This is a genomic window from Frankia sp. CcI49 (genome assembly GCF_001983215.1).
GTDB classification, from domain to species: domain Bacteria; phylum Actinomycetota; class Actinomycetes; order Frankiales; family Frankiaceae; genus Parafrankia; species Parafrankia irregularis.
In genome coordinates, this window is the sequence record NZ_MOWP01000009.1 from 230,687 (window position 1) to 333,039 (window position 102,353).

Genomic DNA, 102,353 nt, shown 5'->3' on the forward strand with positions numbered 1-102,353 from the left:
CGACCACGTAGTGCCACCAGGCCGGAGCCTCGAGGTTCTCCAGCTCCTCAACAGCCAGGTCGAGGGAAGGAATGAACTCCATGAATTTCACCTCCGCGTAGATTGAGCCTCGTCGTCAGGCTCACTGTTTTTTACAGAGAGGTTTTCAGTCGCGCTGTGCGCTTCTGTTTCCCTGTGTCTCCAATAGTAGGAGGTCTGCTTTTCTCTGTCAGTGAACCGGCGGTGAACTCGCGCGTTCCGGTGCCGCCGTTATCTGCGGGTTATCGCCGGGCCGCGCTTTCCGCGGAAAACCGCACTTCGCCCCAGCCGGAACCGGTCGCGACGGGCGAGATGGCGACGGGCGAGCCGCTGGCCGCGGCGGCCAGCATGGCGAGGGTCATGTGCCGGTACCACCCGGTCCAGCTTCGGACCCGGTAGCTGTCCAGCCCGACCGTCGCCCTGGCTCGCCGGACGCCATCGCGCACCGCGCCGGTGCGGCGCGCGGCGTCGACCAGCTCGTTGAGGGACGTGCCCCGCGGCACGTGGCAGGCGTAGAAGAGCGGCTCCGACTGCGGCCGGCGCCGCAGCAACAGGCGATGATCCCAGCGGCCGCCGCGGGACGGGCGGACCCGTATCTGAGCCCACGCCTCGCCACCTCGCTGACTGTCGGCGGCGGCGAGCGCCGCCGCGGTGACGCGCCGGCCGATGGTCGTCCCGATGGTCGTGCCAGGACCGATCCGGGCCACGAACGCCACGTCGTTGCGGGCGAGCCAGGCCCGCAGCCGGTCGTCCGCGCCGAGCGCGGGCCCCAACAGGATCCAGCGCACCGGCAGCCGTCGGGTGGCCCGCGCCACCAGCTCCGCGGCCAGCTCCCGCGAGCCGCCCTGCTCCTGGTCGTCCGGGACTCCGGCGGAGCGGCGCAGCCTGCGGTCGGTGTCCCAGGGGCTTGGCAGGCACAGCTCCCGGTCCACCAGGATCGAGCGCTCGCCGGTGGCGTACGCGGCGAACACCGCGACCTGGCAGCTCTCGACCCGTCCGGACTCGGCGAGGTAGCGGGGGGCCGCGCCGGCGAAGCGCGGCCCCCGGCCGGGCAGCACCACCTCGTCGACGACCAGCGCGGCCGCGGCATGGACGTGCCGTTGGCGCACGTAGCCGAGCAGGTCGTCGCGAACGAGGTCGGCGTCCCAGCCGGCGGCCGTCAGCAGGCGCTGCATACCGTCGGGGCTGCTCTCACCGGCCGCGGCGGCGAGGGCCTGGCCGTGTCGCGCGCCGTCGACCGAGACCAGCCCGCGCAGGTAGGCGAGGGCTCGCCGGCGCGGCTCCGGCCGGCCGAACCGATGCGCGACCCGGGCATGCAGAAGATCCAGCTCGTCCGCTGTCTCCTGTGACTGCGCCAGGTCCTCGACGCTCGACCAGGGATCAAGGATGGCTTCCGTGGTCAACCAGCACACCTCCAACAGACTCAGGCCGTGGCGGTGGTCGGCCGGGCGGCAGGCCGCGGCCAGTCCGCCCGGCTTCGAGGGATGTCAGATCAGGGGATGCGGAAACGGGTGGATGGTGCGGTCGGGGACCCCGCCGGGGACAGCCAGGCGGTCCGGCGCGTCGTCGATCCGGGCGCGCAGCCAGGTGAACTCGTGCCGCTCATCCATGCGCAGGGCGTGCAGGCCGACCGGTATGACCTTCAGCGCGTGCCAGCCCATCGCACGGATCGGCGCCGGCAGCCGGTCGGTCAGGTCCACGACCGTCGGCCGCCCCCCGTCCTGGGCGAGATCGTCCACCAGGTCGGCGATGGACGCCGCCGCGGCGTCCGACGACTCCTGAGGCCTCCGCTCGCGCCGGCCATCGAGGAAGCTCGCCGTCCACTGCTCCACCGCGTCGACCGCCTCGGTAGTCGTCCACAGGCGGGCCCGGTCGAGATCGGAACGGACCGGCGGGAGTGACGCGGCCAGGTCCTCGCGGTCCTCGCGGTACCAGCCGCAGACTCCGCGCAGCACCTCGCGGACCTGGAAGGTCTCCCGGAACGCACCCAGCGCCGCTTCGGCGCGGCAGGCCGAGGCCCGGGAACCGACGGCGGCCAGCGGCCGGTGGGAGCGGCGGTCGACGAGTACCGAGATGACGCACTCGACGCCGCGCAGCGCGGTCGGGACCGCGCCGAAGGACACCGAGAGGCCCAGTTCGTCGGCGACGTGCGCGAGCCGGCCGAGCTCCCGGACCGCCGCCGGCCGGGTCGTCGTCGCGTTCACCAGGTCGGCCAGCTCGACCCGCTCCAGCCGCAGCTGGGCCGCCCACGCGATCATGACGGCATCCCGCTCGACGATCTCGTGCAGGGCGTTGCGCAGGGCCATCTCGGCGCCCGCGCCGGAGGCGGCGCCCGACGGGGTGGGGTCGAACCAGCGCAGGGAGGCCGGGTCTGCGGCCGGGTAGTCCACCAGAGCCGTCGGGACGGCCACCGGTTCGCCACTGACCAGGTCCTGGCCGGTCATCCAGCGCAGGGCCGCGGGGTCCGCGTCCGGCGAGCCGAGGGCGACCCGCGGGTCGGCGAACGGCAGCGGCCGTCCCTCGGCCTGGCCTGTCTCGGTGGACTGGTCCGGCCCCGGTACCGGGCGCAGCGCGAACCGTTCCACGGCCTCGCCGGCACCGCGTAGCAGCGCGTCCCCGGGACCTGTCCCGGCCGCGCCGACCAGGTGCAGGGGGTAGTCCCCGGATTCGAGGCCACGGTGCCCGGCCCCGTCCAGACCGCCGATGTCGACGGCCACGGTCCACAGCGGCTGGCCCGTCGCCGGGGGAATCATCGTGGTGCTGCGGGCGATGCCCGCGGCGCGTTCGAGGGTCGCCCGTGCGTCGATCACGCCATCGCTCCTTGCTGACTCCGGTCCGGGTGGTGCCGTAGCGACTGCCGCAGTAGTTCACGGATCTCGGCGCCGCTGATGCCGGCGAGCGGCGGGAGCCCACCCCCGAAGGCGTTCGTCACCTGGCGGGCGATCACCTCCACGACCGGGTCGCCGGGGGTCGGGCACGGTGGAACGCCCCAGCCGGCGGCCAGCCGCCGCAGGCCGTCCCCGGCGTCGTCGCCGAGCGGGGCCGAGCTCGCGGCGCGCACGGCGCCCCACACCACGGCCAGGCGGTCGGGGTGGCCGAATCGGCGGTCGCCCTCGGCGACGCGCGCCCACACCCCGGCGGCGGCCGGCACCGTCGCCACCATCTTGCTGACCCCGAGCACGCTCGAGACCTCGTTGGCGAGGTACCAGGCGCGCCCGCCGAACGGGTCACGCCCGGACAGCGCCCAGCTGGCGTGGGTGTAGGCCGAGAGCTCGGCGGCCAGCAGCCGCTGCGCCGCCGTGGGCTCGGCGGTCACGGCGAGCTGATCGCCGAGACGGACCAGCTCGGCGATGAGGGCCAGCCCGGCGGCGTCACCGACCGCACGCGGCAGCTGGCTGCCCACCAGCGGGCCCGTCAGGCGCATCAGCGCCTCCAGGACCCCTTCGATGAGCATGAGGCGGGGCAGGCCGCCGGTCGCCTCGGGATCGAGGACCGCGATCTCGGCCCGCAGGCCCGTGCAGACGGCCAGCCGATGCCGGCCCTGGACGTCCACACAAGCCACCGCACTGATCTCGGAGCCGGTGCCGACAGTGGTCGGCACCAGGACACGCAGCGGGAGCGAAGCCGAAGGCGCGGACGAAGCGGGCGGCATGGACGAAGCGGGCGGCATGGACGAAGCGGGCGGCATGGACGAAGCGGGCGGCATGGACGAAGCGGGCGGCGGGGACGAAGCGGGTGGCGGGGACGGAGATCGAGGCGAAGGCGGGGCCGGGGGCCGGGGCGGGAACGGGAGGGCGACGGCGCCGGCGCGGCCGGTGCGCAGCCGGGTGAGGGCGGTACCGTCGGCCAGCGCGAGCCAGCCGAGCTTGACCAGGTCGAGCAGGCTGCCGCCACCGACGGCCACGACCGTGTCGAGCCGTCCGGCCGCTGCCTCGTCGCGCAGCCAGGCGGCCATGGCCGCCACCTCGGCCAGGCCGGAGCGGCGCGGCTCGACCGCGATCATGCTGATGCCGGGATGCTCCCGGAGCAGCCCGGTCACGGCCGGGCACGCGGCGACACCGACGTCGACCACGAGCCCGACGGCCCGTCCGGCCTGGCGCTGCTCGTCGACGACCCGCATCAGCGCGCCCGGCCCGGCCACCACCCGGGTCGGGCAGCTCCACTGCCACCCCGGGGCGGCCGGCGCGGCGTCGCCCGGTGCCACAGTGATCATCTCGCCACCATGACGCCCGGTGTGGCGTGCCCGGAGCGACGGGCCGCGCGGAGCTGGTCGACCCGGCCGGTCCAGACGGCGGTCAGTCCCCGCTCCACGCAGTCCAGCAGCTCGGCGAGATCGTCGTCCGTGTAGATCAGCGGCGGCACGAGCTGGATGCCGGCCGGCCCCGGGTGGACGGCCGCACCCGCCAGCCGGATCGCCTCCAGCGCGGCGACGACGTCGTCCGGCGTGTAGGGCTCGCCGTCCGGGCGGACCAGGCTGAGATGACGGAAACAGCCCCGGCCGCGGTGCGCGACGGCGGCCGGGTGCCGGTCCACCAGCTCGGCCAGCCCGGCACCGAGCCGCTCGCCGAGGGCCGCGCCGCGGGCGACCACGTCGTGCTGGCGCATCTGAGCGACGGTCGCGGTGATCGCCGCGCAGGTCGGCGGGGTGCCGGCGTTCGTCTCGCCGTGCGCCAGCACCGCGTCCGCCTCGTCGAAGGCCGCCCGGATCTCGTGCGACACCACGACCGCCGAGCCCGCGCAGGTCCCGTTGGTCAGTCCCTTGGACAGGACCATCACATCGGGGGTCGCCGGCCAGGCCTGCGAGGCGAACCACCTGCCGGTGCGGCCGAACCCGGTCGCCACCTCGTCCGCGACCAGCAGGAAACCGTACTGTTCCCGCAGCGCGATCAGCTCGGCGAGGAAGTCGTCCGGGAGCTCGTGGGCTCCGGTGCCCAGCACCGGCTCGACGACGACCGCGCCGATCTGCGCGCCCGCGCCGGTCACCAGCCGGCGCAGCGCGGCGGGGTCGGTATGCCCGACATGCCGGACGAACCTGCGGTCGACCAGGTAGAGGTCCTGAGCGAGATCCTCACCGGTCAGCGCGGAGCTTCCGTAGGTCAGCCCGTGGTAGCTGTCACGCAGCCCGACGACCAGGCGGCGGCCCGGCTGGCCCCGCAACGCCCAGTAATGCCGGACGATCTTCATCATCGCGTCGTTGGCAGCGCTGCCGGACGTCGAGAACAGCACCCGGCCGAAGGTGTCCGCCCCGCAGAGCTCCACCAGCGTCCGCGCCGCCTCCAGTGCCCACGGGTGGGTGCGGCGGAACAGCGTCAGGTAGGACGCGTCGAGCATCGCGCGGTGCACGGCGTCGGCCACGGCCTGGTTCCCGTAGCCGATGTTGACGTTCCACAGCCCACTGCTGGCGCACAGGGCGTCCACCCCGTCCGCGAAGCGCAGCCGCACCCCGCTGGCGCCCAGCACCCGGGCGCTGGACGAATCGAAYCGGCTGGGTGGGGACAGCAGCTGCCACAGTGGTTCGACGTCGCCGTCGACGGGCTGGTCGACGACCGGGCCGAGGTCGAGTGTTCCCGAGGTCATGACCGTGCTCCGTCCTGGTCCGGGTCCGGGGAGGGGACGCACTGCAGCAGCAGGGTCGAGCGGTCAGGCTCGCGACCGCCGGCGATCTGCTCACGGCCGGCGACGGTCAGGCCGGCGGCGGCGAGCTCGCGTTCGAGATCGGCGACGTCCAGGAGGCGTACCTCGCTGGTGAAAAGGCGATGGTCGACGGTGCCGGCCGGATCGACCTCGGAACGGAACGCGCTGATCAGGCGCTGTTGCCCCGGGCCGTCGATCCACTCGACGAGGACCACCATCGACCCGCCGGGCCCGTCGGCCGCGGGCACGGTCAGCACATGGGTGTTCTCGCGGACCGGCTGGGCCAGCATCGGGCCGCGGCGCATCTGGAGGGTGCTGAACAGGAACATGCCGGTCGGCGTGAGGTGCCGCCGGACCGCGCCGAACATGGCGGCCCGCCCGGCCGCGTCCAGCAGCGACACCGAGGTGGCGCCGAGCACGACGGCGTCGAAGCGACGTCCCAGGTCGAACCGGCTCATGTCGCCCTCGACCAGGGTGAGCGGACCGGCACCCTGCTCCGCCGCCGCGGCCTTCGCGCCGAGCAGGCGCAGCATCATCGGGGACTTCTCCAGCGCGACCACGTCGTGGCCGTGGCGCAGCATCGGCAGGGTCAGCCGGCCGGAACCGGCGGCCAGCTCGAGCACCGAGCGCCGGGTGCCGCCCAGCGCCGACAGCAGTTCGGTGATCTCCTGCTGGTCCTCGCCCCCGAGGAGGTCGTAGAGGACCGAACCCCGCTCCGAGTAGATGTCCTCGACCGCGAGCGCGTCGCCGAACATCCGGATGAGGGCGCCGGCTGTACCGGGCCGGTCGGATCCCGCTCGGTCGGATCCCGCTCGGTAGGGCCCCGGTCCGGTGGCCTGGGTGGCGAGTTCGGTGGCCGTCACCGCGGTTGCCTCGACGGCGGCTTCGGCGCTCACCGGGATGAGCCAGGCGTGGCGGTGGCGACGACGGCGACGGCGTCCCTGGCCGCGGACCGTGCGGCGATGCCGGCGATGCCGGCGAGGTCGACGCCCGAGCGCGCGAACGTGGCGATGAGTGTGGCGAAACCACTGCGTACCGTGTCGGCGGACGCCCTGGTGTGGCCGCATGCAAGCTCGACCGCACGCTCGCCGGAGCCGACGACCAGCAGGATCTCGACCATCGCGGCCGCGGCCGGGCTGATCCGGAAGACCCGCAGGTCGCCCGCCGTCACGAGCAGCGCCGCGGAGCGGTCGGCCACGATCAGCGGCGCGTTCGGCGCGTCGACGTCCGCCAGCTCGCCGGCGAGCGCCTCGACCAGCCGGCCACCGAAACCGGAGACGGTCGGCCTTTTGATCCCTTCGCGCTGGGCCCGCCGCAGCGCGTCGATGCTCCACAGGAACCGTGACAGCCAGGGCCGAACCTGGCGGGCCTGGCTCGACACCTCGGCCGGGACGACCTCGGCCAGACACGGATCGTCCGCGGGGACCCCGTCGAGGATCTCAGCGTGGCCGGAGAAGGCGTGCTCCAGCGGCTGGAAGCCCGCGGTGGTCAGGTGACCGAAGATCGCGCCGCCGGGAGCCGGGCGAACCGTCCCGTCGGCGGCGACGAACAGACGGCGGCCCAGTCGGCCCGCGCACGGGTGCAGCGTTCCGAGCGCGCAGCTGTCCGCGAGCTGGACCAGCGGGTGCAGCAGGTGTTCCGGGAAGTCGCCGCGGCTGCGGGCCGCGTCCGCGTCCTCGAGGAACACCGAGTAGTCGATCTCGGAGGTGATGCGCAGCAGGGTGGGCCCGACGAGCGACAGGTAGGCGCCGGACGCGTAGTCGAAGGTCTGCAGGAAGAAGTCGTCGCCGATGAGGAGGTCGTCACCGGGTTCGGTGGCGGAGCCGGCGTAGCGGACGAGCGAGCCCACGACCGCGGCCGGTACCGGCGTGCCCGGATCGGCCGGAGTGAACACCAGGGTCTGGAAGTCGGCCAGGCCGGTGTCGGGATCGGTGACGGCGGTGAGATGCTCGGCTGAGGCGAGCACGATCTCCTCCGGCCCGCTGCCCGGCCCGCTGCCCGCCCCGGCCGCCGGGTCGGCCGTAGGGGCGGGACGCTCGTCACCGTCGACCGGTGCCCGGCCGCCGGTGGCCCATCGCCCGAGCCGCCCGCTGATCGCCTGGATGTGCTCGGCGCTGCCGGGCTCGTCCAGCAGCAGGCCCGGCGCCAGGGTCAGGAGCTCGCCTGACATCAGGCCGTCCTCGGTCGTCCCCGCGCGCAGCGTGACCCGCTGGCCGCCCGCCTTCGCGGCGACACGCTGGACGTCTCCCGGGCCGAGCGCACGCAGATCCAGCTCCAGAGCGATGTGGCGGCCGAGGGCCAGCAGCCCGATCGCCTGAGCCGCCCCGCTGATTCCGGTGACCCGGATCTGGACGATGCCGGCGGCCTCGGTGAGCTCGGCGACGGCGCGGACGCCGGCCTCGTCGATCAGTGTGGCCGCCAGCGTCGCCGACCAGCAGGGTGTCGCCGTTCCGTCGGCGATGGCGGCGAGGCCGGCCAGCGAGGCGAAGGAGACCAGCCGGCGCCGGACGTCCTCGACCGATCCGGACAGGCCGTGCAGGGGAACCGGCGAGGACGGCATCTCCTCCTGCGACCGCAGCCACGACAGCTCGGCCGCCAGCAGAGTGGCCGGTCGGTCCGCGAACGTGCCGTCCGCGTTCTCGGCCACCAGCGAGATGCCGACCTGGGTGACCTCGTGCGCCGGTGAGACGCCGTCGAGGTACGGACTGCGGTCGAGGTCATCGGCCTGCCACGGCACCGAGAGCCGCGCCAGCAGGCCGGCCAGCGCCCCCGGACCAGCACCGTCCGGCTCATCCGCTGGTCGGCCGCCGTCGGCCACGCCCGCGGCCACCCCGTCAGCGGCCGTCGCCACCGTGGCTCGCCACCCTCGACCGCAGTAGGCGTCGTCGCATCGGCAACGGTCGATCCAAATGATCTCGCCATTTGTCGGTCGGGCCGGAACCGTGGATTCCGTCGGTGTTTCCGTGCCGACCGACGGTGGGTTGTCCAGGCCGTCGGAGTCCTGCGCGACCAACGCACGCAGGTGCGGCAGTGAACAGGCCGACTCAGCTGTGTCGACCACATAGCCACGGCTCGCCAGAGCGGCGTGCACGAGACGAAGCGGCCAGCTGGGCCGGGTTCCGAGGATCTCGGTCACCTGGCCACTGCTGTGTTTCCGCAAGTCGAGGAGGGTGAAGCGGCGCAACTGAACACCTCCGGTGTGTGGCTGTCGTCGCGGCAGGGAACGCACGCGAGCGTAACTATGGCCATCTATTACCGTCGGTGTCTGTCCTCCCCGGTGTCCCCAAAAAAGGCGACACGGGGCGGGCTGGGTGTTCATCGTCCGTTTACGGTCTGTAGCTCGTCAGTAAATATCGTCTCGTTACTCTCGGCAGCCGGCCTACCGAAAAGGAGATATCGTGGTAGATCATGTCTGCCCGTCATCCCTGAGGATCGGAGTCGTTGGTGACCGCCCACTCTTCGGGTGGGCGGTCCAGCAACTTCTGATTCGTGAGCCGGACATGACCGAAGCTCTTCTTGCCAAAAGCGGCGATGATCTACAAAAAATGTTACGGGCCGCAGGTGGCGTCGACCTCGACATCGTCATCCTCGACTTCGGCGCCGGTTCGGCCTCGCCGGTCGAGGCGGTTCGCGATGTCAGGTCAATCGGCCGCGTACTCGCCGTTTCGGAGTCGCTGGACGGCGAAAAGGCGTTTTCTCTGCTGAAAGCCGGTGCCTGCGGCTATATATCGAGCAGTGCGCCCTGCTCGACCTTTGCGGTCGCGGTGCGGGCGGTCGCGATGGATGGATTCTATCTGCCGTCCCCGCTTGCGGAGGCGTTTTTCGCGGATCGGGCGCTCGATGCGCCGGCTGCGGACACTGTCCGTCCACGGCTGTCCGAGCGGGAGGAGCAGGTGCTTGGATTGATTGCGGAAGGGCTGACGCATGGCCAGATCGCCACGAGACTGGGTGTTGCGGTAACCACGGTCAACACCTATGTGCGGCGTACCCGGGCCAAACTGGCGCTGGGGAACAAGGCGGAACTGGTCCGGGTCGCCCTGGAGCGGCAGCTGAGCCCGGTGGCGATGCAGGGCCCGGTCGCGGTCAGTCCGCTGGCCAGGCCGGACGCCACTGAGCTGGCGAGATCATGGTCTGGTGCCGCCTGGTAGGGCCCATGTAGGGTCGACGGAGGTGCGCCGGGAAGTCTGGTCGGCAGTTCAGTGCGTTGTGCCCGAAGTCGTGCGGGCCCGGGGTCGTCTCCGCGGCCGCGCGGGGCCGTTGGCGATCGGAGTTTCCTGATCGTTCTCTGCGGTCCGGGCATGAGTGCGCTCCGTACCGACCGAGAAGAGCTGCCGATGCCCGATCCGTCCCGCCGTGAGTCGCGTGGAAGTGCCGGATCCCAGCCGTCCGAGCCTCAGCCGTCCGACTCTCAGCCGTCCCGGTCACGGTTGCTGGGCCTGCCGAGCTGGCCGCAGGCTCAGCACGTCGCGGGCATCCTGCGCGACGAGACGGTCGGCGGCATCCTGCTGCTGGCCGGTGCCCTGATCGCGCTGACCTGGGCGAACTCGCCCTGGCGGGAGTCGTACCACTCGCTGGTCGAGACCAGCGTCGGGCCCGGTTCGCTGCACCTGCATCTGAGCCTCGAGCAGTGGGCGGCGGACGGACTGCTGGCGATCTTCTTCTTCGTGGTGGGGCTGGAGCTCAAGCGGGAGTTCCTGCTGGGGGACCTGAGGTCGGTGAGCCGGGCGGTGCTGCCCGTCGTCGCCGCGGTCGGTGGGATGGTGACCCCCGTCCTGATCTACCTGCTGGTCAACACGGTGAGCGCGGACGGATCATCCACCGGCTGGGCGGTGCCCACCGCGACGGACATCGCGTTTGCCGTGGCCGTGCTGGCGATCATCGGCGCGCACCTGCCGGCGGCGCTGCGGTCCTTCCTGCTCACGCTGGCGGTGGTCGACGACCTGCTGGCGATCGCGATCATCGCGCTGTTCTTCACCGATCATCTGAGCCCCGGCCCGGCGCTGGCCTCACTGGCTCTCATCGTCGTGTTCGGGCTGCTGGTGAACCGTTCGGTCCCGCGGTGGTGGCTGCTGGTGCCGCTCGCGGTCGCCGCGTGGGCCTTCATGCACGCCTCGGGGATCCACGCGACCATCGCCGGGGTGCTCCTGGGCTTCACTGTTCCGGCTCGCCCCGGCCCCGGGGAGCACGCGGGGATGTCGGAGCGCTTCGAACACTTCTGGCGCCCCGTCTCGGCGGGCGTGGCCGTGCCGCTCTTCGCGCTGATGGCTGCCGGTGTCTCCCTGCTCCAAGGCGGCATCGGCGGGGCGTTCACCGATCCGATCGCCATCGGGGTGGCGCTTGGCCTGCTGCTCGGTAAGCCGATCGGGGTGCTGGGGTCGACCTGGCTGCTGGCCCGGTTCACCCGGGCCGAGCTGGATTCGGAGCTTTCCTGGTGGGACGTGTTCGGCGTCGCGCTGCTCGCCGGAGTCGGCTTCACCGTCTGCCTGCTGCTCGGTGAGCTCGCGTTCGACGACGACGCGGGGCAGGCGAATCACGTCAAGATTGCGATCTTCATCGGCTCGGTGGCCGCGGCGATGTTCGCCACGATCGTGCTGCGCGCACGCAACCGGGTCTACCGCCGGCTGGCCGCCGAGGAGACGGTCGACCTCGACGCCGACGGCATTCCCGACATCTACCAGACCTCCGAGGCTGACCAGCGGGGCCGGTGACCGGCCTGTCTGCGGCCGTCGCCGCTTCGGGCCGCCGCCTGTCTGCGGCCGTCGCCGCTTCGGGCCGCCGCCTGTCTGCGGCCGCCGCCTGTTTCGGGCCGGCGCCTGTTTCGGGCCGCCTGCCCGGGCACCTGCTCCGCCGCCTGCTCCGATGTTTGTCGCTAAGACAGGTGCCTGCCAGCGGTGAGGTAGGCGAGACTCGCATGGTGACCGAAAACAAGATGAGTGGACCTAGTCAGATGTTAGATCTTTCCGGTCGGGTGGCTGTCGTCACCGGTGGCAGCAGGGGAATCGGCCGGGCGGTCGCCGAGGGCTTCGCCGCGGCCGGCGCGGACGTCGTCGTCGCGAGCCGAAAGCTCGACGCCTGCAAGGCCGCGGCGGCCGAGATCGAGGCGGCAACCGGGCGACGTGCCCTCCCCGTCGCCTGCCACGTCGGCCGGTGGGAAGACTGCGACAGCCTCGTCGACACGGTCTACGCCGAGTTCGGTCGCTGCGACGTGCTCGTCAACAACGCCGGAATGTCGCCCGTGTACGACGACCTGGCCTCGGTCAGCCAGGCGCTGTACGACAAGGTGCACGCCGTCAACGCGGGTGGGCCGTTCCGGCTGAGCGCCCTGATCGRCACCCGCATGGCGGCCGGCGACGGCGGCTCGATCATCAACGTGACGACGGCCGGCTCGCTACGGCCGAACCCGAGCGACCTGCCCTACGCGATGGCGAAGGCAGCCCTCAACGCGCTGACCCTCGGCCTGGCCGGGGCCTGGGCGCCCAAGGTGCGGGCGAATCTGGTCCTGCCCGGGGCGTTCGACACCGACATCACCAACGCCTGGGGCCCGGACGCCAAGCGCCTCGCCGCCGAGATGAATCCGATGAAGCGGATCGGTGTGCCCGGCGACATGGTCGGGGTCTGCCTCTTCCTCGCGAGCGACGCCGCCGGCTACGTCAACGGGGCTCAGATCCTCGTCGACGGCGGCCTGTTCCGGACGCTCTGAACCAGCCGGCGGAACGCGGACGCGCCGTCAGGTGAAAAGGTCCGGGGCTCCGGCTGTGTCTGTCGCCCCGGCCGGATCTCCGGCCGGGGCGCTCCAGGGCTGCCGTGACAGTGCCACCTGGGACACCTTGGCGGCTCCCGCGTTCCGCAGCGCTCGAGCGACCTCGTTGAGCGTGTTGCCGCTGGTGAAGACGTCGTCGTAGACAAGGATGCGCCGACCCGCGACCAGAGCCGGGTCGGGTACCCGCAGCGCCGCGCGCAGCGCCGCGGCAGCCACCTGCCGGCCCGCCGCGTTGCGCTGCCGGCGCATCTTCGGGGTGGCGTACATCCGGATCACCAGGGGTGGGTCGAGGTGAAAGGGCAGTTTCCCCGAATGATCATGGCCGATGGCCTGTTGGATCACAAAGCGAGTCATGTCCTGCTGCGGTGCGGCGCCCGGCTCCGCGAAGGTCGGGCTGGGGATGATGCAGTCGTGCGGGTCCGCAGCGAAGTTCTCGAGCATGTAACCCACAAGTACACGCGCGAAGATAATCCCCCAGGCCCACCTGTCGTGGTCCTTCCAGCGGAGTATCGCCTCCTCCAGTGCCCCTGTCTTCATGGCGATCGCGTGGGAGCGGTCGAACATCCGGTCTGTCGAGTTGCACAGGGTGTTGAGGCAGCGCTGCCCGACCAGCCGTTGAGAACAGATCACGCAGCAACTCGTGCCCGGTACGACGAAGCTCTGAGCTGCGCATTCATAGCAGAACTGCACGGTCCCGGTCTCACGTAGCGGACAGTGCCCGCACTTTCCGAATCCCGGAGGAGTCGGCAGCCCGATACCGCTGGGCGTCGCCATCGCAGGCGGTGACGGTCAGGAGGAGAACTCTATGGCCAACTGCTCACGCCGCTCGTCCGCAGCCTGTATGCGGTCGATCGGCAGGAGCCCCTCAAGCACGTCATCCACAGTGTCCACGACCCGTGCGCCTCGATTCTCCACGTAGCCACGTGCCCACTCGTGGGAATCTACCAGACTACGCAACAGGAACACACGCTTTCCATGCTCCAGAGCAAAGCGCGCCTGCATCTTTGCTCCGGAGGTACTCGACGCCTCGATCACAACAGTGCCCTGCGTGATGCCTGACATCGTGACGTTCCGACGCGGGAATCCGAACTTTGTCGGTGGGGAGTCCGGCCAGAACTGCGAGACGACCGCCCCGTGCTCGGCGATCGTCTCGCAAAGCTGGGAGTTCTGTCTGGGGTAGGATCGAAGAATCCCGGTCCCGACGACGGCAATAGTTCGTCCGCTGGCTTCCAGGGTTGCAGTATGTGCGGCGGTATCAATGCCGAGTGCCATCCCGGAAACCACGGTGACATCGTTCTCGACCAGCAGTCGGGCCATTCTTGAGGCCCGGAACATTCCATCGCGTGACGCTTCTCTCGTCCCGACGACCGCAACGCTTCGGATGTCCTCGGCGAGCAGTGAGCCGCGGACGAACAGAAAAGGCGGCAGATTGAAGACGAGACGGAGGTTCATCGGGTACGAGTCATCGACGACTGTGTGGAGTGTCGCGCCGACCGCGGCCGCCTGGTCCGCGGCCTCGCGGGTCTGAGCCATGAGCGAGTCGACCTTGTCCAGGCCAGCGCGGAGGTTCGGCAGCGATCTGGCCGCGTCGCGGGTGGCCTCGGTGAACTCGCCTGCGTACAGGCGGTCCAGGCCGCCGGGGCGTTGCGCCTCGCGGGCGATCAGGTGCCAACCGACGCCGTCAATGCGGCACAGCGTGAGCAGACGTATCTGCTCATCGCTGATCATGGCGATCGTCCCCAGTTTGTGGTCCGTGTCGAAGCTTCTCAAGCAAGCTAGCGCACCGTATCGAAGTACGCATGGCCTATCAGGGCCAACGTGAGGCGAGTTGCGCCTCGGTGGTGAGCTGCTGGCTTGCGGATTCACCGAGGTTGCTGTGGTGTGGATGCCTTACCGCCACCTGGTTGTCCCCCGGTGGGGCGTGTCGTTATCCGCATGCCGTTACTAGTACAAAAGTACTAGTAACCCTCCCTGAATTCTCCCTGGTCATGATTCCGTCACGGGTGGCCGGCTGCTGGCGGCTCCGGCGTCGACCTGGCCGGGGCCGCCAGCGCCCCGGTCAGCCCTTGGCGGCGTTCTTGGCGGAGAGCCTCGCAACGATGGCGGCGAAGTCGTCGGTCTGGAAGGACTGCTCCTCGGCGGTGTTCGCGTAGTCGAGGCTGGCGAGCACGGCACGTTCCTGGTGGATGTTGAGCAGACGCTTGGTGGCCTCCACCGCCTGCCGCGGCAGCTCGGCGATGCGCTTCGCGCAGGCCAGCGCCTCGGCCAGCGGGTCGGCGGCGATGTGGTTGGCCAGCCCCATCTGGATGGCACGCTCGGCCGAGATGCGCGCGCCGGTGAAGGCGTACTCCTTGGCCAGGTGCAGGCTGGTGTTCAGCGGCCAGGTGAGCGGGCCGCCGTCGGCGGCCACCAGCCCGACCTGGATGTGCGGGTCGGCGAGGAAGGCCTTCTCGCCGATGTAGACGATGTCGCTGAGGGCGACCAGGCTGCATCCGAGGCCGACCGCGGGGCCGTTCACCGCGGCGACGACGGGGACCCGGCACCGCACCATGTTGAGGACGATGTCACGGCCGTGCGCGATCGACTTGGCGCGCAGCTCCCGGTCCTGGAACAGCTCGTTGAGGTAGGTGAAGTCGCCGCCCGCGGAGAAGGCCCGGCCGCTGCCGGTGAGCACGGCGGCCCGGACCTCGCGGTCCTCGTTCAGCTGTGGCCAGAGCTTCGCGAGCCCGGTGTGCAGGGCGTCGTTGACGGCGTTGAGCTCGTCGGGTCGGTTCAGAGTGATGATCCGCAGCGACCCGTCGGCGCGGACTTCGATCTCCTCCGGCATGTCGTACACGTCATACGTCCAATCCGCTGGTCCGGGTAGCGATGGTGTCGGTGGCCGGCCCCGGTGCGTGGCCCTCGACGATGCCCGCCGGACGCCGCGGAGCCACCGTGACGACCGGAACCACATCTTCTCGTCCCCAACGCTTGCAAACTACATTCTCTCTGACTGCGAATCAACTTCTACGAACCGAGAATGATGTTGGTGGCTCCGGTCGTCGCCTGGCTGGGTCGGGGTGCCCGTTCGACAGTCGAATGTCGTCTGACCTGGCCAGATAGATATTTCTGGCCAGATGGCCCGGATAGTCGGCCGAGACGCCCTCGACCGTGTTGTGCTGTCAAGGGTTCTCGTCTCCCGGATGACTGTTAAGATCCCGTTCGACCTGAATATTGTATTTATCCTAGCAACGGGATGCATGCACTACGGGGAGACTATGATCAATACGCCATCAGGTGCGCCCGCAGGTGAGCCGAGCACGCCGGGGTTCGCGCTGGGTGCCGTTTTCGCTCCGCTGGCCCCGCAGGATCCCCGGGTGGTCGGCGGATACCTGATCCGGGCACGGATCGGCGAGGGTGGGATGGGGGCGGTATTTCTTTCCTACACCCCTGGCGGGCGGCCGGTGGCGCTCAAGGTGGCCCGGCCGGAGTTCGCTGCCGATCCGGAGTTCCGGCGCCGATTCAGGACAGAAGTCGCTATTGCGCAGCGGGTGCAGGGCCTCTACACCGCCCCCGTCATCGACGCGGACCCTGAAGCCCCACAGCCCTGGCTGGCCACGGCCTACGTTGCGGCGCCTTCGCTGGCTGTGACGGTCGGGCGCCAGGGCGCGTTGCCGGTGGAGACCGTCCTTGTTCTGATCGCCGGTGTGGCCGAGGCATTGCAATCGATTCATGCGGCCGAAATCATTCACCGTGACCTCAAGCCGGGGAATGTCATCCTGGCCGCGGACGGCCCCCGCGTCATCGACTTCGGCATTTCCCGGGCGACCGAGTCCTCCTCGGGTGCGATCACACAGACCGGGGTACGGGTCGGTACACCTGCCTTCATGTCTCCGGAACAGGTCCAGGGAGCAGCCCTCGGCCCGGCCGTGGACATTTTCGCCCTGGGTTCCACCGCCTACTACGCGGTCACCGGCGAGCTGCCGTTCGGGGCCGATGCCGCGGTCTTCAACCGCATCGAGAAACACCCGCCGGCCTGGGATCGCTGCCCGGACCAGATCCGCGGGCTCCTGGAAGCCTGTGTGGACAAGGATCCGGCGCGCCGGCCCACCCCGGCAGTGCTGATCGACCTGTGTCGGGAGGCCTCCACCGACGAGCGGCTGCGTATCGGTGAGGGCTGGCTACCGGCCACCGTGGTCGCGGATCTCACCCAGTACAGCCTCACCCCACCGCCTCCACCACCGCTGCCATCGGGCGGCACCGTCGGCCACGTTCCAACCGGCCCCATTCCGCCGGCTTCGTCGCCGTGGGGCCCGCCGTCGGCGCCCCCAACTGCTGGATCTCCATCCGCCGGGTCTCCGCGTGGGAAACAGCTGGCCTGGGCGGTCGGTGGTCTGTGCGCGGCAGCGCTCCTCCTGGCAGTCGTGTTCACGGCGCTGAACAACGACTCGCCAGACAAGGGGGCCACCGGTGACGGCCTGACGCCCCAGACCGTGAGCGCCAACGAGTCCACGTTCTCCAGCGAACCCACGTCTTCCAGCGAGCCCACGGCGACTCGTGGCAGCAGCCCGTCGCCGGAGAAGAGTGCAGATCCCGCTTCCCAGGGCGTCGATCGTTACCTTTCCGAGTTCACGGCGCTGGAGAGCGCCGGAGCGGTGGAGACCGGCGCCGTGGCGGTGAACGGCCAGCAGCGGACGCGTAGCATTCTCATCCGGGCCGTGGGTGACAAGTATGCCGCAAACTACCGCGTCGGGAAGGTCGACTACGATCTCGGGCGTCATTTCCAGAAATTCCAGGCGGTCGTCGGGCTTGCGGATGACGCTCGTAGCACCGCGGTGTACCAGGTCAGTATCTACGGAGACAACCAACGGCTGGCCGATCATACGATCCGGCTCGGTGAATCCATCCCGATCGACATCGATGTAAGGGGAATCCTGCGACTCCGTCTCGAGATCACTCATACCGACGGAGACTCCGGTGAGGGGTACTCCAGGTATGACTCGCGGGTGGTTTTTGGGGAGGCGAAGGTGGTCGGCTCCGCGGACGAGGTTCCCAGCYGAACCGTCACGTCACCTGAACCGTCACGTCACCTGAACCGTCAGGTCATCGGAGCCGGGAGTCATGGGCCGTTGGCTGCGGACGGGGGCTCGGCTTGGCACGCGGCACGCGCGGGACCGAGCTTCCGGGTGGCGGTGCGCCTCCGCCTCGCTCGACCGAGGCGAGAGGGCAGGAGGTCCGGCGGGCATCGGGTCTGCACTTCGTCGTGCCCGTGCTGCGGTGCCCGTGCCGCCGGGGCGCGGCGCGGTGCCGACCGCTGGCGCGTGGCGGCCTCGCCGTGTAGTCAGGATATGGGTGTTTATCGCGAACGGTCGGCCTGCGCCGACCGTCTTCGGCCTGCCCCGGCCAATCTCCGCGACCGACTACCCACGTCTACGGACCGACTACCCATGGGAGGGCGCCGCGTGGCCCGCTCAGATATTCCGGTGTTCGACGCCGATAATCACCTCTACGAGACGCGTGAGGCGTTGACGAAATTCCTGCCCGACCGGTACAAGGGTGCGGTCGACTATGTCGAGGTCCGTGGCCGCACGAAGATCATGGTTCGTGGCCAGGTCAGTGAGTACATCCCGAACCCGACCTTCGACGTCGTGGCCCGGCCCGGTGCGCAGGAGGACTACTACCGGAAGGGAAACCCCGGCGGGCTGTCCCGGCGGGAGATTTTCGGCAAGCCGGTCAAGTGCATCGACGCCTGGCGAGAGCCGGCCTCTCGGCTCCAGCTGCTCGACGAGCAGGGGATCGAGCGCACCCTGATGTTCCCGACGCTGGCGAGCCTCATCGAGGAGCGCATGCGCGACGACCCGGATCTGGTGCACGCCGTCATCCACTCCCTGAACGAGTGGCTGTACGAGACCTGGCAGTTCAACTACGAGGGCCTGGACCGCATCTTCACCACTCCGGTGATCACCCTGCCGATCGTGGACAGGGCGATCGAGGAGCTGGAGTGGGTGCTGGAGCGCGGCGCGCGCGCCGTTCTCATCCGGCCGGCGCCGGTCCCCGGCCTGCGCGGCCCGCGCTCGTTCGGCCTGCCGGAGTTCGACCCGTTCTGGGAGCGGGTCCAGGAGTCCGGAATCCTGGTCGCGATGCACTCGTCCGACAGCGGCTACTCGCGGTACCAGAGCGAGTGGATGGGTTCGAGCACCGAGATGCTGCCCTTCCAGCCGAACACGTTCCGCATGCTGCAGTCCTGGCGGCCGATCGAGGACGCGGTCTCGGCGCTGGTCTGCCACGGTGCGCTCTCCCGCTTCCCGGGCCTCAAGGTCGCGGTCATCGAGAACGGGATGAGCTGGGTCGCCCCGCTGCTCACCGCGATGAAGGCGCTCTACAAGAAGATGCCGCAGGACTTCCTGGAGAACCCGGTCGAGGTCGTGAAGCGGAACATCTACGTGAGCCCGTTCTGGGAGGATGACCTCGGCGAGCTCGCGCAGCTGCTGGGCGAGGACAACGTCCTGTTCGGCTCGGACTATCCGCACCCGGAGGGCCTCGCCAACCCGGTGAGCTACATCGACGAGCTGTCCCACCTGCCCGAGGAGCTCGTCCGCAAGATCATGGGTGGCAACCTCGCCCAGCTCATGGGCGTCGGCGTGCCGGCCTGACGAGCCCGGCCGGGCCCGGCGCCGCATCGGTGAGTGCGGCGCCGGGCCGCGGTGCTGACCGCAGTGCCGACCGCGGCGGTGCTTGACCGCGGCGCCGGGCCGCGGTGCTGACCGCGGTGCCGGCTCTGGTGCTGACGGCGGTTCGCTCAGGTGTTGCGGCCGCCGTTGACGCCGATGACCTGCCCGGTGATGTAGCCGGCCTCCTCGGAGATGAGGAAGGACGCGGCCGCGGCGATGTCCTCGGGCTTGCCGGGGCGCCGGACGGGGGTGAGGTCGGCGTGCTTGTCGACGCTTCCGCCGAGCAGGCCGCGCTCCTCGGACGCCCGCAGCATCGGGGTGTCGACGAAGCCCGGCGGGATCGTGTTGACGGTGATCCCCTTCGGCCCGAGCTCGAGGGCGAGCGACTTGGTCATACCGATCAGGCCGGCCTTGGTCGACACGTAGTGCACCATGTACTGCTGCCCGGACTGGGCGCTGGACGACGAGATGTTGACGATCCGCCCCCAGCCCGCCTCGATCATGTCCGGCACGGCGTTCTGGGTGCAGTAGAGCGGCCCGCTGAGGTTCACCGCGATGATCCGGTCCCAGACCGGGTCGGTGATCTTCAGGAACTCCTTGAAACCGGTGATCCCGGCGTTGTTGACGAGGACCAGGATGGGGCCGTAGGTGTTCCGCACCTTTTCGAGCGCGGCGTTGACCTTCGCGCGGTCGGAGACGTCGACAGCGAACGCGGTGGCCTCGCCGCCCTTCTGGCGGGCCTCCTCGGCCACGACCTGGGCGGCCTCCTCGTTGAGGTCGAGTACGGCGGTCGCGAAGCCGTCCTCGGCCAGCCGGAGGCTGATGGCGCGCCCGATGCCCGAGCCACCCCCGGTGACGACTGCCGTGCGTCGTTCGGTCACTGTGCCGAACCTCCCTGTGGTAGCTGGTTGCTACGTCGCTGTGATCCCTCGAGGGTGCGAGAGCGAGTGAACCACCAGGCGGTTGACGCGCTCTCGCACCATGCGAACAGCATTACGCGACGGGCTCCTCGCCGGCCAGTGATGCACGGTGCATCAGTCTGGAGGACGTCGGTCCGTAGGGCAGGGCTCGGTGCAGCATCCCGGTGTTGTCCCAGATCACCAGATCGCCCTGGGTCCAGCGGTGCCGGAGGACGAACTGCGGCTGGGTCGCCCAGTCCAGCAGGCGGTCGAGCAGCGCCCGGCTCTCGTCCGCGGGCAGGCCGACGACCTCGCCCGCCGTCGACCCGACCAGCAGCGACTTACGCCCGTTGCGGCGGGTCCACACCACCGGCTGCTCCCGGGTCGGGTTGCGGTCCCAGGCCGCCCGTTCCTCGGGCGAGGGGTCGGGGTTGGCCACGAGCTGGGAGGCGGTGAAGCTGTGCAGGGCACGCACACCCTCCAGCCGCGCCTTCTCCTCGTCGGGCAGGGCCTCGTACGCGGCGTAGGTGTTGGCGAACTCGGTGTCGCCCTCCGTGCTCCCCGAGATCTGGCGTGCCGTGAGCAGGGTGGCCTTGTCCGGCACCTCGCCGGTGGTTCCGTCGATGTGCCAGTAGAACGTGGCCTCGCGGTACGCCGCCAGTTTGCTCTGCGACGCGTCGCGGGTGATCCGCTGGATCTCCTTGAGCTGATGGCCGCCCATCGGCAGCGGCAGGACGTTTCCGAGCAGCCGGCCGAAGGCGACCAGGCTCTCGTCGTCGATGTCGGCCTCCCGGAAGACGACGACGCCGCTGTCCTCCAGGGCCGCGAGGGCGTCCGCGGCGACGCCCTTGTCGACGAGCTGGGTGCCCGTCAGCCCGCTGAACTCCGTCCCCGTGTTCGGGGTGATCTTCCTTGTGGTGACGCCCATCGCGGTTCGCCTTCTCAGAGGGCCGGTTCGACGGCGGTGTCGAAGTACGCGGCGCCCGAGTCCGGGATCCGCGGCTGCTTGAAGATGTTGACCGGGTAGGACGTCATGATCATCGAGTAGAGCAGGTGCAGCAGGCGGGTGTCCTGGTCGGACAGCGCGTGCACGTCGCGGGTGTCGAGGTACGCGATCGCGTCCTCGGCGAGCGGGGCGACCGCGTCGTAGAACGCCTGCAGCTCGTCGATGGTCTTGGAGAGCCGCTTCTGGTAGCGCTCCTCCCGGGTGGCCAGCGCCCAGTCGGCGACCCAGGGCTCCAGGGCGTTGAACCGCTCCGGCAGCGAGACGTCCCCGGCCGCGTTCCCGGTTGCGGTGCCGGATTCGTCCACGGTGGTGGTCATGGCGGCGGGCCCCTCTACTTCTCGCTGCCGGCCTGGTGCGCCGCGACGGCGTCCCGGACGACCTTGTGGAACTGGCGGATCATCAGCTCCATGTCGGACAGGTGGAAGGTCTGCAGCGCCCGGTTGTTGAGCTGCGACCAGGTCGCCTCCACCGTGTTCGTGTCCTGCATCGCGAACTCGACGGTGCTGTCGACGACGAGCTCCTGCGCGAGCCGCTCGGAGGCGGTCTTCGGCTCGGGGAAGTAGATGTCGACCTCGTAGGCGTGGGTGCCGACCGTCTCCGGGATGTACTGGTAGGTGATGTAGTAGCCGCGGCCCCAGAGCTGGATCGACAGGTTCGGGAACAGCCAGTACTGGTCGTTGCTCCAGGCGCGGATCCCGCCCGGGTTGCGGTTGCCGGCCAGGTGGCCGAGGTCCTCGCGGACGTCGTCCGGGCCGAACAGACCGGCGCGGAACAGCCGGTAGGCCCAGTTCATGTCGCGGGCGGCGGGGCCGACCGAGCCGTCCTTCTTCTTCAGGACGGGCGGGCCGGGCACCGAGGTCAGCATGTGCGGGGTGAACAGGTCGTAGTGGTAGGAGTCCATCGGCGGGACGAGCTTCTCCGCCTCGGCCACGTTGGTGTTCAGGAACCGGCCGTGGACGTAGGCGGGGTGGTACCACTCCAGCAGCGCGTCGATGCCGATCTTCCAGTTGCCCTTGACCTTGGTCCGGAAGGACCAGTGGTTGGTGAACTTCTCGAACGRCCAGCTCTCCAGCTCGGAGACGAGCTTCTCGCCGAGGAACTCGCGCAGCGGCGGGGCGTCGGCGCTGAAGTTCACGAAGATGAACCCGGCGAAGACCTCGCAGCGCAGCGGCGGCATGGCGAGCTGGTCGTCGGGCAGCGACTCGAAGAACTCGTTGCGCTTGGTGACGTAGGTGCACTTGCCGTCGAGGCCGTAGCGCCAGCCGTGGTACTTGCAGGCGAACTGCCGGGCGGTGCCCTGGGTCTCGTTACCCGGGTGCTCCTGCCAGACGACCTTGTTCCCGCGGTGCGCGCAGATGTTGTGCAGCGCGTACACCTGCCCGTCGGTGTGCCGGGTGATCACGATGGAGCCGAGGCCGACCAGCTCGCGGGTGAAGAACGTGCCGTTGCGGGGCAGCTGCTCCACCCGGCCGACCTTCAGCCAGGTCCGCTTGAAGATCGCCTCCCGCTCGGCCTGGAAGAACTCCTCGGAGATCGAGTCCTCGTAGTCGACCGGACCGGTGTCGAGATCCGGGTAACCCGGCGTGTACTTCCCACGACCGGTCGCCAGCCGTTCCTGGATGGCCATCGGCTTCATCCCCTTTCACGGAATCGATTTCGTGCACTTCGCTGGCTCAGATCACCCCGTCGGCGCGCAGCTGGGTGATCTCCTCCGGGCGCCGTTGCAGCAGTTCGGTGAGTACGGCGTCGGTGTGCGCCCCGAGCTCGGGCCCGAGCCAGCGGATCTCGCCCGGGGTGTCGGAGAGCGCGGGAATGACACCGGGCACGGCGAGTGGTCCGATTCGGGACTCCTCGACGGTGATGGTCTGCCGGTGCCGGTACTGCGGGTCGTCGAAGATGTCGGCGATGGAGTAGAGCTGCCCGGCCGGGACCTGGGCCTGGCGGCAGCGGGCCAGCACCTCGTCGCAGGGCAGCGAGCCGACCCATTCGCCCACCAGGGAGTTGACCAGGCCGCGGGCGGCGAGCCGGTTCGCCTTCGGGCCGAACTGGTCGGCGTCGGCCAGCTCCGGGCGCTCCATGGCCCGGGCCAGCCGGGCGAACATGTCGTCGTTGGAGCAGGCGATCGCGATCCAGCGATCGTCCTTGGTCCGGTAGTGGCTGTGCGGCAGGACGTTCACGGTGTCAGCGCCCATCCGTTGCCGGACGAAGCCGAGCTGCTGGTAGGCCGGCGCGATCTCGTCGAGCGCGCGGAAGACCGACTCGTACAGGGCCAGGTCCACCACCTGGCCCTTCCCGGTGCTCTCCCGTGCCCGCAGCGCCATCAGCACACCGATGACCCCGTACAGCCCGGTCATGTAGTCGGCGAGGGAGGTGGAGCCGGGGGTCACCGGGGGCCCGTCCGGCTCGCCGGCGAGGTAGGCGAGGCCGGAGAAGGCGTGCGCGATCCGGGCGAAGCCGGGAAGGTCCCGGTTCGGCCCCGACTGCCCGTAGGCCGAGACCCGCAGCAGCACCGCCCGTGGGTTCAGCTCGGCGATCTGCTCCGGGCCGAGCCCCCAGCGCTCCATGACACCGGGCCGGAAGTTCTCGATCACCACGTCCACCGTCGCGATGAGCTCGCGGAGGATCTCGAGGCCGCGCGGGTCGGCGAGGTTGAGGGTGACCGACTGCTTGTTGCGGCTCTCGCTGAGCCAGACCAGGGTGTCGCCGCAGTCCGTGTCGGTGCCGAACCGGCGCAGGTTGTCACCGGTGCCGGGGCGCTCGACCTTGATGACGTCGGCGCCGAACTCGCCCAGCACCGTCGCGCAGAACGGCCCGGCGAGGTAGGTGCCCAGATCGAGAACTCTGACGCCCTGCAGTGCGTGCATGCTGCTCAGCTCCCGGTGTGCCCGCGGTTGGACAGTGCGCCGATTCCCAGCTCAGCCGGGAGTTCTCGTCCCACGATCCACTGGGCGGCGGCACCTGCCCCTGACCCCTTGACCATGGGCCCGTCCTCTYGGAAGGTGGATGAGAACGACGATCTAGCTGACCGGAAACGACGCTACCACGAGATGTGAGGTCGTCCTATAGTCGGACGCGCATGTTATTCTCCGGCCGTGACGAACGAGCGACCCTTCCGCTTCGCGGTCCAGGCCACGAAGGCGAAGTCGGCGACCGAGTGGCGTGACCTGGCCCGCCGGGTCGAAGACCTCGGGTTCTCCACCCTGTTTCTCGCCGACCACTACCTGGGCCCGGGGCCGGCGCAGCGGGAGGCCAGGTGGCCACCGCAGTACCTCGCTCCCATCGCGGCCATGGCCACCGCGGCCGCGGTGACGACGACGCTGCGCGTGGGCTGTCGGGTCTTCTGCGTCGACTACCACGTGCCCGCCGTCCTCGCGAAGGAGGCGGCGACGATCGACCTGCTCTCCGACGGGCGTCTCGAGTTCGGTATCGGTGCTGGCTGGAGCGAGCCCGAGTACCAGGCCATGGGCGTGGCCTTCGACGCGCCGGGACGCCGGATCAGCAAGCTCGCCGAGGCGATCTCCTTGTTCAAGGCGCACTGGTCCGGAGAGGACATCGATGAGAAGGGCGAGTTCGTCAACGTCTCCGGCTACGTGGGGCTGCCGCGACCGGTGCAGCGCCCGCACCCACCGATCATGGTCGGCGGCGGCCGCCGGCGGGTGCTCTCCCTCGCCGGGCAGGTGGCCGACATCGTCAGCATCTCCAACGTGCCGTTCGTCCCGGTGAACTCAGACGGCCTGACGCCCGCCGAGGAGGCGGTGCGCCGGGTCGGCTACGTGCGGGACGCCGCCGGGGAGCGCTTCGGTGGCCTCGACATCGAGAGCTCGCCGTTCTTCACCCGGGTGACCAAGGACGCCGAGGAGGCAGTGGAGGCCGTCGGCCGGGTCGCGGCCACGATGAAGGTGGACGCGGGCGGCCTGATGCGGCATCCGAACGTGCTGGTGGGGTCCTCCGACGAGATCGTCGAGCGGCTGCAGGAACGCCGCGAGGCGTTCGGGGTGAACTACGTCAGCATCCAGCAGTCGGAGATCGAAAGCTTCGCCTCCGTCGTCGAGCGGCTGACCGGCAGGTGACGGTGACCGCCGCGGGGCGCGGCACCGGTGGTCCGGGTGGCCGCACGGAGCGAGCGGCCACCCGGGCGAGGTCAGCGGGCGACGTAACCGCCGTCGACCGGGATCGCCGTACCGGTGATGAACGACGCCTCGTCGCTGGCGAGGAACAGTGCGGCCGCGGCCAGTTCCTGTGGCCGGCCCCAGCGCCGCATCGGCTGGGGGAGCTTGCTGCCGTCGGGCGGCGCGGAGTCATCGGAGGCGTTGGCGAGGCCGGTCCAGGTCATGCCGGGGCAGATGGCGTTGACCCTGATGTTGCTCTCGGCGTAGTCCAGGGCGGCGGACTTGGTGAGCTGGATGACCCCGCCCTTCGCGGCGGAATATCCGGCCTTCCCCTTCCACCCGACGAGCCCGGCGGCTGACGCCGTGTTGATGACCGAGCCGCCGCCATGGCGCAGCATCGCGGCGATCCCGTATTTCATGCCCAGGAAGACACCCTTGAGGTTGACCGCGACCAGAATGTCGAAGGTCTCTTCCTCGATTTCGGCGAGCGGCTTGGGTGGACCACCGAAGCCGGCGTTGTTGAAGAGCACGTCAAGTCGGCCGAACTCGCGCTCGGCGGTATCGATCATGTGCTTTGCTTCGGCGGCCACGGAGACGTCGGCGCGCACCGCGACCGCACCGTCACCAATGGCCGCGGCGGTAGCGTCCTCACGGCCGCTGATATCCGCGCAGACGACCCTGGCGCCGGCCTGTGCGAAAAGCAGTGCAGTGGCCCGGCCGATACCGGAGCCGGCGCCGGTCACCACCGCGACCTTCCCGTCGAGACGGCGCACTGCCAAAGAATCGGGAATCTGCTCGACCATGCCGACAGTTTACACATAATGCGTGCGGAGTGAAGATGCGGAGATAGTAATCATGAGAGCTTCGTAGGTCGTTCAGGAAAAGTCCCCGTCAAGCCGGCAGGATGAATCGCTGCGGCTGGCGGGATTTCGTCGTGCGCATTTTCGGCGCGCCGGCCCCGCCACTGGCGGTGGGGCCGGCGCCAACCGTCACCACTGCCAGTGGTCAGGCCGGGTCAGGCGCCGGCGAGGGAGGCCTTGTACAGCGTGTTCGCGGCGAGGCGCATGTGCGCGGCGTCGACGAGGCGGCCGTCGCGCCCGATCGCTCCGACCCCTTCGGCCTCGGACGCCCGGTAGACGGCCACCGCCTCGTGCGCCTCGGCGACCTCCTGCGCGGTCGGGGCGAACACCTCGTTGGCAACGGAGATCTGGGCGGGGTGGATCGCCCACTTTCCGTCGAACCCCAGCAGGCTCGCATGCGTGGCGGAGCGCCGGTAGCCCTCGATGTCCTGGTACGCCGGGTAGGGCGCGTCGATCGCGTCGATGCCCGCTCCGCGCGCCGCGGCAAGCACCTGAACCCGCGCGAAATGCCAGAAATCTCCCGGATAATCCCCTACCGGATCGAAGTTTCCGTCCACCCGGGCCCGCAACGAGGCGGAGAGGTCACCCGCTCCGAAGATGATCGCTTCCAGGCGGGTGCTGGCCCGGGCGATCTCGGCGGCGTTCGCCAGGCCCTCAGCCTCCTCGATGAGGACCTCCAGCGCGATCCGCCGGGTGAGCCCGAGCTTGTGCTCCAGCTGCGTGAGCAGGACGTCGACCCACCAGACATCCCGCGCGGACCGGGCCTTGGGCACGATGATCACATCGAGCGCCTCGCGTGCGCCGGTGACGATCTCGATGATGTCGTCATGGCACCAGGGCGTGTCCAGGCCGTTCACCCTGACGGCGCGAACGGTCCGCCCCCACTCCAGACCCGTGAGCGCGGCTACGGCGATGCCCCGGGCCGCCTCCTTCGCCGCTGGCGCRCAGGCGTCCTCCAGGTCGAGAAAAACCAGGTCGGCGTTAGAGGCCGCGGCTTTCTCGCACATTTTTGCGCTGCTGGCCGGAGTGGCCAGCTCGGACCGGCGGGCGCGTGGCCGGCCGGCGTCGGTGGCCACCGTGGCCGGATCCGCCGAGGCCGGGGATTCGGGCACGTCTGGTGCGGGCAAAACTGCCTCCCTGTTCCTGCTCCGGCCGGGATTCCCGGCCAGATGACGACAAATTCCGCGGCTGCTTCGGTGATCTCCCGAACGAGCCGGGAAGGCCCGTCCGAATCAGCTCGCGGGAAGGGGCTCGAAAGAGCTGTGATCCCATCGCGGTGCTTCATTGATGTTGTAGATCTGATCCGATTTCGATCCCGGGGATCGTTCGGCATCGACTTCCGGTGTCGTGCTGTGCTGGTGGGTGGGTCGGCTGGGGCGGTGTCGGCGGACCGCCCACTGATCACCCTCGGTGGGAAGGCATGCGATCGGCGTGGGAGCGCCCACGGCCGCGCGGCTGGTTTTCTCTGGGTGGATCACTTTCCCATGGAGTGGGAGGGAGTTGGATTCGGTTGTTCGACTTTGTCTGCAACGTTAGTGTTGTCGCATGGCAACTGCAACCGTGCGCGGCTGCGCGGCTGCGCGGCTGCGCGGCTGCGCGGCGGGCGGGTGGGCCGCGGCGCGATGCGGCGCGGTGCCGTGCGACGCGATGCGGTGCGGTGCCGAGGGCGCGGTGGGATGCCGGGATCGTCGGCATGTCCGGAGATGTTGCTCATCAATGACTGACCACTACTGCGGGCCGTGTCCGGAGGGACTCATGCAGGAGCAAGAACATCTGTTCATCGGGGGCGAGTGGGTCGCGCCGGCGGGCACGGGCGCGGGCGTGATCGAGGTCGTCTCGCCGCACACCGAGCAGGTCATCGCCCGCATCGCGGCGGCCGGCAACGCGGACGTCGACCGGGCGGTGGCCGCGGCGCGCCTCGCCTTCGACGAAGGCCCCTGGCCGCGTCTCGACCCGGCGGAGCGCGCCGAGGTCGTCCGGCGGCTGGCCGGTCTGGTGAAGCCGCGCCGCAAGGAGCTCGCCGAGCTGATCAGCGCCGAGATGGGTGCGCCGATCTCGTTCGCGAAGCTGTCCCATGTGGCACTGCCCTGGATGATGATGGGCGCGTTCGCCGACATCGCGGTGAACCTGGCGTGGGAGGAGCCGCGCAAGGGCTTCTACGGGCAGGACATCATCGTCCGCAAGGAGCCGATCGGCGTCGTCGCCGCCATCGTCCCGTGGAACATGCCGTTGTTCCTGACCGTCGGGAAGCTGGTGCCGGCGCTGCTCGCCGGGTGCTCGGTGGTGCTGAAGCCGTCCCCGGAGACGCCGCTGGACGCCTACGTGCTGGCAGACCTGCTCACCGAGGCGGGGCTGCCGCCGGGGGTCGTCAGCGTGCTGCCCGGCGACCGGGACCTGGGCGAGTACCTCGTGTCACATCCGGGCGTGGACAAGGTGTCGTTCACCGGGTCGACGGCGGCCGGCCGCCTGGTCGCCGCGTCGTGCGGGTCGAACCTCAAGCGGGTCAGCCTGGAGCTCGGCGGCAAGTCCGCGGCCGTGGTGCTCGACGACGCAGACCCGGCCGCGGTGGCGGCAGGGGTGGAGATCGCCGGGCTGATGAACAGCGGGCAGGCGTGCGTCGCCCAGACCCGGATCCTCGTCCCCCGGTCGCGGTACAGCGAGTACCTCGACGCGCTGGTCTCGATGGTCGAGTCGCTGCCGGTCGGTGATCCGTCCGACCCGGCGACGAAGGTCGGCCCGATGGTCGCCCAGCGTCAGCAGGGGCGGGTGCGCGGCTACATCGAGGAGGGCCAGAAGGAAGGTGCCCGGCTGGTCACCGGCGGCAGCGATCTGCCGGCCGGTGTCGAGAGCGGCTGGTACGTGCGTCCGACCGTCTTCGCCGACGTCGACAGCGGCATGCGGGTCGCCAGGGAGGAGATCTTCGGCCCGGTCCTGACGGTGCTGCCGTACGGCGACGACGCCGAGGCGGTACGCATCGCGGACGCCACCGAGTACGGGCTGTCCGGCTCGGTGTGGACGTCCGACATCGAGCGCGGGCTCGCGGTGGCACGAAAGGTCCGCAGCGGCACCTTCGGCGTCAACCAGGCCTACAGCATGGACCCGAACGCGCCGTTTGGTGGGGTCAAGGCCAGCGGGATCGGGCGTGAGCTGGGCCGTGAGGGCATCGAGGGCTACCTCGACGTGAAGTCGATCTCGGTGGCCCCGGCATCCTGAACGTCGTCGGCTGGACCGGTCACCGGGAACCGACCGGGTTCCGCCTGCCTCGGGGCCGTTGACGCGGCCCCCGGGCAGGCGCTGGAACCCAGTCCGTGGGTGGGCGCGAGCGTGTCGCGTGACCGGTCGCGACGACACCGCGTCCTGTGCCCTGCGTCCGCTCGCGGGCGAGCGGCGCGGTTATGGGGGAGCTCGGCGTTACCGGGAAGGCCGGCGTTGCCGGGAGCTCAGCAGTAGGAGGTCACAGCTGGTTGTGACCTGGCTGGCTGGGGCCGGAGCGATCACAGCCCGGCGCGGCGGGCGCGGCGGGGCTGGACGACGGGTCGACGGCGACCCAGCGACGAGCGTGGGAGAGGGCGGCACCGCTGTCCTGCAGCCTGCGCAGTCCGGCGGTCACCTCGGCGGCCGGGAGGCCGAGGTCGAGGGCGAGGACGCGCGCGCGTACCGGTCGGTCGGCCCGGGCCAGGGCGTCGCGGACGGCGATGAGGGTTCGGTCGGCACGGCTCACCTTGTCCCGGTGCCGGCGCTGAGGCTGGCGCGGGACGTCACCGGCTAACCGGCTCTTCGCCTGCACCGCGGCCGTGGGAGAGGTCACAGAATGCATTGCATCACCTTTCTCGATTTCGCTTAACTTCAACAATGCCTACTTTTGCGGCTGTCGTCATGGTGAGGTTCGCCGCGTTACGCTAAGTGTTTGCCAGAATACAGCCCGCCGAATGGTGTGTTCGCTGTAACAGGACGGGCTGTTCGGTGCCCGCCGGTCGGGTGACCCGTGCTACGTTGCCCGGCCGGTCCGTTGGTGCCACCGTGCCGACCGGCAGGTGTAATCCGGCCGATCGGCAGGTACAAACGGGCGCACCGGCCACCGGCCTCGTGGGCCCCTGACCCGCGCAATCGCCCGGCGCCGCGGCGGCGGACCGGCCGGCGGCCAGCCGAACAGCCATGTTTTTCTTGGGTTTTCATGTTCATTCTATGAAGAATTTCTCAGTTGCTGTGACACGTGGTCGCCGTCCCGATTACGACACTTCCTCCGATCGTCCGGGGCTCACCGGAGCGAAACATTCCGTGCCGCCCGGCTGGTCCGGTGGTCGTCTGGGGTGTTGTCCTGATCGTGTCTCCCTCCTCCTTCGGTGTGGGCCGGATCATGGCTGTGAGCTGGGCCTAGGCGCCCGTGAACGAGCACTAGTGATGGAACGAAGCCTGGTCCGCGGCGGACCACGCCGGCCGGGAGGCCTGGCCGCTCAGCCGGCCGACCGCCCGCTGAAGGTCCTCGACCAGCAGGTGCGCCAACTCGCGGCTGAAGTCCGCGCGGATCACGATCCGCAGCACGGCCAGGTCCGTCAGATCGGCGGGGAACCGGTAGGCGGGCACCAGCCAGCCCCGGGTCCGCAACGCCTCGGACACGTCGAAGACGCTGAAATCCGTGCCAGCCCTCGTCGTGAAGGCGAACGCGGGGATCCCGGAGCCGTCCGAGACAAGCTCGAACGGCCCCAGCTTGGCGACCTCGTCCGCAAGCCATCGCGCATTGTCACGGCACGTGCGGGCGGTGAGCTGATAGCCGGCGTGGCCGAGCCGCAACATCGAGTAGTACTGCGCTACCACCTGTGACCCTGGTCGGGAGAAGTTCAGGGCGAACGTCGGCATCGTGCCGCCGAGATAGTCGACGTCGAACACCAGTTCGGCTGGAAGGTGCTCGGTGTCGCGCCACACAACCCAGCCGACGCTCGGATACACGAGCCCGTACTTGTGGCCTGAGGTGTTGATGGACACGACCCGCCGCAGCCGGAAGTCCCAGTGCAGGTCCGGGTCGCAGAACGGCGCGACGAACCCGCCGGAGGCGGCGTCGACGTGCACCGGGACGTCCGGGCCGCCGGTCTCGGCCAGGTGGTCCAGCGCCCGGGCGATCTGCTCCACGGGCTCGTAGGTCCCGTCGAAGGTCGAGCCCAGTACGGCCACCACCCCGATCGTGTTCTCGTCGCAGCGGGCGACCGCTTCGTCCGGTGTCAGATGGGTGCGCCCAGGCGCGAGCGGGACCAGCCGGGGCTCGACATCCCAGTAACGGGCGAACTTCTCCCAACAGACCTGCACGTTCGCACCCATGACGATGTTCGGGGCCGGTGCGTCGCGCGGGCTCCGGGCGCCACGCCACCGGCGCAGCATGGCGAGCCCGGCCAGCATGCAGGCTTCGGACGAGCCCGTGGTCGAACAGCCGATCGTGTCGGCGGCGTCCGGGGCGTGCCACAGCCTGGCCAGGATGTTCACGCAGCGTGCCTCCAGCTCGGCCGTCTGCGGGTACTCATCCTTGTCGATCATGTTCTTGGCCGCGCACTCCGCCATCAGCCGGTCCGCGTGCTCGTCCATCCAGGTGGTGACGAAGGTTGCGAGGTTGAGGCGGGCGTTCCCGTCGAGCATCAGCTCGTCCCGCACGACCTGGTAGGCGGTCGCCGCCGGCATCGACGAGCGGGGCAGCCGGAACCGGGGAACCGTGGTGTCGGCGTCCGGGACCGCCAGGTGTGGGCGTATCGCGACGGTCTGGTCGCCGTGCCCGCCTTTCGCCCGACCATGCAGGGCCATCGGACGTCCCTCCCTCCCGCCGTCACCGGTGTCGCCAAGAGTCTGCGACCCAGCAATCGATTACGCCAGGTGACGTACCGAGCGGGGAGGGTGGTAGTCGTGGGCCCTCAGCGGGCGTCGGCCAGCGGGATGTCCGCTTGGGCACCGGTCTGGCCGCTCTGGCCGCTCTGGCCGGTCGAGGCGGGCTGGCCGGTCGAAGCGGCCGAGCGGCTCCGGGGCTGCGGCGGGGCCGTTGCCAGCCGCTCGACCAGCAGCAGCGCCAGATCGTCGTGCAGGTTGCCACCGACATGGCTGGTGAGCGCGGCGGTGAGCTGATCGAGGGCGGCGCTCGGCGACACCTCCCGGAGCAGGTCGACGTGCCGGTCCAGCGGGAAGAAGGCGCGGTCGCCGTCACGCGCCTCGATCAGGCCGTCGGTGAACAGCAGCAGCCGGTCACCGATCTCCCAGTCCGTGACCGTCGTCGCGAACTGCTCACCGAGCCCGAGCGGCGGGCCGGACGGACAGGTCAGCGTGGTCGTGGTCGTGGTGCCGACGAGCAGCGGCGGATGATGACCCGCCGAGCACAGGCTGAGCTGGCCGTCCGGATGGATGTCGACCAGCAGCGCGGTCACGAAGTCCTCCGGATCCGCCTCGCGGCTCACCGACCGTGCGCAGGCGGCCGCGACCTGCCCCTGGTCGAGCCAGGTGACCGCGGCCTCGCGGAAGGCGCCGAGCACCACCGTCGCGAGCCGGACGGCGGGCAGCCCCTTGCCCCGCACGTCGCCGATGATGAGGCGGATCGTGTGCGGCGTCGCCACGACTTCGTAGAGGTCGCCACCGACCGACGCCTCCGCGGCCGCGGAGAGGTACCGGGCGGCGAAGCCGGCACCGTGCAGCGTCTTCGGCACGTCCGGCAGCAGGGCCCGTTGAGCGACCTCCGCGACCGCCCGGACCTGCTGCAGCTCGGAGCTCCGGCGGATCCGGTGGGCCGAGATGTACACCGCGACGGCCACCTGGGCGGCGACCAGCACACACGCCGCGATGTGCTGGCCGCTGCCGAAACGGTGATCCCACACCCCGGAGACCACCGCCACGACCTCGCAGCACAGGCCCAGACCCAGCGTCACCAGGGGTGGACAGGTCACGGCCGCGACCAGCGCGCCGATACCGAAATAACCGGTCGTGGACAGATCCGTGGCCGCACCGACGGCGATCCCGGCGGCGAGGACCAGCAGAGCGGCGGTGAGCGGGTCGGTGTAGGCCCTGACCCGGTGAACCACGCTGGTGAGCATGCGCCATTGTCCCGGGCCGACGGCGTCTGTCAGCCGGAGACCTCCATTTTCGCCGGTGACAGGGGCTGGCAGGCCATCCCGGGCTCGCCGCTGTCGGGCTCGGGGGCGTCAGGCGGGTGCCGAGGTCTCCAGCCGCCCCGGCCGGCGGGTGTACCACCGTTCGACGTCCTCCAGCTCCGCGGCGAGCGAGATCAGCGGGCCCTCGCCGCCGGCCGGTCCCATCAGCTGCGCACCGACCGGAAGGCCGGCCGCGGTCAGCCCCGCCGGGACGTTGATCGCCGGCCAGCCGAGGACGTTCCACGGCCAGGTGTAGGGAGCCGCGGCGATGATGGCCTGATCGGTCTCCCAGCTCGTCGGGCGGTTGAGCTCGCCGACCCGAGGTGGCGGCACCGCGGTCGTCGGAGCCAGCAGGACGTCCACCTGGCGGAAGACACGGCCGATGTACGCCCGGGCCGGAGCCTCGACCACCCTGGTCAGACCGAGCAGCGGCCGCAGCGCCCGCCCGTTGCGCGCGTTCGTCAGCGTCCTCGGGTCGAGCAGGCCGGGATCCGGAACCCGGCAGGACCAGTCCCGGATGCCATCCATCGACCGGGGGAGGAAGAGGAGACCGAGCAGCCCGTACGGCGGATCGAGCGGCACCACCTCATGCCCGAGCCGGGCGAGCACCTCGGCGAGACGTTCCACCGCGGAGCGGACAGCCGGATCAAGCGTGGCCGGCATCCCGCTGTACGGAATCCGCAACGACAGCCCGATCCGCAGCCGTGGCGGCGGGCGTTCGGCCGACCGCACGAACGACTCCATCGGTGGGGCGGTCCGGTCCCGGTCCACGGGGAGGCTGCCGGCCAGCAGATCCAGCAGCAGGGCGCCGTCGGCGACGGTCCGGGTCAGCGGACCGAAGGTGGTCAACCCGTTGAACTGCTCGGTCACCGGTGCGCTGGAGATCCGTCCGCGCTGGGGCTTGATGCCGACGAGGTGGGTCCAGGCGGCGGGGATGCGGACCGAGCCGGCCCCGTCGGAGCCGATCGCGGCGGGCACCAGCCCGGCGGCGACCGCCGCGGCCGCCCCACCCGAGGACCCACCGGGCGAGTAGTCGAGGTTCCAGGGGTTGCGGGTGCTGCCGAACGCGGCCCCCTCGGTGAACGGCCACTGTCCGAACTCGGGGGTGTTCGTCTTCCCCACGATGATCGCTCCACTGGCGCGCAGCCGGTGGACCATCTCGCAGTCCTCGGTCGCGGGCGGGAAGTCACCGGCGGCGCCGAACGCGGTCGGAAGCCCGGCGATGTCGGTGTCGTCCTTGATGGCGATCGGAACGCCCAGCAGCGGCAGCCGCTCGCCGGCGTCGAGCCGCCGGTCGGCCTGGGCGGCCTCTCGCAGCGCCTCGTCCGCGCGCAGGACCCGGAAGGAGTTGAGGGTGGAAGCCGTCGCCTGGATGCGTTCCAGGCTGGCCGCTACGAGCTCCTGCGAGCTCATCGTCCCGGCCGCGAGCTGCGCGGCGAGTTCCCGCAGGCCGTAGAGGCCGTCGGGTTGGCCATCGTCAGCCCACACAGCAGCGGTATCCGACATCAGGCACCTCCTTGGCGCGGCAAGCGCGGCGGGAGCCGTGAAGGGAACGCTAGACGACTCCGCCCCGCCGCCGCGCTCCGTTGCCGGACATGAGACATACGAGCCAGCGCGCGCGGTGCCACCTGCCATCCACCGGCCGCCACCCACCGGCTGCCGGCCGCCGCCGTCCGCGGCCGTGGCCGGGGCCGGGGCGGCATGGATGAGCTGAGGATCGTCGTCGCGCCAGCGACCACCAGCTCGGGTCCTGTCCGGCAGGAACGTCAGACTCGGTGGCGGCGTGCACGGACCGTGGCGTGGGGTTCCCGTCACTGTCCTGCGAAACGGTGGGTTATGCCGAAATTCCATGGGTAGTCGGGAAGGAAAGATGCGTGTGGCAGCCGGCGGATCCCCATCGGCTCACCGCGCGCGAGATGCGCGATCTATCGAGGAGGACCGCGAGATGAAAGAGGGCGCCAATACCGGAGCCAGCACGGCGCCGGATACCGGCGGTGCCGCTTCCGTGGAAGCGGCCGAACGCCCCCTGGACACTGCCGCGACGGACAGCGGTGTGAGCGCCACCGACATTCGCCGGAAGTTCAACGACATGACCACCGGCCTCGCCCCGCATGTGGTTTCGGCCACAGAGAAGACGCGGGACGTCGCGGAGCGGGCGGCGGGTGCGGTCCGGGAGAAGGTTGCCCAGAACCCGACCGTCGCGACCGCGACGGAACGGACCGTCGAGGCGAAGGACAAGGCTCTCAGTACTGTGCGGGACCAGCTCGACCAGCATCCGCAGGCGGCGGCAGCTGTCGAGCGGACCGCCGTGACCAGCGGGAAGGCCGCTCGAACCGTGGGCGAGCAGGCGCGGCGCCGTCCTCGCGCCACCGGCGGGGTGGCCTTCGGTGTGGCGGTGCTGCTGCTCCTCCGGCGGACCGTGCACCGCCGGGGGGCGGCACGGTCCGCCCGCTCCGGCGACTGACCTCGCCCGATCACCCGCCGCTTTGTCCGGCGTCCGCGGAAACCGGGTAAAGCTGCCGGATCGCGAGTTTTCAAGAGAAAAACGTTTGTGTCGGAACCGCTCGGGAACAAGGATCTCAGCCGAACTTCGAAGGCAAAAACATCCTGGTAAGGGAGAGCTCGCTGATGGTCACCTTCCTCGTCATCATGGTCCTGCTCGGTCTCGTCGCCGGCGCGGTTGCCCGTCTGGTTCTCCCGGGCCGGGACCCGATCGGAATTCTCGGTACGATTGGCGTCGGAATCGTCGGTTCCTTCGTCGGCGGCTTTCTCGGCTATGTTCTCTTCGGTAAGGATCTCGGTGAGGGCGCCCTGCAGCCGTCGGGCGTCATCGGCTCGATCATCGGAGCCATCATCGTGCTCGCCCTGTGGCGTTCCTTCAGCGGCCGTGGCATCTCCCGGGCCCCGCACAGCCGCCGGTACGCCCGCCGATAGGCCGATAGCAGGCGCCTTCAAGTCGGACTGCCTGGCGCCCTGCGGAGCGAACGGACGGCCACCGTTCCCGAGAAGTTTCGGGAACGGTGGCCTCTTTTCATGCCGCCTGTCGGGTGAGCAAAGCGCGCACTCCTCGGGCGGCTGACCAGCTACGACGTGCTTGAGCGCCGCCACACTCCGGAAGACGGTCGCCAGAAGGCCGCCGCTTCATCGCAAACAGTCAGGTGTTCGTCCGGCTCAAGTCACCAGTTCCCCGACCTGGGCGCGTCCGGTGAGGCATCCTGTCTCTATGGCGTGAGGCAGGCCTGCCCGACCTGCCATCCCGTTTTGGGCAGGCCTGGTCCGCCAAACAAGGGTGCGGTTTGGCGAACCCAACGCTCCTGTGYCGGACATGGGCCCGACGTTCATGTCCGGGAGATGCCGCAGCCTCAGCGAACGCGGTGCGGATCCGGCACGGAGCCTGGAGAAGGGGGACTATGAGATGATCAGGTTAAGGGGAGCTCTGGAYGAGGACCTACCGGAGCTCAGCATCCTCGATCGAGACGTCTTCGGCAGGATCGCTTACCCGTATTTCGTGCTTCGGCAGCATCTGGACGTCTTTCGCGAGGGATTTCTTCTCGCCGAGTTGGATGGAGATCTGGTGGGCTATTCGCTCGCGGCCATCGCATCAGCCAAGGGTGATCTCGCGCACTATCTAGCCCTCGGTGTAAAGGCGAGCTGCCGCAGCCGGGGAATCGGTCGCCTGCTCGCGGAGGAGACACTCGCTGCACTGAAGGGACGTGGCGTTCGAACCGTCTCCCTGGCGGTCGAGCCCGGCAACATGCATGCCCAGACCCTATATCAGTCGCTCGGATTCATGCAGGTACGCCATGAGGCAGATTATTACGGACCCRCGGAGTCGAGGAATATCCTGAATCTCAGTTTCATGCCAGATCAGTACTCAAGTCACAGTTAGCAAGAATGCTCTGGGAAGGGACAAGGGAAGACTTCCGGGACGCTGCTGTGGCCTCCCGCTACTTCCCGCCCCCCGTCCGCCCCCGTCCACGACTGCCCGCGGCATCCACGGTCACCGCCGCTGGGCACATCGTTCCTGCCTGGCCCCGAGGAGGTGCGATGACGGCTTCTCAGGAACGGAGTTCGCTGGTCTCGAACCGCTCCGCCTTCTCCCAGAGGTCCGCGAACTGCGCCGCCCGGCTCACGATGTGATCTGGCTTCGACCACAGCTCCGTTTTGAATCCTTTTCCTGCGGGAGACGTCTCGTAGCTGAATCCGTCGTCAAACAAAATGAAGTCGTCAATGACGGGTGGCACCATTCTCAGTATCCGAACCTCGATGCCGCGATCCCGGTGCATGGCGCAGGTGTCTAGGAGCTCCTGAGGAGCGACCGTGTTCTTGCCCTTGAGGATGAATATTCTGCGTACGACCACCTGCCGCCGCACGGCGGCATGTTGCGCGGCCAGATACGCCTGACCGATCTGGCCGGACCAGAACCCGCCCCTGAAGTTTCGGGATCCGCCGTCGACTGTCGCGGTGCTGATCGCGAGAATATGCTTTTGAGTGCTTCGAGTCAGTGCCAAAAGCCAGTTCTGGTCCTCGCCCTTGTACTCCGTGACCCCTCGACCGCTGATTTCGTTCATCAGTTTGAAAAGCGCGTCAATCTCCTCGACGGCAAGCCGCCCGGCGATCGGTGATGGGACCTTCAGACTCTCCGTACCGTTCAGGATGGAGATGATCGGGTGATCCGGCACGCCGAGATCCCTGGYCAGCTGGTCGACCCTCTCCATCATGTGAACTGCGCGGTCCACACGAGTCAGTCGCTCGTGCACGTACTCCTCCAGCTTCCGCATCCTGTCGTTCAGGTCGGCGGCAGTCTTCTGCTGCAGTTCGCCGAAATCGATGAGGTACTGAACGACGAGGACGACTCCGCCGAGGAAGAAGYCGATGAGAGCGCAGTTGATGACGKAGGTGTCGGACAGCGCGCCGACCACTATTGGCACTGCGCCGGTCGAGACTGAGAGCGAGATCTTACGCAGCAGCGGATGGACGGTCATGGTTCCCCTCTCACGGCGTGGGAACTGTTGTCGGGGGGCACTCGGTGAACCGGTGCCCAAAGGGGCGCCTGGTTCGCCGGCAGGAAATCGCCTCGCGTCTGGCGGGCCAGCGCGGCGGTCGGGTCTGCCCGCCAGATGACGGTGTTCGTCCTGACTCCGGGGAAGCTCTGGGCCAGGCCCGATCAGCGCTGGGGCACCAACCGTGGCTGTGGGCTGGCCGTTAGGGGAAGCCGCCGTCCGTCATGACTTCGCGAATCTCGGACACAGAAAACCTACCGTGTTGTGTGTCATGGAGGTACGTCGTTGTGGTAACGGGCAGGATGACGGCTGAGATCGACCGACCAGGGACGTTTCGTCGATGGGAGGACACAGTACCAACTAGGTAACAGATTGCGGCGCCGAGAAGGCCGACAGAACTCTTGGTCGAGGGAGTGCTGTTCGCCAGTCAAGATCTACACTGGTATCTTTGGGGTAGTTGGTCTGTTTCGTCACGAACGAGTGGTCGATGGTTGCTTCGACAGAGCGGTGCCTCGAACGGCGCCAGGTCTGGTCCGTCAAAAACACGACAGCTGTCCGACTGTTAAGGCGTTCTTTGGCGTTGGATACAGGGTGGGATTGCGAACTTGTCGTGCGGGTCTGCGAGTCCGCCCGTCGTCCGCGCGCGGCGGCGAGGCGGGAGTGAGGGAGCGCCATGGCGCCGGAATCTGGATGACATGGGGCGCAGTGGCCGCGACACGCGCATCTTGTCGGTGTCTGCGCCCTGCCAACGGCTCGACCGGTCGGTGTGTCGCCTCGAACTCGACGCTCGGATCGGCTCGCTACCCGCGCCAGCCGGCTAAGTTGACGTGTTTTTGGCCATCACAGTTCATACTTGGATCACCGACCTCGTTGGCCGTGGCCCAGCCCACCCGTAGCTCGGATCGAAGCAGTGAGGCGCGCATTCCGTGGGAGTCGATGTGCACATAGAGTCCAGAGAGCCCAGAGTGCCGCCGATGGGGAACTCTGCGGGGGAGTGGGACAGCTTCGACCCCAGTGAGTATCACCGGACGAACTACGCCGCATTGCGAGACGATGATCGGCAGATCATCGAGGCTGTGCGTGACTTCTTCGCGGTCTTTGCCGCGGAAGCGGCGGTGAACCGCCCACTGAGTGGCCTCGACGTCGGCAGCGGCAGCAATCTCTACCCCGCGCTGACGCTGCTCCCATGGTGCAACGAGATCACCATGATGGAGTACTCGGCGAGCAACGTCGCGTGGCTGCGCGAAGAGATCAAATCGTACGGAACAACCTGGGATTCTTTCTGGGAAGTACTCAGGCGGGATCCCGCTTATGCCGCGGTCGATGATCCTCGGCGCGTACTCGCCACGCGGGCCACCGTCCGGCAGGGCAGTGTGTTCGAGCTGGACCAGAATCGGTGGGATCTAGGCACCATGTTCTTCGTGGCCTGTTCGATATCCGGATTTCGAGAAGATTTCGCGCAGGCGCTGGAGTGCTTTTTGAATGCGCTTGTTCCGCGCGCTCCGTTCGCAATGGCCTTCATGGAGAAGTCTCATGGATATCGCGTTGGTGATATCTCCTTCCCAGCGGTCTCGATAGGAATGGAAGAAATTTCGAAAATCCTTGACGGGGTGGTCTCCGACCTTGATGTGGATCGCATTTTCGGAGCGGAGCTTCTTCGGGAGGGATATGAGGCGATGATACTGGTGCGCGGGAGAACGAGAGCTAGGCCGGTCAACTCGAGAATCTCAGTAGAAGTATAGAGAAATTCCCGGTCACCTGCTTTCGTGGCTCCCGGGTCGACTCGGAGTTGCGAGATCGGGATCCGGTTCGACTTACAATGTCAATAAATATGTGGTGCGACTTCAGAAAAAGGGGGAAAATTGGAAATCCGGCCTCGGCAGTTACTGCTGGAGATGTGGCAGGCGACCAGCGGGTATGCGTACGCGAACGGTGATTGGCAGTTCCGTGGCCGCGTGGAGTCGAATTCCATCAGCGATGCAGAACAGCTGCTCTGTCTCGTGTATCCGGCCTACCAGATGGCTGGCATGGGTTTCGTCAGGCCGGACGAAACGGCCAAGGACGTCACCGAGGCACTGGCGAAGATCGGCGACGCGCGTCAGATTCCTCAGGTCCTGACCCGGGCGCTCGCGGATTATCTGGCTACATATTCGGACGAGGATGGCGCCCCGATCTTCACGGGGGGCACCTATCTGCAGGCCCTGCGGGCCGGTGACACCGTGACCGCCGAGCAGCAGGAACTCGAGCTCGTTGACGCCTTCTCGATGTCCATCACGCTTTCCCTGGCCATCCTCGGATTCGTCAAGGAGTTCCGGCCGACGGTACGCCGGCCGGCGCTGCTCGATGAATTGCTGCAACTGGAGGAAGCCGCCTCGCATCGGCTGACGGCCGCAATGGTGGGAGTTCTCCGAAGCTTCACGGTGCGGGCGTTCTCCGCCGATTCCGAAGACGGGCGGGCGCTTCGTGACCTGGTCAATACCAGCGACCGATCGCAGGAGCGCGTTCTTGACGAGCTGCTGGACGCTCTCGTTCCAGCACGTACCGCGCTGCGGGAGCTGAAGCTCGGCGTCGACATCTCCTCCAGTGACGTGGTGGAGGACGACAGCCTGCTCTTCGAATGCGGYTGGTCCTGGGGCACCGTCCGCAACGCCCCGCCKATCGATCCGACCTGGGGGCCGAAGGCGGTGGCGCAGGCCAAGGGCCTCGCCGAGGCGAAGCCATCGCTCTACTTCACCCTCGTGGCGCTCGATGGCATCGCCGACCTGTATTCGGAGCGGACACGCCGGCTGGCTCTCATCACCCCTGAGCAGGAGGGCCTGGTCGGGGCGCTGGCGTTGCGGCAGAACCTGGCCCAGCTCTACTGGGGTACGGTGACCCGTTTTGGTGACAGCCGGTGGGCCGTCGAGGAGGTTCCGTGGCGGGGTCGACGACCTGAGACCGAAGGCCCGGAGACGGACTACGACACTCTGCTGGCCGCGTCGCTCAGCATCGAGGCGCTGGCCGCCGAACGCACACGAGATGTCGACGTTGCCAGAGTCACCTCCGTCCTCGAGGAGCTGGCGATTCGAGGCCGGGTCACACGACGCGCGCAACCACAGGATTCGGCGATCGCGCTGCACGTGCCGGGCATGCGGCTCGAACTCGTCGGTGCGGAGGAGGTAGGACCGGCCGCCGCCTGGGCGGTGACAGACTTCTCGACGGCCCTGCTCAAGCGCGTCGCGCGTACGGCGTCCATCACCCGCGACAGCTCGCTGAGGGACAGGCTGCTCAGACTGGCCGATGAGATCTGGTCGCGGCACGTTCAGCGTCGTCAGCTCGCCGAAGGACCGGGACRGGGCCTCTGGGACGACCTCGGCCTCATGTTCAAGGCGCCAGCGGACGAATACGAACGGGAACCGTCCTGGTATTTCACGGAACGGGTGATGGAATCCCTGGTCGCTGTCGCGGCACTGACTGTTAATCGGCCCTACAGCAGCAGGCTGGCAGACCTGGCACTGGACATGCTGGTTGAAGCTGAACATCTGCATTCCAGTGAGCTTCTGAGACAGTCCCCTACCTCTACCCAACCGGCTCGCACCCACCTGTACGGGATCGGCGCGAATCTCAAGCGCGCCCGCCTGTTGCGTGAGCAGCAGCCTGCGACGTCGCTTGCGATTCTTCAGAAGGCGCTGCGTGATCTTGATGCGCTCGCGCTGGCTCGGCGCGCGTGACCGGCCGACGACGGTGATAATCTTCGCGACGTCGGACARGGGCGGCACCGGCCGCTCCGTGACGAGCTGCAATGTTGCCTACCGCCGGGCCCTGCAGGGCACCAATGTGTGCTATCTCGATTTTGACTTCGGCTCGCCGACAGCGGGTGCGATCTTCGGAGTCGAGGCAGCGGGTCAGGGCACGTCGAGCGCCAGGGGGCTGCACAGTTTCCTTTCTGAGCGGGTGGACGAGCCGGAACAGGTCGATGTCTGGGCTCAGTCGACGCTCGGCGGGAGATGGTCCAAGCCGCTCGGTGCCGGCCGCCTGACACTGCTACCGGGTGATGTCGGCGGCGGGGAGTTCCCGATCGCCGACGAGATGATCCGTCGCTGCGGGGATCTGTTCCTCCGCCTTGATGAGGAATTCGAACTCATCATCGTTGATCTGAGCGCGGGCAGGTCGTATGCGACCGAACTGGTCCTGCGCACGACCGCTGATCCAGTGATCGCAGAGAAGATCGTCCGCTGGCTGGTCTTTCACCGCTGGACCCGGCAGCATATTGTCGCGGCCGCGGGACTCGTCTACGGTCCGCAGGGTATTCTTGAGACGGGTGAGGGCTGTGGGCACGGGCGGCGGCAACTGGAAGACGCCGTTCGCTTCGTGCGTACCGCTGTTCTCGAGCCCGACTCGCCCCAGCTCGGTGGCCTGCGCCCGGAGCAATCGGTTTGGCTGCAGTCATACAACCTGGATCTGCAGAGGCTTGCCGGTAAAATGCGCCTGGGTAGCTCGCTGATGCTCGGTTCGATTCCTCTGGACCCTGTCCTGCAATGGCGTGAGCAGATTATCGTTGAAGAGGACATCTCGACGACAAGGATTGCCAACGAGGAGACCGGGTATGCGTTCGAGCAGCTCGCCCTGAGGTTGACCGACCCCGTGCAGTGGGAAGGGATCTGACGGCCATGGAACGGACCTCCGGGGATTTCGGGGTGCCCTCGGCCCGTGCGGTGTTCCGCGAGGAGCACGCGGTCGAGCGCATCTCCGAAGTGCCTCTCTCTCATCTCTCGGTGGAGCTCGGCCACTTCTACCCGGAGGACTTCGGGAACGGCGGCGTGGAGCTGGAGCGTCAGTTTCGCCGGATTGCGATGTGGGCGCAGCCGACGCAACTGGCTGCCCTCAGCGGCAGGGCCAAGGGCAGCGCTCGGGTCAGCACGTGCCTGTTGGTGGATGACTACTCGCAGCGCCAGGAGATGCCGCCTCCGAGCGTGGTGATACCGATGGTACTGGCCGTGGCGGAGGCCAACGGTGTGGTGATCGACTACATCGGGCGGGAGTCTGCGTGTGCGGACGAGGGGCAGGCGCCGCTGGCACCGATGGTCGAAAAGGCGATTATTCCCGACCCGGCGTACGGTGTGAACGGGTCGCGGCCTCCGGTGCACGAGAGCGGCTGGCTGTGTAACGGAGCTCGATCACCAGCTGGTGCGGGAGTAGCCGCGATGCAAGGGCCGAAAACGTGGGAACCACCGGCCGAAAATGGACTTCGTGCTCACTCCGTCTTCGTTGACGTCGAACTCTGGGACCAGCGTGAGCGGGACAGGACGAGATGGTCGTGCGCCTTTCTGGCCGCGGTGTGGCAGCTGCTGCGACTGGGCCTGCTGCGGGCACGGGGCGAGACCGTGGTACGTCCCGTGGCCCTCGACCTCAATGAGCTTCCGGAGAGCTGGGCTGGATTCCCGGACATCGCCCGCGTGACGACCGGGGCTTCAGCCTTCAGTGCTTATCGAACATTTTCTATTTTGGACACCGCCTATCTTCCGGTCGAACACGCGGTTCGCGTGATACTGGGCCAGATCGGTGTCGACGGGATCGCGCTGAATTCTCCGGTTCGTCGCGCGGAGGGTGAGGGAATAACGTTGCCAGTCGAGCCGGCTGATCGGGTCTCCTACCTTTTCCTGAGTCGTTGATGCCGACATCGAAGGCGCCGGGGCGGTCACCGAGGAGGTCGGCCGATCCACCAAATCTCCTGGTCGGAGAGGTTCGCACCACCCTGCTGCAGAACTCGCACCAGGCCAGTGCCGACGTGGTCTCCCGGCTGCTGGACCTTGACCCGAGTAGCCGGGTCCGTGTCGCGACCAGGCCGTTCGCGCACGCGATCTCCCCGGACGAACGGATCGGCGTGCACTGCCCGCTTGCCACCGGTACGGGTACCTCGGCAGACGGGGCCGGTGTGGTGCTTACCCGAGCTTCCATCACCGGCGGAATAGTGTTGCAGGCATCTGCCCGGGCACGTGTGGTGCGTGCGGCCGGAGACCGCAGATTACCGTGGTCGCACTACATAGCTCACCCGGGATTCATCGAGGTTGACGGCCGCTGTACCGGTGACGACCTGGCCACGGGTTTCCTTCAGCCCACAGTCCAGAACTCGGTGCCCGGCCGGTCTCCAGCGCCCCTTGATATGGGCGCGATGGGTAATCGACTGATCGATCGCGTGCAACGTATGCCATACATAGACCGTGTGACCATGCTGCGGGCACGCCGGACCAAATTTCGGTTCGCGGTTACCTGGATGCCACCCGACACGCATGAGCCAGCCATCAACCCAGTCCGAGACGTCGAACTCGTCATCCATGACGAAACGTTGCGGACGTTGCGGATGCGATTGGTGGCGTCGGCCTGTGATCCGGCGGAGGTGACGGCCGCGTGCGAGGACCTCGCCCTCCATGACTGGCTGCTGTCGACGATCGCGGTCCTGGTCGAGAACAGCCGGATCGGCGTCGATCCGGCTGCGGAGGTCATCGCTCGTATTCGTCCCGCGATCGATAACCTGCTGCATCTGTGGATGCCAGGCGCAGGTGTCGCGGGGGACCTAGCGGCAGTGTGGTCGGCGCTGGAACGACGTCCTGGATTCTCCCGCCAGTGGATGAGTCTTCGTGGTCAGATCCAGAGCCAGCTGCTGCTGGCAATTCTCGAGAAATCGGGGTCGTCCCGTGGAGCCGAGGCTTTTCAGGACCCGGTCGATGAGTTCTACCGCGAGGCATAGAAGGCGCTGTCCGCCAGGTTGAGATCTTCGCTTCCGGAACTGCCCGGGTCTCGGTGCCGGCACATCGCACCGACCGGGGACCGGTAATCGGGAGGCCGTGAGCGGGCCCCAATGAGGTGTCGGCGGGGGCCTCGCGCGTTCCGGATCATGGTGCCTGCCGCGGCAGCGGCAGGAAACGGTGCATCACGTACAGGTCGACCTCGCCCTGCCAGGGATGGTCGAAGGCCGCTGGCAGGGTGCCGACCATGCGGAAGGACAACGAGCGCCACAGGGCGACCAGCTGGGTGTTGGCCGCGACGACCGCGTTTACCTGCATCGCTCGGTAGCCGAGGTCGACCGCATAGTCGATCATCCCTTCGCCGGCGGCGCGCCCGACCGCCCGTGCGGCAGCTGCCCGCGCGGCTGCTGGGCCGTAGCCGCCGGGGCCGAACGCCCCGCCGCCGAGGTTCACCAGGGTCGGATCGATCAGTAGCTGAGCCAGCACCACGTGGCTGCCGAGATCCGGCTGGGCGGGAACGAGCAGTGCGGTGGCGACCACCCGGGTCGAGGCTGGGCCGTCGTCGACCTCCATCACCAGAACCCGTGCGGGCTCGGGCAACATCCACAGCCTGCGTGCGCGGGCCTCGTCGGTGCCGGGATCCCAGGTGCACGTCTCACCTTCGGCGACAACGGCGTGCCAGACCGGCCAGATCGCCGGCCAGTCGTCCTCCGTTGCCCGACGTGTCCGCACATGCCGATCCTGCCTGCCAACGCCCGGATACGTGGGCTCAGTGTTGCGTCATGGGCGCCTGTTGGATGGGGAATCTCGTGTACCCGGCCACACCGGGAAGCCGGCCTCGGTGCTGGCGGGGGTGCAGGCTCTCTGCGCGCCGGTGAGATTCGCCATGTCGTGGCCGGTCGCGCGGCGCACACTGCTGGGCTGGCCGCGGCGCTGGTCGGGAGGCCGGGTGCGAGGCCCGTCGCGAAGCCGAATGCGCGGTCGTTCGGCCCGATGCGGGGTCAGCCCCAGCCGAGCTCGTGCAGGCGGGCGTCGTCGATGCCGAAATGGTGCGCGATCTCGTGGACGACCGTGATCCGGACCTCGCGTACGACCTCGTCCTCCGAGTCGCTCATGGCGCAGATCGGCATCCGATAGATGGTGATCCGGTCCGGGAGAACGCCGCTGTACCAGTCACCGCGCTCGGTCAACGGCACGCCCTCGTACCGGCCGAGCAGGCCTGGGCCCTCCGGGGACTCGTCCTCGACGAGGACGGCCACGTTGCGCATCTGCCGTCCCAGCTCGGGGGGCAGGCTGTCGAGCGCGGCGACGACCAGGGCCTCGAACCGTTCGGGGCTGATGGTGACCATGGGGCCATCCTGCTGCCCGCCTCCGATTCTGGTCGCCCCTGCCGGCTCGGTGTCGCCCGCTGGACAGGGCCGGGTGCGACTGCCGGGGTTGCCCTGACTGATCCCGCTGGTTATTCTCAAGTTAAGAAAATCTCGATACGAGAATAACTGGCCGAGCCTCCTGGCTGGCCGGTCAGGAGCAAGGGTGGTGAACCATGCCTGCGGGCGATCACATGCCGGCACGTTCAGCTCGGGGTGGCGACTACGACCCCCGGACCTACGATCCGCGGGCCTTTGACCCCGTGGCGGTCACGGTGGATGTAGTCGCCCTGACTCTGCGCGATGGTCGGCTTCATGTGCTGCTCGTGCGCCGCGGGGAAGCGCCCTTCGCCGGCCGGTGGGCCCTGCCGGGAGGGTTCGTCCGGCCGCGCCCGGGCGTGGAAGGGCCTGCGGGCGAGGAGGACCTGCCCGAAGCGGCCGCCCGTGAGCTGGCCGAGGAGACCGGGCTGGCCGCGGCCGACCCGCTGGCCGCTCCTGACTCGCTGGCCGCTCCTGACTCGCTGGCCGCTCCTGACCCGCTGGCCGCTCCTGACTCGCTGACCGCGGCCGACCCGCTGACCGCGGCCGACCCGCTGTCGCCGCTGTCGGCGCAGTCCCCGCGGCGGGTGCACCTCGAGCAGCTCGGCACGTATGGCACTCCTGGGCGTGATCCGCGTATGCGGGTCATCTCCGTCGCCTACCTGGCCTTCGCGCCGGACCTGCCGGACCCGACCGCCGGTGGTGACGCGGCCGCCGCGGCCTGGGCGCCGTTGTCGACAGTGTCGGGCGGCCTTTCGTTCGACACCTCGGGGCGTGCCGATCTGGGGTTCGACGCCGTCTGCCTGGATGACCTGGCGTTCGACCACGGGCGCATCCTGGCCGACGGGATCGAGCGAGCCCGCTCGAAGATCGAGTACACGCCGTTGGCGACAGCGTTCGTGGGGGAGCAGTTCACGATCTCCGAGCTGCGTGAGGTCTACACGATCGTGTGGGGGCGAGCTCCGCACGCGGCCAACTTCCATCGCAAGCTCCTGTCGGTTCCCGGGTTCCTGGAGGACACCGGGACCACGACGGAACGCGGGGGCAACCGAGGTGGCCGCCGGGCTCGGCTGTACCGGGCTGGTCCCGCGACGCTCCTGTATCCGGCGCTGCTGCGGCCGTCCGGCGCGGAGCCGGGAGAGCCCGTCCTCGACGCCGTTACAGGGGGCGGCGTCGAGGACGGTGCGCTGGATGGTGCCCTGGATGGCGCCCGGGATGGTGCGCGGTGACGCCCGAGCCGGGCCCGTCCGGGCTCGACGGGGCGTTGGGCCTGCTGTTCGACGTCCCGCCGGAACCCGGTTGGCCTGATCTCGTCAGGGTGTTCGGGCCTACCCCGGGCATCGCCGGATACCGCAGGCTCGCTCGCCTCGTGCACCCGGACCGGGCGCCGGCGGCGAGGTCCGGGGTCGCGACCGCCGCGTTCGTCCGGCTTGGTGACCTGTGGCTTCGCTACCAGAGTCTGCAGCCGCCGCAGGTGACCGACCGCGGGGCGGCTGGCGGTGCCGCCTACGCCGCCTCCGCCGGCCCGACCACCGATTCCGTAGACGCCGATTTCGCGGACGTCGAGCCGGTGGACGTCGAGCCGGGGGATATCGAGGAGACGGTCATCCGGACGAGACGTCACCTCCACACGATTCGGGTCGTCCCGCGGCGGACCGCGGTCGCCAAGGCCGCCGGGGCCGCCGGGGCCGCCGGTGGGCGGCCGGATGGTGGGGTCATCGAGGGTGATGTGGCTCTGTTGTACCCGGCCGAATGCCGGGAGACGGCGAGTGGGACGACCCGCACGGGGTTCCTCAAGGTTCCGCGGTCCGCTGCGGACAACGACCTCATGGAGCGTGAGGCCGCCGCTCTCACCCGGCTGGCCCGAGCCGGGGACCGGCGGTTCGCCGCCTACGCGCCGCGCCTGGTCGAGTCGTTCCTGCACACTCCGGCGACCGGCGGCGGGCAGTGTTCCGCGCCACGGCGCCGGGTCAACGTCCTGGAGCGGCTCGACGGTTTCCAACCGCTCACCCGGGTCCACGCGGCCTACCCCCAGGGGGTCGACCCGCGGGACGCGGCCTGGATGTGGCGTCGGCTGCTGGTGGCTCTCGGCTACGCCCACCGCGCCGGGGTGCTGCACGGCGCGGTCGTGCCCGATCATGTGCTCATCCATCCCGAGAAGCACGGGCTGGTGCTCGTCGACTGGTGCTACAGCGTCATCCGGGACCCCGAAACCGCTCCGACAGTCGGCCGGGCCGCAGGTTCGGCGGCTGGCTCGGCGGCCGGTCCGGGGGCTGGTTCGGCGGCCGACCCGGACAACGGCCCGGCTGCCGGCGCGGCGGATCTCGCGGCGCGGGTGCCGGCCGTCGTGCCGCGTTTCGCACCGATGTACCCGCCGGAGGTGGCCGCGCGCCGCCGTCCGGACGAGGCCACCGACATCTACCTCGCCACCCGCTGCATGACGTACCTGATCGGCCCGGGCCTGCCCGCGCAGCTGCGCGCCTTCGCCCGCGGCTGCACCCTGCCGGCCGCGGCGCGCCGTCCGCATGACGCCTGGCGGCTGCTCACCGAGCTGGACGACGTGCTGGAGCGGCTGTACGGCCCGCGGCGTTTCCGGCCGTTCCATCTGCCCGCCGCGGACGGATGACGTCCCGGACCGACCACCGACCACCGACCACCAGCCACGACCACGACCACCGACCGCTCAGGCCGGCCGCGCAGGCGGGCCACGACCACCAGACCTGCAGAAGTACCACTCGTTCGAGATCCGGAGGCGGAGAGAAATGGGCAGTGGATCCTGGTCAACCAACGTGTACGAGGCGGCGGCGGGCTACCGGGCCCGCAGCGGGGCGAGCGCGTTCCAGTACAGCGACTCGCTGCGGGCGAACAGGCCCCGCCGGTCCTGGAAGGCGCACCCCGACCTGGACCCCTGGCGGGTCGGGCTGCGGGAGAGCCGGGACAACGACGAGCACCCCGAGAGCCTGGCGATCTCCGTCCTGTTCGATGTGACCGGGTCGATGGGCCAGGTGCCGCGCACCCTGCAGACCCGGCTGCCCGAGCTGTTCGGGCTGCTGCTGCGCAAGGGCTACGTCCAGCACCCGCAGATCCTCTTCGGCGGCATCGGTGACGCGAGCTGTGACCGGGTCCCGCTGCAGGTCRGCCAGTTCGAGTCGGACAACCGGATGGACGACCAGCTCGGCGCCATGCTGCTGGAAGGCGGGGGCGGCGGGCAGCTGCACGAGTCGTACGAGCTGGCGCTGTACTTCATGGCCAGGCACACCGCGACGGACTGTTTCGACCGGCGCGGCCGGCGTGGGTACCTGTTCATCGTCGGTGACGAGCTGCCCTACAGCCGGGTGGTTCAGAGCCAGGTCGCCGCGGTCATCGGCGACCGGCTGACGGAGCGCCTGTCGGTCGAGCGCATCCTCGCCGAGGTGGAGCGCCGCTACCACGTCTACTTCATCATTCCCGCCGGGACGTCCCACGCGGGTGACAGCGAGGTGCTCGGAACCTGGCGGGCGCTGCTCGGTGAGCGGGTGCTGGAGCTCGACGACCTCGACGCGGTCTGCGAGACGATCGCCGTGACGATCGGCCTGGGTGAGGCGGCGATCGACCTGGACGAGGGGCTCGACGACCTGCGGGACGTCGGTTCGGCCGCGGCGGTGCCGAGTGTCGGCCGCGCGCTGGAGCGGTACTCGCGTGAGGTGGCCGTCCGCGGTTCGCGGTCCGCGGTCGTCCGTGGCTCGGGTGCGCTCGACCGACGGATCGCCGGTGCCGGCAGCCGCGGCATCGTGCGCCTGTAGAGGCCGGGGAACGAGCTGTGAACCGTCTCGTGAATCGCGATCGTGATCGCGATGATGATCGCGATCACGTCATCGTCATCGATCTGGGCTTCGGTGATGCCGGGAAGGGGACGGTGGTCGACTGGCTGTGTGCCGCCCGGGCCGGCGCGGGCGGTGCGGGCGGTGTGGGTCGTGCGGGTGGTGCGGGTGGGCGGGCACCGACGGTGGTGCGGTTCAACGGCGGGGCGCAGGCCGCCCACAACGTCGTCACCGACGACGGCCGGCATCACACGTTCGCCCAGTTCGGCGCTGGTTCGTTCACCCCGGGCTGCGCCACCCACCTGGCCCGCACGATGCTCGTCGACCCGTTCGCCCTGGTGGCGGAGGCCACCCACCTGGAGTCGGTCGGCGTGCCCGATCCCTTCGCCAGGCTGACGGTGGACGGCGAGGCCCTGCTCACCACCCCGTACCACGCGATCGCGAACCGGGTCCGTGAGCTGGCCCGGGGCGCCGGGCGGCACGGCTCGTGCGGGATGGGCATCGGGGAGACGGTGTCCTACGCGCTGGCCCGGCCGGCCGTGGCGCCGCGGGTCGCCGACTGCCGCAGCCCGTCGCGCCTGCGCGCCCGGCTGCGTGAGCTGCACGACTGGCTGCGCGCCGAACTCGCCGCACTCACCGCATCAACCGAGTTCGCCGCATCAACCGAGTTCGCCGCACCAACCGAGCTCGCCGCACCCGTCGGGCTGGGCGGGGCTGGCTCCGGCGGGCAGACAGGGGCTGCTCGGCTCACGGCGGTGCCGGCGGTGGAGGAGATACCGGAGGTGGAGGACTGTGTGGCGGTGCTCACCGCCTTCGGCCAGCTGACGCGGATCGTCGACAGCTCCTGGCTGCGGGTGCTGTGCGACCGTGGGCCGGTCGTGTTCGAGGGGGCGCAGGGCGTCCTGCTCGACGAGTGGCATGGCTTCCACCCGTTCACGACCTGGTCGACGACGACCGCGCGCAACGCCGAGGAGCTGCTGGCCGAGGTGGGCCGGGGCGGGACGGCCCGGCGCCTCGGAGTCGTGCGTGCCTACACGACCCGCCATGGGCCGGGGCCGCTGGTGACCGAGGACGCGGAGCTGACCGCCGCGTTGCCGGACGTCCACAACGGGACCGGCCGGTGGCAGGGGGCGTTCCGKGTGGGTCACTTCGACGCGGTCGCGCACCGGTACGCGGTCGAGGCCGCCGGCGGTGTGGACGCGCTCGCGCTCACGCACCTGGACGTGGTCGAGCGGCTGCCGCCGGGGCTGGGGCTGCGGGTCTGCGACGCCTACCGGATCGACGGGGCGACGGTCAGCCGGCTGGCGCCGGGGCCTCCCGGCGATCTGGAGCGGCAGGGGGCGCTGACCCGCAGGCTTGCGCGCGCCGAGCCGGTGCTCGGCGCGCGCCCCGACGTCGATGCCTGGCCCGATCTGGTGACCGAGCTGTTGGAGGCGCCGGTGACGCTGCTCTCACGCGGCCCGCGCGCCGCGGACAAGCAGATCACCGGACAAACAGGTCACCTGCTGCCGAGCAGGTCACCGGACAGACTCAGTGCAGGGGCCCCATGCAGTCCTTGCACCGCTCGCTGAGAATGGACAGGAGCTCGACCGCCTTGATCGAGGCGTCCCGCACCTTGGCGAGGTCCTGTGAGGAGTTCAGCCGCAGCAGCGCGGCCTCCGCGCCGTCGGTGGCGCCTTCGCTGAGCGCTTCGACGATCTCCGCCGCCGGGGTGCCGTACTGGTACAACAGCACCTGCTTGTCCTGATAGGACGGCAGCTCGGCGGGGAGATGGCCGAGGCCGACTCCGGCGAGTTTCCGGCTGAGTATCTGTCGTACATTGGTGCCGAGCCGGCCATAGCCGCCGATCTCACGCAGGACTGCCATGTCGATGCGATAGACACCGTTGTTGCCGACGACCGCGGTGCGCAGGTCTTCCCATGAGATGGGCGAGCCGGACCAGGCGTCGACGGCCTGAGCTTCCGTCACTTCCTACCGTCCTGGCTTTCGGTACCGCTGCGGATGGGCACGAGCTGTCGAGTCGTTCAACTTGTCGAGCCGTTCAACCTGTCGAGTCGTCCTGTCTGTCGAGTCGGCCGCGTCTGCCGAGATTGCCTGCCGAGCTGTTTGCGGGTGCGCACGCGCGCTTTTTTCCGCGTGTGCGCGAGGCAACGCTACCCGGCCCACCGGACCTGGTCCAGAACGGCCCGGTGGGTGCGGTTTCCGAGACGTAAATCCCGCCACGCCCCTCGGCCGGGCTGGTTCGGTGGAGGGTGCCGCGAAGGGGGTCGTGGCCCACGGTATCCGCATCGGGGACGATATTCATCCGCGAACACGGCGGAAATCTCGGATATAGTTCCGCAGGCACGGATGTGAACTGTTCGGGTTGGCGCAGATGCGGCGGTAGGCGAAAGTCTTCGGTCGGTAATCCTGTGTTTCACGTCATACCTGGGCAGGTATATCCGGTGCGGTCACCAGCGAGGATACTTCCGATTAACGAGGCGCTGATCGGGTCGAAACCGGGCCAGGCACCGAGCGGGGGGCCCCGCCGGGACCCGTGCCGCGGCTTCTGCTAAGGCGCGTGCCAGCGCACGTGCAGGTCGCGGGGTCGGTAACAGCCGGCAGGAAAAGTTTTTCCTCGGAATTTTCTTCCCGGATTTCCTCCCGGCTTTCCTGAAGGCCCAGTTCGCCGCTGTCCCGAGCGATTTCTTGTTAACGGGGCAGTTACCGACGTACATGCTTCCGAAATGAATGCCTCCTACGGTTCCTAGACATCGCGGCACGCCGGGTGGACGAGCTACCAGCGCCCATTCGGTTGCGGGGCCACGACCGCGACCGAATTCCGGCCCGCGGGACGCACTGTGCGAAACCGTGCATGCGTACCCAGGCTCCAGGAGGAGAAGCAATGCGCCAGATCGCGTTCTACGGCAAGGGTGGTATCGGCAAGTCCACCACCCAGCAGAACACCATGGCCGCCATGGCGGAGATGGGTCGCCGGGTCATGATCGTCGGCTGTGACCCCAAGGCCGACTCCACCCGCCTCATCCTGCACTCGAAGGCCCAGACCTCGGTCATCGAGCTCGCCGCCGAGAAGGGCTCGGTCGAGGACCTGGAGCTCGACGAGGTCCTCATCGAGGGCCAGTGGGGCATCAAGTGCGTCGAGTCCGGTGGCCCGGAGCCGGGTGTCGGCTGCGCCGGCCGTGGCGTCATCACCTCCATCACCTACCTGGAGGAGGCCGGCGCCTACGAGAACCTGGACTTCGTCACCTACGACGTCCTCGGTGACGTTGTGTGCGGTGGCTTCGCGATGCCGATCCGCCAGGGCAAGGCCCAGGAGATCTACATCGTGACCTCCGGCGAGATGATGGCGATGTACGCCGCGAACAACATCTCCCGAGGCATCCTCAAGTACGCCCACTCCGGTGGCGTCCGCCTCGGTGGCCTCATCTGCAACAGCCGTAAGACCGACCGCGAGGACGAGCTGATCATGGAGCTCGCCCGCCGTCTCAACACCCAGATGATCCACTTCATCCCGCGTAACAACGTCGTGCAGCACGCCGAGCTGCGCCGGATGACGGTCATCGAGTACGACCCCCAGAACAGCCAGGCCGACGAGTACCGCCAGCTGGCTCGGGCGATCGACGAGAACGACATGAAGAACATCCCCACCCCGATCAGCATGGACGAGCTCGAGGAGCTGCTGATCGAGTTCGGGATCATGGAGCAGGAAGACACCAGCATCGTCGGCCAGAGCAAGGCCGCCGCCTCCGCCTGACCTCCTCCGCCCACCACCGGCTTCAGTCACCGTCGAGGATGAGGTTCCGATCATGACGACGACGCCGACCCCGCCGCGGGCCGAGACCGAGGCGATGATCGCCGAAGTCCTGTCGCATTACCCCGCGAAGGCGGCCAAGTTCCGCGCCAAGCACATCAAGGCCAACGACCCCGAGGGGTCGAAGGAGTGCGAGGTCAAGTCCAACATCAAGTCCCGCCCCGGAGTCATGACGATCCGTGGCTGCGCCTACGCCGGTTCCAAGGGCGTGGTGTGGGGGCCGGTGAAGGACCTGGTCACCATCAGCCACGGCCCCGTCGGCTGTGGCCAGTACTCCTGGGCCACCCGTCGTAACTACGCCCGCGGCCCGTGGGGTGTCACCAACTTCGCCGCGATGCAGGTCACCACGGACTTCCAGGAGAAGGACATCGTCTTCGGCGGTGACCCCAAGCTGGCGCAGGTCTGTGACGAGATCAACGAGCTGTTCCCGCTGGCCAAGGGCATCTCGGTGCAGTCCGAGTGCCCGATCGGTCTGATCGGTGACGACATCGAGGCCACGTCCCGCGCGGCCTCCAAGAAGCTCGGCAAGCCGGTCATCCCGGTTCGTTGCGAGGGCTTCCGCGGTGTCTCCCAGTCGCTGGGCCACCACATCGCCAACGACGCCGTCCGTGACCACGTGCTGGGCACCGGTGGCGCGAACCACGTCTCCACCCCGTACGACGTCGCGCTCATCGGTGACTACAACATCGGTGGTGACGTCTGGGCCTCCCGCCGGATCCTCGAGGACATGGGCCTGCGCATCATCGCCCAGTGGTCCGGTGACGGCACGATCAACGAGATGGCCTCGACGCACCTGTCGAAGCTGAACCTGATCCACTGCTACCGGTCGATGAACTACATCTGCACCACCATGGAGGAGCGCTACGGCACTCCGTGGATGGAGTTCAACTTCTTCGGTCCGTCGAAGATCGTCAAGTCGATGCGCGCCATCGCGGAGAAGTTCGACGAGACGATCCAGGCCAAGACCGAGGCCGCGATCGCCCGGTACGAGAAGCAGTTCGAAGAGATCATCAAGGCCTTCCGGCCGCGGCTCGAGGGCAAGCGGGTCATGCTCGCCGTCGGTGGCCTGCGCCCCCGCCACACCATCGGCGCCTACGAGGACCTCGGCATGGAGGTCATCGGCACGGGCTACGAGTTCGCGCACAAGGACGACTACACCCGTACCTACGGGATGCTGAAGGAAGGCGTCGTCCTCTACGACGACCCGACCGCGTTCGAGATCGAAGAGTTCGCCAAGCACCTGAAGCCGGACCTCATGGGTGCGGGCGTCAAGGAGAAGTACGTCTTCCACAAGATGGGCATCCCCTTCCGCCAGATGCACTCCTGGGACTACTCCGGCCCGTACCACGGTGTCGACGGCTTCGCGGTCTTCGCCCGGGACATGGACATGGCCATCAACAGCCCGACCTGGGACCTGATGGAGACCCCGTGGTCGAAGTCCGGAGAAGTCTTCTGAGCGAGTAGCCCGGCTCCGCCGGCAACCACCGGCGACCACCGGTGATCACCGGTGGCTGCCGGCGGCCATCAGTGGGCCTTCTCCATCCCACGGGGCACGGCCAGGAACCGTGAGCCCGAGCTGGCGATGGAAAAGGCTCAAGTCACGGCAGAAAGGAGGAGGTCCGGTGACGACGACTCCCGAGACGAACAGTCACATCCCGCTGAAGGTCCTCGACCACACCGAGCTGTTCAAGGACGAGGTCTACACCAAGCAGTTCGAGACCAAGCGCGAGTTCGAGAACGGTGCGGACGACGCCGAGGTCAACCGGGTCCTGGAGTGGACCCGCACCTGGGAGTACCGCGAGAAGAACTTCGCCCGCGAGGCCCTGACCGTCAACCCGGCCAAGGCCTGCCAGCCGCTCGGTGCCGTGCTCGCGGCCATCGGCTTCGAGGRCACGCTGCCCATCGTGCACGGGTCGCAGGGCTGCGTCGCGTACTTCCGCAGCCACTTCGCGCGGCACTTCAAGGAGCCCGTCCCGGCGGCCTCCACCTCCATGACCGAGGACGCGGCGGTCTTCGGCGGGATCAACAACCTGGTCGAGTCGTTCGCGAACGCGACGGCGCTGTACAAGCCGAAGCACATCGCGGTCAGCACCACCTGCATGGCCGAGGTCATCGGCGAGGACCTCTTCGCCTACATCCGCACCGCGCGGGACCAGGAAGCCGTCACCAACGACTTCCCGGTGTCGTACGCCCACACCCCGAGCTTCGTGGGCTCGCACCTCAACGGCTACGACGTGATGGTCAAGGGCATCCTTGACATGGTCACCGAGCTGCCCGAGGCCAAGACGGCGCCGGAGACCGGCGGGAAGCCGCAGCTCAACGTCTTCCCCGGCTTCGAGACCTACCTCGGCAACCTGCGCGAGTACCGCCGGATGCTCGAGCTGCTGGGTGTCTCCCCGCTGATCCTGGGTGACCACTCCGACGCGCTCGACTCGCCGGCGAACGGGGAGTACGACCTCTACCCCGGTGGCACCAAGCTGGCGGACGCGGCGAAGGCCAAGCACAGCAAGGCCAGCGTCGTCCTGCAGGAATCCACCATGCGCCGGACGGCGGAGCTCGTCCGGGACAAGTGGAAGCAGGAGACGGTCCTTCTGGAGACCCCGATCGGCATCCGGGGCACCGACCAGTTCGTGAAGGAGATCGCGCGGCTCTCCGGTCAGCCGGTGCCGGCCGAGCTCACCCTCGAGCGCGGTCGTCTCGTCGACGCCCTCGCCGACTCGCACGCCTACCTGCACGGCAAGCGGGTCGCGATCGCCGGCGACCCGGACCTGGTCATCGCGCTGACCCGGTTCGTGCTGGAGTGCGGCATGGTGCCGGTGCACCTGGTCAGCACCAACGCGGACAGCAGCTTCAAGGCGCGCATGGAGAAGGTGCTTTCCGCGAGCAAGTTCGGCGACGCGGCCACCGTCTGGCCGGAGAAGGACCTGTGGCACCTGCGGTCGCTGGTCTTCACCGAGCCGGTCGACCTGCTCATCGGCAGCACCTACCTGAAGTACATCTCCCGCGAGGCGAACGTCCCCCTCGTCCGGGTCGGATTCCCGATCTTCGACCGTCACCACCTGCACCGCCAGGCGACGATCGGGTACACCGGCGGGCTGAACCTGCTCACCCAGCTGGTCAACACCATGCTGGACGAGCTCGACCGCTCCAGCCTGCCGCATAGCTTCGACGCCGTGCGCTAGGTCCCGTTCGGGGGATGCCTCCTGAGCATCGGCATCCCCCGAGCGGTACGCACGGCCTTCCCAGTGGTCGGCCGGCTGGCGGCCCCACCCCCCGCTCGGCCGGGGCCCCGCCCGTGGCGCCGGGACCGCGCCCCCCACGTCACGAGAGCCGGCGCCCCGCCCCTGCCGGGGCCGGCCCCCCGGCCGGCCGGCCACACCCCTCGACCCCCACTGCGCCACACCAACTCCACCGACAACCACTCCGCCGACAACCACTCCGGTTCAGAAGAACCGCTGGTCCATCGAACGGCCCCGCTCACCCAGCTCACCGAGGGCAACGCCCTCCCAAGCGGAGAGATCGCCATGGCCGCCACTGACCGCGCAACTCTCTTCACCGAACCGGCCTGTGACCACAACCGCGAGAAGTCCGCGAAGGAGCGCAAGGCCGGCTGCCCCAAGCCCGCTCCTGGGGGCACGAGCGGGGGATGCACCTTCGACGGTGCGATGATCACCCTGGTTCCGATCGTTGACAGCGCCCATGTCGTGCACGGCCCCATCGCCTGCGCCGGCAACTCCTGGGACGGGCGGGGAAGCCTGTCGTCAGGACCTGACCTCTACCGACGCGGCTTCACCAGCGACGTCGGCGAGCAGGATGTGATCTTCGGCGGCGAGCAGCGCCTGTTCGACACCATTCTCGAAGCCGTCGAGCGCCACCGCCCGCCAGCGGTGTTCGTCTACTCGACCTGCGTCACCGCCATGATCGGCGACGATCTCGACGCCGTGTGCGCTGCCGCCGCCACGCACACCGGTGTGCCGGTCATCCCGGTGCACGCGCCGGGATTCGTCGGCAACAAGAACCTCGGCAACAAGATCGCCGGTGACGCGCTGCTCGAGCACGTCATCGGCACGGTCGAGCCGGCCGACGTGAGCGAGTACGACGTCAACCTGGTCGGCGAGTACAACATCGCCGGCGAGCTGTGGGACGTCCTGCCCACGCTGTCCAAGCTGGGCCTGCGGGTGCGGGCCTGCATCAGCGGGGACGCGCGCTACGCCGACGTCGCCGCCGCGCACCGGGCCCGCGCGACGATGGTCGTCTGCTCCCGGGCCCTGCTGGGGCTGGCCCGCGGGCTGGACGAGCGTTACGACATCCCCTGGTTCGAGGGCAGCTTCTACGGCGTCCGGGCGATGAACGACACGCTGCGCCAGTTCGCCCGCCTGCTCGGCGGCGGCGCGCTCGCCGAACGCGCCGAGGAGCTGATCGAGCTCGAGCAGACCGCCGTCGACCTGGCCCTGGAGCCCTACCGGGAGCGGCTCGCCGGCAAGCGCGCCGTTCTCTACACCGGCGGGGTCAAGAGCTGGTCGATCGTCTCCGCGCTGCAGGACCTCGGCATCGAGGTCGTCGCGAACGGCATCACCAAGAGCTCCGACGGGGACGTCGAGAAGATCTCCGAGCTGCTCGGCCCGGATGCGAAGATCGTCTCCGAGGGCAGCCCGCGCGAGCTGCTGCGCATCGCGGACGAGACCCGCGCGGACATCCTGGTCGCCGGCGGCCGCAACATGTACACCGCGCTCAAGGGGCGGCTGCCCTTCCTGGACATCAACCAGGAGCGGCACATCCCCTACGCGGGCTACCGCGGCGCCGTCGAGCTCGCCCGCCGCCTCRACCTGGCCCTCACCAACCCGGTGTGGGAGCAGGTCCGTGCCCCCGCACCCTGGGACGTCGCCAGCACGCCGGCGGAGGTGGCGTGATGGCGCGGGTCGTCACGAGCAGCCGGCGGGCCGGCCTGGACCCGCTGAAGTTCAGCCAGCCCCTCGGCGGCGCCCTGGTCTTCCTCGGCCTCGCCAGCTCCATGCCGGTGATGCACGGCTCGAAGGGCTGCGCGTCGTTCGCCAAGGCGCTGCTCACCCGGCACTTCAACGAGCCCGTCCCGCTGCAGACCACCGGGATCACCGAGGTCACCGCGGTCATGGGCAGCGGTGAGGAGCTCGTGGTGCACCTGGACGCGATCCGCGCCAAGCAACGCCCAGAGATCATCGGGCTGCTGACCACCGGGGTCACCGAGGTCAGCGGCGAGGACGTCGGCGGCCAGATGCGCCAGTACATCGCGATGATGGAGCACACCACTCCCGAGGGCGCCCCGCTGATCGTGCGGGTGTCGACGCCTGACTTCGTCGGCGGCCTGTCGGACGGCTGGTCGGCCGCGCTGCGGGCGCTCGTCACGACGGTGCCGTTCGACGGGGCCRACCCCGACGGCCACGACCTTGACGGACCCGACCGTGACGGCCTCGAGTGTGGGAACACGGTCGCGGTGCTAGTCGGCCCGTCCCTGACCGCCGCGGACCTCGACGAGCTGAGCGCGCTGATCCGCTCGTTCGGGCTGAGCCCGGTCCTCGTCCCGGACCTGTCAGGCTCGCTGGACGGGCATCTCGCCCCGGCCTGGCAGCCGACGACGACCGGCGGGACGGACCTGACCCGGCTGCGCCGCCTCGACCGGGCGGGCCTGGTGATCACCGTCGGGGCGACCGCGGCCGCCGCCGGTGCCGACCTCGCCGGCCGCACCGACGCCGATCTCCTGCACTATGACCACCTCAGTGGCCTGCGGGCGGTGGACGGGCTGGTCAGCGACCTGATGGCCCGGTCCGGCCGCGGTCCGTCCTACGAGGTGCGCCGGGCCCGGGCCCGGCTCGCCGACGGTCTGCTCGACACCCACTTCTACCTGGGTGGCGCCCGGGTCGCGCTCGCGATGGAGCCCGAGGCGCTGGTCGCCGTCGGCTCGCTGCTGTGCGACGTCGGTGTCGAGATCGTGGCGGCAGTCTCCCCGACGGACGCCCCCGTGCTGGCCACCGCCCCGTGGGACGAGATCGTCATCGGCGACCTGGCCGACCTGGAGGAGCGGGCGGTCGAGGGCGGTGCGGAGCTGGTCATCGGGTCCAGCCACACCCGGGCGGTCGCCGACCGCATCGGCATCCCGCACCTGCCGGTCGGCTTCCCGATCTACGACCGGCTCGGCGCGGCCCTGCGCACCACCGCCGGGTACAGCGGCAGCCTGCGGCTCCTGGTGGACGCGGCGAACCGGCTGCTCGACCACCACCACCAGCACGCGGAGCACCCGCACGCGGAGCACCCGCAGGCAGAGCACCCGCTGACAGAGCCCCAGCACATCGAGCACCAGCACATCGAGCACCAGCACATCGAGCACCAGCACGCCGACCACCGCGCGGAACCGCACCGGGACCACCCGGGCCACCGCGCCGAGCGCAGCGACGTCGACGTCAGCCCACACCCGATCGACCCGTTCGACGAGCTCGACGTTCTGTGCGAGGAGCCCTCATGTTGAAGATCGCCTTCGCGACCGGCGACGGAAGCGCCGTCGACCAGCACTTCGGCTGGTGCCGCCGGTTCGACGTCTACGAGGTCGGACCGCAGGGCTACCGACTGTTCGAGACCCGTGAGCTCGGGCCGGCCGAGGAGGACGAGGAGGACAAGATCGCCTCTCGGCTGGCCGCCGTCACCGACTGCGCGATCCTCAACGTCTCCGACATCGGAGGGACCGCGGCCGCGAAGGTCATCAAGGCCCAGATCTACCCGATGAAGGTCGCCAAGGGCACCGCGATCGACGGCCTGCTCACCAAGTTCGTCGACGTGCTCGCCGGCAGCCCGCCGCCGTGGCTGCGCAAGATCCTGCGGGCGCACAGCCCCCAGGAAGCTCCCGCCTGGACACCGGCAACGACCGGTTCGTCCGCCTCGGATTCGGCCACGTCGACCCCGACAACCATGGGAGGAACGGCATGACCGCATCGACATCCGCGGCGAACGGGAAGGTCGAGGGGTTCCTGAAGGACCTCGCAGACCAGCTCCGCGCCGGCGACACCTACGGCAAGCTCGACAAGTTCTCCGACGAGGCGATGCTCGCCCCGTTCGTCCTCACGAAGGAGCAGCGGCGCCAGATCTCGGTGGCCTGCGACATCGACGCGGTCATCGAGGCCCGGGTGCGCTCCTTCTACCAGGCGGTCGCCGCCGCGGTGGAGAAGGCGACCAGGGCCGAGACGACCACGGTGCTCGACCTGAACCACGAGGGGTTCGGCCGGGTCGTCATCTTCGCGGGACGGCTCGTGGTGCTCTCCGACGTCCTGCGGGACGCCCAGCGCTTCGGCTTCAACTCCCTGGAGGACCTCGCCGCCCGCGGCGAGGCCTTCGTGACCGCCGCCGCCAAGTACGTCGACCAGTACCGGGAGGCTGCCCGCGATGACTCCTGACACCAGCGCCGGCACCGACGTCGCCGCCATCCAGACCCGGCTGCGCAAGATGAACAGCAAGGCGTCCCAGCTCAAGCTCGACCTGCACGACCTCTCCGAGGAGCTGCCGCTCGGCTGGGAGGGCATCCTCGACGTCGCCCGCCGCACCTACGACGCCTACGCCGAGGTCGCGGTGCTGGAGAACGAGCTGCGCGCGGCGAAGGAGGCGGCGAAGTGAGCGCCGCCGGCCAGGTCGACGAGCAGCTCGCCGAGTTCCGGCGCTGCTCCACCGCCGAGCAGTACTTCGAGCTGCTCGACGTCGATTTCGACCCGCGGGTGGTGGCCGTCAACCGGCTGCACATCCTGCGCTACTTCGCGGGGGAGATCGCCGGCCTGCATGACGCGGCGGACGCCGCGCAGTCGCCGGAGGAGCTGCTGCGCCACTACCGCGAGGCCCTGATCCGCTCGTACGAGGCCTTCACCACGGCGACGGCGCTGGACCACCGGCTGTTCAAGGTCCTCAAGGACCGCGCGCCGGAGCCGGAGGCCTTCGTCCCGGTTTCCGAGATCACCATCGAGCGTTCCGCGACCGCGGGCCCGCAGGGGAAGGAGCAGAGCTGATGAGGTCGGCCTTCGACGTCGGCGATGTCGTCGCCACCACCAAGGCGCTGCGCCAGGACGGGACCTTCCCGGACCCGGACATCCCCACCGGCCAGATCCTGGTCGAGGAGGGCACCCGCGGCGAGGTCATCAATGTGGGCCTCTACCTGCAGGAACACATCGTCTACGCGGTCGCCTTCGAGAACGGACGCGTCGTCGGCGCCCTCGAGCGGGAGCTGGAGGCCGCGGGCCGCGAGTTCCGGCCCACCACGCCCGACCACGCCGACCACACCCAGGACGGGGACACCGTCCACGCCACGAGTTCCGCGGCTGACAGCAGCGTCGCCGTGACCAGCGGGACCACCGATGAGGAGGAGGGGCTGTCGTGACCAACGAGCCCGTCGCGCTCCCGGTGCTGTCCACCGCGCCGGCGGCGCCAATGTCCACCGCGCCGGCGGCGCCGACGTCCACCGCGCCGGCCGCCGCGGGTGGCTGCGCGTCGAAGAAGAGCTGCGGCAGCAGCGCTCCGGCGACCGACCCGGAGATCGCGGAGAAGATCGCGAACCACCCGTGCTACAGCTCCGAGGCGCACCAGTACTACGCCCGGATGCACGTGGCGGTGGCGCCCGGCTGCAACATCCAGTGCAACTACTGCAACCGCAAGTACGACTGCGCGAACGAGAGCCGGCCGGGCGTCACCAGCGACCTGCTCACCCCCGAGGACGCCCTCGCCAAGGTCAAGCTGGTCGCCAGCGAGATCAAGCAGATGAGCGTGCTGGGCATCGCCGGCCCGGGTGACCCGCTGGCCAACCCGAAGCGCACCTTCCGCACCCTGGAGCTGGTCGCCCGGGACTGCCCGGACATCAAGCTGTGCCTGTCGACGAACGGGCTCACCCTGCCCGACCACGTCGACCGCATCGCTGCCCTGAACGTCGACCACGTGACGATCACCATCAACATGATCGATCCGGAGGTCGGCGAGCGGATCTACCCCTGGGTCGCCTACAAGGGCAAGAAGTACACCGGCAGGGAGGCGTCGAAGATCCTCTCCGAGCGCCAGCTCGAGGGGCTCGCGATGCTCGCCGAGCGCAAGATCCTCGCCAAGGTCAACTCGGTGATGATCCCCGGGGTCAACGACGAGCACCTCGTCGAGGTCTCCCAGAAGGTGCACGAGCTCGGCGCCTTCCTGCACAACGTGATGCCGCTGGTCTCCGCGCCCGAGCACGGCACCGTCTTCGGACTCTCCGGCCAGCGCGGCCCCACGGCGCAGGAGCTCAAGGCGCTGCAGGACCGCTGCGAGGGCGGCGCCGACATGAACATGATGCGGCACTGCCGGCAGTGCCGGGCCGACGCCGTCGGCCTGCTCGGCGAGGACCGCGGCGACGAGTTCAGCCCGGAGACGTACCAGGGCCGCGAGATCGCCTACGACCTCGAGGGTCGCCAGGCCGCGCACGCCCAGATCGAGCGGTGGCGTGAGGAGAACCGCGCCGAGCGCGAGACGCTGAGCATCACCGGCACCGGAAGCAAGCCGGAGGACACCGTCCTGGTCGCGGTGGCGACCAAGGGCAGCGGTGTGGTGAACCAGCATTTCGGGCACGCCACCGAGTTCTGGATCTACGAGGCCGGGCTCAACTGGGCCCGTCTCGTCCAGACCCGCGACGTGCAGCGCTACTGCGAAGGCGCGACCGAGTGCGGGGACGGGGCCTCGGTGCTCGACAAGACCATCGCGATGCTTTCGGACTGCGCCGCCGTGCTGTGCAGCAAGATCGGTCCCGGTCCGTATGACGCCCTCGAGGACGCCGGCATCGAACCGGTCGAGGTCTACGAACTGATCGAGAAGGCTGTCGCCACGACCGGCGCCCGGATCACGGCCCGGGCCGCCGCCGAGCAGGCGGCCGGCTCCGACGACGCCGGTACTTCCCCGACCGACGTCGTCGCCGAGCTGGACCTCGACGTGCTGGGGGGCGAGCTGGTCGACGTCGACCTGCTCGACCCGGACCTGATGGACGAGGACCCGTTCGAGTTCGCGGTCACCGTCCGCCCCGGTTCCTGCTCCGGCGGTGCCGGAAAGGGTGGAAAGGGCGGTGGCTGCTCGGGCGGACCACGTCACGCCGAGGCCGGCCCGGGCCAGGCCGTGTCCGGGCGGCTGACCGAGCCCGCTGGCGACGGAACCGGTCAGATCCGCCCGGACACGGGCTCTCCTACCGAGAGCGCCCGAGCCGAAAGCGCACGAACCGGCAGCTCCCGAACCGACAGCTCCCGCACAGCTGGCTCACGCAGTGTTGACGCCGGTGCCGACCGATCCCACTCGGTCGGTGCCCGCGCCGAAGGTCCCCATCTCGAAAGCGCCGCCTCCGACGGCGCCGACCTGGAGGTAGCCCGGTCATGACCCTCGCCCCGAGCACCATCGAACTGACCGAGCGCGCCAGGAAGCAGGTGCGCACCCTGATCGGCGGCAGCGCCGAGACCGCGGGCTTCGGGCTGCGGGTCGGGGTGAACCCGGGCGGTTGCTCCGGCTTCACCTACACCCTGGCCCTGGCGCCGGGCGCGGAGAGCGACGACATCGTCATTCACGAGGACGGCTTCGACGTGTTCGTCCACACGTCGATGATCGGCCACCTGCGGGGCCTGCTCGTCGACTACGTCGAGTCGCTGACCTCGTCCGGCTTCACCTTCACCAACCCGAACGCCACCAGCTCCTGCGGCTGCGGCAACAGCTTCGGCACCCCCGAGGAGCCCGAGCGGGCCGAGGCCGACGCGAAGCTGCGTGCGCAGGTCGAGGACGTCATGGCCGAGATCCGGCCGTTCCTGCAGGGCGACGGCGGCGACGTCCAGGTGGTCACCGTGCTCGCCGGTAACGGGCAGCCCGGCACGGCCGAGGTCCACATCCGCCTCGTCGGGGCGTGCAACGGCTGCTCCAGCGCCTCGGCGACGGTCACCGCGGTCATCGAGAAGCGGATCAAGGAGAGCCTGCCGGAGATCGGGCGCGTCGCGCTCGTTCCCTGACCCGCCTGACGGCAGATCACCAGACCGCAGACCCCACCAGACCGCAGACCCCACCAGACCGACCACACCACCGAGCAGAGGGAGCCTTCATGGACAACGACATGATCGTTACCTCGCGCGAACCTGAGCAGGCGTTCGCCCCAGTGGTTCCGACGGCCCCGGTGGCCCCGGTGGCCCCGGTGGCCCCGGTGGCGCCGGCTCGTCCGGCTCGTCCGGCCGATGTCGGCGGGGCCGCCGCGCGGGCGGAGAACGCGCCGCCGCAGCAGCGGACCGCCCGCCACGACCTGCCCGGCCTGTTCGACCGCCAGCTCGGCATCCCGGGCTTCGGGCCGCAGGCCCAGGAGCGACTGAGCCGGGCGACGGTGCTCGTGGCGGGAATCGGTGGTCTCGGTGGTGCGGCGGCGACGTACCTCGCCGCCGCCGGTGTCGGTCGGCTGGTCCTGGTCCATCCGGGCGTGCTGGAGGAACCCGACCTCAACCGGCAGACCCTCATGCGCCCCGAATGGATCGGTCGCTCCCGGGTGGCCTGCGCGGAGCAGACCCTGCGCGCGCACCACCCGGGAGTCGAGATCGTCGGCTTCGACCGTGAGCTGGCCGACCTGCCCGAGCTGGGCCAGCTCGTCGCCGCGGCGGATGTCGTCGTGGACGCCCGGCACAACTTTCCCGACCGGTACCGGCTCAACGACCTGTGCGTGGCGACCGGAACCCCGGCGGTCATCGCCGCGATGAACGCCACCGAGGGCAACGTGCTGGTCGTCGAGCCGGGGACACCCTGCCTGCGCTGCGTGTTCAGCGAGGGCGACCCCACCTGGGAACCGCTCGGGTTCACCGTGCTCGGTGCGGTGTCCGGCCTGGCGGGCTGCCTCGCGGCGATGGAGTCCATCAAGATCATCGCTCGGTTCGGTGAGCCCGCCAGCGGCCGGCTGCTCCAGTACGACCTGTGGGACATGGACTTCCGGTCGCTGCGGGTCCGGTCCGACCCGACCTGCCCAGCGTGCGCCCAGGCCCGGGTCCGGCGGCAGCCCGAGGAGCCGAGGTGATCTACCTCGACCACAACGCGACCACGCCGGTGGACCCGCGCGTGCTGGACGCGATGCTGCCGCTGCTCACCGAGCAGTTCGCCAACCCGGCGAGCAAGCACGGGCCGGGCCAGGAGGTGACCCGGATCGTCGAGCGGGCCCGCCGCGAGGTCGCCACGCTCGCCGGCGCGCGGGCCCGTGACGTGGTCTTCACTTCCGGCGCCACCGAGGCGGCCAACCTGGCCATCGGCGGGGCGCTCGCCGCCCTCACCGCCGCCGGTTCCGGCCGTCGCCGGGTGCTCGTCGGGGCGACCGAACACCCCGCGGTGCTCGGCGCCGCCGACGCCGCCGCGGCGGCATCGGCCGGTCCCGGTGCGGGCTCCGGCACCCTCGCCGAACGCATCGCCGTCCACCCGGACGGCACCATCGACGTCGACGACCTGCGCCGTCGGCTCGGGCCCGACGTCGCCCTCGTCGCCGTCATGGCGGCGAACAACGAGACCGGGGCCGTGAACGACCTGCGGCCCCTGGTCGAACCCGTGCACGCGGCCGGTGCGCTGCTGTTCAGTGACATCACCCAGGCCCTGGGCCGGATCCCGGTCAGCCTCGACCGGACCGGCGTCGATGTGGCCGTCGCGTCCGCGCACAAGCTGTACGGCCCCAAGGGCGTCGGTGCGCTGATCGCGTCGAAGGACGCCTGGGCACGCATCGCGCCGCAGACACACGGCGGAGGCCAGGAACGCGGCCGGCGTCCCGGCACCCTCAACACCGCCGGGATCGCCGGCTTCGGCGCGGCCGCCCGCCTCGCGGCCGCGTCGATGACCGACGACGGAAACCGCCAGCGTGCGCTGGTGGCGCTGCTGACCGAGCTGCTCGTCAAACGGCTCGGCCGGGGCGCCGTCGAACTGAACGGCCCGGTGCGGGCCAGGCTGCCGAACACGGTCAACCTGCGTTTCGTCGGCGCGGGCGCCGACGAGGTCCAGGCCTGCCTTCCGCACGTCGCGGTCTCGGCTGGATCGGCCTGCAGCGGCGGTGGGGACACCCCGTCGCACGTCCTGCTGGCCATGGGCCGGACCGCCACCGAGGCCCGGGAGAGCCTGCGCTTCAGCCTGGGCCGCGCCACGACCCCCGAGGAAATCCGCACCGTCGCGGACCAGGTGGCCCGCGCTGTCCAGCGCGTTCGCTCCCTTACCCAGAGCACCCCCATCCAAGACGAGGTTCGCGATGACAACCGAGCTCGAACAGCCCGACCCGCGGGTACGCCGGCTTAAGGGAGTCGTCATCCGGTTCGCCGGTGACTCCGGTGACGGCATGCAGCTGACCGGTGACCGCTTCGGTGCGCAGGCCGCGGAGGCCGGCAACGACGTGGCGACCCTGCCGGACTTCCCGGCCGAGATCCGGGCGCCAGCCGGCACCGTCGGCGGTGTCTCCAGCTACCAGCTGCACGTCGCCGACCACGACATCACCACCCCCGGTGACCAGCCCGACGTCCTCGTCGCCATGAACCCGGCGGCGCTGAAGGCCACCCTCAAGGACCTCCGCCCCGGTGGCGTGCTGGTCGTCGACTCCGGCGCGTTCAACGTGCGCGCGCTGGAGAAGGCCGGCTACGACTCCGACCCGCTGACCGACGGCTCACTGAGCAACTACATCGTCCACGCGGTCGACCTGACCGGGCTCGCCGTCGGCGCCACCGAAGGCCTCGGCCTCAAGCGCAAGGACGCCGCCCGGACGAAGAACATGTTCGCGCTCGGCCTGGTGTCCTGGATGTTCAACCAGCCGGTCGAGAGCACCGTCGCCTACCTGGAGAAGCGCTTCGCGAAGAAGCCGCCGGAGATCCTCGCCGGCAACCTCGCGTCGCTGCGGGCCGGTGTGGACTACGGCGACACCACCGAGGCGTTCGCCGTCTCCTACGAGGTCAAGCCCGCCCCGCTGCCCCCGGGCACCTACCGGCACATGCGCGGCAACCGGGCCATCGCGTTCGGCCTCGTCGCCGCCGCGCACCAGGCCGGCATGCCGCTGTTCCTCGGCGCCTACCCGATCACCCCCGCCACCGACGTCCTGCACGAGCTGAGCAAGCTCATCTCGCACGACGTCCGCTCGTACCAGGCGGAGGACGAGATCGCGGCGATCGGCGCGTCGATCGGTGGCGCGTTCGCCGGCATGCTCGCCGTTACCGTGACCTCCGGGCCGGGCATGGCGCTCAAGTCCGAGGCGATCGGCCTGGCGATCTCGCTGGAGCTGCCGCTGGTCATCGTCAACGTGCAGCGCGGTGGCCCGTCCACCGGCCTGCCGACCAAGACCGAGCAGTCCGACCTGCTGCAGTCCCTGTACGGCCGGCACGGCGAGGCCCCGCTGCCCGTGCTCGCCGCGCAGAGCCCGGCCGACTGCTTCAACGCGGCCTTCGAGGCGGCGCAGATCGCCCTGGAGCGCCGGACCCCGGTCATCCTGCTGTCCGACTCCTACATCGCCAACGGCAGCGAGCCGTGGAAGGTGCCGGACGTCAGCGAGCTGCCCGACCTGGGCATCGAGTTCGCCACCGAGCCGAACGGCATCGGCAAGGACGGCAAGCCCGCGTTCCACCCGTACAAGCGTGACCCGCGCACGCTGGCCCGTCCGCTGGCCATCCCCGGCACCCCCGGTCTGGAGCACCGCATCGGTGGTCTGGAGAAGGCCGACGGCAGCGGCGAGATCTCGCACGACGCGGACAACCACGACCTGATGGTCCGCACCCGCCAGAACAAGGTCGACGGCATCGAGGTGCCGCCGCTGGAGGTCGACGACCCGTCCGGCCCGCCCGGATTCGGCTCCAAGCTGCTCGTCATCGGCTGGGGCTCCACCTACGGCCCGATCGGCGCGGCCTGCCGGCTCGTCCGCCAGCAGGGGCTCGCCATCGCCCAGGCCCACCTGCGCTACCTCAACCCGCTGCCGGCCAACCTCGCCTCCATCCTGGCCGCCTACGACACCGTGCTCGTCCCCGAGATGAACCTCGGGCAGCTCGGCGGGCTGCTGCGCATGCACTGCCAGATCGAGCCGGTCGGCTACACCCAGACCCGCGGCCTGCCCTTCCGCGCCGTGGAGCTGGCCGCGGTGTTCACCCGGCTCGTCAACGACCTCGAGGACGGCGCCGCGGCACTGTCCACCGAGGACATCAAGGCCATCGGCGGCACCGGCAAGGTCGGCCGCAGCGAGCTCGGATCGGAGAAGAACAAGTGACCAGCCCCGACGCGGTAGGCAAGCAGCTCACCGCCAAGGACTTCTCCGCGGGCGAGGCCCGCTGGTGCCCTGGCTGCGGTGACCACGCCATCCTCAACAACATGCGCAACCTGATGCCGACCCTCGGCATCCCGCGCGAGAACTTCGTGGTGATCTCCGGCATCGGATGCTCCTCCCGGCTGCCTTACTACCTCGACACCTACGGCATGCACTCGATCCACGGCCGCGCGCCGTCGATCGCGACCGGTGTCTCGATCAACCGGCCCGACCTGTCGGTGTGGGTCGTCACCGGTGACGGTGACGCGCTGTCGATCGGTGGCAACCACCTGATCCACGCGCTGCGCCGCAACGTCAACCTCAAGATCCTGCTGTTCAACAACCAGATCTACGGTCTGACCAAGGGCCAGTTCTCGCCGGCGACCAAGCCCGGCACGATCACCCCGTCCAGCCCGTTCGGCTCGCTCGACCACTCCTTCAACCCGCTGGCGCTGGCGCTCGGCGCGGAGGCGAGCTTCGTCGCCCGCACCGTCGACACCGACAAGAAGCACATGATGGAGATCCTCGCCGCGGCCGCCGCCCACGACGGCTCCGCGCTGGTCGAGATCCGGCAGAACTGCCCGACCTTCAACCACGGCGAGCGGGCCGTCACCGCCGACACGTCGGTGCCGACCCCGGCCGACGGCCCGATCCGTCTGGAGGCCGGCTCGCCGATCCTGTTCGGCGCCGACAGCCAGTGGGCGGTGCTGCGCGACGCCGAGACCGGCGACCTGAAGCTCGGCCGCTCGACGGAGAAGGGCGTCGTGGTGCACAACCCGCGCTCGACCAGCCCGACCTACGCCTACGCGCTGGCCCGGATCGCCGACACCGAGCCCGAGCTCGCGCCGATCGGCGTGTACCGCGCGGTCGAGCGGGCGAGCTTCGACAAGCAGTACCAGGACCGGCTCGCCGACGCCCGCGCAGGTGGCCKTGGCGACCTGCAGGACCTGCTCACCGGCAACGACTCCTGGACGGTCCCGGCCCGGTCCTGACCCGGTCCCGGCCCGGTCCTGACCCGGTCCGGACCTCTCGACCTGACCCTCTCCCCGTAGCTGACAGGGCTGCCCTGACCGGTTGATCCGGCCAGGGCGGCTGGTCAGGCCAGGCTTTGTCAAACCCGGCCAGGGCGTTCTGAGCGAACCGCAGGCAACGAGATTCTCCCGGGCCCGACACGGTCCCGTCGACGGAAAGAAGAACTCCGATGCCCTACGTCGTCACGTCCCCCTGCATCGACGTCAAAGACGGCGCATGCCTCGACGAGTGCCCGGTCGACGCCATCTACGAGGGCGCCCGGAAGCTCTACATCAACCCCAACGAGTGCACCGAGTGCGGTGCCTGCGCCTCGGCCTGCCCGATCGGCGCCATCATGCTCGACCTCGAGGTGCCCAAGCCCGAACGGCCGTTCGTGAAGACCGACAAGGAGTTCTTCGCGAAGGCGCTGCCGGGCCGCGACGAGCCGCTCGGCGACCCGGGTGGTGCCAAGGCCGCCGGCAAGATCGGCGTCGACACCCCCTTCGTCGCCGAGTTCCAGGCCGCGGAGTAAGCGGCGCCCGCCCGTCCCCCCGGGCGCACACCTCACCCCGGGGGCGTCCACCCGCAACGCGAACGGCCCATCCGTCACCGTCGACGGATGGGCCGTTCGCGTTGCGGCATCTCCGCTGGGCGGAATCTGCTCCGTGTACCGAACACCCTCTGTTAATAACGACCTTGAAACGCAGATTTCCGATGTCGTGGCACATCGCGCGCGGCGGGGCGTAACCACAGGTCACGGGGTGTCTCCGTGCGGAGATTCCAGGTGGATGGAAGTGCGCCCTCGGTGTACGCAAGGTAGTTGGTGCCATCGCCTGTGGCGGTATCACCTGATTCTGGTTGCCTGTCCGTATGCGGCATGCTACGGTCTGGCCAACACAATGGTTCCTTCGTGAGTCCGCTACGACGCTCTTCACGTCGTGTCTTGGGAGGCCTTTACGGGGAAGGCTCCGCCGTCGTCGACGGACGGTATGGGTTGAAGGGTTGAAGGGTCCGCCCCGGTTTCCGTGGCGAGAGTGAGCCTTTGTGTCCTCGGCTCGGCTCGGCGGTATCCCGGCCCCCGGCCGGGAACGGAAACGGTTGCAGAGGTCTCCTGACGCCGCCTGACGGCCCAGGTCGGTGCTGGATATGCGCAGGTCTGACCTGGACTGGCCGCGGCTGCGGGATATGGCGGCTCAAATCTGGTGCATGCACACCGGAACGCGTCGCAGACCATCGTTCCAGGTCGGCCTTCCCGGCTATACAAGAGGCGGCCATCCGTGGCTTGTGTCCGAACGGCCGTGTTTCTCGGTGGATCTTCTTATTCGAGGTGAAATGCTCAGTACRGACGTCTTCGAGGAGCTGGTCAGCCGTGTTGCTGGTGTCCAGCGGCAGGACGTGCGGTTCGAGGCCCGGTTGACCGACGATCTGGGACTGGACTCGTACGGGCTGCTGGAACTCTGCTCGGCGCTGGCGGATGTCGGCGTGGACGTCGGCGAGGAGGACTGGCTGGCCGCCGGGACCGTCGGTGATCTCTACACGCGGTGCTGTGCCGGTGGCCTCCCGGGCGCGGCGGAGGCCGGCCGGCTTCGCACCGGGGTGCCGCATCCTTCGCTGCCGCAGGCCGAGGCCCTGACGGGGCCCGGCGCGTCGGGCGGCTCGGACCGCTCGGCCGGCTCGGACGGCTCGGACGACGAGGTGCTGCCGCCGGAGCTGGCCGGACGGTACTTCCAGCTGACTCCGGTCCTCCCGTCGATGGCTCCTTTCCTGTACGAGCTTTCGATCGCGCCGGACGTCGGGTTCCGCTGGCGCTACCGGGGTGCCTTCCCGCCCTATGAGAAATTCGAGGCGGACCTCTGGCAGGGCATGCTGGCGCAGTTCCTGATCGTTTCGCGTGAAACTGGCGAGGCGGCCGGTCACGCTATCTGCTACAACCCTGACTTCGGCCTGGGAAACGCCTATGTCGGTGTCGCGATGACCGGCCGGTACCAGCGGTCCGGGATCGCCGCCGAACCGGTCGTCCTGTTTCTTCGCTACCTGTTCGACGTGTGGCCCTTCCGAAAGCTCTACTTCGAGCTGCCGGAGTTCAACTGCCGTCAGTTCGCGAGCGCGATCGGCAGCACACTGCACATCGAGGCACGCTTCCGGGATCACGACTACTACCGCGGGCGACGCTGGGACCGCGTCGTCCTCGCGGCCTACCGGCAGGACCTGTATTCGGCCGGATCGGCCGGTCGGGGTGAGGGGATCGACCTCTCGAGCGTGTAGCCGGATTCCGATTCGCTCGGCGCCGCGGCGGGTCTCCCCGCCGCCCGACCGTGGAGCACAGAAGGATTCTCGATGGTTTATCTGCTTGAACGGATGGAATCAGCCGCACGGAAGAACGGTGCCGTCACCTTCCTCTCGCCGTCGGGAGACGACGAGGTCGTCGGCTGGGGTGATCTGTACGCGGACGCCGTGAACCTGGCGGCAGTCCTGCAGACGGCGGGTATCGGCCCGGGCCGATCCGTGGTGATGCTGGCGCTGGCGTCACGGCCGGCGGTGACGGCGGCRATGGCGACCTGGCTGGCGGGCGGTGCCCTGACGATGGCACCCACGCCGACCCGGACGATGGACGAGGCCGCGTTCGTCGCCGAGACCGTGCGACGCATCGACCGGCTCGGTGGTAGTCCGCTGGTGCTGGTGGGGCCGCGGTTCGACCAGATCCTGCCCGGTCTCGCGACCGGCGGGTGGGACGTCCGAATGCTCGACGACGTCCACGCCGAGGTTCGTGGCAGTGACGGGCTTCCTGCCTATCTGCCGCCGTCACTCACCGATGACGACCCGGCGATCCTGCAACTGACCAGCGGGACAACGGCGAGTGCGAAGACAGTGCGGGTCAGTCACGGGAATCTCGCGGCCAATGTGGAGGCGATCAAGGCCAGGGACGAGCACGACCGCTTCCACGGGCGGATCCTGTCCTGGCTGCCGCTGTCCCACGACATGGGCCTGATCGGCACCCTGATCATCCCGATGACCTGCGGTGGCTGTGACCTGCTGCTGTCCTCGCCAATGGACTACCTGGCCCGCCCGGCGAGCTGGATGGCGCAGATCTCGGAGTATCGAGCCACGTCGACGGTCGGTCCGAACTCCGCCTACGCACTGGCTGCCAAGCTTCTGGCGACCGGACCGGCTCTGGACCTGTCTCAGCTGCGCGGGATCCTGACCGGCGGGGAGAGCGTCGACCYCGACGCGATGACCGCGTTCACCGCCGCCGCGCAGCGTCACGGCTTCAATCCGGCTCTGGTCGTGTCCGCCTATGGCATGGCCGAGACCGTTGTCGCCACGACGATGACGCCGCTCGGCCGTGGCCTGGCTTCCGACAGCGTGGACGCCGACCTGCTCCAGACCGATGGACGTGCCGTCCCGGTCGGGCCAGGCCACACCGGCAGGATCCGCCAGCTCGCCAGGCTCGGTGCTCCGGTCGACGGCCTGCGCCTGCGCATCTCGGACACCGAGACCGGGGCTGTTCTCACGGAACGGCTTGTCGGCGAGATCCAGGTCAGCGGCACCTCGCTGACCGCCGGCTACCACAACGATCCGGAGGCGACGGCCGCCTCACGAACCGCCGACGGCTGGCTGCGCACAGGCGACCTCGGCTACCTGGCCGACGGCGAGCTTGTCGTCACCGGACGGGTTAAGGATGTCATCATCCTCGCCGGCCGCAACATCTACCCGGAAGAGGTCGAGCGCGCCGCGGCCGGCGCCGAGGGCGTCCGCCCCGGCAACGTGGCCGCTTTTCCGTACGAGCGGCCGAACGCGCTGGGCTCCGAGGGGCTGGCCGTCGCCCTGGAAACCCGTTGGCCCAGCGAGCGTCATGCGCAGCTGCGGTCCGATGTCGCCGCACAGATACGTGCTGCCGTCGGGGTCTCGCCCAATGAGGTGCTGATCCTTCCGCCGGGGAGTCTCCCCAAGACGCCGTCCGGCAAGCTGCAACGCGCCGAGGCACGCCGTCTGCTCGGTATGGGCGGCAGCCCCGCTGAAACGACTTCTTCCAAGAACACTGTTCCGGGCACCGAGGCGGCGATGGCATGAGCGTTGGGCAGAACACGTCGGAGGCGGCACCGGTCGTCGGATACAACGAGGTCCAGGCCTGGAACCTGGACGGCGAGCCCAYGGCGAAGTCCGACGCCGTCGTGCGGATTGTTGATGGCCTTCTCGCCGCCTGGCGGGAACCAGACCAGGACGAACGCACCCGACGGTTGGAAGGCTGCGTCGCCGGCACGGTCGTCTTCACGAACCCGGCCACCCGTGTCGAGGGGCCGGCTGGAATCAGCGCCCACATCGCTCAGGTTCGGGACCGACTTCCGGGCTACCTTCCGGTTCGGACGAGCGGCATCGACATCCATCACGACCACGCCCGCTTCGAATGGTCACTGCGGGACAGCGCCGGCAACGTGGGGCTGCGCGGTTTCGATATCCTCAAGTTCGACTCGGCGCCGGCGATCCTCGCCGTCACGAGTTTTTTCGGCCCGATTCCTCGAATCACCTACACCTACGGCTCGACCAACGGATCCAATGAAGGCCCGTCGGGATGAGACATCCTCGCGGTGCCGCCGCGGACGAATGGAACTCAAGGCCGTAGCCGACGCGCGGGATCGTCATGGGCCCGGGTATCGGAACCGGATAGCACAGTTCTCCACGCCGTCCGCAACGGACTGGCGACCTTCGCACATCAGTCAGGAGAAGAATGGATTTCCGTTGGTCACTCGCCGACTCCTACGACCGGGCGCCGAAGCCCGCTCGCCGGGAGCGCTCACGTAGTACCACGTTGACCGCCGCCGCGGTCGCGGCGGGGGTCGCGTCGATGCCCATCGCCGCCAACGCCGGTTCGTTCAGCACCTCCCTCAGCAACTTTCCCCAGGAGGGCCAGACGAGTCGTTTCGGTGTTGGCAACGGCTCCGCTCCGATACACCTGGAGCAGAGTGGCTGCAATCAGCAGCAGATCCAGAGCGATCTTCGTCGCGACATCAACCTCGCGCCCGACAGAAGCTATGGCGTCGTCAACTTCACCAACTGCGTCGACTACACGCAGGGGTACGCCTGGAGTAATTCTGACGGCGCGACCGGACAGTTCTTCTTTCAGTTCTGGTGGCCAGGTGCCAGTAACACCACTCTTACGACCAAGTCCACGAAGGCGTGGTGGGACTACTCGGCCAAGCCCTAGTGGATCAGGCGGATGCGTGGCCTCATGTGCTTCGCGTGGGCTTCGTGTGAGCTTCGCCCCTGACATCTGAATGACCTGGGCGGGCTGTTCGCCCGGTCGGCAGGGGTTGACGGTGGCAGGCCGGGCGAACACCGCCTGCCACCGTCTCTCGCCGGATCGCCGATGTCCATTGTGTGGTATATCCTGCGACAGCAACGGTCCTGCGCGAGGTTGGCGGGAAGGCTCCGACAGTGGGCGAACCCAATTTTCCTGAACCAGGTGTTGAGATGCTTCTGAGGAATATCGCCTTTCGTTATGGCCGGCGGGCTCCGGTGGTGGAGGGGCTTGACCTCGCGCTGGACGAGCGGCCGCTGGTGATGATCGGCCCGAACGGGGCCGGGAAGTCGACGGTGCTGCGGCTGATGGCCGGGCAGCTGCGGCCACGGTCAGGGCGGATCGAATACGCCGGCAAGATCGGGTTCGCGCCACAGTTCACGCCGGTGCTGCCGAACTTCACGGTCGAGCAGCAGGTGCGGTATGCGGGCTGGCTGTCGGGGCTGTCCCGCCGGGAGGCGGCCCGGTCCGCGGGCCCCGCGCTGGCGCGCGCGAACCTGGAGGCGTTGGCACGGCGCCCGGCCCGGCAGACGAGCGGCGGGGAGCGTGCCCGGCTGGGCATCGCCTGCGCGCTGGCGACCGACCCCGACCTGCTGCTGCTCGACGAGCCGACCGCGTCGCTGGACCCGCTGGCCCGCGAGTCGGTGTCCGAGGTGCTCACCGAGCTCGCGGGAGCGGGGACGAGGCTGGTCGTGACGTCCCATACGGCTACGGAGGTGCGGCCGCCGTTCGAGCGGCTGATCGTGCTCGACCATGGTGTCGTCCGGTTCGACGGCTCACTCGGCGAGTTCTTCGACAACGCGCACGACGACAGGGTCGTCGCGGCCTTTGCGCAGGCTCTTCGTGTCCACTGACCTCCCGGCGCTCGCAGCGTCGGTTTCACCGACCGGGAACGCGGTGCCGGGATCGACCCGAAGGCGAAGCGGGGCTTGGCCGTCGACGGATCGGTCCTGGTGGCGGGAGCCGGCGATTCTGCTGGCGCCGCTGGCGGCGTTCGCCGCCTGGCTCTACAGCCACAGTGACCCGGGGGTCGACTGGTACGTCCTCGGCCGGGCCCGATCCGCCAACGACGCGGTGATCGCGCTCGGGCCCTACGTCGCCGCGGTCGTCGCGTGGGAGATGGGGACGCTGCGCCGGGTCTGGGGGCGGCTGGCGGTGCGGCGCCCCTGGTGGCGGGTCCTCGCGGCCAGGATGGCGCTCCCGGTCACGATCGCCCTGCTCATCCTGGTGGCGATCTACGCGGTCATGCTCGCGGGTCTGCCCACCTTCGCGTCGCCGGGGTGGGGCATCCCGGCGCTGTCGGTGGCGAACGTGCTCGGCTGGGCGCTTTTCGGTGCGGCCCTCGGGCTCGTCCTCGGCCCCATCCTGTCGCTGCCGGCTGCTCTCATCGTGCCGTTCCTGGTCCTCGCGGTCCCGAGAAGCTGGGGGGACCCGCTGTGGGCCCGCCACGTGACCGGCCTGGTCGACGGTTGTTGTGATCCTTCCGGGGTCTACGACACCCGGGCTCTGACCGCGGGGCTCGCGTTCCTCACCGTGATCGATGTCGTCTCCCTCTGCGTGGCCGCTGTCCGGCTCGCGCCGGCCAGGTCGGGCCTGGGGCGTCCGGCGTTGGCGCTCGGCGTTGTCGTGGTGGCGATCGCCGGCGGGTTGTCCGCAGCCCAGGACGTCCGGCAGCTGGACGCTTCGGCGAGCGCCCCGCGCAACTCCGACGCTGTGCGGTGCTACGACGGGAACGTCTGCCTCTGGCCTGAGGAGACCTTCGCGCTCGACGCGAACGTCCAGGCCTGGAAACGGGTCCGCGCGGCGTGGATCGATCTCGGCCTGCCGGAGCCACCGGTGGCCATCGGCCCACGCAACAGCGGAATGCCACTGCCGATCACGGTCGCCTACCCCGGCGCGGCCGGTGACATCGAGAACGTCGAAATGGGCCTGGTCACAAGGCTGCCGGCCGCGATGCGTGGCTGCTTTTACCGGCAGTACGGCCTCCTCACCGGGGGGGACAATGATCCGGCGAGATTCGAGCTCCTGTCGTCGCTACTCAGGGCCCGGCTCGGTCGGCCGGTCGACGGTCCCGTTCCGGTGACCGCGGACCAGGCCTCCCAGGTCTGGTCGCAGACCCATCGATGTGAGGAAGGCCAAGCCGGTGGCTGACTACCTCCGGGCCCATCGCCTGGCATCGACAGCCGGCCTGGCGGCGCTGCTCGCGCTGGCGGGCTGGTCGTTCGCCTCGACCACGCTGCCCATCCCGCAGCTGCTCTCCGGCGGATCCCAGCCCGTCCTGTTCCAGCTGCTCCTGACAACCCTGGCCGCGCCGGTCGTCGTGGCGGCCTTCCCGGAGGAGACGCTTCGGCTGGAGAACGCGTCGCGTCGCCGGCTGTGGGTCTACGACGTCGTCACACTGGTCGCCGTCCTCGGCCCGGTCCTCCTGGTCTCGGCCGTCGCACCGCTGCTCGGCGACGGCACTCACACCGACGAGCTGGCCCGGAACACCGCCCTGTTCGTCGGCTTGGCCCTCGGCGTGTACGCGGCCTTCGGCCAGACGGCGGCGCTGGTCGTGCCGTGCGTCTACTTCCTGGCCGTCGCGACGGCGGGAGGCCTTCCCTACGGCGGCTATCGGTCCTGGGCTTTCCCCGCGGCGGATGCCAACCCGAGCAACTCCACCGTCGCCGCGGTCGTGTTGCTCGTCGGCCTGCTGGTCTTCGCGGTCCGCCAACGCCGCCCCGCCCGCCCGCGGTCCGGGAAGATGCGGGTTCCGATCACGCCGTCCGGAACGTCGGCCGTCGGCGCAGACGCGAGCCGGGCCAGCGGCTGACACGCAAGCCTCAGATCCCTCCGCCGGATGCGCTGGCGCCGAACAGCTCCAGGTACCTCTGCGCAGAGTTCGGGTGGAGCTGCGGGTTGAGCAGCGACGAGCGGACGTTGTTCGACTCGGCGGTGTTGAAGTAGGCCTCGTAGGCGAGAATGTCCCGGTTCTGGTCGAACAGGTCGTGCATCTTCTCGATGAACAGCGGGTTGTCGCCGCCGCCGTGGCGGTCCGCGCGGGCCAGCCCCCATTCGGGCACCGCGAACTTCTTCCCGTGCGCCCGCGCGAAGTTGATCACGGTGCACGTTCCGGACGGGACGTTGCACTGCTCGTCGAAAAGCTCCGCGGTGGTCGACGGCGGGTACGAGTCGTAGACGTCGCTGCTGACGATGTCCACGTAGTCATCGCCCGGATAGGCGGCCCAGACGTCGTCACCGTTGGTCATCCGGTCTCGGTGCGCGCTCACGTTGAAGTCGATCAGCACACCTGGGGCCGTGGACCGGATCGCCGTCACCGCGCGCTGGAAGCAGGCCTTCCAGGTCTCGGTGCTGCGCGGGTGCCACCAGAACCAGTTCCCGTTGTACTCCCAGCCGAGCCGCACGATCGCGTCCGGCCGCCCGTTACGGATCAGGGTCTGCCCGAACGCCGCCCAGTACTGGTCGTACTGGCCGTTCGCACAGCTGCGTTCGTTCCCGGATTCGGGGAAGAGCGGCTGCGCGATGGAGACCTGCCCCGGGAAGACGCTCTTCGGGTAGTTCGAGAGCGGCCAGTCCGAGAACACGATGTGCTGCCAGTTGTTCCGGACGGTGAAGACCACGGCGATGTCGGACGCCCGCCCGGTCCAGCGGTCCCAGGCCCAGATGTCGAGCGGCGGGTTCGCGTTCGTGCCGGACGGCCAGCGGACACCGGGGGCGGCCGGTCCGTCCGAGGTCGGCTCCGGCTCGGTGGGTTGCGGGGCCGGTGGGGCGTCGGCCGTGCCGGTGGCCGGGCGCGGGCTGGGCGCGGCGGTGCCGGAGGTCCGCCGCTGATCGCCGGAGCTGGTGGTGAGCGCCACCAGACCGAGTGCCCCCAGCATCAGGACCAGGCCGGCGGCCACCGCGCCGATCACGGTCCGGCGCCGACGCCGGCGTGCGCGCCCGTTCGCCGGCGCGCTGCGATGACTCCCGCGCCGCCGGCCTCCACCGGACTTCGCAGGCGCCTCGCCGCCCACGCCGCCGCCCACGCCGCCGTCCGCGCCGCCGGGCGTGCTGCCGTCCGCGCCGCCGACTGCGCCGCCGTCCGCGCCGCCGGGCGTGCTGCCGTCCGCGCCGCCGGGCGTGCTTTCCGCTGTCTCCTCGGGCGTGTCTCCGCCGGTGCTTGCGGTCGTGCCTTCGGGCATGCCGTCGACCGTGGGGAGCGGAACCGTGTCACTGACCGTGCGGCTCATCGTCGGGGCCGCCGTGACTGCCGTGGCCGTCTCCGTGCCCGCGCCGGCGGCTTCCGCCTTCGGTTCGGCCTCCGCCACCGTCGTGCCGCCTGCCTTGCTGGCTGCCTCGTGCCGTCGCACGCACTTCCCCCATCGAGCGCCCCGCCGCACACTCACCGCCCGCCGCCTGAGCCCCGCAGGCCTCGGGCGGGGCGCAACCGTGCGACGCCTATGTCGGCGGACGCCGACCCATCATCCCAACCTTGGTACGGGATCACATGGGTGGACACCCGGCAAATGCCACCGGGGTGCCCTCTGACCAGCGGAAACGAAAGCGGACAACGGCAGGTGGGAGTCCGGGGAGGGTGCGTGGTCGATGTATGACTGGATCCGGCGAGCAGGACGATCGCTCGACGATCTCGCCCGGCGGCGTCCACTCGGCTCGCGCTCACCGGCGCGCCCGGATCCGTACGGCTCGAAGAGTTGAGGCCCGCCACCCCCTCAGGGCTGCGTTACCCACTCGGGAGCGACCAACATCCTTCGGGTCTTCGGCGCTTTTCGGTCGGGATCGCGGATCCAGCCGCTCTGTTGGAGCGCGATCCTCGCTTGGGCGGCCATCACCGTGGTGATGTTGACGGGATGTCGTCACCACCTGCTGTTACCTGAGAGCTGTGAGGTGTTGGAGGTGTTGAGGGGTGGAAAGCGTGAAGGATTTTGGTCGTGCTGACGACCAAAATCCTTCACGCTTGTTTGCTAGCAACGTGGCCCGGCTCGGCCGCTCCGCTCCGCCGCTGCGCCGGGTTCTGCGGCACGCTCGCCAGCGACCAAAATGCTCCAGCTCTTGCCCGGCAGTAACGGCAGCTGCTGTAGCAGGCGGCGCGCCCGTCCGCGTTAGGCCGCCGCGGTGAAGGTGATCGGCAGGTTGAGCGGGGCCCGGGTCAACGTCGTGTGGTAATGGATCTCCGCGTCGTCGCGCAGGCGGAAGTCCACCATCCGGCGGAGCAGTTCCTCCAGGGCGATGCGCATGTTCAGCCGGGCGACGTTCGAGCCGAGGCAGCGGTGTGGGCCCGCGCCGAACGCCAGGTGCCGGTTCGTGGCCCGCTCCAGGTCGAACGTGTCCGGATTGGTGAACTCGTCGTCGTCGTGGTTCGCCGACGCCCAGTACATGAGCACCTTGTCGCCCGCGCTGATCTGCTGGTCGCGGAGCTGGACGTCTGCCGTCGCGGTGCGGGCGATGGCGATGAACGGCGCGTCGAGGCGGAGCAGCTCCTCCACGGCGGCGGGAATCCGCTCCGGATGCGCCCGGAGGTAGGCCGGGATCTCCGGCTCCCGGCAGAACCGCGCCATCATCAGGCCGAGCGCGCCGGCGGTCGTCTCCAGACCGCCCAGAATGAGCAGCTGGACGATACCGATGATCTCGCGCTCGGTCAGTGGGCGCTCACCGATCTCGGCGGTGAACAGCGCGTCGACGACGTCACCGCGCGGCGGCCGCCGACGCCTGGACTCGACGAAGCCGGTGATCCATTCGGAGAGCCCGGCCCAGCATTCCTTGCCCTGCGGATCGTTGGGAATGGACGACTTCGACGCGAGGTAGGCGACCTTCTCCAGGTCCTCGACGGGCGCGTCGAGGGCGAAGGTGAAGAAGCTCAGGCTCGGGAACGGGCGGGCGAAGTCGTCCATGAACTCGCATTCGCCCCGGTCGATGAAACCGTCGATGAGCCGGGTGACCAGCTCCCGGGTCGGCTCCGCCCAGCCGGCGATCGCGGCCGGGGTGAAGTGCGTGTTGATGAGCTTCTTGTAGGCCCGCTGCTCCGGTGGGTCGACCTCCACCGGAATGTTGCGGACGTGGGTCGTGCTCGGCGGGATGTTGAGGCCCTGGGTCGAGGTGAACGACTGCCAGTCCTGGGCGACGCGCAGGACGTCGTCGTACTTCGTGAGCACCCAGAAACCCTCATGCCTGTCACTGTGGGTGACCGGGCATAAGGATCGCATCCTGGTCAGGGTTTCCGGGAGTGTCGCCGCCAGCTCCGGGGAGAGGTGGTCGAAGCTCCGGGTACACCATTCGTCGGGCAGCCGGCCTGCCGGTGCCTGGGCAGCAGCTGCGCCGGTGGCTGTGTTCGGTGCTGTCGGATCCATCTCGGCCCCCAGTTCCTCGGTTCCTCTTTGTCCGTGGTTCCTCGTCGCGCTCAGGCCGTGTCGATCCAGACCGATTTGACGTTGAGGTAGTCGTCGAGGGACTGCTGGCCCATTTCCCGGCCCCAGCCGCTGGTCTTGTAGCCGCCGAACGGAACAGCCGGGTCCATCACGTTGTACGAGTTCACCCAGACGGTGCCGGCCTGCAGGTCACGGGCGAACCGGTGCGCCTTGCCGACGTCGCGCGTCCACACCCCGCCGCTGAGGCCGAACTGGGTGTCGTTGGACCGTGCCACGACCTCTTCGGCGGTGTCGAAGGGCAGCACGCAGGCGACCGGCCCGAAGATCTCCTCCCGGGCGACGCGCATGTCGTCGGAGACGTCAGCGAGCACCGTCGGCGGGACGAAGTAGCCGCGGGCCAGGTCGCCTTCGGTGAGCCGGGCGCCGCCGACGGTGGTGCGCGCGCCCTCCTCCCGGGAGAGGTCGAGGTAGCCGACGACCCGCTCGAGCTGCTCCGCGGAGACCAGCGGGCCGATCCTGGTCTGCGGGTCGAGGCTGTTGCCGACCCGCAGCTTCGCCGCCTGCGCCGAGATCCGCTCCACGAACTCGTCGTAGATGGGGCGCTCGACGTAGATCCGGGTGCCGGCGCAGCAGATCTGTCCGGAGTTGAAGAAGACTCCCAGCGTGGCGCCCGGCACGGCCTTGTTCAGGTCCGCGTCGGCGAAGACCACATCGGGGGACTTGCCGCCGAGCTCGAGGGAGACCCGCTTCAGGTTGCCGGCCGCCGCCCGCACGATGTGCTGCCCGACAGCCGTCGAACCGGTGAAGGCCACCTTGTCGACGCCCCGGTGCGCGGCCAGCGCGGCGCCGGTCTCGCCGAAGCCGGTCACGATGTTCACCACGCCCGGCGGGATCCCGACCTCGTTGATCAGCTCGCCGAGGCGCAGCGCGGCGAGGCTGGCCTCCTCCGCCGGCTTGAGCACCATCGTGCAGCCGGTGGCCAGCACCGGGGCGATCTTCCAGATCGCGTTGCTGATCGGGCGGTTCCACGGGACGATCGCCGCGACGACCCCGACCGGCTCCTTCAGGGTGTAGGTGAACATGGAGCCCGGCACCGAGTTCGGGATCGTCTCACCGTGGATGCCGACCGCCATCCCGGCGAAGTGGCGCAGCACGCTGGCCTCCCAGGCCGAGCTCGGCCCGGGCCGGCGGCGGCCGATCGGCGTGCCCATGTCGAGGGTCTCCAGCAGCCGGAGCTCCTCGTAGTTCTCGGCGACGGCGTCCGCGAGCGCCCACAGCAGCCGCTGACGCTCGTCCGGCGTGCTGTTCCGCCACGGCCCCTCGAAGGCGGCGCGGGCAGCCGCGACCGCCTGGTCGACGTCCGCGGCGCCGCCCTGGGCGATCTCGACCAGCGTCTCCCCGGTGGACGGGTTGATGCTCGGGAACGTCGCGCCGTCCGCGGCGTGAACCCATTCGCCGCCGATCAGCAGCCGCCCGGGCCCGGCCTTCAGGAGCGGGATCGTCGCCGCTTCGGGTGGGCTGAGAGTCGACACCGGTGCTCCTTGTCGGTCGGTGAGGTCGGTCGGTGAGGTCAGTCGATGAGCTCGTAGAAGGACCGGACCGGCGGGGGATCGACCTGGACGGAGCTGCTGCGCCGCACCCGGCCTTCGGCTGACCGGGCCGCCATCTCCAGCAGGGGTGCGCCGAGGTCGTCGGCCTCGATCTCGTAGACCGTCAGGTAGGCGCGCGCCGCCGGGTCCGCCGTGAGGTGCCCGGCGTCGCGCAGCCGGTAGCGCTTCGCGGAGACGAAGCCCGGAATCTCAAGGATGTCCGGGATGTGCTCCTCGGAGTACCACTTGTTGAACTCGTCCTCCCGCTCCGGTGAGACCGGATGGGACTGAACGACGAACACACCCTTGGCCACGCCGGCCTCCCGGTCTCGTCAACGGCTGGGGCAGGAGCGCTGGTCAGTCAGAAGCACTGGTCAGCCAGGATCGCGGGGGCAGGGCCGCCGGGTCAGGAGGTCGAGCCGGCGGCGGGCAGCAGCGCCGGGGGAAGCCCGATGCTGCGGGTCTCCAGGAACTCGTGGAGACCCTCGGGCCCCAGCTCCCGGCCGAGCCCGGACTGCTTGAAGCCCCCGAAGGGCACCAGCGGGAACGGCGGGTAGCTGCCGTTGACCGCCACGCTCCCGGTGCGGATCCGCCGCGCGACATCGACGGCGCGCTGCGGGTCCGCGCTCCACACCCCGCCGGACAGCCCGTAGTCGGAGTCGTTGGCGATGCGCACGGCGTCGTCGACGTCGTCGTAGGGGATGAAGCACAGCACCGGCCCGAAGATCTCCTCCTGGGCCACCTGCATCGAGTTGTCGACGTCACCGAGGATCGTCGGCTCCACATACCAGCCGCGGGGCAGGTGGGCCGGCCGGCCGCCGCCGGCGACGATCCGCGCGCCATCGCGCACCGCGCCCGCGATGTAGCCCTCGACCCGCTCGCGCTGCCGGGCCGCGACGAGCGGCCCGACCAGGATCGCCGGGTCGTGCGGGTCGCCCACCGTGATCGCGTTCGCCGCCTTCGCGGCGATCTCCAGCGCTTCGGCGTACCGGGAACGCTGCACCAGGACGCGGGTATGCGCCCCGCAGACCTGGCCGGACAGATGCATCCCGCCCTTGACCACCGCCGGGACGACGGTCGCCAGGTCGGCGTCGTCGAGCAGGATCGACGCGGACTTGCCCCCCAGTTCGAGGGAGACCCGGCGGATGCGCTCCCCACACAGGCTCATGATCCGTTTGCCGGCGGCCGTCGAGCCCGTGAACGCGATCTTGTCGACGCCCGGGTGCGTCACCAGGTACTCGCCGACCTCCCGGCCGCCCGGGATGACGTTGATGACGCCGGCCGGTACCCCGGCCTCCTCCGCTGCCTCGGCGAGCAGGTAGTTGCTCAGCGGGGCCTCCGGGGCGGGCTTGAGCACGACGGTGCAGCCGGCGGCCAGGGCGGGCGCGGTCTTCCAGGCGCCGAGGGTGACCGGGGCGTTCCAGGGGACGATCGCGGCGACCACGCCCACCGGCGCGGTGGTCACCAGGCCGCCGCGGTCCGCGGCGGGGTTGATCACGGTGCGCTCGAACTCGTACGTGCGCGCGAGCTCCGCGTAGTAGTCGAAGACGGGGGCCACCAGGCCGGTCTGCGCGGCCCGGGCCTGGCTCGCGGCGCAGCCCATCTCGTCGGTGGTGACCTGGGCGATCTCGGCCTCGTGCTTGCGCAGGGCGTCGGCCACGCGGGCGAGGATGTCGGCCCGCTCGGCGGGTGTCATCCGGGGCCAGGGGCCGTGGTCGAAGGCGTCGCGGGCGGCCCCGACGGCCTGGTCGATGTCGGCGGTTGTCGCCAGCGGGACGCCGCCGACGACCTCCTCCGTGGACGGGGAGACGACCGGGAGGATCTCCGAGCTCGCGGGCTCGGGCCAGGCTCCGTTGATGTAGAACGCATCTCTGTGCATTAACCGATCACGCACAGTGCCTCCCTGGGTAGCTCCCGGCGTGGAGCGTAACAGCATGAGCGAATGCTCGCTAGCTTCAAAAGATCTTCAAGTGCCCACAAGGTGCTGGTAGATCGAGGTCCAACAATATGTGAGCACTCACTTGAGAAGCAACGCGTACGAGCCGGGAGGGCTCGCCGCCGCCCCGGGTGCCAGCGGCAGTGCCGCGGGCCAGCGGCGGCGCCGGGTGCCAGCGGCGCCGGGTGCCAGCGGCGTCGGGTGCCAGCGGCGCCGGGTGCCAGTGGCGCCGGGGGCTCAGCGGCGGCGCCGGACGGTCGGCAGTGCCGGCGGCTCAGCGGCGGCGGCGGGAGGGCTCCAGCACGGGGAAGAACCCCTTGATCGTGCTCTCGGTGATCAGGGTCACCGCGCGATCGCGGTTGAACAGGTCGTTGTGCCGGCTCTCCATCGCGAGGATCAGCGCGATCCCCATGACGGCGCGCGCGGACAGGTCCGGCGACTCGAACTCGAAACCGTAGCGGTCCTCGACGTCCCGCCAGGCGTCGGCCAGCCGGTCCATCGCCACCGAGAAGTGCTTGCGGTAGAACTTCCGGCCGACCTTCGGGTCGCCGAACAGCACCAGGCCCAGCAGCGGGAGCACTTCCTCCAGGGTCGAGATGAGCTGGCGGTAGAGGCCGTTCATCGTCTGGATCTGGCGCTCCGGGGTGAGCGGCTCCTCCAGGTCGATCACTTCGGTGGCGGCGACGAGCTCGTCGACGGCGTCACGCAGCGGCTCGACGACCGCCTCGTAGAAGAGCTGGTCCTTGCTCTCGAAATGGCGGTAGATGACGCCTTCGCTGATCCCGCCGCGCTCCGCGATCGCCTTGATGGTGGTGCCGTTCATGTCACCGGTCTCGGTGAACGCCTGGCGGGCGGCCTTCAGGATCGAGCGCTTGCGCGCCTCGGCGGTCAGCCGGCGTGGACGGGGTGGCTCCTCGGCCCCCGGGGGGTTGACTACCTGTTCGGACATCGTCCCCTCCGCGCCTTGTACCACAGATGGTAAATGAACGTACACTACTCCGTCGAATCGACCATCGTCCGCGCGAGCCGCCATGCCGCGATATTTTCCGTGTCGGCTGCGTCACCCGCAGGCGATGCCGGACGGTCGCCGTCCCGGTGCGGGTCGCCGTGATCCCAGGTGCCTTGACGCGGCCTACGGGACATCCCTAGCATCAATATTAAATGAGGGCTTACTCATTTATTGTTCTCGTCGGTGCTGGGTGGACGGTCGGACCGGAGGAACGGATGCCATGCACGACATCGTGATCCACGGCGGTGAGGTGGTCGACGGGACCGGCTCCCCGCCGCGACGCGCCGACGTGGCGATCGACGGGGACCGGGTCACCGAGATCGCCGAGCCCGGCACGCTCGCCGCATCCGGGCGCCGCCAGATCGACGCCCGGGGCCGCCTGGTCACACCCGGCTTCGTCGACATCCACACCCACCTCGACGCTCAGCTCTTCTGGGACCCGGTGGCCAGCCCGTCCTGCTGGCACGGGGTGACCAGCATCGTCCTCGGCAACTGCGGTGTCACCTTCGCCCCGGTGCGCCCCGGCGAGCAGCGCTACCTGGCCGAGATGATGGAGGCGGTCGAGGACATCCCGGTCGAGACGATCATGTCCGGGATGGACTGGAACTGGGAGTCCTACGGCGACTACCTGCGCGCGCTGGGGCGCCGCGGTCTCGGCATCAACGTCGGCGGCATGATCGGCCACTGTGCGCTGCGCACCTACGTGATGGGCTCCCGCGCCCTGGATGACGTCCCGGCCTCCGCCGATGACATCGCCCGCATGGCGGAGATCGTCGGGGAGGCGATCGACGCCGGCGCGCTCGGCTTCTCGACGTCCCGCAGCTTCATGCACACCGTGCCGGACGGCCGGCCGGTTCCCGGCACCTACGCCGCCCAGGCGGAGCTGGCCGCGATCGGCGGCGCGCTCGCGGAACGCGGCCGCGGCACGATCGAGGTCGTGCCCCGCATCGGCGAGCGCGACGGGCCGGAGAAGGCGAACTCCGTCGCCGAGCTGGCCTGGATGGAACAGGTCAGCCGGGACTCGGGCCGCCCGCTGACGTTCGCGATGATGCAGAGCGACCGCCGGCCCGGACTGTGGTCCTGGGTGATGCAGGAGGTGGCGGCCGCCCGCGGCCGCGGCGCCGACCTGCGCCCGCAGACGGCGGCGCGCGGCAGCGGCATCCTGTACGGGCTGGTCGGCCGCACCCCCTACGACGCGCTGCCCGGCTGGGCGGAGCTGATGGCCCGGCCGTGGCCGGAGCGGCTGGCGGCACTCGCGGATGTCGGCCGGCGCCAGGCACTGGCCACGGAGGCCGAGCGCCCGGTCGAGCTGTCCGGGCCGCTCGCGCCGAAGGACCCCGCCAAGCTGTACCTCCTGCCGCCCGGATCGGCGCGGTACGACGTCGACCCGGGCAACAGCCTCGCCGCCGAGGCGGCGCGGCGCGGCATCACCCCGGCGGCGGCCTTCCTGGAGTTCACCGTCGAGACCGATGGCCTCGGGCTGCTCTACTACCCGGTGCTCAACCAGGACCTCGACGCGGTCGCCGCGATGCTGACCAACCCGGATGTCGTCGTCGGCGTCGGGGACGCCGGCGCGCACGTCGCCCTGACCATGGACGCCGGCCAGTCGACCTTCCTGCTCCGGCACTGGACCCGCGACCAGGGCCTGCTCGACATCGGCACGGCCGTGCGCAAGCTGACCTCCGAGGGCGCCGAGCTGTTCGGGCTCGCCGACCGCGGGGTGCTTGCTCCCGGGGCCTTCGCCGACATCAACGTCATCGACCTCGACCGGCTCGACCTCGACGTGCCGCAGATGCGCGCGGACTTCCCGCTCGGCGCGAACCGGTTCGTCCAGCGGGCCCGCGGCTACGACTACACCCTGGTCAACGGCCGGGTCCTGATCGAGGGCGACGAGCTCACCGACGAACGCCCGGGCGGAATCCTCACCGCTCGCTAGCGGAGCGCAGCGCGGCGCGGCGTGGCGCGGCGCTCAGCGGCTGCCGCCGCTGCTCCCGAGCAAGGAGTGAGGATTTCGGTTGCTGCCGCAGCCGAAATCCTCACTCCTTGCTGATTGCCAAGCGGTTCCACGTCCCTTTTTGGGGCTATTGGTGAGAATTGCTGGCGCTGGCGCCGTGTGGCGGCGCGGGATTCCCGATGGGTCACCGCGCGCTGGGGGCCCAGGCCGGACCGGTCACGCCGGAGCAGACCGGACCCGGGTTTGTGTTGCGTCAGGCCTGGTCGAGGACGGCGCCGATCCGGCGGCGGGTCTCGGTCTCGCCCAGAGCCTGGGTCACCAGGTTGAAGGCGGGGCTGCGGTTCGAGCCGGTGAGCAGGACCCGGAACACCTGGGCGGCTTCCTTCGTCGACCCGACGAAGGAAGCCTTGTCGGCCTTGTATTCCTTCGGGCTGCCGGCGAAGCCGTTCGCCAGCGCGGCGACGCGGATCTGCTCGAACCAGGCGTCACTGTCGTTCACGTGCTGGTAGTCCCGCAGGAAGCCGGTGGCGAGCCCGCGGACGACCTCGGCGGGCAGCTCGCCGAGCCGCGGGTCGGCGGGATTCGTGACCGGTTCGAAGACCCCGGGGAAGAAGTACCCGTAGACCTGGCGGAAGTCGGACCACTTGTGCAGGTCCTTACGCGGGTTGGCGACCCCGACCCGCTCGATGTCGAGCGCCCGCAGCGCCACATCCCGGTTCGCGGCGACCGCGGCGGCGAGCTCGGTGTCGTAGACCTGCGCCCAGGCCAGCACCTCCGCCAGGATCGCCTCGCCGCTCATCGTGGCCACCAGGTCGGCGGCGACGTCCGCGAGCTTCACCAGGTCGACGAGCGGCCCCGCGACGCCGCATTCCTCCAGCCGCAGCGGCTCGGCCAGCGCCTGCTCGATCGGAAGGTCCGCGAGCCGGCCGTTCGCAAGGCTGCGCAGGTAGAACCAGAGCGCGTCCGTCGGATAGCCGCCGGCGACGTAGTACTCGACCGAGGCCTCCGGGTCCTTGCGCTTGGAGAGCTTGCGCTTCGCCTTTCCGTCCTGCTTCATGAGCGGTGCCACATGGGCGTAGGGAATCCGCTCGAAACCAGCCGCGTCGAAGAGCTGGTGATGCACCGGGACGGATGAGATCCATTCGTCGCCGCGGATGACCAGGTTCACCCGCATGAGATGGTCGTCGACCGCGTGCGCGAAATGATATGTCGGCAGCCGCAGCTCGTTCGCGGAGCTTTTCAGAATGACGACGTCGTTGCGGTTGTCGTCGGCGGAGATCGTGCCGCGGATGACATCGGTGTAGCTGACCCTGCCGGCGGCCTCGCCGGGGGAGCGGAAACGCACCACATACGGCTCTCCGGCGGCCAGCCGGGCGCGCACGGCGTCGGCGTCGGCGTCGCGCCAGGGCGCCCAGCGGCCGTAGTACCCGGTGGGGACCTTCACGGCCCGCTGCTCCTCCGCGAACGCGGTCAGCTCCTCCTTGGAGGCGAAGCAGGGATACGCCGCGCCCGCGCGCATCAGCTCCCGCACATAGCTCAGGTAGATCCGCGAGCGTGCCGACTGGAGGTAGGGACCGTACGCGCCGGCGCTGGCACCAGCACCGCCGTCGCCGCCGGCAGCACCGTCGCGCTCGTCCGAGACCAGGTCGAAGTGGGCGAACGCCCGGTCGAACTCGTCGACCGCGCCGGCGACCTCACGCTCCTGGTCAGTGTCCTCGATGCGGATCAGGTAGGTGCCGCCGGACTGCCGGGCCACCGCGCGGTCGAGCATGGCGACGAACACGCCGCCCAGGTGCAGCGAGCCCGTCGGGCTCGGGCAGAACCGGGTGACCTGTGCGCCCGGGGCGAGCTGGCGCGGCGGGTACTGCCGCTCCCAGTGCTCGACCTCGGGCAGATCGCTCGGGAAGAGCGCGTCGATCTCCGCACGATCAAGGGCGGAAACAACCTGGGCGGACGAATCACCTGGGCGGACCATCGACAAAGCAACCATTCCCGGTTTGCGTGTGAATTCTCGAGTTTATGCAGTGACCCGAACATTCTACCACGGCGGGGATCGAAATCGAGATCGGCGCCGCCGGACGCTGTTCCGGCCCGTCGGATGTCTCGGCATGTCGGTGTCGCGGGATGCTGGTCGATGCCAGGCGATTAACTGGAGGGGTGCATTTATTGGCGGTGCCAGGCCGCAGCGTCCGCCACCCGAGGAGCCGGGGATGTAGGTCGTCCTCGCAACCAGGATCCTTGGGGCCGCCGACATCCATCCCAATATTGACAAACGGGGCAGAGGGTCGCTTGGCGATCGACAAGAAGTGAGGATTTTGGCTGTTCCGGCAGCCAGAATCCTCACTTCTTGCTCGGCGGCGGCCGAGGAGCCGGCGTGCCCGCGGGTTCCGATGGGCTCTGGCTGTGGCATTGGCGTCCGAAATCGTCCGGACCCGTGAACGGATGCCCTCCCGGCCCGCGTCGGCAAAGTGACAGAGGTGTTTGAAACCCGAATCGTTACTATTTGGTCGATGAATGACGGGTGTCCGGTGATCGGTCGTCGCGGGCAGATCGTTGCTGTGGGCGACCCGTGTATCCGGCATCGCCGGCCCGGCATGGTGTCACGGCGGCCGCTGAGACCCGAAAGAACCCCCATGACCAGCGGTTTCAGGGGCCGCCAGCGGCGCCCACGGCTCCGTGGGTGGACGAATTCCCGTCCCCACGGGGCTTGGCGGTGTGCGCGGGATTGACGACTAAAGGGCTCTTTGTGGCTCCTCCGAAAATCACCCCTCAGGGGCTTGCGGATCCGGCGAAGAGATGGATGTCCAGAGACCTGGAGAAGGAGGTACACAGAGCCCTCTAGTGCCGTGAACGGAACAGTCGCGCACCCGCTGAAAGCTGACCAGTACTGTCAGAAACCCGAAAGATCGACCACGCGCGAAACCCGCGTAGCCCCCCGCCCCCGCCCACGGTGTGCGAGGAGCGGGGAGCTAGGTGCAGGCAGTCTGCGGGGTGCCGCCGCATCCAGGCGAGCGCACTACGGCCACGGGCTCCCCAGCGGCCGGAATCCTCAAACGATTTCCCGGCGACAACGCCAACCTGCAGTTCGCGATTCCGCGAGAAGTTCTGGCCTGGTGACTGGCGGCAAAAATCGTCAGATTCTGCTCGGCGGTAACGGGACGGACCCGCTCGCGGGTGGCACCGTGGCCAGGCGGTCGCGCGGGCCCCCGCGGCTGCGACGCTCACGCCTGCGGCACCCGCCGCTCGGACCCCGCCGGCTCGGACCCCGCCGCTCAGACCCGCCACAGTGGGCTCGGCACGCCCGGTGCCTGGAGTGGCCGGGCGTTCGTGACGGTGACGACGCTGTCATCGAACCGGTCCAGCAGGTAGGCCTGGGAGGCGACGAGGTGCGCGCGGGCGATCCGCTCGGCGGCCGCCGCCCGCCCGGCGGTGATCTCGGTGAGGAGCCGGCGGTGGGCCCGGACGACCTGCTCGGCCTCGACCTCGTCGGGATACTCGCCCCGGCTGGTGACCGACTCCGCCCAGGTCCGTTCCTGCGCCGACCAGAGCGCCACCAGGCTGCCGACGATGTGGCGGATAGTCGCGTTCGGGGTGAGCGCGACGACGAGCTCGTGGAACTCCCGGGCCGCATGCGTGAACGCGCTGCCGTCGCCGCTGCCGATGAGGCTGGTCGTGGCTTCGATGTTCGCCCGCAGCGCGGGCACGATCCGCTCGCCGCGGTCCGCGGCCGTGGCCAGCGCGCACTGGGCCGCGCACTGCGGCTCGAACGTCTGCAGGCCGACCGCGAGATCGCCGAGGGTGACCCGGCCGGCCTGCAGCGCGAGCCCGAGATGGTAGGCGGCGGATGTCTCGTCCGGCCGGTGCACGTCGGCCCCGCCGACCTTGCCGCGCCGCACGGTGACCAGGCCCTCGGTCTCCAGGATCCGGATGGCCTCCCGGACGGACGGGTAGCTCACGCCGAACTCCCCGACGAGCTGGTCCTGGGTCGGGAGCTGGTAGTCGCCGGTGAGGATGCGCTCGCGCAGCGCCGCGGCGACCGTCTCGGCGATCCTGACCTGTGAGACTCGTCCCGGGCGGCTGGTAGGCACACCAGGATCATACGCCTCTTTATCTTTATAAGTATTGAAGGTTGAGCGGTTTGCGACTACTGTCTGCCGTTCATGGAGTACGACATGGGCGAGGGAGTGGCGGCACTCCGGCGCGACCTGCGTCAACTGGTCCACAAGCACGTGCCGCCCGACTTTCTGGGCGCCTTCACCGACGACCCCGCCGATCTCGAGGTCGCCCAGAGCTTCTGCCGGACGCTCGCCGACCTCGGCCTGCTGTGCATGGCCTGGCCGGCGGCGTACGGCGGGCGCGACGCGACCCCCTGGGAGCAGACCGTCGTCCGCGAGGAGATGTGGGCGCAGCATGAGCCCCGCGGCGCGCAGTACATGGGCGTCAACTGGGTCGGCCCGACGATCATGCGGCACGGCACCCCCGAACAGCAGGCCCAGCACCTCCCCCCGATCGCGCGGGGTGAGGTGATCTGGTGCCAGGGCTTCAGCGAGCCCGAGGCCGGCTCCGACCTCGCCTCACTGCGCACCACCGCCACGCCGGACCCCGAGACCGGCGGCTGGCGGGTCAGCGGGCAGAAGGTGTGGACGTCCTACGCCACCATGGCGCAGTGGTGCTTCCTGCTGGCCCGCACCTCGCGGGAGCAGCGTAAGCAGCAGGGCCTCACGATCTTCCTGGTCCCGATGTCCGACCCCGCGATCGAGGTCCGGCCGATCCCGAGCATGATCGGCCCGCACCATCTCAACGAGGTCTTCTTCGACGAGCTGCGGGTCACCGAGGCGGACGTCCTCGGCACCGTCGGCGGGGGCTGGGCCATCGTGCAGGAGGTGCTGGCCTTCGAAAGGGTCGGCATCGCCCGGTACGCGCGCTGCGAGCGCCTGCTGCAGGCCGCGCCGGCCGCCCTGGGCGCCGAATGGGACCAGCTGCCCGAAGAGCTGCACAGCCGCTGGGCCCGGATGCTCGTGCACGCCCGCCGGGCCCGACTGCTCGCCTACCGGGTCGTGTCGCTGCAGGCCGGCGGCCGGATCCGCCCGGAGGACTCGGCGGCCTACCGGATCGCCGTGACCCGACTGGACCAGGAGAGCGCGGAGGTTCTCATGGACATCGTCGCCGGAGCTTCCCTGCTGGACGAGGAAGGCCGGCGGTTCCGCCGCGCCGTCGAGGACCACCGCCGCTACTCGGTGTCCGCGACTGTGGCCTCCGGCAGCGTCGAGATGCAGCGGATCCTGATGGCACGCTCCCTGCTGGCGGCCCGGTGAGCACCGGAGCCGTGAGCACCGGAGCCGTGAACACCGGCGTCATGAGCACCGGAGTCATGAACACCGAGCTGAGCGAGGAGGCCGTCGAGTTCGGCCGGACGGCCCTGCGTGCGTTCGAGGCGGCCGGCGGCGACCAGCTCGTCCAGGACGCCGAGCGGGAACCGGCCCGGCGGGCCGAGCTCGTCGAACCGGTGCTGGACGAACTCGGAGCCTGGGAGCTCGACCCCCGCGGCGGCGCCGACGAGCTCGAGGCGGCGGCCGCGCTGTGCAAGGCCGCCGGCTGGTGGGCGCTGCCATACCCGGTGGCCGAGCGGCTGTGCCGCCCCACCGACGGCCCCGGCTCCGGCGGCTCCACCGATGGTCTGGTCGTGATCGCCGGATCCGAGCCGGGGCCGCGCACCGGCCCCGGGCCGGCGGCACCGGTCGCCGGGCTCGGCCCGCGCTGGTCGACGGTGGCCCTCGACGGCCGGCGCGGTCTCGCGACCGCCGCGGAGCCGGTCGGCTCGCCCCGCTACACCGCCTTCGTGACGGAGCTGATCCCCGACCCGACCTCGGCCCCGGACCTCCCGGCCGGCCCGGCCGCTGACGGGCCGGCCGACGGCCTCGCCGACCTGGCCCTCGGCCTGGTGCTGCCCTGCTGGACCCTGCTGGGCATGCTCGACCGCGCGATGGAGCTGGCCCGTGCACACGTCCTGGCCAGGGAGCAGTTCGGCCAGCCGCTGGCCCGGTTCCAGGGGGTGCAGTTCCAGCTGACCGACGCCGAAGTCGAACGGGTCGGCGTCGAGGAGCTGGCGAAATACGCGCTGTGGGCGGTCGCGACCGGCCGCCCGGAGGCGGTGGACGACGCATTGGCGCTGCGCCTCGCCGCGCTGGAGGCCGCCGACCTGGTGTTCCGGGTGACGCATCAGCTCCACGGCGCGATGGGGTTCTGCGACGAGACGACGCTGTCGTGGATCTCCCGGTACAGCCAGCCGCTGCGCCGCCTCCCGTTGGGCCAGGCGGCGACCCGCGACCATCTAACCCGCCGGATCGGCCGGATCGGGCTTGCCGGCCCGTTCGCCACGCAGGCCGTCTCGTCCGTCGCGCAGTTCGAGGGGCAGCAGCGATGACGATCCCGACCGGGAGCGGCGTGGGCGCGGCTGGCCCCGTGGACCTCGCCGAGTTCCGCGCCGAGGTCCAGCGCTGGTGCCGGGCGCATGTTCCGTCCGACTGGCGACGGGCCCAGACCGGCGCGTCCGCGGAGGAGTTCGCCGCGTTCCAGCAGGACTGGTTCCAGCAGTTGCGCGCCGCCGGCTACGCCGTCCCGCACTGGCCCGCCGAATGGGGCGGCGGGATGCCCGTCGCCCAGCAGGTTGTCCTGTACCAGGAGCTCGCCGCGCATGACGCGCCACGGCTGGTGCTCGGCTTCGTCTCGATCCACCATGCCGCGTCGACGCTGCTCGTCGCGGGCACCGACGAGCAGCGCCGCCGGCATCTGCCCGCGATCCTCGACGGCGAGATCTGGGTCCAGGGCTTCTCCGAGCCGGAGGCGGGCTCCGACCTGGCCAGCCTGCGCACGGTCGCGCGCCGCGACGGTGACACGTTCGTCGTCGACGGGCAGAAGCTGTGGGCCAGCGGCGCCGCGCACGCCGACTGGTGCCTGCTGCTCGCCCGCACCGACCCCGATGCGCCCAAGCGCAAGGGCATCTCGTACTTCCTGATGGACATGCGCTCGCCGGGTGTGGACGTCCGTCCGGTGCGCAACGCGATCGGCGACTCCCACTTCTGCGAGATCTTCCTCAACGGGGTGGTGATCCCGGCCGAGAACCTCGTCGGCCCGGTCAACGCCGGCTGGCAGGTGGCCCAGGCGACGCTGGCCGCCGAACSCGGGATGACCATGCTGGAGCTGGCTGAACGGCTCGGCAACGCGGGCTTCCGGTGGCTGGTCGACACCTGCCGCACCCCGGGGCCCGGCGGCGGACGTCCCGTCGACGACCCTCGGGTGGCCGACCGGCTCGCCGAGCTGGAAACCGAGATCACCGGCCTGCGGGCGCTGTGCCGCGGGCTGGTCGAACGGCATGAGGCGGGCACCGCCGGCCCGGCGGACGCCTCGGTCGTCAAGCTCTTCTACAGCGAGCTGCTGCAACGGACGATGGACTTCGCCGTCGAGGTCGCCGGGCTGCCGGCGCACGCCGAGCTGCGCAAGCCCGCGTCCAGCGGCTGGGAGTCAGGAGCGTGGGTGCTGGACTTCATCGGATCGTGGGAGTGGACCATCCCCGGCGGGACCAGCGAGATCCAGCGCACGATCATCGGTGAGCGCGGCCTCGGCCTGCCCCGGGAACCGGTGGCGTCGGCATGAGCGACGCCACCATGAGCGGGAGCGAGCTGGCGGAGCTGCACCGCGAGCTGCGCGCGGTGGCCCGTGACCTGCTGCGCCGCAGCGCGGCGAAGGCCGGGCCGGACCAGACGTACCCCACCGTCGACTGGTCGCTGCTCGTCGACACCGGCTGGCTCGGTCTGGAGATTCCGGCGGAGCTCGACGGGGCGGGCGCGACGTTCGCCGAGGTGGCGGTCGTCCTGCACGAGCTGGGCCGGGCCGCGGCGAGCACGCCGTACCTGGGCACGGCCGTCCTGGCTGTCGGCGCATTGTGCCTGCTCGAGGCGGGCGCCGCACGTGACGACCTGCTGCGCGCGGTCGCCGCGGGTGGGCAGCGCCCTGCCCTCGCGCTGCCCACCGGCGACGGCGACTCACCCGTGTTCCGGGCGGTGGCGGACGGGGCCGGTCGGGTGGTGGTCAGCGGGAGCGCGGACTTCGTCCCCGACGTGCCCGGTGCGGACCGGATCCTGCTCCTCGCCGCGGACGAGTCCGGGACGCCGGTCGTGGTCGCGGTGCGCCCGACCGATCCCGGGGTCACCGTGTCCGAGCGTCCGGTGCTCGACGAGACCCGCCACCTGGGCACCATCGTGGTGGAGGGGACCCGGGTCGACCCGGGGGCGGTGTGGCGGTTCCGCGGAGCCGACCCGGCCGCGTCCGCGGCCTCGGCCCGGCGGCTGCTGGACCGGGCCGCACTGGCCCTGGCCTGCGACAGCCTGGGCCTGGCGGAGGCGATGCTCGAAGCCACCGTCGAGTACGCCGGCACCCGCCGGCAGTTCGGACGTCCGATCGGCTCGTTCCAGGCGGTGAAGCACGCCTGCGCCGACATGTACGTGAAGATCACGGTGGGGCGGGAGCTGCTCGACGCGGCGGTGCGGGCGCTGGCAGCGGCGGACGATCCGGCGGGGCCGCACGATCAGGAGATCAGCGTGGCCGTCTCCCGGGCGAAGTCGTACCTCGGTGCCGCAGCTGTCGACATCGCCGGCGCGGCGATGCAGCTGCACGGCGGCATCGGCTACACCTGGGAGGGCGGGATCCACGTCTACCTGAAGCGTGCCCTGCTGGGGCGCTCGCTGTTCGGCGCCCCGGCGGCGCACCGGGCCCGGCTCGCCGCCCGCTTCACCGCCCCCTGAGCCTGAGAGCGCCTAGCACAATCACGAGCGGCGAGCGGGCCGCTGCTGCTGAGCAAGAAGTGAGGATTTCGGCTGTTGGAACAGCCGAAATCCTCACTTCTTGTCGATCGTCCGAAACTCTTTGTCTCGTTTGTCACTATCGGGAAATGAATTGCTGGCGCTGTGTGGCGACGTGACACCCCCGGTAGATCGCTGTGCGGCGGGTGGGCGGCGCCCAGCCGCGACCGCCCTCGTTGGTCAGTCGCAGGCGACCCCGTCGCCGTCCCAGTCGAGCCAGCGTGAGTATCCGGGCTGGCCCTCGTAGAGCGGGGCCGCCCCGGCAAGGCGCGCGGTGAGGCAGGAGCTGTAGAAGACGGCCGGTGAACGGGTGGCCTTCGCTGGGCTCCGCGTGACGCTCGGCGCGGGCTGGGTCGCCTTCTGGGTGGGCTTCTGCCGGCTCGCGGGTGTCGAAGCGGCGACCGGCATCACCGGTGCCGTGGTCTGCGGCCGTCGGATCACCGGGGGCGCCGTCGGCGTGGGCGCCGCTTCCTGGACGGACACCACCGCTGGCGCCGGCAGCAGTGCGGGAGCGGTAGTCGGTGCCAGGGCGCCGGCAGGGCTCGCCGTCGCCGGCGGCAGGTCCGTTCTGGCCGCGGCGGAGCTGGCGTTGCCCGGCCCCTGGGCGGGCACGAGTGCGGCGACGACGAGGAGGAGAACCAGAAAGGCCCCGCCGATGCCGGTACTTGCCCGCGGGTGCAGGCGGGCCCACCTGACCGCCTGGGCGCTCCACTCCGCTGTCCTTCGGGCCATCGCACGTGCTTGCATTTGCCGGAGTTTCCTGGGGTTGGTGCAGCTATGTCCAGGTATCGGGCTTTCCGACTGGGACTTCGGTGTGGCCATTGGACTTCGGTGTAACTGTCAGCTTGACCGACCGTATCGTCGATCACACCTAGGGTGCCGGGGTGGCGGGGTGGCGGGGGCGTCGCGGGTCGTGTAGCGGAGGAGGCGGTCGGATGAGCCGCCGGGCCTTCCGACGCACTAACCAGTCGGTGGCCGTGGGGGTGTTTGGAAGAGGTCCAGACGTTCATCGGCGGCCACAAACATGGAAGCTCCGCACAGCGGTCGGGACTCGGGGGGCGTAGTCCGCCTCCCGGCGACCCAGCCCCCGAACCCGGCGATCGCACTGCCGGTTCCGATCGCAGCCTCCGGGCTGGTCAACGCGAGCCCGACCGACGCGGCGGCACCGACGACGGTCATCGCCCACTCGATCATGGTCCACCGACGTCGGCTTCGCCTGTTGGCCAGCACCCGCCGCTCCGCTGTCAGGAGGGCGGTCAGCTGCCTGCGCGCCACGGTGACAGATTCCTGATCCAGTTGGACAGTAGCCAGACCTGCGCCGGGTACCTGTAGCCGGGCGACGAAACTGCGCAACCAGTCATGGTAAGCGCCTCGGGCGGCCCGAAAATCCGGGTCGTTGGCGAGCGTGACAACGTCGTGCAGGGCCCGCAAATAATCGCCATCGGAAAGGTCGGGTACCAGGAGGGGCTGGGCCAGCATTACCAGTGCATCGGCTGCGGTCGGTTCATCGGGAGATGGCGTGGGGCTCAGGTCGTCATAGCAGGAACGTTCCGAGGGATAGGCGGCGACGGCTTCTACCGCGCGCGGCAGGTCGTCACCCAGTGCGAGCACCAGGCGGGTGCCATAGAAAGCATCGATGCCGGTAATGGTCGTGGCCACGTCGAGCCGGGAGCGGCCGGCCTGCCAGCGGCCGGGATCCCAGGGAGACTCCCACACCAGCTCGGCGCCATCCCCGGTGGGCTGCCGTTGGGTGCCCAGTACGGCGAGCACGCTTTCAAGCCGGTCCGGGTCCCATGATTCATCGGGGTCGTTCGGATTGGGATGCCGCCACCGGTCCCGTTCGGCGGCCGATGCCGGCACTGGAACGACGACCCGGTCAAACAGCAGCACCTCGCGCAGAAACGCGTCACTCCGACAGTGATCGTTTACGGCGAATGTTCCCCAGACCTCTGCTCCCACGGCAGTCATCGTAGTCGCCTCGGACCGGTCTGCGGTTCTGGCCGACCTGGTTCTGGTCGACCTGTACATGCGCCTGGCCAAATGCGGGCGTCGAAGCTCCAGGTGGACGTCCTGGTTTGCCGTTTTCGCTCCGGACGTAGGCCTTGTCGATCTGCGCGCAGGAAAACTGCATCACTACGAGCGTCGCGCTACTGGAGCGATTGGCTCCCGACTGAGATGTCGACTGAACGGAACAGTGCGTCAATGAACTGTTCGGCATCGGTTCCGCGGGCTGGTCGGGCGCGATGAGGCAGGGATGCGGGCCAGGTCGTCATCGTGGGGCTCGAGGGTGCGTGGGGCCGACCACGCGCGGCGCGAGGAGCCGAGATCAGGATCTGGCGGCCAGGAGGATCCAACCCGCGCACCCGGAGCCGCCGCCACCTCGACCGCCTTCGGCTTGACACCGGCAGGCTCGCCGTCGTCGATTCCTCCTGGCGGGCGGCCGACGAGTGTGGCTGGTGCCTGGGGCGTGCCGTGGCTAACATATAGGTGAGCGTTCGCTTTCTTAGGAAGTTGATCGCTCCTGTGACCGTCAGGTGCGTGGCCGTCGAGTGGGTGGCCGTCAGGGAGGACTTGTGACACTGGGCTGGTTCATCTCAGTCGACGACCATCTCATCGAGCCGGCACGGCTCTGGCAGGAGCGGCTGCCGCAGAAGTGGCGCGACACGGGCCCGCGGATCGTGCGCGAGGGCACGTCCGAGTTCTGGGTCTACGAGGACAGGCAGATCGTCACCACCGGCCTCAACGCCGTCGCGGGCAAGTCCCGCGAGGAGTTCTCGCCCGAGCCGATCTCGTACGAGGACATGCGGCCCGGCTGCTACGAGCCGGCGGCCCGGGTGGCCGACATGAACCAGGGGCTGGTGCTCTCCTCGATCCTGTTCCCGTCGTTCCCGCGGTACTGCGGGCAGGTGTTCCACGAGGCGAAGGACAAGGAGCTCGCCCTGCTGGGCGTGCAGGCCTGGAACGACTTCATCCTGGAGGACTTCGCCGCCGCCTACCCGGGGCGCTTCATCCCGATGATGATCATCCCGCTGTGGGACCCGGTGGCCGCTGCCGCCGAGATCCGGCGCACGGCGGCGCGTGGCGCCAAGTCGATCGCCTTCTCGGAGAACCCGACCAAGCTCGGGCTCCCGTCCATCCACACCGACTTCTGGGACCCGATGCTGGACGCCTGCAACGAGACCGGTTTCGTGGTCTCGATGCACGTCGGCTCCTCGTCGAACCTGATCCGCACCTCGCCGGACATGCCGACGCTGGCGTTCATGGCCTACTCGGCGGCGGCGAACCAGGCCGGCACGTTGCTCGACTGGCTGTTCAGCGGCAAGTTCGAGAAGTTCCCGAACCTGAAGATCGCGCTTTCCGAGGGCTCGATCGGCTGGATTCCGTACTTCCTGGAGCGGGCCGAGCAGGTCATCGACAAGCAGCGGTTCTGGGCGTCGCGCTTCGACATCGACATGAACGCGAGCCACGAGCGCGGCGAGGCCAAGGGCACGGCCAGCTTCAACCTCGACACCGACATCCGCCAGCTCTTCCGCGACCACGTCTTCGGCACGTTCATCGAGGACGCGGCCGGTATCCGGCTGCTGGACATCATCGGCGAGGACAACGTGATGCTCGAGTGCGACTACCCGCACTCCGACTCCACCTGGCCGGACACCTCGAAGCTCGCCAGCGGCTGGCTCGCCCATCTCTCCGAGGACGTTCAGCACAAGATCGCGGTCGGGAACGCCTGCCGCGTCTACGACTTCACCCCGGCTGACCCGGCGACGATCGAGGTCTGAGGCGTGGACAGGGAGTCGCTGGACCACAGCCTGGTACGCCGGCTGCTCGACCACATCGAGAACAACACCACCGACGTGGTCGACTCGGTGCTCGAGGTGTCGACCGAGATCTACTCGGACGGGTACTTCTCGGACGAGTTCGAGGCGCTTTTCCGCAACCAGCCGATCGTGCTGTGCCTTTCGGGTGCCCTGCCCGGCCCGGAGACCTACCACACGGTGGACATCTGCGGCACCTCGATCCTGCTGACGCGGGACGCGGGCGGCCAGCTCCGGGCCCTGACGAATGCCTGCCGGCACCGTGGCGTGCGGCTGGCGGACGGCACGGGCAAGGCGAAGAGGTTCAGCTGCCCCTTCCATTCCTGGACCTACGACCTGGCAGGCAGCCTGGTCAGCGTTCCGTCCGAGCAGTACTTCGACGGGATGTGTCGGGAGGACAAGGGTCTCGTCGAACTGCCGGTGGCCGAGGGGTACGGGCTGATCGTCGGCCGGCTGCGGCCGGGCGGCGAGCCGCTGGACATCGACGCCTATCTCGGTCCGCAGCTCGCCGGTGAGCTGGCCATGCTCGACTTTGCCGGCTGGACGCCGCACAACGCGCCGCACATCCACGAGGTGGGGGGCAACTGGAAGGTCACGCTCGACACCTTCCGGGAGAACTACCACTTCAACTACCTGCACCGGAAGACGCTGCGGACCTACGCGTACGGAGGCGTGCTGACCTTCGACGCGTTCGGTGCCCATCTGCGTAACTGCTCCGCGCTGCGCTCGATCGACGAGCTGATCGACCGCCCCGTTGGCGAGTGGGGCGACGTCACGCAGCATTTCAGTTACCAGTACTCGCTCTTCCCGAACACCTGCATGACCTTCGACAGCCGGCACATCGAGCTGTGGCAGATCATGCCGACCGGCAGCGCCACCTCCCAGGTCCTGCACTCCGTCTACCTGCGTCCCGGGCTTTCGGAGACGGAGCGTGCCAAGGCCGTCGACATGGCACCGTGGATCTGCGAGACGGTCGTCGACGGTGAGGACTTCTGGGTGGCCGGCCGCACGGAGCCCGGTGTCCGCACGGGCGGATTCGACACGGTCGTGTTCGGCCGCAACGAGCCGGCCCCGCAGCACCTGCACCGTAACTTCGCCGCCGCGGTGGAGGCCTACCGCGAGCAGCGGAAAGTCCGGGAGGCGTGAGCGGGAACGCGCTCGCGCGGGAGAGCCCGGCCGCCGTGGTGGAGGAGCTGGCCCGGCGGTTCCTCGCCGGTGACCGGGACGGCGCGTTCGCGCTGTTCGACCCGCAGATCCGCATCCAGCAGCCGGCCTCCCTTCCCCATGGCGGCTGGTACTCCGGGCATGCCGGCGTCGAGCGGATGGGCGTCGAGTTCGCCCGCTACTGGAGCCGCACGATCAGCGACACCAGGATCAACGGCTGCGGTGCCGGTACCGGCACCGCAGCCGGCGGGTCCGGCGATGCCGGCGGGTCCGGCGATGCCGGCGGGTCCGG

At 69.6% G+C, this 102,353-nt stretch carries 84 protein-coding genes and 2 pseudogenes (1 of these 86 cut by a window edge); 51 read left to right on the plus strand and 35 right to left on the minus strand.

The features are described 5' to 3' along the window. From CcI49_RS42515 to mpaB, 7 genes are all read right to left on the minus strand, one after another. Positions 1–82: the 5' portion of a daptide-type RiPP gene (locus tag CcI49_RS42515; RefSeq protein ID WP_198955485.1), read on the minus strand. Its footprint begins 74 nt before the window's first position; the window shows 82 of its 156 coding nt (coding positions 1–82); the start codon lies at positions 80–82; its stop codon lies off the left edge, out of view. Between the two features lie 178 nt (positions 83–260). Further along, positions 261–1,421: a transposase gene (locus CcI49_RS09870; protein ID WP_076825822.1), complete on the minus strand. Its 1,161-nt coding sequence runs from the start codon at positions 1,419–1,421 to the stop codon at positions 261–263. 84 nt (positions 1,422–1,505) lie between these two features. Next, positions 1,506–2,828, minus strand: coding sequence for a YcaO-like family protein (locus CcI49_RS09875; protein ID WP_076825825.1), 1,323 nt, complete (start codon positions 2,826–2,828; stop codon positions 1,506–1,508). Further along, positions 2,825–4,231, minus strand: a complete 1,407-nt coding sequence (locus CcI49_RS09880; protein ID WP_083749408.1) for an iron-containing alcohol dehydrogenase — start codon at positions 4,229–4,231, stop codon at positions 2,825–2,827. The genes CcI49_RS09875 and CcI49_RS09880 overlap by 4 nt, the downstream gene beginning before the upstream one ends. Further along, positions 4,228–5,595 carry a daptide-type RiPP biosynthesis aminotransferase gene (gene mpaD, locus CcI49_RS09885; RefSeq protein WP_083473875.1) on the minus strand — a complete coding sequence of 456 codons (1,368 nt, stop codon included), beginning with the start codon at positions 5,593–5,595 and terminating at the stop codon, positions 4,228–4,230. Before mpaD ends, CcI49_RS09880 begins: the two co-directional genes overlap by 4 nt. Further along, complete coding sequence (gene mpaM, locus CcI49_RS09890) at positions 5,592–6,548, minus strand: daptide-type RiPP biosynthesis methyltransferase (protein WP_076825830.1); 957 nt, start codon at positions 6,546–6,548, stop codon at positions 5,592–5,594. Before mpaM ends, mpaD begins: the two co-directional genes overlap by 4 nt. Beyond that, positions 6,545–8,503 (minus strand): daptide biosynthesis RiPP recognition protein, encoded by a 1,959-nt coding sequence (gene mpaB / locus CcI49_RS42015; protein WP_158230739.1) that lies wholly within the window; start codon positions 8,501–8,503, stop codon positions 6,545–6,547. The genes mpaM and mpaB overlap by 4 nt, the downstream gene beginning before the upstream one ends. A gap of 649 nt (positions 8,504–9,152) precedes the next feature. Between mpaB and CcI49_RS09900 the strand changes: the two genes are divergently transcribed. From CcI49_RS09900 to CcI49_RS09910, 3 genes are all read left to right on the plus strand, one after another. Then, entirely contained in the window at positions 9,153–9,800 is a 648-nt protein-coding gene (locus tag CcI49_RS09900; protein WP_116437376.1) for a response regulator transcription factor, read from the plus strand. A gap of 186 nt (positions 9,801–9,986) precedes the next feature. Beyond that, on the plus strand, positions 9,987–11,360 hold the full coding sequence (gene nhaA, locus CcI49_RS09905) for a Na+/H+ antiporter NhaA (protein ID WP_076825965.1): 1,374 nt from the start codon (positions 9,987–9,989) through the stop codon (positions 11,358–11,360). A gap of 221 nt (positions 11,361–11,581) precedes the next feature. After that, a complete protein-coding gene (locus CcI49_RS09910; RefSeq protein WP_076825967.1) occupies positions 11,582–12,352 on the plus strand; it encodes an SDR family oxidoreductase in 771 nt (256 codons plus the stop codon). Positions 12,353–12,379: 27 nt separating this feature from the next. On the opposite strand, the gene CcI49_RS09915 is transcribed toward CcI49_RS09910, so the two are convergent. The 3 genes from CcI49_RS09915 to CcI49_RS09925 all read right to left on the minus strand — a co-directional run bounded on the left by CcI49_RS09915 (position 12,380) and on the right by CcI49_RS09925 (position 15,248). Then, on the minus strand, positions 12,380–13,042 hold the full coding sequence (locus CcI49_RS09915) for a phosphoribosyltransferase family protein (protein WP_158230740.1): 663 nt from the start codon (positions 13,040–13,042) through the stop codon (positions 12,380–12,382). Between the two features lie 159 nt (positions 13,043–13,201). Next, complete coding sequence (locus CcI49_RS09920) at positions 13,202–14,182, minus strand: DNA-processing protein DprA (RefSeq protein ID WP_198955486.1); 981 nt, start codon at positions 14,180–14,182, stop codon at positions 13,202–13,204. Positions 14,183–14,471: 289 nt separating this feature from the next. Further along, positions 14,472–15,248: an enoyl-CoA hydratase/isomerase family protein gene (locus tag CcI49_RS09925; protein ID WP_054570850.1), complete on the minus strand. Its 777-nt coding sequence runs from the start codon at positions 15,246–15,248 to the stop codon at positions 14,472–14,474. 421 nt (positions 15,249–15,669) lie between these two features. On the opposite strand from CcI49_RS09925, the pseudogene CcI49_RS44405 reads away from it, so the two are divergent. Both CcI49_RS44405 and CcI49_RS44410 read left to right on the plus strand, forming a co-directional pair. Continuing rightward, positions 15,670–17,352, plus strand: a pseudogene (locus CcI49_RS44405) (protein kinase); the annotation flags it as partial. A gap of 501 nt (positions 17,353–17,853) precedes the next feature. Then, positions 17,854–19,044, plus strand: coding sequence for an amidohydrolase family protein (locus CcI49_RS44410; RefSeq protein WP_054570852.1), 1,191 nt, complete (start codon positions 17,854–17,856; stop codon positions 19,042–19,044). A gap of 146 nt (positions 19,045–19,190) precedes the next feature. Here the strand turns inward: CcI49_RS44410 and CcI49_RS09940 are convergent, their stop codons facing one another. The 5 genes from CcI49_RS09940 to CcI49_RS09960 all read right to left on the minus strand — a co-directional run bounded on the left by CcI49_RS09940 (position 19,191) and on the right by CcI49_RS09960 (position 23,831). Next, positions 19,191–19,943, minus strand: a complete 753-nt coding sequence (locus CcI49_RS09940; protein WP_076825838.1) for an SDR family NAD(P)-dependent oxidoreductase — start codon at positions 19,941–19,943, stop codon at positions 19,191–19,193. A gap of 112 nt (positions 19,944–20,055) precedes the next feature. After that, positions 20,056–20,889: a TauD/TfdA family dioxygenase gene (locus CcI49_RS09945; RefSeq protein ID WP_054570854.1), complete on the minus strand. Its 834-nt coding sequence runs from the start codon at positions 20,887–20,889 to the stop codon at positions 20,056–20,058. A 14-nt stretch (positions 20,890–20,903) separates the two neighbouring features. Next, on the minus strand, positions 20,904–21,284 hold the full coding sequence (locus CcI49_RS09950; protein ID WP_054570855.1) for a hypothetical protein: 381 nt from the start codon (positions 21,282–21,284) through the stop codon (positions 20,904–20,906). Between the two features lie 14 nt (positions 21,285–21,298). After that, entirely contained in the window at positions 21,299–22,594 is a 1,296-nt protein-coding gene (locus CcI49_RS09955) for an aromatic ring-hydroxylating dioxygenase subunit alpha (protein WP_076825840.1), read from the minus strand. Between the two features lie 46 nt (positions 22,595–22,640). Further along, complete coding sequence (locus CcI49_RS09960) at positions 22,641–23,831, minus strand: CoA transferase (protein ID WP_076825843.1); 1,191 nt, start codon at positions 23,829–23,831, stop codon at positions 22,641–22,643. Between the two features lie 228 nt (positions 23,832–24,059). Between CcI49_RS09960 and CcI49_RS09965 the strand changes: the two genes are divergently transcribed. After that, entirely contained in the window at positions 24,060–25,037 is a 978-nt protein-coding gene (locus tag CcI49_RS09965) for a TIGR03621 family F420-dependent LLM class oxidoreductase (protein ID WP_054570857.1), read from the plus strand. A gap of 71 nt (positions 25,038–25,108) precedes the next feature. On the opposite strand, the gene CcI49_RS09970 is transcribed toward CcI49_RS09965, so the two are convergent. Continuing rightward, positions 25,109–25,879 carry an SDR family oxidoreductase gene (locus CcI49_RS09970; protein WP_198955487.1) on the minus strand — a complete coding sequence of 257 codons (771 nt, stop codon included), beginning with the start codon at positions 25,877–25,879 and terminating at the stop codon, positions 25,109–25,111. Positions 25,880–26,091: 212 nt separating this feature from the next. Beyond that, positions 26,092–26,970 carry a CoA ester lyase gene (locus tag CcI49_RS09975; protein WP_076825969.1) on the minus strand — a complete coding sequence of 293 codons (879 nt, stop codon included), beginning with the start codon at positions 26,968–26,970 and terminating at the stop codon, positions 26,092–26,094. Between the two features lie 721 nt (positions 26,971–27,691). Here CcI49_RS09975 and CcI49_RS09980 point away from each other — a divergent pair. Beyond that, positions 27,692–29,149, plus strand: a complete 1,458-nt coding sequence (locus CcI49_RS09980) for an aldehyde dehydrogenase (protein WP_076825845.1) — start codon at positions 27,692–27,694, stop codon at positions 29,147–29,149. Positions 29,150–29,390: 241 nt separating this feature from the next. Here CcI49_RS09980 and CcI49_RS09985 read toward each other — a convergent pair whose 3' ends face one another. The 4 genes from CcI49_RS09985 to CcI49_RS10000 form a co-directional block, all read right to left on the minus strand. Continuing rightward, a complete protein-coding gene (locus CcI49_RS09985) occupies positions 29,391–29,753 on the minus strand; it encodes a hypothetical protein (protein ID WP_006541685.1) in 363 nt (120 codons plus the stop codon). Positions 29,754–30,331: 578 nt separating this feature from the next. Continuing rightward, positions 30,332–31,723, minus strand: a complete 1,392-nt coding sequence (locus CcI49_RS09990) for a glutamate decarboxylase (RefSeq protein ID WP_076825848.1) — start codon at positions 31,721–31,723, stop codon at positions 30,332–30,334. A gap of 107 nt (positions 31,724–31,830) precedes the next feature. Beyond that, complete coding sequence (locus CcI49_RS09995) at positions 31,831–32,994, minus strand: PP2C family protein-serine/threonine phosphatase (protein ID WP_076825850.1); 1,164 nt, start codon at positions 32,992–32,994, stop codon at positions 31,831–31,833. A gap of 108 nt (positions 32,995–33,102) precedes the next feature. Continuing rightward, complete coding sequence (locus CcI49_RS10000; RefSeq protein WP_054570863.1) at positions 33,103–34,557, minus strand: amidase; 1,455 nt, start codon at positions 34,555–34,557, stop codon at positions 33,103–33,105. 547 nt (positions 34,558–35,104) lie between these two features. Between CcI49_RS10000 and CcI49_RS10005 the strand changes: the two genes are divergently transcribed. The 3 genes from CcI49_RS10005 (at position 35,105) to CcI49_RS10015 (ending at position 36,940) form a co-directional block, all read left to right on the plus strand. Next, a complete protein-coding gene (locus CcI49_RS10005) occupies positions 35,105–35,515 on the plus strand; it encodes a hypothetical protein (RefSeq protein ID WP_198955488.1) in 411 nt (136 codons plus the stop codon). Between the two features lie 164 nt (positions 35,516–35,679). After that, positions 35,680–35,985 (plus strand): GlsB/YeaQ/YmgE family stress response membrane protein, encoded by a 306-nt coding sequence (locus tag CcI49_RS10010; RefSeq protein ID WP_054570865.1) that lies wholly within the window; start codon positions 35,680–35,682, stop codon positions 35,983–35,985. Between the two features lie 391 nt (positions 35,986–36,376). After that, the gene (locus CcI49_RS10015) at positions 36,377–36,940 is read left to right on the plus strand and encodes a GNAT family N-acetyltransferase (protein ID WP_241839980.1); all 564 of its coding nucleotides are present in this window, start codon (positions 36,377–36,379) and stop codon (positions 36,938–36,940) included. 169 nt (positions 36,941–37,109) lie between these two features. On the opposite strand, the gene CcI49_RS10020 is transcribed toward CcI49_RS10015, so the two are convergent. Then, on the minus strand, positions 37,110–38,036 hold the full coding sequence (locus tag CcI49_RS10020; RefSeq protein WP_131831050.1) for a hypothetical protein: 927 nt from the start codon (positions 38,034–38,036) through the stop codon (positions 37,110–37,112). 992 nt (positions 38,037–39,028) lie between these two features. Between CcI49_RS10020 and CcI49_RS10025 the strand changes: the two genes are divergently transcribed. From CcI49_RS10025 to CcI49_RS10045, 5 genes are all read left to right on the plus strand, one after another. Beyond that, a complete protein-coding gene (locus CcI49_RS10025; protein WP_076825854.1) occupies positions 39,029–39,796 on the plus strand; it encodes an SCO2525 family SAM-dependent methyltransferase in 768 nt (255 codons plus the stop codon). Between the two features lie 120 nt (positions 39,797–39,916). After that, positions 39,917–41,764 carry an SCO2524 family protein gene (locus CcI49_RS10030; protein WP_076825857.1) on the plus strand — a complete coding sequence of 616 codons (1,848 nt, stop codon included), beginning with the start codon at positions 39,917–39,919 and terminating at the stop codon, positions 41,762–41,764. Positions 41,765–41,777: 13 nt separating this feature from the next. Beyond that, positions 41,778–42,698, plus strand: a complete 921-nt coding sequence (locus CcI49_RS10035; RefSeq protein WP_076825974.1) for an SCO2523 family variant P-loop protein — start codon at positions 41,778–41,780, stop codon at positions 42,696–42,698. 5 nt (positions 42,699–42,703) lie between these two features. Next, complete coding sequence (locus CcI49_RS10040) at positions 42,704–43,705, plus strand: SCO2522 family protein (protein ID WP_076825860.1); 1,002 nt, start codon at positions 42,704–42,706, stop codon at positions 43,703–43,705. Then, complete coding sequence (locus CcI49_RS10045) at positions 43,705–44,781, plus strand: SCO2521 family protein (RefSeq protein ID WP_076825862.1); 1,077 nt, start codon at positions 43,705–43,707, stop codon at positions 44,779–44,781. The genes CcI49_RS10040 and CcI49_RS10045 overlap by 1 nt, the downstream gene beginning before the upstream one ends. A 145-nt stretch (positions 44,782–44,926) precedes the next feature. On the opposite strand, the gene CcI49_RS10050 is transcribed toward CcI49_RS10045, so the two are convergent. Beyond that, positions 44,927–45,511 carry a hypothetical protein gene (locus CcI49_RS10050; RefSeq protein ID WP_054570872.1) on the minus strand — a complete coding sequence of 195 codons (585 nt, stop codon included), beginning with the start codon at positions 45,509–45,511 and terminating at the stop codon, positions 44,927–44,929. A 269-nt stretch (positions 45,512–45,780) separates the two neighbouring features. Further along, the gene (locus CcI49_RS10055; RefSeq protein ID WP_054570873.1) at positions 45,781–46,128 is read right to left on the minus strand and encodes a metallopeptidase family protein; all 348 of its coding nucleotides are present in this window, start codon (positions 46,126–46,128) and stop codon (positions 45,781–45,783) included. 194 nt (positions 46,129–46,322) lie between these two features. On the opposite strand from CcI49_RS10055, the gene CcI49_RS10060 reads away from it, so the two are divergent. From CcI49_RS10060 to CcI49_RS10075, 4 genes are all read left to right on the plus strand, one after another. Further along, positions 46,323–47,414, plus strand: a complete 1,092-nt coding sequence (locus CcI49_RS10060; protein ID WP_076825865.1) for an NUDIX domain-containing protein — start codon at positions 46,323–46,325, stop codon at positions 47,412–47,414. Next, on the plus strand, positions 47,411–48,811 hold the full coding sequence (locus CcI49_RS10065) for a hypothetical protein (protein ID WP_076825867.1): 1,401 nt from the start codon (positions 47,411–47,413) through the stop codon (positions 48,809–48,811). The genes CcI49_RS10060 and CcI49_RS10065 overlap by 4 nt, the downstream gene beginning before the upstream one ends. A gap of 136 nt (positions 48,812–48,947) precedes the next feature. Continuing rightward, a complete protein-coding gene (locus CcI49_RS10070) occupies positions 48,948–49,967 on the plus strand; it encodes a hypothetical protein (RefSeq protein ID WP_076825870.1) in 1,020 nt (339 codons plus the stop codon). Positions 49,968–49,984: 17 nt separating this feature from the next. Then, on the plus strand, positions 49,985–51,556 hold the full coding sequence (locus tag CcI49_RS10075) for an adenylosuccinate synthetase (RefSeq protein ID WP_235498418.1): 1,572 nt from the start codon (positions 49,985–49,987) through the stop codon (positions 51,554–51,556). Here the strand turns inward: CcI49_RS10075 and CcI49_RS10080 are convergent. Beyond that, entirely contained in the window at positions 51,516–51,953 is a 438-nt protein-coding gene (locus CcI49_RS10080; RefSeq protein ID WP_054570877.1) for a hypothetical protein, read from the minus strand. The two genes, CcI49_RS10075 and CcI49_RS10080, sit on opposite strands and share 41 nt — an antisense overlap. A gap of 916 nt (positions 51,954–52,869) precedes the next feature. Between CcI49_RS10080 and nifH the strand changes: the two genes are divergently transcribed. The 24 genes from nifH (at position 52,870) to CcI49_RS10200 (ending at position 78,186) form a co-directional block, all read left to right on the plus strand. Continuing rightward, entirely contained in the window at positions 52,870–53,739 is an 870-nt protein-coding gene (nifH, locus tag CcI49_RS10085) for a nitrogenase iron protein (protein WP_054570878.1), read from the plus strand. Positions 53,740–53,791: 52 nt separating this feature from the next. Beyond that, positions 53,792–55,252 (plus strand): nitrogenase molybdenum-iron protein alpha chain, encoded by a 1,461-nt coding sequence (gene nifD, locus CcI49_RS10090; protein WP_054570879.1) that lies wholly within the window; start codon positions 53,792–53,794, stop codon positions 55,250–55,252. Between the two features lie 166 nt (positions 55,253–55,418). Beyond that, positions 55,419–56,978, plus strand: coding sequence for a nitrogenase molybdenum-iron protein subunit beta (nifK, locus tag CcI49_RS10095; RefSeq protein ID WP_076825872.1), 1,560 nt, complete (start codon positions 55,419–55,421; stop codon positions 56,976–56,978). 342 nt (positions 56,979–57,320) lie between these two features. Next, a complete protein-coding gene (nifE, locus tag CcI49_RS10100; protein ID WP_076825875.1) occupies positions 57,321–58,706 on the plus strand; it encodes a nitrogenase iron-molybdenum cofactor biosynthesis protein NifE in 1,386 nt (461 codons plus the stop codon). Then, positions 58,706–60,295: a nitrogenase iron-molybdenum cofactor biosynthesis protein NifN gene (gene nifN, locus CcI49_RS10105; RefSeq protein WP_076825877.1), complete on the plus strand. Its 1,590-nt coding sequence runs from the start codon at positions 58,706–58,708 to the stop codon at positions 60,293–60,295. The genes nifE and nifN overlap by 1 nt, the downstream gene beginning before the upstream one ends. Further along, positions 60,289–60,750 carry a nitrogen fixation protein NifX gene (gene nifX / locus CcI49_RS10110; RefSeq protein WP_006540884.1) on the plus strand — a complete coding sequence of 154 codons (462 nt, stop codon included), beginning with the start codon at positions 60,289–60,291 and terminating at the stop codon, positions 60,748–60,750. The genes nifN and nifX overlap by 7 nt, the downstream gene beginning before the upstream one ends. Continuing rightward, the gene (locus tag CcI49_RS10115) at positions 60,747–61,214 is read left to right on the plus strand and encodes a NifX-associated nitrogen fixation protein (protein ID WP_006540883.1); all 468 of its coding nucleotides are present in this window, start codon (positions 60,747–60,749) and stop codon (positions 61,212–61,214) included. The genes nifX and CcI49_RS10115 overlap by 4 nt, the downstream gene beginning before the upstream one ends. Beyond that, a complete protein-coding gene (locus CcI49_RS10120; protein WP_006540882.1) occupies positions 61,204–61,431 on the plus strand; it encodes a CCE_0567 family metalloprotein in 228 nt (75 codons plus the stop codon). Before CcI49_RS10115 ends, CcI49_RS10120 begins: the two co-directional genes overlap by 11 nt. Further along, entirely contained in the window at positions 61,428–61,814 is a 387-nt protein-coding gene (locus tag CcI49_RS10125) for a nitrogenase-stabilizing/protective protein NifW (protein ID WP_054570884.1), read from the plus strand. The genes CcI49_RS10120 and CcI49_RS10125 overlap by 4 nt, the downstream gene beginning before the upstream one ends. Next, positions 61,814–62,182: a nitrogen fixation protein NifZ gene (locus CcI49_RS10130; RefSeq protein ID WP_054570885.1), complete on the plus strand. Its 369-nt coding sequence runs from the start codon at positions 61,814–61,816 to the stop codon at positions 62,180–62,182. Before CcI49_RS10125 ends, CcI49_RS10130 begins: the two co-directional genes overlap by 1 nt. Continuing rightward, a complete protein-coding gene (gene nifB, locus CcI49_RS10135; protein ID WP_076825880.1) occupies positions 62,179–64,182 on the plus strand; it encodes a nitrogenase cofactor biosynthesis protein NifB in 2,004 nt (667 codons plus the stop codon). Before CcI49_RS10130 ends, nifB begins: the two co-directional genes overlap by 4 nt. Next, a complete protein-coding gene (locus CcI49_RS10140; protein WP_054570887.1) occupies positions 64,179–64,799 on the plus strand; it encodes an iron-sulfur cluster assembly accessory protein in 621 nt (206 codons plus the stop codon). The genes nifB and CcI49_RS10140 overlap by 4 nt, the downstream gene beginning before the upstream one ends. 89 nt (positions 64,800–64,888) lie before the next feature. After that, the gene (locus tag CcI49_RS10145; protein WP_241839981.1) at positions 64,889–65,839 is read left to right on the plus strand and encodes a HesA/MoeB/ThiF family protein; all 951 of its coding nucleotides are present in this window, start codon (positions 64,889–64,891) and stop codon (positions 65,837–65,839) included. Beyond that, positions 65,836–67,089 carry a cysteine desulfurase family protein gene (locus tag CcI49_RS10150; protein WP_054570888.1) on the plus strand — a complete coding sequence of 418 codons (1,254 nt, stop codon included), beginning with the start codon at positions 65,836–65,838 and terminating at the stop codon, positions 67,087–67,089. The genes CcI49_RS10145 and CcI49_RS10150 overlap by 4 nt, the downstream gene beginning before the upstream one ends. Continuing rightward, complete coding sequence (locus CcI49_RS10155; protein WP_054570889.1) at positions 67,043–69,031, plus strand: 2-oxoacid:acceptor oxidoreductase subunit alpha; 1,989 nt, start codon at positions 67,043–67,045, stop codon at positions 69,029–69,031. Before CcI49_RS10150 ends, CcI49_RS10155 begins: the two co-directional genes overlap by 47 nt. Continuing rightward, positions 69,028–70,059: a 2-oxoacid:ferredoxin oxidoreductase subunit beta gene (locus CcI49_RS10160; RefSeq protein WP_076825882.1), complete on the plus strand. Its 1,032-nt coding sequence runs from the start codon at positions 69,028–69,030 to the stop codon at positions 70,057–70,059. The genes CcI49_RS10155 and CcI49_RS10160 overlap by 4 nt, the downstream gene beginning before the upstream one ends. 209 nt (positions 70,060–70,268) lie before the next feature. Continuing rightward, positions 70,269–70,610 carry a ferredoxin gene (gene fdxA / locus CcI49_RS10165; protein ID WP_054570891.1) on the plus strand — a complete coding sequence of 114 codons (342 nt, stop codon included), beginning with the start codon at positions 70,269–70,271 and terminating at the stop codon, positions 70,608–70,610. 800 nt (positions 70,611–71,410) lie between these two features. Next, positions 71,411–72,343 carry a phosphopantetheine-binding protein gene (locus CcI49_RS10170; RefSeq protein WP_076825884.1) on the plus strand — a complete coding sequence of 311 codons (933 nt, stop codon included), beginning with the start codon at positions 71,411–71,413 and terminating at the stop codon, positions 72,341–72,343. A 72-nt stretch (positions 72,344–72,415) separates the two neighbouring features. Then, complete coding sequence (locus tag CcI49_RS10175; RefSeq protein ID WP_076825887.1) at positions 72,416–74,149, plus strand: long-chain-fatty-acid--CoA ligase; 1,734 nt, start codon at positions 72,416–72,418, stop codon at positions 74,147–74,149. Next, positions 74,146–74,652: a nuclear transport factor 2 family protein gene (locus CcI49_RS10180; RefSeq protein ID WP_083749411.1), complete on the plus strand. Its 507-nt coding sequence runs from the start codon at positions 74,146–74,148 to the stop codon at positions 74,650–74,652. Before CcI49_RS10175 ends, CcI49_RS10180 begins: the two co-directional genes overlap by 4 nt. A 152-nt stretch (positions 74,653–74,804) precedes the next feature. After that, positions 74,805–75,281, plus strand: a complete 477-nt coding sequence (locus tag CcI49_RS10185; RefSeq protein WP_054570894.1) for a hypothetical protein — start codon at positions 74,805–74,807, stop codon at positions 75,279–75,281. Positions 75,282–75,547: 266 nt separating this feature from the next. Continuing rightward, complete coding sequence (locus CcI49_RS10190) at positions 75,548–76,228, plus strand: ABC transporter ATP-binding protein (protein WP_198955489.1); 681 nt, start codon at positions 75,548–75,550, stop codon at positions 76,226–76,228. Further along, positions 76,218–77,525 carry a hypothetical protein gene (locus CcI49_RS10195; protein WP_054570896.1) on the plus strand — a complete coding sequence of 436 codons (1,308 nt, stop codon included), beginning with the start codon at positions 76,218–76,220 and terminating at the stop codon, positions 77,523–77,525. The genes CcI49_RS10190 and CcI49_RS10195 overlap by 11 nt, the downstream gene beginning before the upstream one ends. Beyond that, positions 77,518–78,186 (plus strand): hypothetical protein, encoded by a 669-nt coding sequence (locus CcI49_RS10200; protein ID WP_076825890.1) that lies wholly within the window; start codon positions 77,518–77,520, stop codon positions 78,184–78,186. The genes CcI49_RS10195 and CcI49_RS10200 overlap by 8 nt, the downstream gene beginning before the upstream one ends. Before the next feature lie 10 nt (positions 78,187–78,196). Here the strand turns inward: CcI49_RS10200 and CcI49_RS10205 are convergent, their stop codons facing one another. The 6 genes from CcI49_RS10205 to CcI49_RS10230 form a co-directional block, all read right to left on the minus strand. Then, on the minus strand, positions 78,197–79,723 hold the full coding sequence (locus CcI49_RS10205) for a glycosyl hydrolase (protein ID WP_241839982.1): 1,527 nt from the start codon (positions 79,721–79,723) through the stop codon (positions 78,197–78,199). Between the two features lie 750 nt (positions 79,724–80,473). Further along, complete coding sequence (locus tag CcI49_RS10210) at positions 80,474–81,718, minus strand: cytochrome P450 (RefSeq protein WP_076825895.1); 1,245 nt, start codon at positions 81,716–81,718, stop codon at positions 80,474–80,476. 50 nt (positions 81,719–81,768) lie between these two features. Then, positions 81,769–83,268 (minus strand): aldehyde dehydrogenase family protein, encoded by a 1,500-nt coding sequence (locus CcI49_RS10215; RefSeq protein ID WP_076825896.1) that lies wholly within the window; start codon positions 83,266–83,268, stop codon positions 81,769–81,771. A gap of 38 nt (positions 83,269–83,306) precedes the next feature. Beyond that, on the minus strand, positions 83,307–83,639 hold the full coding sequence (locus CcI49_RS10220; protein ID WP_054570901.1) for a DUF4286 family protein: 333 nt from the start codon (positions 83,637–83,639) through the stop codon (positions 83,307–83,309). A 92-nt stretch (positions 83,640–83,731) separates the two neighbouring features. Continuing rightward, complete coding sequence (locus tag CcI49_RS10225; protein WP_054570902.1) at positions 83,732–85,219, minus strand: aldehyde dehydrogenase; 1,488 nt, start codon at positions 85,217–85,219, stop codon at positions 83,732–83,734. Positions 85,220–85,535: 316 nt separating this feature from the next. Beyond that, entirely contained in the window at positions 85,536–86,210 is a 675-nt protein-coding gene (locus CcI49_RS10230; RefSeq protein ID WP_006540864.1) for a TetR/AcrR family transcriptional regulator, read from the minus strand. A gap of 280 nt (positions 86,211–86,490) precedes the next feature. Here CcI49_RS10230 and CcI49_RS10235 point away from each other — a divergent pair, with 280 nt between their 5' ends. Next, a complete protein-coding gene (locus CcI49_RS10235; protein ID WP_054570903.1) occupies positions 86,491–88,206 on the plus strand; it encodes an amidohydrolase family protein in 1,716 nt (571 codons plus the stop codon). Positions 88,207–88,477: 271 nt separating this feature from the next. On the opposite strand, the gene CcI49_RS10240 is transcribed toward CcI49_RS10235, so the two are convergent. Both CcI49_RS10240 and CcI49_RS10245 read right to left on the minus strand, forming a co-directional pair. Further along, positions 88,478–90,199, minus strand: coding sequence for a glutamate--tRNA ligase family protein (locus CcI49_RS10240; RefSeq protein WP_076825899.1), 1,722 nt, complete (start codon positions 90,197–90,199; stop codon positions 88,478–88,480). Positions 90,200–91,496: 1,297 nt separating this feature from the next. Continuing rightward, positions 91,497–92,312: a GntR family transcriptional regulator gene (locus CcI49_RS10245; protein ID WP_054570905.1), complete on the minus strand. Its 816-nt coding sequence runs from the start codon at positions 92,310–92,312 to the stop codon at positions 91,497–91,499. Between the two features lie 72 nt (positions 92,313–92,384). Here CcI49_RS10245 and CcI49_RS10250 point away from each other — a divergent pair, with 72 nt between their 5' ends. Genes CcI49_RS10250 through CcI49_RS10265 form a run of 4 tightly spaced genes read left to right on the plus strand, consistent with a single transcriptional unit; the run spans position 92,385 to position 97,025 of the window. Beyond that, positions 92,385–93,539 (plus strand): acyl-CoA dehydrogenase family protein, encoded by a 1,155-nt coding sequence (locus CcI49_RS10250; protein WP_076825901.1) that lies wholly within the window; start codon positions 92,385–92,387, stop codon positions 93,537–93,539. Between the two features lie 56 nt (positions 93,540–93,595). Continuing rightward, a complete protein-coding gene (locus CcI49_RS10255) occupies positions 93,596–94,648 on the plus strand; it encodes an acyl-CoA dehydrogenase family protein (protein ID WP_076825982.1) in 1,053 nt (350 codons plus the stop codon). Continuing rightward, complete coding sequence (locus CcI49_RS10260) at positions 94,645–95,877, plus strand: acyl-CoA dehydrogenase family protein (protein WP_076825903.1); 1,233 nt, start codon at positions 94,645–94,647, stop codon at positions 95,875–95,877. Before CcI49_RS10255 ends, CcI49_RS10260 begins: the two co-directional genes overlap by 4 nt. Further along, positions 95,874–97,025 carry an acyl-CoA dehydrogenase family protein gene (locus tag CcI49_RS10265; RefSeq protein ID WP_076825905.1) on the plus strand — a complete coding sequence of 384 codons (1,152 nt, stop codon included), beginning with the start codon at positions 95,874–95,876 and terminating at the stop codon, positions 97,023–97,025. Before CcI49_RS10260 ends, CcI49_RS10265 begins: the two co-directional genes overlap by 4 nt. 237 nt (positions 97,026–97,262) lie before the next feature. Here CcI49_RS10265 and CcI49_RS42520 read toward each other — a convergent pair whose 3' ends face one another. Both CcI49_RS42520 and CcI49_RS10275 read right to left on the minus strand, forming a co-directional pair. Beyond that, a complete protein-coding gene (locus CcI49_RS42520; RefSeq protein WP_076825908.1) occupies positions 97,263–97,814 on the minus strand; it encodes an excalibur calcium-binding domain-containing protein in 552 nt (183 codons plus the stop codon). 228 nt (positions 97,815–98,042) lie between these two features. Further along, positions 98,043–99,050, minus strand: coding sequence for a hypothetical protein (locus tag CcI49_RS10275; protein ID WP_158230741.1), 1,008 nt, complete (start codon positions 99,048–99,050; stop codon positions 98,043–98,045). Between the two features lie 605 nt (positions 99,051–99,655). Between CcI49_RS10275 and CcI49_RS10280 the strand changes: the two genes are divergently transcribed. From CcI49_RS10280 to CcI49_RS10290, 3 genes and pseudogenes are all read left to right on the plus strand, one after another. Continuing rightward, positions 99,656–100,861: an amidohydrolase family protein gene (locus CcI49_RS10280; RefSeq protein WP_054570910.1), complete on the plus strand. Its 1,206-nt coding sequence runs from the start codon at positions 99,656–99,658 to the stop codon at positions 100,859–100,861. 3 nt (positions 100,862–100,864) lie between these two features. Then, the gene (locus CcI49_RS10285; protein ID WP_076825912.1) at positions 100,865–102,043 is read left to right on the plus strand and encodes an aromatic ring-hydroxylating dioxygenase subunit alpha; all 1,179 of its coding nucleotides are present in this window, start codon (positions 100,865–100,867) and stop codon (positions 102,041–102,043) included. Further along, positions 102,040–102,353: pseudogene (locus CcI49_RS10290) on the plus strand (nuclear transport factor 2 family protein); the annotation flags it as partial. The gene CcI49_RS10285 and the pseudogene CcI49_RS10290, both read left to right, overlap by 4 nt.

Bases quoted from the DNA above. Each gene is read 5' to 3' on its own strand.
- CcI49_RS09880 (WP_083749408.1), bottom strand. From the start codon at position 4,231: ATGATCACTGTGGCACCGGGCGACGCCGCGCCGGCCGCCCCGGGGTGG.
- CcI49_RS09900 (WP_116437376.1), top strand. From the start codon at position 9,153: ATGACCGAAGCTCTTCTTGCCAAAAGCGGCGATGATCTACAAAAAATG.
- nhaA (WP_076825965.1), top strand. From the start codon at position 9,987: ATGCCCGATCCGTCCCGCCGTGAGTCGCGTGGAAGTGCCGGATCCCAG.
- CcI49_RS09945 (WP_054570854.1), bottom strand. From the start codon at position 20,889: ATGGGCGTCACCACAAGGAAGATCACCCCGAACACGGGGACGGAGTTC.
- CcI49_RS09950 (WP_054570855.1), bottom strand. From the start codon at position 21,284: ATGACCACCACCGTGGACGAATCCGGCACCGCAACCGGGAACGCGGCC.
- CcI49_RS09960 (WP_076825843.1), bottom strand. From the start codon at position 23,831: ATGCACGCACTGCAGGGCGTCAGAGTTCTCGATCTGGGCACCTACCTC.
- CcI49_RS09970 (WP_198955487.1), bottom strand. From the start codon at position 25,879: ATGGTCGAGCAGATTCCCGATTCTTTGGCAGTGCGCCGTCTCGACGGG.
- CcI49_RS09980 (WP_076825845.1), top strand. From the start codon at position 27,692: ATGCAGGAGCAAGAACATCTGTTCATCGGGGGCGAGTGGGTCGCGCCG.
- CcI49_RS09985 (WP_006541685.1), bottom strand. From the start codon at position 29,753: ATGCATTCTGTGACCTCTCCCACGGCCGCGGTGCAGGCGAAGAGCCGG.
- CcI49_RS09990 (WP_076825848.1), bottom strand. From the start codon at position 31,723: ATGGCCCTGCATGGTCGGGCGAAAGGCGGGCACGGCGACCAGACCGTC.
- CcI49_RS09995 (WP_076825850.1), bottom strand. From the start codon at position 32,994: ATGCTCACCAGCGTGGTTCACCGGGTCAGGGCCTACACCGACCCGCTC.
- CcI49_RS10000 (WP_054570863.1), bottom strand. From the start codon at position 34,557: ATGTCGGATACCGCTGCTGTGTGGGCTGACGATGGCCAACCCGACGGC.
- CcI49_RS10010 (WP_054570865.1), top strand. From the start codon at position 35,680: ATGGTCACCTTCCTCGTCATCATGGTCCTGCTCGGTCTCGTCGCCGGC.
- CcI49_RS10025 (WP_076825854.1), top strand. From the start codon at position 39,029: ATGGGGAACTCTGCGGGGGAGTGGGACAGCTTCGACCCCAGTGAGTAT.
- CcI49_RS10040 (WP_076825860.1), top strand. From the start codon at position 42,704: ATGGAACGGACCTCCGGGGATTTCGGGGTGCCCTCGGCCCGTGCGGTG.
- CcI49_RS10045 (WP_076825862.1), top strand. From the start codon at position 43,705: ATGCCGACATCGAAGGCGCCGGGGCGGTCACCGAGGAGGTCGGCCGAT.
- CcI49_RS10055 (WP_054570873.1), bottom strand. From the start codon at position 46,128: ATGGTCACCATCAGCCCCGAACGGTTCGAGGCCCTGGTCGTCGCCGCG.
- CcI49_RS10060 (WP_076825865.1), top strand. From the start codon at position 46,323: ATGCCTGCGGGCGATCACATGCCGGCACGTTCAGCTCGGGGTGGCGAC.
- nifH (WP_054570878.1), top strand. From the start codon at position 52,870: ATGCGCCAGATCGCGTTCTACGGCAAGGGTGGTATCGGCAAGTCCACC.
- nifD (WP_054570879.1), top strand. From the start codon at position 53,792: ATGACGACGACGCCGACCCCGCCGCGGGCCGAGACCGAGGCGATGATC.
- nifX (WP_006540884.1), top strand. From the start codon at position 60,289: ATGTTGAAGATCGCCTTCGCGACCGGCGACGGAAGCGCCGTCGACCAG.
- CcI49_RS10115 (WP_006540883.1), top strand. From the start codon at position 60,747: ATGACCGCATCGACATCCGCGGCGAACGGGAAGGTCGAGGGGTTCCTG.
- CcI49_RS10120 (WP_006540882.1), top strand. From the start codon at position 61,204: ATGACTCCTGACACCAGCGCCGGCACCGACGTCGCCGCCATCCAGACC.
- CcI49_RS10130 (WP_054570885.1), top strand. From the start codon at position 61,814: ATGAGGTCGGCCTTCGACGTCGGCGATGTCGTCGCCACCACCAAGGCG.
- CcI49_RS10140 (WP_054570887.1), top strand. From the start codon at position 64,179: ATGACCCTCGCCCCGAGCACCATCGAACTGACCGAGCGCGCCAGGAAG.
- CcI49_RS10145 (WP_241839981.1), top strand. From the start codon at position 64,889: ATGGACAACGACATGATCGTTACCTCGCGCGAACCTGAGCAGGCGTTC.
- CcI49_RS10155 (WP_054570889.1), top strand. From the start codon at position 67,043: ATGACAACCGAGCTCGAACAGCCCGACCCGCGGGTACGCCGGCTTAAG.
- fdxA (WP_054570891.1), top strand. From the start codon at position 70,269: ATGCCCTACGTCGTCACGTCCCCCTGCATCGACGTCAAAGACGGCGCA.
- CcI49_RS10185 (WP_054570894.1), top strand. From the start codon at position 74,805: ATGGATTTCCGTTGGTCACTCGCCGACTCCTACGACCGGGCGCCGAAG.
- CcI49_RS10190 (WP_198955489.1), top strand. From the start codon at position 75,548: ATGCTTCTGAGGAATATCGCCTTTCGTTATGGCCGGCGGGCTCCGGTG.
- CcI49_RS10210 (WP_076825895.1), bottom strand. From the start codon at position 81,718: ATGGATCCGACAGCACCGAACACAGCCACCGGCGCAGCTGCTGCCCAG.
- CcI49_RS10230 (WP_006540864.1), bottom strand. From the start codon at position 86,210: ATGTCCGAACAGGTAGTCAACCCCCCGGGGGCCGAGGAGCCACCCCGT.
- CcI49_RS10235 (WP_054570903.1), top strand. From the start codon at position 86,491: ATGCACGACATCGTGATCCACGGCGGTGAGGTGGTCGACGGGACCGGC.
- CcI49_RS10240 (WP_076825899.1), bottom strand. From the start codon at position 90,199: ATGGTCCGCCCAGGTGATTCGTCCGCCCAGGTTGTTTCCGCCCTTGAT.
- CcI49_RS10250 (WP_076825901.1), top strand. From the start codon at position 92,385: ATGGAGTACGACATGGGCGAGGGAGTGGCGGCACTCCGGCGCGACCTG.
- CcI49_RS10255 (WP_076825982.1), top strand. From the start codon at position 93,596: ATGAACACCGAGCTGAGCGAGGAGGCCGTCGAGTTCGGCCGGACGGCC.
- CcI49_RS10265 (WP_076825905.1), top strand. From the start codon at position 95,874: ATGAGCGACGCCACCATGAGCGGGAGCGAGCTGGCGGAGCTGCACCGC.
- CcI49_RS42520 (WP_076825908.1), bottom strand. From the start codon at position 97,814: ATGGCCCGAAGGACAGCGGAGTGGAGCGCCCAGGCGGTCAGGTGGGCC.
- CcI49_RS10275 (WP_158230741.1), bottom strand. From the start codon at position 99,050: ATGACTGCCGTGGGAGCAGAGGTCTGGGGAACATTCGCCGTAAACGAT.